The organism is Tunturiibacter empetritectus, from assembly GCF_014201375.1.
Classification (GTDB): Bacteria; Acidobacteriota; Terriglobia; order Terriglobales; family Acidobacteriaceae; genus Edaphobacter; species Edaphobacter lichenicola_D.
The window spans coordinates 283,305-398,647 of sequence record NZ_JACHDZ010000001.1; the positions used below are offsets into that span (position 1 = coordinate 283,305).

The following is a 115,343-nucleotide window of genomic DNA, read 5'->3' on the forward strand; positions in this document are numbered from 1 at the left end:
CAACCGCCCAGAAGAGTCCTTTCCCGCGAACGTCCCCAATACTCGGATGTTTCGCCTTCAACTCCTTGAGCTTGTCTCCCACATAAGGAGCAAGCTCACGCGCCCGTTCAACAAGCCCAAGACGCTGCATCTCACGAATGGTCGCGACCGCAGGAGCAAGCGTCAGCGGATGCGCCTCATAGGTATGACCATGAGCGAAGTAATGATCCTGAAAAAAGTCAGCGATCTTCTCCGTCGTTGCGCAAAGTCCCAGCGGCACATAAGCCGAAGTAATCCCCTTCGCCGTAACCAGAATGTCCGGAACGACTCCCCAGTGATTCATAGCGAACCACTCGCCCGTACGCCCCCACCCCGTCATCACCTCATCCGCAATCAGCAAAACACCATACTCATCGCAGATCCGGCGAAGCTTCGGCATGTACTCCTCTGGAGGAACGATCACGCCATTCGTCCCAACGATAGGCTCCACCAGTACTGCAGCCACATCCGACTCATTGCGGATCATATGTTCGATATAGTCCGCGCAGGCAATTCCGCATCCCGGATACGTGTGCTTGATCGGGCATTTGTAACAGTGAACCTCAGGCGCGAAGAGAATGCCCGGCCCCTTGCCGCCCGGCTCCATCGCCCACCGCCGAGGATCGCCGGTAGCCGCGATAGAGCCGGCCGTAGAGCCATGATAAGAGCGATAGCGCGCAATGATCTTCGTCTTTCCTGTGTACATGCGCGCAATCTTGAACGCCGCCTCGTTGGCCTCCGTCCCGGAGGTAGTAAAGAAAAATTTGCTGATGCCCTTGGGCAAAACTTCGAGCAGAAGCTGAGACAGCTCCGCACGAGTCGTGGTCGCATAGCCAGGCATCGCATAGCTCAACTCCTGGGCCTGCCGCGCAATCGCATCAACCACAGCCTGATTCTTGTGCCCGAGATTTGAGCACATCAACTGCGACGAAAAATCCAGATACCGCTTACCCGCACCGTCGACGATGGTGCAGCCCTCGGCGTCGACGATGTGCATCGGGTTCCAGCCCTTTTGAAATCGCCACGTGCCGTAGTTGTGCTGCCGCGTTATATCCACCACCTGCTGGCTCGTAAGTGGCGCTGACTTATTGGAGCTCTTAGGCTCAACCACATCGATCGGACTCATGAGTGCCATCCTATTCCTGAGACGTTATCTGTGTCACGGCGCCGTGGAAGCCACCGTTCGACATCCCAGCATAAGCAGATAGTAGCTTGCCGCCGCGACAAAAAACCCTACGAACCACGCGTAGTCATACAGAAACCGCAAAGAGGGAACAGCAAGCCCAATCAACGCGACGGTCACCCCGGCGCCCAGTGCAACAATTGCTCTCGGATTGATCCCGCGCGTGTACTCATACGGGCCTCCGCGGCGATACAGCGACACCGTATCCAGCCGCGTCCCGCGAATCAGAAAATAATCCGCGACCATAATGCCGGCAACCGGTCCCAGCAATCCCGAATACCCAATGAGCCAGCCAAATATATAGTTGCCAAAGCTGCTCATCAGCTTCCACGGCATCATCGCGAGACCCAGAAAACCAGTGATCAACCCGCCGGTGCGAAAGCTGATCAACCTCGGAGCCAGGTTTGAAAAGTCGTTCGACGGCGAAACAACATTCGCGCCGATGTTCACATTCAACGTCGCAATCAAAAGAGCAACCAGCGCCAGCAAAGCCGCAAACGGTTGATGAAATCGCCCCAGCAAAGTGATGGGCGACCACACCGGCTCTCCAAAGATAGTGACCGAGGCCGATGTGCACGCGATCCCGATAAACGAGTAAAGCACCATCGCAACTGGCAGACCGAACGCCTGTCCCACAATCTGCGAATCCTGCGACTTCGCATAACGTGTAAAGTCCGGGATATTCAGCGACAGCGTCGCCCAGTATCCAACCATTGCCGTCAGCGACGGAAAAAAGAAACGAAGAAAACTTCCCGTGGTATGAAAACGGCTAGGTGCCGAAAGCATCGGGCCGAAGCCGCCAGCCTTATGCAGCATCCAGAAGAGAAGTGTCAGCGACATCACCAGCATGAAAGGCGCAGAGAAGCACTGCAGAAATCGAATTGACTCGACGCCCCGCCACACGACATACATATTCAGCAGCCAGAACCCAAGAAAACTCACCCACAGCACCAAAGGCATCTGTGCAGTCTGTGGCCAAAGGACTCCGATCATCGCTGCGATTGCCTGCCCTCCAAGCCACGACTGAATCCCAAACCATCCGCAGGCCACAATCGCTCGCAGCATCGCCGGGAGATTAGCTCCGCGTGTCCCAAAGCTCGCCCGAACAAACACAGGGAAGGGAATCCCATACTTCGCGCCCGCGTGGGCATTCAGAAGCATCGGCACCAGCACGATCAGGTTTCCCAGAAGGATCGTCAGAATCGCCTGCTTCCAGTTCATGCCGCCCGCGATCAGCGACGACGCAAGCATATACGTCGTCACCTCCATCGACATCGAGAACCACAGCGCAATGTAGTTATAAGTTCCCCACGTACGTTGCGCCGTAGTAGTCGGTGCAAGATCGGCGTTATAGAGACGCGAGTCATGCTCTGCCGCGAGATCGGCGGCAGACTGATCAACAACTCCCGTCGAAATCGACCTTACTGCCACGCTCCTCCTCTAGCCTCACGCCGCAGGTACTGGCCACGGCCAACCGCCGCCACATAGCGTCCCCCATCCGCAACCAGCTCCCCACGCGAATAAACCTGCCGCGCGTTTCCCTTCACCTTCCATCCTTCAAACATCGAAAAATCGCAGCGCATATTGTGAGTTGCCGCGGAGATAACGTGTTCAGCCTCAGGATCCCACAGCACAATATCCGCATCCGATCCAGCAGCAATTGTTCCCTTCTTCGGATACATCCCGAAGATGCGCGCCGGCGCGGTTGAAGTAATCTCGACGAAACGCTGCAGCGAAATCTTCCCCGCATTCACGCCGAAGTGATAAAGCAGTTGCATGCGATTCTCCACGCCCGGCCCACCATTGGGAATCTTGCTGAAGTCGTCTTTGCCCAGCTGCTTCTGATCCGCAAAGCAGAACGGGCAGTGATCAGTCGAAACCACCTGCAGATTATCCGTCGCCAGGCCATCCCAAAGCTTCGGTTGATTCTTCCTCTCCCGCAGCGGAGGAGTAAAAACATACTTCGCCTCTTCAAAACTCTTCCCCGGCATCTGGTCTTCGATCGACAACAGCAGATACTGCGGACAAGTCTCCGCAAACGCCGGAACTCCGCGATCACGCGCCTCGCGAACCTGGTTCAGCGCATCCTCGCTCGAGAGATGAACGATATACACCGGCACTCCCGCCATCTCGGCCAGCGCAATCGAGCGGTTCACCGCCTCCGCCTCCGCCTTCGTAGGCCGCGTCAGTGCGTGATACACTGGAGCAGTCTTCCCCTCCGCCAGCGCCTGCTGCACGATCACATCGATCGCGCTTCCATTCTCGGCATGCATACACACCAGCGCACCATTCTTCGCCGTCTGCTGCAGCGCCTTGAAGATCGTCCCGTCGTCCACCATCAGCACATTCGGGTAAGCCATAAAGAGCTTGAAGCTGGCAACACCCTCCCGCACCATGTCATCCATATCGTGCAGCCCCTGCTTGCCATTATCGGAGCCAAGATCGGTCACAATCATATGCAGCCCGTAGTCGATACAGGCCTTGCCGTCGGCCTTCCCCATCCAGATATCCAGCGCGTCCCGCATCCGCGTCCCCTTCGCCTGAATCGCAAAGTCGACGATAGTTGTCGTCCCGCCAATCGCCGCCGCACGCGTGCCAGTCAGAAAATCATCCGCAGAGACCGTTCCCCCAAACGGCATATCCATATGCGTATGCGCGTCGATGCCGCCCGGCAAAACAAAGAGTCCAGCAGCGTCTACCACCGTATGCCGCGCAGGCTCGATGCCAGCCCGCACCTTCAACACCGTGCTGCCATCAATTAACACATCTGCTTTTTCGGAGCGGTCGGCCGTGACAACAATGCCGTTCTGAATCAGAGTTCCCATACATTGCTCCAGACTTTTTCAACGCTGTAGTTCACGACACGAGAGGAAGCTCCACTCCAAAAAAGCACATCGCATCAGGTATTAGTACTCATCACTTCACCGGTCCCCGACGTGATCAGGCCCTTGGCAACCCGCTCCTCCCAGCTCTCGAATGGAAGATCCTTGTCGATGCGCTCCATTGTTATGCAGTTCTCAACCGGGCAAACCAGCGAGCAAAGATTGCAGCCCACGCAATGGTGTTCGTCGACCCGCGGAATGCGCTCAAGCGGCGTAATCGCATTCGTCCTGCCCGAAGTTCCCGCGTCAAGCTTCGGAATAGGCGTAGTCGAAATTCGCCGCGCCGATTCAGCCTCAACCATCCCCGGTGTCAGCGTCGTATCCGGCGCAGGCGAGGTGCGATCAAGATGGATGCACTGATGCGCACCATCCCAGCACGCCGTATAGCAAAGCTGGCATCCAATACATAGATCCGCGTGAATACGAGCAACGATCTGGTAGTTGAGATTCAGCTGCTTCCACTCGCGAACATTCGGAAGCGACAACCCGCGAAAGTCTTCGATCGTAGCGAAGCCCTTCTCGGCCATCCAGTTCAACAGCCCGTCCTGCATATCTTCGACGATCCTGTAGCCATAGTGCATCGCAGCCGTACACACCTGCACCGTGCTGCAGCCCAGCAAAATAAACTCAGCCGCATCGCGCCAGTTTCCAATCCCGCCAATCCCTGACAGCGGAAGCATACTCGTGGCATCTGCCTGTATCTGTTGAACCATATTGAGCGCAATCGGCTTCACCGCCGGCCCACAGTAACCGCCATGCGAACTCTTACCATCTACATTCGGACTAGGCTGAAACGTATCCAGATCAATCCCCGTAATCGAGTTGATCGTATTGATAGCCGAGAGCGCATCCGCGCCTCCGCGCTTTGCAGCTCGCGCAGGCACACGGATATCCGAGATGTTCGGTGTCAGCTTAACAATCACAGGCGTGCGAGCCTTCTCCTTCACCCATCCCGTAATCTTTTCGCAGTACTCCGGCACCTGCCCCACTGCAGACCCCATCCCGCGCTCGCTCATTCCATGCGGACAACCAAAGTTCAGCTCCAGCCCATCAGCCCCCGCATCCTCCGCGCGCTGCACAATGTCATGCCAGCTCTCGCGCTTGCTCTCAACCATCAGCGAAGCGATCACCACATGCTTCGGATACCGCCGCTTCACCTCCGCGATCTCCTGCAGGTTCACCTCGATCGGGCGATCCGAAATGAGCTCAATATTGTTGAAGCCCATCATCCGCCGCCCCTCCCAATCGATCGACGAGTAGCGCGAGCTGACATTCGTAATCGGCTCGCCGATCGTCTTCCACACCGCTCCTCCCCAGCCCGCATCGAAGGCCCGCATAATCTGTTCGCCGCAGTTGGTCGGCGGCGCAGACGCCAGCCAGAACGGATTCATGCACTCGATGCCGCAAAAGGTACTCGTAAGCGTCGGTCTATCCTTTGCCATGTTGCACCCCCAGCCATCCAGCGATTCCGATCCCAGCGCGCTTCCCATCCGCCACCGCGTCCACGACCTCGCGCCCGCCGTTCGTACAATCTCCCCCCGCAAAAAACTTAGGCTGAGACGTCTGTCCGGTCGCCCGATCAATCACAATCCGGCCACGCTCCAGTTGAATCTTCCCGAACGTACTCGAAGGCCCGGAACTCGGAGATCCAGAAAGAAAATCCGCATGCGTAGACTGTCCAATCGATAAAACAATCAGGTCAGCCTCGAGAACAAACGCCGAATCCTTCTCTGGCACAATCGAACCATCCTCGGTCGCCGCAACTCTCGTCAGTTCGAGCCCCTTCACAATTCCATCCCCGCGAATCCCCGTCGGCTGAACGTGCCAGAGGAACTTCACCCCCTCGTGCTTCGCGTGCTCATATTCGAACGCAAACGCCGACATCTGCTCCTGCCCTCGCCGATAAAGAATATGAACCTCACTCGCACCAAGCCGCACCGAAGCGATAGCCGCATCGATAGCAGTATTTCCCGCACCCACCACCACCACGCGCTTCGGCACCGTCGTCAGCGCGCCGGACTTATACCCGGCGATGAGATCCAGAGCATTCGTCACTCCCGCAAGTTCCTCTCCGGCAACTCCAAGCTGATGAATCGCACCCAGCCCAATCCCGAGAAAAACCGCATCGTGCGTCCCTTCCAGCTCCGCAAGCCCCGCAGCGTCGACCTTCGTCTCGAAGTGAAACTCCACGCCCAGCTGCGAAAGCATCTCAATCTCCCGCAGGCTCTCCACCAGCGGAAGTTTATACTCGGCGATCCCATACGTATTCAAACCACCAGGCAACGGACGCGCATCATAAAGATCAGCACGAATGCCACGCCGTCGCAACTCAGCCGCACAGGCAAGCGAAGCAGGCCCCGCACCGATCAGCGCAACCGACAATCCCGTCTCCGGCCCAGGCGCAAACGGCAGCGGAGCCCCGCTCTCATAGAGAGCATCCATCGCGAAGCGCTGAAGCCGCGCAATCTGAATCGGCTGTTTGTTGTACCGGTGCATCACGCAGGCGCCTTCGCAGAGCACCTCTACCGGACACGCACGAGAGCAGCTAGCCCCCAGAATATTCGCATCCAGAATCGTTCGCGCCGACCCAGAGAGATTCCCACTGGCGATCTTCTTAATAAAGCTCGGCACATCAATGTGTGTCGGGCAAGCGATCGTACACGGCGCATCAAAACAATAGAGACAGCGATTAGCCTCAGGCACAGCAGCCTGTCTGTCGAAGGGCGGATGCAGATCGCCAAAACGCTTTACCACCTCTGGAGTGGCTACAACCTGCTCAGGAAAGGGAACGCGCTCGCTCATCAGAGTCCGATCCCCTTATCGAAACGCTCATCCAATGGAAGCAGTTGCATCATGCAAGACAACTCTCCTTGCGTCGCATATCTTTTCTCAGGAGTGACTATTATGCACCATCACAACTAACTCCTTTCCAGTCAGGACCGAAGTCCACCCTGAAATCACAACTCACGGCCGCTACCCTCCCCGCTCGCTCAGCCACTCCATCGTCTTCCTCGCAAGCCGGTCAAAGGCCTGCACCGCCAGCGTCAAATCTTCGACCCTCGTATCTTCCGCCTTGTTGTGGCTCAACCCGGCAAGAGACTGCGTAAACATCATCACTGTCGGAATCCCCGCGCGCGAAACCTCCGCAGCATCATGCAACGGACCCGAGGGTAGCCGATGGGACACATCCGCCGTCTTGCGGACCGCCTCCTCGCAAAACGAAATAAGCTGCGCATCAAACGGTATCGGCTCAATACTCCAGATCCTCGACCAATCCACCGTGCATCCCTCTTCCTTCGCAAAGCGTTCACTCGCAGCGCGAGCCTCGGCGAACATCGAGCCAAGTACCCCCGCGTCGAGATCGCGCATATCCAGCGTCGCCTCGCAGCGTCCCACCACCGCCGTCACAATCCCCGGAAAAGTCTTCACGCTTCCCATCGTCGCAACCGCGTCCGGATGTCTTCGCGCGATCGGGCGAATCTCAAGCGCCAGCTTCGCCGCAGCCGCCAGCGCATCGCGCCTCGCACCCATCGGAGTAGACCCCGAATGAGCCTCCTGTCCATGGAACGTAATCGCATGCCGCTCCACGCCTTTGGTCCCAAGCACAACTCCTAGCGGCAGCCCCATCCCTTCGAGCACCGGCCCCTGCTCGATATGCAACTCCAGATAAGCAGCCGCACCGTCTCGTTCTTTCGCCGCGTCGCCAATCTGTTCCACGTTGACCCCGCAACTCCGAAGCGCTTCCTCCAGCCGAACTCCATCGCGATCCGTACGCCCCCGATCAGCCTCAATCGTATGGGTCCCGGCAAACGCCGACGAGCCGAAGAGACTCCGTCCAAAACGCGCGCCCTCTTCATCCGCCCAGTCAACCAGCCGAATCGTGATCGGTGGTTCGCCGCCGAAATCCTCCGCCAGGCCCCGCAACACCTCAAATCCAGCCAGGACTCCCAGACACCCATCCAGCCAACCGCCGTTCGGAACCGAGTCGAGATGACTCCCGAGAATAAGAGCGCGATCTGAATCTCCACGCAGAGTCGTCCACGAATTTCCCGCAGCATCATAATGATGCTCGAACGGCAGCCCCTTCAGCTTGTTCTGAAACCACGCCCGCGCCTCCAGCCAGACTGGAGTCCACGCCACCCGCTGGGCACCATCGGCATCCGCCGTCAGGGCACGAAGTTCTTTCAGATCGGAGATCACTCGCAACGGATCAACGGGCACGCATCGTCTCCTGAAAAAAGAAGTCCCGAAAAAAGAAGTCCTAAAAAAATAAGGTTATACCCAAAACCGCAGCTGCAACTTTCTCCAAAAAAACACGGACGTCAGTCTGGCAGGGAACTACTAACATAACTCCAGACCCTGTATCAGCCCGCTCGTCCATCACCAAGCTCAGCAAAGTTTTTTCCTGTGCTAATTTGTAAGAGAAACATCCTGGGTGCCCGCGAGGGCATAAAAGGGAAGCCGGTGTAAGTCCGGCATGATCCCGCCACTGTAATCAGGAAAAGACTCTTCACTCGCCACTCAGTCCATCGGGGAAGGCGAAGCGTCAGGAGCCGCGCAACAGCAGCTTCGCCTGTAAATCAGGAGACCTACCCAAGAGAAGTCGTGATTCAACCCCGCGTGGAAACGGGGGCGATCGCTCACTCATACTGAGCTTAGCCTGATTGACACGCCATCTTTTGAGGCGTAAATGCTGCTATCGCAGTCAAACTCTCCTCCTATCAAAAAGCTTCTGTCTCTCCTGGCATTCGCATCCCTCGTTTTCATTACATCGTTCCTGCAAGCCGCAACCGGCGGCAGCATCTCCGGCGCGATCACCGACCAGAGCGGTGCCATCGTCATCGGTGCAACGCTCAAGCTGGTCAACACCGCCCAGCAGACAACCTACAACGCAGTCTCCGACAAGCAGGGCTTCTACACCTTCCCAAATCTTCCCGTTGGCCACTACACCCTCGACATCGCCGCCACAGGCTTCAACACGCAACGAAAAGCCGTCCTCACCGTAGACGCCGACTCCCCCCTCCGCGTTAACGCCTCTCTCGAGATCGGCACACGCTCCGACGTCGTCACCGTCACCAGCGAGGCCGCCGTTCAAGTCGACACCGCCACAACCAACCTCGGCGAAGTCGTCTCCAGCGAACAGATGACCGCCATCCCCCTCAACGGCCGCAGCTACACCGACCTGCTCGCCATCCAGCCCGGCGTCGCCCCCGTCTCCACCCTCCTGCCCAGCTCCGTCATCATGGCCGGAGTCACCGGCGGCATCTATCCCTCAGGTGACCAAAACCCCGGCAATCTCTCCATCAATGGCAAGCGCGAGTCCTCCAACGGCTTCATGGTCAATGGAATCGACGTCCAGGAGCACATGAACGGAGGCACCTCCGTCATTCCCAACCTCGACTCCATCGAAGAGTTCCGCGTCCTCACCGCCAACTTCGACCCCGAGTACGGCAACTACAACGGAGGCATCATCGCCGTAGTCAGCAAATCCGGAGCCAACCACCTTCACGGCAAAGCCTTCGAGTTCTTCCGCAACACCAACCTCGACGCCAGGGGCTACTTCGATCAAACCCGTGCCGCCTACAACCAGAACCAATTCGGCGGCGCCCTCGGCGGCCCCATCCAGCGCGACAAGCTCTTCTTCTTCGCCGACTATCAGGGAACCCGCACCACCCAAGGCGTCTCCACCGGCAACATCTCCGTCCCCGCACTCGCCCAACGCTCAGGCACCTTCGACGACCTCACCGGCTCCGTCAGCGGCCCCTATCTCGCCTCACTTCTCAGCCAACAGCTTGGCCGCACCGTCACCGCCGGCGAACCCTACACTAGCGTCTTCCCCAATGGAAACATCCCCCAAAGCGCCTGGTCCGCTCCCGCGAAAAATCGCCTCCCCTACATCCCCTCCCCAAACGTAGGCCAGACCCAGTTCTCCACCTCCGCCTTCTCGCAAACCGTCCGCGACGACAAAGGCTCCGCACGCATCGACGGCAACAGCCGCATCGGCCAGCTCTCCGCCTACTACTTCCTCGACGACTATAACCTCGACAACCCCTACCCCGGCTCCGTCGCCGGCGCAACCATCCCCGGCTTCGACGCCCTCTTCATCGGTAGAGCGCAACTCTTCTCCGTAGGAGACACAAAAGTTATCAGCGCAAACACAGTGAACGAACTCCACATCGGCTACCTCCGCAACGCCAACATCATCGGCCGGCCAAAAGGTGGCCTCGGCGTCAGTCTCGCCTCTCAAGGCTTCTCCGGCCCTGCCAGCGGAGGCATCTTCGTCCAGGCCCCACAGTTCGAAGGTGTCGAAAACATTACCTTCCCCACCTTCGTCCTGGGCGTCCCCATCACCAACGAAACCCAGATCAACAACACCTTCTACCTAAGCGATGGTGTCTCGCGATCAATAGGCGCACACACCCTAAAGCTCGGCGCCCAGTTCCACATCGACCAGGTCAACGAGCATCCCAACGCCACCTTCAACGGTACCTTCAACATCAACGGCACCGAGACCGGAGACCCCTACGCCGACTTCCTCCTCGGCACGCCCAGCAACTTCACCCAATCCTCCGGCCAGCCCTTCTATCTGCGCAACCACTACCTCGGCCTCTACGCCCAAGACAGTTGGCGCGCCAGCCGAGACCTCACCATCAACGCCGGCCTCCGTTGGGACGTCATCGCACCCTGGTCTGAAAAATACAATCAACTCCAGACCTACATCCCCGGAGCACAATCAGCCCTCTATCCCGGTGCCCCTGATGGTTTCGTCGTAGCCGGCGACCCAGGCGTTCCCAACACCATCGCTCCTACCAGCTACAAAAAGTTCGCCCCGCGCATCGGCTTCGCCTACTCTCCAAAATTCACCGATGGCTTTTGGAGCAAGATCTTCGGAGCCAGCGGCCAGTCCAGCATCCGCGCCAGCTACGGTCTCTTCTACACCGCCTTCCCCGGTCTCTCCGCAGGAATCATGTACGCCGTCCCGCCCTTCGGCTTCAACTACCTCAGCCCCGCGCCACCCTTACTCGCAACGCCCTTCATCACCGCTGCCACAGGAGTCAACAACGGCCAGCGTTTTCCCTTCCCGTTTCCGTCGCACTCAGTCTCCCGCACCAACCCCGACACGTCGGTCAACTGGGCCAACTTCACACCCATCGCCGCCGATCCATTCTTCTACTACCGCAACCGCGCCCCCTACACCAGCAACTACATGCTCTCCCTTCAACGTCAGATCACCGGCCACACGCTACTCACCGTCAGCTACGTAGGCAATCAAGGCCACCGCATCCTCACCCTCGTCTCCGCCAACCCCGGCGATCCCGCCCTCTGTCTCAGCCTCCCCGGTTGCGGACCCTTCGGCGAAGACTCCACCTACACCAACAGCGCCGGTCAAACAGTGCAGGGAACTCGCGTAGGCCAGGGCCCCAACTACGGCGAAAACACAGCCGACAAGTCCGCCGCCAGCTCCAACTACAACGCCCTCGAAACTACCCTCCGCTACCAGCATCACGGCTCGCAGTTCCTCCTCAGCTACACCTACGCCAAATCCATCGACCAGGGCTCAAGCCTCGGCGAGCAACTCAACCCCATCGACCCCCGCCAAAGCCGCACCATCTCCGCCTGGGACTTGAAGCACAACTTCGTCGCCAGCTACACCTGGGCCCTTCCCATCGCAGCTCTCCTCCAAAAGAGCAATCGCCTCACAGAAGAGTGGAGCCTCTCCGGCACCACCCGCTTCGCCACCGGCTTCCCCGTCACCCTGTTCGACAACTCCGACAACTCTCTCCTCGGCACACTAGGCAACGGAGCCAACAACTATCTCCTCGACACTCCGCAGTACCTCCCCGGCGCGCTCAAGATCAACAACAACGGCCGCAACGGCCGCCCAGCCTTCAACACCGCTCTCTTCCCGGAAGAAAACCTTGGCCAGCTCGGAAACGCCAAGCGTCGCGTCTTCTACGGTCCGGGCATCAACAACTTCGACATGGCCCTCCAGAAAAACCTTCGCTTCGCAGAGGCAAGTCCCTCGAGTTTCGCCTGGAGTCCTTCAACACCTTCAACCACGCCCAGTTCTACGGCCCCGCCTCCGTCGATGGACAAGTAGAAGACACGCAGAACTTCGGCAAGATCGTCAGCGCCGCAGCCCCGCGTCTCGTCCAGCTAGCCGCCAAGTTCTCGTTCTAGCACAAAGATCTTTCAAGCCACTCCAGCGAGCGCCAGCGTCCAGTCGTGTAGAATCCTCCAGACCACATGATGATTAAGCTCGCTAAAATTCCAAATCTCACCGAGCTTACCTACCGCAGCATCAAGCAAAGCGTGCTGAACGGGACCCTCGGCGAACTATCCCGGCTCACCGAAGAGTCCCTCGCCACGCAGCTCGGTATCAGCAAGTCCCCCGTCCGCGAAGCGCTCAATCGACTGGAAGCCGAAGGCCTCGTCCGCATTGAAGCCCGCCGCGGCGCCTACGTCCGCCAGTTCTCCGCCAAAGAGATCCGCGATCTCTACGAACTCCGCGAACTCCTCGAGGTTCACGCCATCGAGGCAGCCACCATCACCCCGAAGCTGCTCACCGATCTCGCAGCCAGCATCAACCGCACCAAAAAGTTCCTCAAGAGCGGCAACAAGCTCGAGCACATCGAAGAGGACATGCGCTTTCACTCGCTCATCGCCGCCGCCACCGGCAACCAGGAGCTCTGCCGCGTCCTCGAAAACGTCCAGCAGAAAACTCTCCTCTGCCGCTCCAAGTCCTACGAGCTCTCCGCAACCACCGCCCCCGTAGCTCACACCAGGATCTACCAGGCCCTCAAGAAAGACTCCAAGCGCGAAGCCCGCCTCGCCATGCGCGATCATATCGTCTTCGTGCGCGAGCGCCTTCTAGCCACCTTCAAGACCCCAAACTGAGCCTCCCCGCACATCCCTGGAGACCACGTTTCAGCACGCTAGGCCGCAGGCTTCACCTCTCCAAAAGCCTTCCGCGCCCCCTCGATATAAAGGAGTAATCAGTTAAAGGAGTAACCAGCCAGAGTCCCGCAGCCCTCATAAAATCGTCCGACCACTCTCGAAGTGAACTTCACCGCGCCTATCGAAATGCAGCCCGAAAGCGACATTAACTCAAGCATTGGTAAAGAATTCCTCCGTCGCTGGGAGAGCGATCTTCAACTCCTGGAAAAACTGGTATGACCAGCAGGCGGCAAGCGTCTTCCCCGGCTCTTCCGAGTCACTTCCACGCCAAAAACTTTCTTGACAAGCAATAGGCCGATCCCGCAGAATCCTCAGCCGGGGAAGATTGTCGACATTTCCTCTACTTAAACGTTTGAAGTAAATGCAATACGAGCAACATTTGCCCGGATACGGCGACTTCCATCCAACCACAGCGATAAGCAAAGCATTTTCATTGTGTTGAAGCAGTCCACAAGAACTCTGCCAACACAAGCAGCAGAACGTTAGATCGACTTAAACGTTTTACAAACCAAGCAACGAAGGGCAGGACAATATGATCTACGATTCAATGACCCAGATAAGCCGCCTAGGCCAGTGCGGACGCAGAATATCTCGGGGATGGAGCAAGCCGGCATATCTGCTGGCACTTCTGGTCCTCTTCACCTCAGCCGCCTTCGCGCAGCTGACCACAGCCGACATCCTCGGAACCGTCACCGACGCCACCGGCGCTGTAGTCCCCAACGCCACCATCGTCCTCACCAACAACGGAACCAACGAGAAGCGCACCACCACCTCCAACAGCTCGGGCGACTATAACTTCACGCTCCTGCCAGTCGGACACTACTCCGTTTCGGTCAAAGCATCGGGATTCCAGACCTTTATCACCAAAGACCTGTCCGTAGAAGCAGGCGACCGCGCCCGCAACGACGTCCACCTGCTCACCGGTTCGGAGAACACCGTCGTCGAAGTAACGGCCAGCACCCCGCTCCTCCAGGCCGACAGCGCAACCGTCAGCTCCACTGTGACGGCAAAAGCCGTGCAGGATCTTCCCCTCAACGGCCGTAACTTCGTTCAGCTCGTGGGCCTCGTCCCCGGCGCCAACGAGGGAGCAGGCAACGGCCTCTCGAGCGGTGGCCGTCCCGATGATCGTCGTACCAACGCAGCCGGCCTCTCCGTCAACGGACAGGACGACTCCCTAAACAACTGGGTCGTTGACGGTATCGACGACAACGAACGCATCATCGGCACCATCGGTATCAAGCCGAACGTCGAAGGTATTCAGGAGATCACCGTCCAGACCAACAGCTACTCACCAGAGGCTGGTCGTACCGCCGGCGGCGTCATCAACCTCATCACCCGCTCTGGAACAAACGCATTCCACGGTTCGGTCTACGAGTACTTCCGCAACGACATCACCGACGCCCGTAACGTCTTCGCAACCTCCGGCAAGAAACCCGAGCTGCGTCAAAATCAGTACGGCGTCAGCATCGGCGGACCGATCTTCAGAGACAGAACCTTCTTCTACTTTGACTGGGAAGGCCTCCGGAACGTCCAGGGCGTTACCGACACCGGCACCGTACCGACAATCGACGAATACAACAACATCAACAGCATCAATGGTGGATCGCCTCAGGCTCTTTTCACCACGAACAACGGAACACTGCAGGCACATCAGGGATTGGTTACCGGCACGCCAGTGCCCATCAATCCGATTGCACTCGCCTACCTGAAGCTTTACCCGGCACCGACCAACAGCAATCTCTCGAACAACTACATCATCAGCCCGAGCAAAACGCAGAGCTACAACCTTTATGACGCTCGCGTTGACCACAGGTTCAACGACAAAAATCTGTTGTTCGGCCGTTGGTCCTACAACAAGGTCACCAGCTTCACTCCTCCCAACTTCGGAACCGTAAATGGTGTTCAGGTCTCGGGCGGAAGATACAACTTCGACGGCCCTGCATCCGACTTCGCAACACAGTTTGCATTCGGCTTCACGCACATCTTCAACCCCAGCCTGCTGGTCGACCTGCGGTTGGGCTACACCCGCATCAACAACCTCTCTCTTCCGCTCAACTATGGCATCGGCATCGATCAGAAACTCGGCTTCCCTGCCAGCATGACCAACTTCAGCCCCTTTGCTGACTCACTCACGCCCTTCGCGACCGGCCCCTTCGGCGACATCGGCGATGGTGCTTATGTTCCCCTGCAGGACATCGACAACACCTTCCAGTACTCAGGTACGCTTAGCTGGACCAAGGGCAATCACAACATCAAGGCGGGCCTCAGCCTCATTCGCCGCCAGGCTCGTAACGTCCAAAGCGCCTCTGCAGTTGGTGCATATCAGTTCAACCTTCAGAGCGACACCTTAAACGCCAATAAAGACCAGAAAACAATTCAGGACAACCAGCTGGCCTCGACTCTCCTCGGCGGCTTCAACAACCAGCAGCGTAACTTCAACATCAACGCGCCGGACTACCGCAGCTGGGAGCCAGGCGGGTTCGTTCAGGACAGCTGGAAGGTCAACCCCAAGCTGACCCTGGTCTATGGCCTTCGCTACGATGTATTCACCCCATTCACCGAAGCTCATAACCATATCTCGAACTACGACTTCCTTGACGCGCTCAGCAACCCAGCTGCTGCTACGAGCAGTGCCTTGAAGATTGCTAATGTCAACGGCGTCAACTCGCAGGTCAACCTCCCAACCGACTACGGCGATGTTGCTCCGCGCGTTGGTTTCTCCGCGCAACTCACACCCCAAACCGTCCTCCGCGGTGGCTACGGAATCAGCTACTTCCCCGGCAACTACACTTCCAACGCCGACCTGAAGAACGCACCGTTTACCTCCGTATATAACCCCTCCTGCCAATCCACCATCGCAGTCCAGCTCATTCAGTATGAGAATGGGGGCACGCTGCCCAAGGGCCAAAACGGGGACTGCGCCACTCAGGGACAACCTGGGGACTTGAGCCTGGGAATTCCACAACCCGCTGCACCCACAACAGCACAACTCGCCAATCTGGCTACGATCCCCGGTATCGGGTTCGTCGCGGAAGCGCCGAAGTTCAAGAACGCCATGATCCAGCAGTACAACCTGCAGGTTCAGCAGCAGTTCGGATCCAACGTCTTCACCATCGGCTATGTCGGCAACATTGGACAGCACCTGCCGGAATCGATTAATAACATCAACCAGGCGCTGCCATATGACCCCTTTGCTACATTGGGGAGCGCCGCCAACCCGGTAGGCGGAGCCCGTCCGCTCGATGCAGTCTTCCATGCTGCCGGAAAATACGCACCTGGCGGTATCAGCTATATCAACAGCGGCGGCATATCCAACTACAACGCTCTTCAGACCTCCTACCAGCGTCGCTTTACCAAGGGGCTGGCCTTTGATGCGAACTACACTTGGGGCAAAGCTCTGAGCGACATCACTGGCTTCTCCCAACAGGGAGGCAATCAGGGATGGAGCAACGCAAATCCGTTCAACATTCGGAAAACCGAGTATGGAATTGCAGAGCTTGATATTCAAAACCGCTTCGCTCTCGGTCTCAACTACGAACTGCAGTACGGCAAGAGCTTCACTGGTGCTAAGAAAGCCGCTCTTGGCGGATGGTCGTTCAATACCATCACCGTTTGGCAGAGTGGTAAACCGTTCACCATCACAAACACAGGCTCCGGCATCGACAATCCTGATGGAAATGGCTTCAATAACCGTGCTGTTCCACAGAACAGTGGTGGCCAGGACCGTCCAAACCAGATTGGCGATGCGCGTGGCTCGAAGTCGATCCACCACTTCTTCAACACTGCAGCCTTTCAACCTCAGGCCCTTGGAACCGTTGGAACCGCGCAGCGCAATTCGCTGTTCGGACCCAACTTCCGTCACGTAGACCTCTCGGTCTTCAAAACCTTCACCATTACCGAACGCTTCGGACTGCAGTTCCGCGCAGAGAGCTACAACATCTCGAACACGCCGAACTTCTATCTGAACAACGGACAACCGGGCGATCAGCTAGGCAACGCTAGTTTCGGATCCATCTCGCAGACCGATCCGAACTACACCGCCCGGCAGTACCAGTTTGCCCTCAAGGTACTGTTCTAACCCAACCCAACACAACCAGCCCGTCGGCGAAGAGGAACCCTCTTTGCCGACGGGCAACTTTTGCCCCTACCCGAAAATAAATCTCAAAAACCTGTCACATTTTGAGCACCACAAAAACACCATCCAAAACACCACATCCACCACGCAAAACACCACAACCACACCAGCAAAACACCACGTCTCCGACCACGATTTCCCCAAAAAACCCTTCAAAATCCGAGCTTTCACCTCTCCAAATTTTTTCTCGCGAACTTCGTTCAAAAATAATCCGCACGGAGACCACCTGACATGAATCGCCGAAGTTTTCTCGCCCAAACCTCCGCATGGGCCGCAGCCACCGCGCTCCCCAGGCTCTCCGCAGCCTCCATCCTTCCCTCCCTCGACGCCTCCGCTGAGCAAACCCCAGCCGCTGGCGAAGTCAAATTCCCAAAGGACTTCCTCTGGGGTACCGCCACCGCCGCCTATCAGGTCGAAGGTGCCTGGAATATTGACGGTAGAGGCGAAACCGTCTGGGACCGCTTCAGCCACTCTCCAGGCAACGTCAAGGGTGCCTACACCGGCGACGTCTCCTGCGACGATTACCACCGCTACCCCGGCGACATCGCCCTCATGAAGCAGATGAACATGCGCAGCTACCGCTACTCCATCGCATGGTCGCGCATCCAGCCCACCGGCGAAGGAGCCATAAATCAGAAGGGAATCGACTACTACAAGCGCCTCACCGACGCCGTCCTGGGCGCCGGAATGCGCCCTCTCGTCACCCTCTACCACTGGGATCTCCCTCAGCCTCTCGAAGACAAAGGCGGCTGGCCCAACCGCGACACCGCCGCCCGCTTCGCCGACTACACTGAGATCGCCCTCAAAGCGTTGGGCGACCGCATCCAGACCTGGGCCATCTTCAACGAGCCCTGGGTCTTCACCTACCTCGGCTACGGAACCGGAGTCCACGCCCCAGGCAAACAAGACTTCGACCTCTTCCTCAAGGCCTCCCACACCGTAAACCTCGCACAGGGAGACGCCTTCCGCGCCATCAAGGCCATCGCCCCGAAATCGAAGGTCGGCAGCGCCTTCAGCATGTCGTCCACAACTCCCGCAACCTCCTCGCCGGAAGACGCAGCCGCCGCCAAACGCTTCGACGCCTTCAACAACGTCTGGTTCCTCGAAACTGCCTTACGCGGTCGCTATCCCGAAGCCTTCGTCCACGGTGTTCCTCTCGAGGCCATGGGAGTTCAAAGTGGCGACGACAAGCGTATGACCGCACCCCTCGACTACATCGGCGTCAACTATTACTTCCGCCAAATAGTCGCCAATCTCAAAACACCCGCCCCCACCAAGCCCACTTACGACGCGATGGGCTTCGATCACTACAACGGAAAAGAAGGCACCCTCACCGACTTTGGCTGGGAGGTCTATCCACGCGGCATGTACGAGATCGTGCAGCGTGTCTCGCAGGACTACAAACTCCCCATCGAGATCACCGAAAACGGCTGCTCCTACGGCGACTATCCCGATGCCAACGGCCGCGTCAACGACGTTCGACGAATTCACTACTACCGCGAGCACCTCCGCGAACTCGCCCGCGCCATTCACGACGGAGCAGACGTCCGTGGCTATCACTCCTGGTCCATCCTCGACAACTTCGAGTGGGGCGAGGGGTACACCCAACGCTTCGGCATGGTCTTCGTGGACTTCCCCACCCAGCGCCGCTTCATGAAGGACTCGGCAAAGTGGTACGCCCGAGTCGCCGCCACCAACACCATCGAAGCCACAGCCGCGACGACCTAACCAGCAACGAACGGAGCGCAGAGCAACGAACGGGGCGCAGAGGGTAAGCGATAATACCTCTGTGCCTCCGTCCGATCTTTCTCCCTCCGAAGAGTACAAGCAGCGCCAGCAAGCCCGCGAGCAGCAGGTTGCGCACTTCGAGAGACTGCATCGACGCTTTGGAAATATCCGCCTCCTCGTAGTCATCGCAATCCTCATCGCCGCCTGGCTCTCTCTCCATAACGACGTCTTTTCCCCGTGGTGGCTGCTGGCAGGTCCCGTAGTATTCCTCGCGCTAGCTATCCTTCACGCCAGAGTGCTACGCCGTCGAGCCTGCGCCGAACGCGCCGTAGACTTCTATCGCAAGGGCCTCGCCCGCATCGAAGACCGCTGGAACGGCACTGGCCAAACCGGCGAGCGCATCGACACCCACGCCAGCCTCTACGCCACCGATCTCGACCTCTTCGGCCCCGGCAGTCTCTTCGAATTTCTCTCGCTCGCCCGCACCCGCATGGGCGAAGACACCCTCGCCTCGTGGCTCCTCTCTCCATCCCCCGTCGCCGACATCAAGCAACGCCACGCCGCACTCACTGAACTTCGCACCCGCCTCGATCTCCGCGAAGACATAGCCATCCTTGGAGAAGATCTCAAGGTGGGCATCCACGCAGACGCCCTCACGCACTGGGCTGAGGCGCCCAATCAGCTCAAACATCAGGCTCTCCGCTGGCTCTCTCTCCTCATCTCTCTCGCATCGATAGCCTCCGTCGTCTTCTGGGCGCAACGCGGAGAAAAAACTCCTTTCTTTCTCATCCTCATCGTGGCAAGCGTCGTCACCGCATCGCTTCGCAAGCAAACCGCGGCAGTCCTTCAATCCACCGAGCACGCCCTCAAAGATCTGCAACTCCTCTCATCCCTCCTTGCCCGCCTCGAACGCGAAAACTTCGAATCCCCACGTCTGCAGACTCTCAAGCAGCAGCTCTCCTCGCATCACCTCGCCGACTCTCAAGCCATCGCCCGCCTGCGCACCATCGTGGAGTACATCAACGCCCTCGAAAACCCCATCCTGCGCTTCCTCAACGTGCCACTCCTCTACGGCGTCCAGGTCGCCTACGCAGCCGAGGCCTGGCGCAGCGCCCACGGAACCGCAGTGCGCTCCTGGCTTGCGGCAATCGGCGAAGCCGAAGCGCTTCTCTCCCTCTCCGCCTACACCTACGAGCATCCCGCCGACCCCTTCCCCGAGTTCGTCGCAAGTCTCGAACACATCCCAGTTCCCCCCTGCTTCATCGCCGAACAACTCGGCCACCCGCTCATCCCCGCCGCAAAGTGCGTTCGCAACAACGTCAGCGTCTGCGGCGAAACCCGTGTCCTGCTCATCAGCGGCTCCAACATGTCCGGCAAAAGCACCCTCATGCGCGCCGTCGGCATCAACACAGTCCTCGCCATGGCTGGCGCTCCCGTCCGCGCCGCAAGATTGCAACTCACGCCGCTACAAATAGGCGCAAGCATCCTTATCAACGACTCGCTCCAGGAGGGCAGCTCCCGCTTCTACGCCGAGATCACGCGTCTCCGCCAGATCTGCGACCTCGCCGAAAAAAATCCCCCCGTCCTCTTCCTCCTCGACGAGCTCCTCCAGGGCACAAACTCCAAAGACCGCCTCATCGGAGCCGAAGGCGTAGTCCGCGCCCTCCTCGACAGCGGCGCCATCGGCCTCATCAGCACCCACGATCTAGCCCTCACCAACATCGGCGAACAGCGCGACCCCCGCCTTCACAATGTGCATCTTCAGGACGAAATCGAAGACGGAAAGATGAGCTTCGACTTCAAGTTGCACGAGGGCGTCGTCACCAAGAGCAACGGCATCGAGCTCATGCGCCTCATAGGCCTCAAAGTATGAGGCCATCATCCCCCGACCAACGGGAGGACCAAGCGAAGCGGTATACATGTCACGAAGTGACCGCTTCCCGCGCAGGGAGCCCGTCCGGCAGGACAGCGTCTTTGGGAGCGTTGACGAACTGAACGCCCATTCAGTATCCTTCTCGCGTCGGAGCAACGCTCTTTTCCCGAAGCGATCCTTCAAAGAGTCAAACCGAAAAGTCAAACCACACGAGACACAGGATAAGGTAGAGATGACATGCGCATACTGACCTACATTCGGCAGGTCCTCGACGCCGAAGAGAGCGTGCACATCGCGAACAACGCCGTCGCGCTCGAAAACAGCAAGCTCGTCATGGACACCATGGACGAGTACGGCGTCGAAGAGGCACTGCGCCTCCGCGAAAGCGGCATCGAAGCCGAGGTTATCGCCATAGCCGTAGGCCCTGCCCGCGTGCAGGACGCCCTCCGCACCGCCCTCGCCATGGGTGCCGACCGCGCCATCCACGTCGAAACCGATGTCCGACTAGACGCCATCGCACTCAGCAAAGTCCTCGCCCAGCTGGCCAGGCAGGAAGAAGCAACTCTCATCCTCTCCGGCGGTCAGCAGGCCGACTGGGACTCGCACGCCCTCGCCGCCGCCACCGCCGAGCGCCTCAACTGGCCGCAGGTCACCTGGACCAGCGCCCTCGCGCTCGCAGGCACCACCCTCACCGGCAAGCACGACGCTGACGAAGGCAGCGAGTCCTTCACACTCGAGCTCCCCGCGGTCGTCACCACCCAGCAGGGGCTCAACGAGCCGCGCTATCCCACGCTCCCCAACATCATGAAGTCGAAGAAAAAAGAGCTGCGCAAAGAGTCTCTCGACCAATTCGACGCAGCGCCAAAGCTGAAGTTCGTTAGCGCCGAGATACAGGTCAAAAATCGCCTCAACAAAATCCTCGATGGCAAAGACGCTCCCGCTGCCGCCGCGCAACTGGTGGATCTTCTCCGCAACGAAGCAAGGGTGATCGCATGATTCTCGTCGTCGTGGAGTACGTCAACGGCAAAGTAAGCAAGAGTACCTGGGAGATGATCACCGCCGCTCGCGAGTCAGGCCGCGAAGCTCCAGTCACCGCTCTAGTCCTCGGTAGCAACATCGCAGCAATAGCCGCTGAAATAGCCAAAGCCGTCGATCAGGTTCTCGTCGCCGATCTCCCAGCGCTCGCCCAATACGACCCCGAACTCTGGTCCGCCGCCGTCGCGCAGATCGCCACCGAAGGCGAAGCCTCTCTCGTTCTCATCGGCGGCAGCCGCAGCGGTCGCGAGTACAGCCCACGCGTAGCCATCAAACTCGACGCGCCCCTACTCGAAGACGTCATCACCCTTAAAGCCACCGGCGACACCATCACCGCGCAACACTACACCTTCCTCGCCCGCGTCACAGAAACCATCGAAACCACCACACCCATCGCCGTAGTCACAGTCAAACCCGGCGTCTTCAACCCCGCAACACCAAAGGCCGAAGCAGCCGAACAGTTTGACGTAGACCTCAACCTTCCCACGCCGCGCCTCAAGGTCACCGGCAAGACCGCCGAGCGCAGCTCCCGCATCTCGCTCGCCGAAGCCGAGATCGTCGTCTCCGGCGGCCGCGGCGTAGGCAGCGCGGAAGGCTTCACCCAGTACGTCGAAGCCCTCGCCGACCAGCTCGGCGCCGCAGTCGGAGCCACCCGCGCCATCGTCGATGCAGGCTGGCGCCCCTACTCCGAGCAAGTCGGCCAGACAGGCAAAACCGTCCAACCCAAGACCTACATTGCCATCGGAATCTCCGGCGCGGTCCAACATCTCTCTGGCATGAACAAGAGCAAAACCATCGTAGCTATCAACCGCGACGCCGAAGCCCCCATCTTCAAAATCGCCGACTACGGCATCATCGGCGACGTAACCCAGCTAGTCCCCGCCATCCTCAACGAACTCAAAAAATAACCACTGAGTTCAAGCAAGCACTATTCTCGTCTCAAGAATCTTGCATCTAGGTACCCCAAGGCTTTAGCCTTGGGTCTCTCAATCCGCCATTAACGTGGGGCTTTGGCCCCTAAGGTATGTCTTCCTCATCGCGTAATTCGCATCAACGCATGGAAAGATCCAACGCTCGTAGAAACGACGCACAGATCGTCATCACAAGCACTAGACGACCGACTCAAGCCCAATGCTTCCATTCCCCCAGAAGATCGCCTTCCTCCTCTTCGCCGCCGTCACCCTCGTACTGGGCTTCCACGGCTTCTATCGCCTCTACCTCCGCATTCGTCGAGGCACCACAGACCCCGAACCCCGCTTCAATCATCTTCCGCGCCGCCTCATCTACGCCCTCACCACCACCCTCACCCAGCAGCGCACCTTCAAGAAGCGCCCCACCATCGGCCTCTTCCACTCCTTCATCTTTTACGGCTTCGTCTTCTACGGCCTTGTCAACCTCGTCGACGCCGCCGAAGGCTACCTTCCCGCATCTTCCGGCTCTACAAGTTTCTCCTCCAATGTTCCCGGCCTCACTCATGCGTTCCTCTACACCGTCCTCGCAACCTACAGCTTCCTCGCCGACCTCCTAAGCTTCCTCGTCCTCCTCGGCGTCGTCGCGCTGGTCATCCGCCGCTTCGCCCTCCCCAGCCGTACCGACTTCCGCTTCAACCCCCGCACCCTCCTCCACAAAGACGTCAAGCATCAAAAGATCACCCGCGACTCCCTCATCGTCTCCGCCTTCATCCTCTTCCACGTCGGCAGCCGAGCCATCGGAGCCGGAGCCAAGATCGCAGCCGTTGGTCCCAGTCCGCTCGAGCCCTTTGCCACCCTGCTCTCCCATCTCTTCACCCCCGCCAACGCCGAATCCTTCCGCATCTTCGGCTACTGGGGAGCGCTCGGCTCCGTCCTTGCCTTCCTCGTCTACTTCCCCTACACCAAACACATTCACATCTTCATGGCCCCGGCGAAGTACCTCGTCGCCCGCGAACCCTCCTCCGGCGTCCTTCCCCTCGCAGCCCTCAACCTCGAAACCGAAGACGAAACCAAAACCCAAACCCAAACCATCGGAGCCGCCAAACTAGAAGACCTCGCCTGGCCCCGCCTCCTCGACGCCTACGCCTGCATCCAGTGCAACCGCTGCCAGGACGTCTGCCCCGCCACCGCCACCGGCAAATCTCTCTCTCCCGCCGCGCTCGAGATCAACAAGCGCATGGAGCTCAACGACCTCGCCGCCGAACGAAGCCCCTTCGCCTTCACCTCCGCGCCCTTCGAAAAAAACTCTCCCAGCCCCCACCCGCTCCTCAAATTCGCACTTACCCCCGAAGCCGCGTGGGCTTGCACCACCTGTGGAGCCTGCATGGAGGTCTGCCCCACGCAAAACGAGCAGATGCTCGACATCATCGACATCCGCCGCAACCAGGTCATGATCGAAGGCGAGTTCCCCTCGCAGCTCCAGTCTGCCTTCCGCGGCATGGAGCGCGCCCAAAATCCCTGGGGCATCAACCACGAGCAGCGCCTCGCCTGGGCCGACGGCCTCAACGTCAAGACCACCGACGAGAACCCCACACCCGACGTCCTCTACTGGGTTGGCTGCGCCGCCAGCTACGATCCCCAGGCCCAAAAGACCGCCCGAGCCTTCGTCGAACTCCTCACCCACGCCGAGGTCAACTTCGCCGTCCTCGGAAAAAAAGAGTGCTGCACCGGCGACAGCGCCCGCCGCGCCGGCAACGAGTACCTCTACCGCCAGCTAGCCGACAAGAACGTCTCCACCCTCAACACCGTCCAGCCCAAACTCATCGTAGCCAGCTGTCCCCACTGCATGAACTCCATCGGCAAAGAGTACAAACAGATCGGCGGCGACTACAAGGTGATGCACCATACCGAGTACCTCGAAACCCTCGTAGCCACCAAAAAACTCACCGCCACGCCCAGCGACGCGACCATCACCTACCACGACCCCTGCTACCTCGGCCGCCACAACGGCGTCTACGAAGCCCCCCGCAACCTCCTCAACATCCTCTCCAACTCCACCCCCGAGCTTCCCCGCAACCGCGAAAACTCCTTCTGCTGCGGAGCCGGCGGAGCCCAGTTCTGGAAGGAAGAGGAAGAAGGCAACGAGCGCATCTCCGACAACCGCTTCCGCGAAGCCCAGCAGACCCTCGCCCCCGCCACAGGAGAAAAGGTCCTCGCCGTAGGCTGTCCCTTCTGCAAGAGCATGCTCGGCAGCACCCCCACCAAAGCCGACTCCGAAGACATCGCCATCAAAGACGTAGCCGAACTCCTCCTCGAAGGCGTCCGCCGCAGCAAAGGCCTCCCCACCGCCGTCACTCCGCCGCGAAGCGAAGCCACCCCCGCCACCTCTTTACCTTTACCCACACTCGAACCCGCGATCATCACCCCCATCGCGGCGCAACCTCCCGTAGTCGATACCCATCCTCCAGAGACTCCTCCAGCCGCCACTCCTTCCGTCGAACGCAAAAAATGGCAACCGAAATCGGCACCAACTCAGCCCGCCGAGAATTCCCCCATCGTGGCTCCGCTCACCCAACAGGTTCCATCGACCGCCCCAGTTCAAACGCAACCCAGTCTCGAGCGCAAGTGGCAGCCTAAAACGATAACAACGTCTCTACCGGAACCAGCAAGCGATCAAACTCCAACCCCTGCGATCGCGCCAATCCAACAATCAACCGCTGCCGCGCCTGCACCCGAATCCGCTTCCATTCAGGAAGTTCAACCCCCACCGCCCGAACGCAAAAAATGGCAGCCAAAGTCCGCTCCTCCCGTCGCCGTCCCTGAATCGGCACCCACCACAACAGCGGAATCAGAGACTCCCGCAACTCCTGCCGCCGCCCCGGCCCGCAAAAAGTGGATCCCAAAGAAGTCCAGCTAAACTACCGCCCAGCCTTCACCCAATCCGCCACCCTCCGCAGCATATCCTTCGCCTGCGGCAAAAACGGAAACTCATTCGCCGAAGCCGCAAACCCATGGTTCATCCCCTGCGCAAACACATGGGTAACCTCCACCCCCTCAGCCTCCATCCGCCGAGCGTAAGCCTGCCCCTCATCCCGCAGCACGTCATACTCCGCCGTCACCACAAAAGCCCTCGGCAACCCCGCCAGCGAACCCGCCAGCAGCGGCGCTACCCGAAAGTCCGCCGCCTCGCTCTTGCCCTTCAAATAGTGATCCCAAAACCAGATCATCCCCTTCCGCGTCAGCCCATACCCCTCGGCATTCTCCAGGTACGAGGCCGTCGGCGGATCATAGTAAGCCGCAGCCGGGTAGAGCAGAATCTGCCCCGCCAGCCTGCCCACTCCCCTATCCCGCAGCAGCAAAGCCACCACCGTAGCCAGCGTTCCCCCAGCGCTATCGCCTCCCACCATTACCCGCGAACCATCCCCACCCAGCTCCCCGGCATGCGCCAGCACCCACTCCGTCGCGGCCACGCAATCCTCCAGCCCCGCCGGGAACTTATGCTCCGGAGCCAGCCTGAAGTCCACCGAGACCACCACCACTCCAGCCTCTTTCGCCAGCGCCCGGCAGTACGGATCATGCGTCTCAAGCGTCCCCGCCACCCACCCTCCTCCATGAAAGAACACCACCACCGGCAACACGCCATCCCCTTCCGGCGTAAAAACCCGCACACCAATCTCTCGCCCCGCCGCAGCGACCGTCCCAGCAGCGATCGCCCCAGCAGCGATCCTTCGAGCAGAGATCATCCGATCCGCCACCCTCACATCGGCGTACTCCGGCATCGGCACAAACCGAGCCATCATCTCCGCTCTCTCCGCCCGAGTCTCCTCCGGTGTCTGCTGCTCAACCGGCGGCCGGCCCAGCGCCTTCCCCGCGTCCAAAATCGTCCGTAGCTTTCCATCCAGTGGCATAGACCCATCTTATCGCCGCCCCCACGTGATAATCCTTACCTATGCACCTTGCCTGGAAGCTCTGTCCTGCCGGACGGGCCCACTGCGCGTGGAGCGATCACTTCGTGATGTGTATACCGGCTTCGCCCGGGCCTTCCAATGGTCGGCACGAGATCTCTTCGCGACCAACGGGAGCGCCAACCGAAGGGGTACACAAGTCACGAAGTGACCGCCGCCCGCGCAGGGCGCCCCGTCCGGCGGGACAGAAATCTTTCATGAAATATCTTAAAGAAAGCGAGAATCCAGCCGATAGAGTCAGCAAGGCCTAGTTCTGGTAGGTCAAAAGCTCCAGTTTCACCGGATCCAACCCGGAGTTGACCATCCGCAGCTGCCTCGCGGCACCAAGAGACAGATCGATCACCCTGCCCGGGAACAGCGCCCCCCGGTCGGTGATCGTCACCACAACCGACCGATGGTTTCGCAGATCTGTCACCTTCACCTTGCTGCCAAACGGAAGCGTCTTGTGCGCCGCCGTCATCTCGTTCATGTCGAAGATCCGTCCACTGGCCGTCCGGCGTCCCTGCCACATCTCGCCGTACCAGCTCGCCAACCCGCTCTTGATCCGAGTCAAAACCGTCCGCCGGGGGACCGTTACCGTGTTCACAATCTCTGAGGTGGTGACCTCATGCATCACCGGTACAGGGTCCGTAGCTCGAGCCGATGCCGGAGTAGCGTTATCCGTCGCAAAGGCTGACAGAACGACCATCGCCGCCAAAGTACAGGCGGTCCGAGCCCTTCCTGTCATGATTGCGGTACGTTCGTTTCCGGGTCTCTGTTCCATCCCTTAAGTATAAGAAAAACAACACTTAAAGGGTATTTTTAATACACAAAAATGTGGCCCGGTTCACCATACCCAGACCCCTTTGTCAACCTTTTTCGGGGTTGCCTGAGGCTCCAAAAAGGTGCAGAAAAATTCCCATTTTGGCAACTCAACGTTACAAAGGGGTTAACCCCAGCCCTCCAGAGGGGGATCGTTCCTCCCAGTACACCCGTCCTTTGCATTTTTTTTGTCCCTTCGCCCCAAGCAGCCTCACGAAACGGATCTGCCCGAAGGCCACCTCCGCCATGAGAGCATAGCTGGCAATCCGCCCTGGGTTCACTTTGCCACTGACAGCCACGATCTTGAGTATCGCCTGCATTGCTTGCGATGAAGGCGACCTACGCGGGTCATGGTGGAAATCGAAGGATGGAAGAACATACCTCGTCGTAGCAGATGACGATGGAGGGCAATGCGGAGGGATACGCGTTGATGGTAAGCCTTGGATTCATCCTATCGGAGAAATCCGCACTGATAGAACCCGGCCATCACCGTATCTCTTGCGGTGGAGAACTCGAATTCGATGTTCCGAGCGGGTTCGTATACAAGTTTCGCTACTGGGGGCCGTAGCAGATCGTTTCGTACTCCACATAAGCCCGAATCGTTCCCCGTTCCTGAAGGGTCTCCCTATTTGCTCTTCTGCTGTTGCCGGTAGTACCGGCGCGCCTTCTCCCGGTTGCCGCAGTCCTTCATGTCACACCAGCGTCTGCGTCTCCCTCGGCTCTCGTCGAGAAAGAGCCATCCGCAAAGGCCGCCTCCACAGATACCGATCCGACCCGACCTCCGGGAACAGAACAAAGACAACGCCTCGCCCGCCAGGATCGCCCGCAGCTCCATCGAAGCGAACTGCGGATCAGGCCGCCAATGGAGTCCTCCACCCTCACTCACAACCATCGGTTTCGGCGCGTTCGCCTCTTCGCGAATAGCCACCAGATCGTCTTCCGCAACCGGATCCCCCAGGGCAAGCGTCAGCCCCACATGGTAGATCTCCTCGCGAAGCTCCCAAACCTCATCGATAGGCGACGGAGAGTCCACCAGTTCGCCGTACAACTCAGGCTCGATCAACCCCACCTGAACCGTCCACCGGACAAACGCCTCCCAGTCCGGAAGCAGCTCCTCAGACTGTTCGGCCAGGTGCTGGGCCGCGGTATTGCAAAAGTCGAGCGCAAAATGGCCCCCCACCTGGGAAGCGACAGGCTCCCGAAGTGCAGCCCTCACAGCAACATCGCTATGACGATCCCACATAGGCAAACCCCCGCTCTCTATCGACCGTCTACATCGATGCGAGATCTTTATACCACCTAACCGGTTAGACAGCCAAGTCGCATGACAACAGAAACTTACGCTCTCAGAGGTCGCGAGCCATCTTTCTTCGCGACCAACGGGAGAGACAACCGAAGGGGTATACAAGTCACGAAGTGACCGCCGCCCGCGCAGGGCGCACTTTAAGAAGGCCCGATCAAAAACGACCTCTTTCAAAACAGTTCCGCTAGTCGCGAAGACCACGACCGCTCCCGTGGGCGGAGCTGTTGCCTCTCGCTTCTCTTGTTGTCATCCCGTCAGGGATCTGCTGTTGTCTTGTCTTCGCCTTACTCTTACCGCGCCCCGCCCTTGCCGTCATCCTGGGCGCAGCGAAGGATCCCGAAGGTCTCCACCATCTACAGCCTTCCGAACCTTTCCACCTAAAAAAAGTTCAACCTAAACGACTCATTCTATTTGGCTTATTATCGATAAAACTTATCGATGCGTTTTCTACCCAAAAATCGCATGTCAAGCCAAAAATCGCATAACCCAATTCATTTCAATACATTACGCTTGGCGTATAAGTTACGTGCCAATCACTATAATGGGTATATAGACAAAGAAGTCCCGGCTCTTGAGCCCGGGGCACCCTCTCTTTCAAGAGGCTGATTCAACTAAAGAACTGCGATTTGACGCCGATAACCGAATCTCGCTGCAACCATTGTCCCGCAAGAGAGGTCAAATGCAAAGGGCAACGGTTTAGTGCGAAAAATGGCCTATACGACAAAAGTTCCTTTGTATTTTTCCATATATAGGTTACAAATATCCCACTCGTTGAAACGACGATGGAACAGAATCAGGAAGGACCTCCAATGACAGTTGCGATCCAAGCTCAGAGGGGCCAGGCTCGATCAATCGCCATTAGTCCGTGTTCGACACCTGCCAAAGAAACCGCAAGTGACAAATTAGCGCGATACAGGAACGCGTCCAAATCCATGTCACGTGATCAACGCGGTACGGATGCAGAGGTCAACAAGGACGCCGCCAAGCATTACAAGGGATGGCAGGACCTCCGGAAGCAGGCGACCCGTAAAGCGTGATCAATGCTTTCTTGTCTGCTGGATTTGGTCTTAGTCCCGGAGATGTAGTGACCGTAAGCGATTCCCACATTAAGTTCCCACTGAATCTTGTGAGGAAGGCGCACGAGCGACGGTTCTGCTTGGTGCTGTCAAACGATCTGATCTGTCAGAAGTCAGACATTATTCTCATGGCTCCAATGACGAGTGATACGACCTTCAAATCGATGTCTCAGCTCGAATTCGCACCATCTGTCAGCAACGGATTACTGCGAAATAGTCGTGTGCTTTTAGATCAAATCCAGCCGATGAAGAAGTCGGAGATTCTAGAGAAGATGGGTAGGCTCTCGTTGACTGAATGGGAATTGGTCATGACTCAGATCGTCTGGAATTTTGACAGGGCATAGAATTTCCTGGCTAACTAATTGATAACAAGTATTTTAGGAACAAGCCATCTACTATCTATACTTTGCAGACACTACCCCTCTGCAAAGTACTGAATAGAATGACTTTACCGCCAAGATACCCCCGCGGGGGAGGGGGTACCCAAGAGGCATAGAACCCGGAAGTTCAGCAGGAAAGGAGCTATACAAACACCAGGCACTGCGGCCGCGACAGAGGGAAACTCTTCCCCGAATCCGTCAGCTTACCCGTCTTCCCATCGCGTGCCAGCACCGAGAGTGTGTCAGATTCCTGATTGGCGACCAGCAGCCACTTGCCACTTGGATCAAGTGCAAGATGACGTGGAACCTTGCCCCCGCAAGCGATCCGGTCCACCACAGTCAGCTTGCCATCGGAGGGCGAGATGGCAAAGGTGACCACAATATCGTCGAAGCGGTCGGTCGCATAGGCATACCGGCCCTCCCGGTCGATCGCAATATCGTCTCCGCTGGTCTCGCCCTGGAAGTCAGTAGGCCGCATCACGATCTCCTGCACGGTCTCGAGCGCTCCACGCTCCGAGTCCCAACGCAGCACCACCACCGAGGACGTCATCTCGGTAACGCAGTACGCAACCCTGCCGTTCGGATGAAACCGCAGCGCCCGCGGTCCCGCTCCCGCAGCCGACCGCCACGCCACCGGCTCATTTGGAACAAGCTTCGCCGTAGACGCATCCAGCCGATAGAGGTGAATCGTATCCAGCCCCAGGTCGTTGACCAGCAGGAACCGGTTATCAGGCGACACCGTCACCCGATGGGTGTGCGGAGCCTCCTGCCGCTCCTTATTCGGTCCCTGTCCGCTGTACTGAAAGAACGAAACCGCTGGGCTCAACGCGCCGCCCGCTCCAACCGCGAACGAAGCCGCACTGCCCCCGCCGTAGTTCGCCGCAAACGCAGCCTTGCCCGTCCGATCGAAGGCGACATGGCAGGTTCCTCCTCCGCCGGAGGCCACCTGGCTGACTTTGGATAACCGCGTCCTGGTGCGGTCCAGCGTAAAAGTCGACACCGCGCCGCCGTTCTTGCCCTCGAACTTATCCAGTTCATTCGCCACCAGGACGGTCCTCCCATCAGGAGCCAGCGCCAGAAACGTAGGATTCTCCGCCTCAGCCGCCAGGCCAAGCGCCGTCAAATCTCCCGTCGACGGTGCAAAGGAGTACGAATAGATACCCTTGCTCGAGCCAGAGGTCTGAGTCCCGACCAGCAGCCGGCCCCCATCCTTTCCCGCCGCAAACCCAGCCCTCCCCACCACCGACAAAGCTGCCGAACCGAAGATAAATCTACGTCGATTAAGCCGATTAATCTGTCTCAAATGTCAGCTCCTTTTTCCTCTCATCCACAATAGCGCGATTTGCAGATAGTCTGTTTCCAACGGCGTCGTGTCGTTTCACCCTCAACAGCCAGACAGCCGCCTCCAGGGAAGCCAGTAAAAGTGCCTCAAGGCTCGAACTCCTCCTCCAACTCGCCTTTCCCTCTCCTCCGCGGCCGCATCATCGTCTCCTGTCAGGCCGCAGAAGGCGATCCGCTGGACGATCTAGACACCCTCACCCGAATCGCAATCTCGGTTCTGCGCGGCGGAGCAGGCGGTCTCCGCGCCGAAGGCACAACGCGCATCGCCGCCTTCCGCGCCCTCACCGAACTCCCCATCATTGGGATCATCAAGACCTGCGACGCCAACGGAGATCTCTACATCACCCCCGACTTCCGCTCCGCCAAGGCCGTCACTGACGCTGGAGCCGACATCGTCGCCCTTGACTGCACCGCCCGTCGCCTCACCGCGCCCGAACCCTGGCCAGAACTCATTCACCGCATCCACACCGAGCTTGGTCGTCCAGTCCTCGCCGACATCGCCTCCCTGGAAGATGCCCTCGCCGCCGAACGAGCCGGAGCCGACGCCATCGCCACCACCCTCTACGGCTACACAACCGAGACTGCCGGCATCCGCTCTCCGTCCTGGCCCTTGCTCCAATCCCTGGTGGCGCACTTGACAGTCCCCGTGCTCTTGGAAGGCCACGTCACCCACCCCACGGAGGCCCTCCAGGCACTGGACATGGGGGCCACCGCCGTTGTCATCGGCTCCGCCATCACCCGCCCCGAAACAATCACGAGTCGGTTTGTCCAAGCGGCCAGGCGAACGGACATTCAATCTTCAAGCAAGTAATCCATTGAAGCAGTATAGTCATCTAGACATACAAAGCAGTTCGCGCAAGAACAGGGGATTGAAATGGCGCTTGGAGTCGCGGGAGAAGGCTCGATCACCACGGTCGAGGCAAGCAGCAGAAACTACACCGTTCCGCTTATGCTGATGGTCTCTTTGTACTTTGGCATCGGCTTCATCACCGCGCTGAACGACATCCTGGTCCCTCACTTCAAAGATCTCTTCCACCTCACCAACGTCACGGCGCTGCTGGTCCAGTTCTGCTTCTTCGGAGCGTACTTCGTTATGTCTCTGCCGTCAGGATGGATCGTTGGCAGGATCGGCTACAAGTCAGGTATTGTCGTCGCACTGTCCGTGATGGGGCTTGGCCTGCTTCTCTTTCTTCCTGCCTCCGTCATCATCTTCTATCCACTCTTCCTCTTCGCTCTGTTCGTCGTTGGTAGCGGACTCGCGCTTCTCCAGGTAGCCATTAATCCCTACGTTGGCGCATTGGGACCTCCAGAGACTGCGGCTTCCCGGCTAAATCTGGCTGGCTTCTTCAACTCGATTGCTACAACTTCCGCTCCCCGAGTTGGCGCCGCCTTTATCTTCATAGCCGCCGGTGCCTCGACGGCGCAACTCGCCCACTCTGTGCGGAAGCCCTACCTCATTCTCGCAATCTGCGCCTTTGCCATGGCAGTCATCACAGCCTTCGTGCAGTTGCCCGACGTCATTGAAAGAGGCGGTTCCAAATCCGGTACTGATGGCAGCGCATGGAGCTTCAGCCATCTAAGGCTGGGTGCGCTCGCGATCTTCTTCTATGTAGGAGCCGAGGTTGCCATTGGAAGCATCATGATCACCTATCTTGGCCAGCCATCGATGGGGGGCTTGAGCCACGAGGTCGCCGCGCGATACGTCTCCTACTATTGGGGGCTATCTCTGATAGGCCGCTTTGTCGGGTACTTCGCGATGCAACGGATTCGAGCTCAAAGGGCACTTGCCGTTGTCTCACTTATTGCTGCTGTCCTCATCACCCTCACGGTTGCAGCACACGGACACATTGCAATGTGGGCCGTAGTTTTTTGTGGCCTGTGTAACTCGGTCATGTGGCCTTGCATCTTCCCGCTGGCGGTAAAGGGAATGGGAAGATTCACAAGCCAAGGCTCAGGAATTCTAATCACCATGGTCGTTGGGGGAGCAGTCATCCCTGAGATTCAGGGTTTTCTCGCCGATACGCTCGGCTATCAGCACAGCTTCGCGATTGTTCTGCTCTGCTACGCTTACATCTTCTTCTTCGCGATCAGAGGGCATCGCAATCTGAACTCAGCCGATGCGTTGTCTTCTCAAAGCGCCGCTCTTATTCAATAGTCGTGGTCGGGACACGAATGGAAGCTCGATAGCGGTCACCGCGGTATCGAGAGCACGCAACCTCGATTGGCGTCTCTTCGGTCGTCATGATTGTCCGCGAGATGGAAAGGATGCTCGCCTTTTTGGGGATTGTAAGTAAGTCGGATTCTTCGCGAGTTGCGGGCAGTGCCTCGATCACCTCATCGGCCCACGCGACACGCACACCGAACGTCTCGCGAAGCACAAAGTAGAGAGACTGCCTGGCGAAGTTGATCTTCTCGAGACCTGGAAATTGTTTTAACGGAATGTGTGATATTTCAAGCGCCATCGGAATCCCATCGGCCAAACGTAGTCGTCGCAGCCGCATCACAACTTCACCTGTCTCGACCTTCAATTGCTCCGCGAGTTCTGCTGTAGCCTTTACGACCGTCTGCTCGATTAGTTTTGAGCTTGGGACCATACCGAGATGCTTCATATCTTCGGTAAAGCCACGCAGATGCATGATGTTCTTCTCAAGTTTAGGTCGGGTGACAAACGTGCCGCGGCCTTTCTGGCTGATGGCGAATCCACTGGTCTTCAACCCATGCAGCGCTTGCCGTGCCGTCATTCGGCTCACCTGGTAGATTCGTGCCAGTTCCTCTTCCGAAGCCAGGGGGTCCCCCGTTGAAAGTTCTCCCGAGTGAATCTTTTCCATGAGTGCCCGCTGAATCTGGTAATACAGCGGTATGAAACCGCTTTTATCCAGAGGACGTATTGTTGAAACAGGCTGACTTTGAGGCTTCGGCACTCTATCTCCTGAGACGTTCCGACATCAGCGTCGAATGCTCACAAACATGCGAGATGGCGGTTTCAGCCAGCATCTTGCAGACACACAATGTCGAATTAATTCGCGTCCCTTGTCTTTTTAGTCCTATCCCGGTTCTGTTGTCTATACACATCTTGTCAAAAACGGGTAGCAGTAAGTGGTCAATCCATCGAGCGGTTTTGCCTGCGCAAGAATGAGTAACTCAGCTCAAGCAATCATCGATCTTCCTGACAAGAAGGTTTGTATGACCCCGGCCGACGGTGATAGTACGGTGATATTGGCCGCGCGACCCTCTTCCAGGCTGCCCCAACTGTCATCGATGCCCATTAGTCGAGAAGGGTTTCGCGAGGCGGCGGCGACAGCGGTCTCCAGGTTTGCGCCGGTAAAGTTCATGAGGTTCTGTACTCCGCGGTCAAGAGTCAATACGCTGCCCGCAAGAACGCCATCGGAGGTGCAACGCCCGTCATGTACCTCCACCTTCATATCGCCCAGCATGTAAGTCCCATCTGGCATTCCGGTGGCACTCATGCCATCGGTCACCAGAATGATGCGGTCCCTCTCTTTGGCTTTGAAGAAGAGCCGGACCATCAAGGGGTCTACATGAATGCCATCACAGATGATCTCGGCAAACAGGGAGCGCTTATCCAGCACATAGGCCGCCAGTCCAGGCTCTCGATGATCGATAGCCCGCATTGCATTGAACGTATGGGTTGCGGAACGCGCTCCAGCTACAAAGGCCGCCTCCGCCTCGCATACCCTGGCGTCGCTGTGTCCCATGCTGCAACGAACTCCCAGGGCAGTTGCGTGCGCGATCAATTCAGCCGCTCCGGGCAACTCAGGAGCAATCGTCATAAGGCGAATCTGGCCCTCTGCTGCCTGCCAGAAACGGTCGAACAGTGAGACAGAGGGCACTTCCAGCAGAGCCTCCGTATGTACGCCACGTTTTAGATGAGAGAGAAACGGCCCTTCGAGATGTATCCCCAAGGGGGTAGCACCATGGTCGGCAGCCTCCGCCCACCGTCTGATCTCAGCCGCAAGTCCCGTCAATGAGCGTAGAGTCTCATCCGTCGGAGACGTCACTGTAGTTGGAAAGTATGCCCCTACGCCGCGGCTCGAAAGGTAGAATCCAATCGCTTTCAGCGCCTTAGAGTCGGCTTCCATGACGTCGTGTCCAGCGCAACCATGAATATGTATGTCGACATACGTTGGCACCAGAGTGGCCTCACAAAAGCTATATGTTGCCTGCACCCGTTCGTAAGCGGCGGCGTTCAGACTCTCTATCTGGCTGATGCGACCATCTTCTATTGTTACCAGCGGGTACTCAACCACCAAGTCCGAATTTATGAGTCTCCGCGCCGCTATCGTACTAGTCATTGCTGCCCTTTCGTCGGCTTCACGTTGAACGCAAGCTCTAGTTAATCATGTTCTGAACCTTCGCGCGGACCTGGTGAAGGCGATAAGCCTTGGATACCAACATTCGTAAACAAGCACTATCCTCCACACTGCAAATCCAGTATAGTCGTACATACAAGTCTAACGTTGGAAAGATTTCCTTCAGGGCGAAGTAATCTCTCTATGGTGCGCGGTCGGCATAAGCTTGATTTAAGATGCGCCTCGCGAGTCATCGAGTGCACATTTACCGTCTTCAACGGGTCAGTTGCTCCGGAGAACTGCCCCACAATCGTCAACGCAGCCAAAAAGCCATTGGGTGCCAAAAGCAGATGACAGAACCGACGCTCATTCCGCAGAAGCTTGTGACATTTCCTCACGCCATGCTGCGCGAGATCTACGAGCAACCCCAGGCTCTCGCCGCGACTATCGAGCAATATGTTCCAGGCGGCGTCTCAACAGCAGAGACGTTTCAACCGGTTGTCGATGCCATCGGAGGGCGAGAGCGGCTGGTTATTGCCGCCAGTGGATCTAGCCGGCACGCGGGTCTTGCCGGTGAAATCATGCTTGAAGATCTGGCTGGAATCTCAGTCGACGTCGAATACGCCAGTGAATATACCTATCGCTCAACGCATACGCTGCATAACCCCGGCGTCGTCGTTATCTCTCAGTCCGGGGAGACGGCCGATACATTAGCCGCTCTGCGAGAAGCCCACGCCCGGGGACTTGCCACTGTCGCAATCACCAATAATGCTCATTCCAGCATGGCAACCGAGGCGAGCGCCTCAATGCCAACTCTTGCTGGTGTTGAGAAGGCCATTCCGGCAACGAAGAGCTTTACCACGCAGCTTGCGGTACTCTACTCTCTCGCTCTTCACCTGGCTCGCGTTCGTGGTCGCATGACGCTCCAGGCTGCCGAGGCGCACGGCCGCCAGCTTCAGGAGATTCCCGGTCTCCTTCAAGCCGCATTGCCGGAATGGCAGAGACAGATTGAAGCGTTGACGCCTCAGTTGGCAAGCTCTCGAACGCTGCTTTACCTTGGTCGTGGTGCACACTATGCGATCGCCCGAGAAGGTGCGCTCAAGCTTAAGGAGTCCGCATATTTGAATGCAGAAGGATATCCCTCTGGCGAACTGAAACATGGCCCCAATGCTCTCGTGAGCAAGGACTCTCCGCTCATCATGATTGCTACCGCCGACTCTGGCGATCCTGACTCTCTGCTGCGCTACTCCAAGGTCCTACAGCTGATGAAGGATATGCGGACACAAGGTGCAAGAATTATTGCCTTGGCGACCGAAGGCGATCAGGAGGTCCCTCAGTACAGCGACTCCTGCCTCTTTATTCCCGCCAGCAACGATCTACTCTCGACCATCTTAGAGGTCGTTCCATTTCAACTGCTTGCCTACTCCTTGGCGATCAGCCGTGGCATCGATGTCGATCGGCCTAGAAACCTGGTCAAGGCCGTCATAGCGGAGTAATTCTCGGACAAACCGTTCCGCTTCAATCCACTGGTAGTCCTACGTGCATTTGAAATAATTTCTAGCTTTATACTCCCGACCTTCGCCCTATGTGGCGACGCTGAACCGTGTCTCTTTATATAAATCCATCCTAACCACTACATATGGGTCGTTTAACTGGTCTTCAAGCAAGCCCTCTGCCATTCCCTCTCTATTGAATCTTCTGACTACACCCAGCGAGACTAGGGCCAAACGAGCCGCCGCCGTGGTGCAACTTTCGTGTAATAGGTAGTGCTCACTCAGGAGGTTACGGTGGGTACTAAAGTTTGGTCGAAGTAACGAGCCAAGGGGACCCTATGAAGCGCTTGTCTCACCGTTCGCCTTGTTTTTCTGTCTCGGTGTTTATGGGCATTTGCCGGACGCGAGTTTTCTCTCCCCTCGTGTTGATGTCAATTCTTTCCTCTGCGGCCTTTGGAATAACGCCTAAACCAACGCCAACTATCACGACATTGGCAATCTCAGCGACTTCGGTCCCCTATAAGACACCAATTACTTTGACTGCAACCGTCACAGCCGGAAACTCGCCAATCAGCGCAGGTCTGGTGCTTTTTTGTGAGGCGACAGCAAAGTTTTGCGAAAATAACTCCGCTTTGGGTATTGCGCAACTGACCTTCCCGGCGGCAACCGCGTCCGTAAAGATTGGCAGCGGACCGATTGGAAACCACAGTTATAAAGCAGTGTTCAGGGCAAATAATACTTATGCTACTAGTGAGTCGAATACAGTCACCTATGCCGTCACGGGGACTTATGCTTCGAGCCTGACGTTGACCTCTGCAGGTTCCATCGGAAACTACAGTCTCACAGGAACGGTTGCAGGTTTTGGGTCGCTAAATACGGGCCCCAGCGGTAGTATTTCGTTTCTAGACACCAGCACAAGTAACAGCCTGCTTGGTACTGAGAACCTGACTGTATCTACGCTTTCAACAACCTTTCTTCAAAATCAGCCATTCGCGATAGGTGGAAATGGAACAACTTTGAGGTCAGTGGCAATTGCGTCGGCCTATCTCGATACCGACAATAACCTGGATGTCGTAACCGGAGATGCTGCGCAGACGATCTCTGTACTTCTTGGAAACGGGGACGGAACCTTCCAGCCAAAGGTAAATTATGCCGGCTGTGTCGTAGGGAAAGCTCTCCAGATTCTCCTTGCCGATTTCAATCGAGACGGCGTCACTGACATTGCCCTAGGTTGTTCCGATGGCACGAATGGTGGTCTCGTGATCATTCTTGGCAGCGGGGACGGCAAATTTCAGGCGCCGGTTTATTATCCAACCGGCGATGTCGCGAGTATTGCCGTAGGAGATTTCAACGGTGATGGTCTTCTGGATATCGCGCTCTCCAATAGGTCACAGCAGAACGTCACAATTTTTATTGGCGATGGAAGTGGTAAGTTTGTCCCTGAAGCGGTGACTCTTCTCACTCCTGCTCTCGCCCATGGCGTGGTTGTTGCAGACTTCAACCTGGACGGCCACGACGATGTGGCCTATGCGGTCGATACTTCGTCGCCCAACAGTTCGTTGTCGGACCTCTATCTTGCCCTTGGGAATGGCGACGGCACATTTCAGGTGCCAACATCTCCAGTGGCGACCAAGATAGGAGAATTCCTCACCGCGGGTGATACAAACGCCGACGACTTCCCCGATATCGTCTCCAGTTCAATTACTCGTCCAGGTAGCGGGAACAGCAATATTGGCAACAGTCTTTTCGTCCTTCTTGGAGATGGAAAGGGAGATTTTACGACCACGCCCTATGTCTCTGACATCCCATCAGACCCCCACCTTGCTGATGTGAATGGAGATGGAATCCCTGACATCATCGCAGGAGGTAGTACCGGCGCTCTCGTTTATCAGGGCAATGGCGATGGAACTTTTCAGAATTATCAGGAGCCTGGCATAGGTGGCTTCGCACTCACATATGCCGTAAATGCAGGAGACTATAACAACGACGGCAATGCGGATCTCATTGGAACCGATGCGGACACACCACGTGCAGCTGTTTCGCTGAGTCAGGTTCAACAGTCATCTGTAGCCTCCGCCCTCACTCAGGTCGCTGTCTTTCCACTTGGTAGTGGCGTTCATCAAGTGGATGCGAGTTACTCTGGCGACTCTATATACGTAGGTAGCGTCTCAGCCACTGTCCCACTTACTGCCGCACCCGTAAATACGACACTTGCTCTGACGGCGTCTGCAACTTCAGCTATTTTGCCTGGGCAGGCTATCGTGTTGACGGCTGTCCTGTCCCCCTACACAGTCGGGCCGCCAACCACGACGACTAACAATGAGCCAATAAAATTCTTCACCGGTACCACTCTGCTTGGCTCTGGAAGCCTGGTGAACGGAGTTGCTACGCTAACGACAACTACGTTGCCGGTGGGAGCCGATGCCCTCACTGCCGTATTCGCTGGAGACTCAAACTACAACCCCAGCAATTCGAATACGGTAACGGCCACAGTTTCTAATGTCTTGCTAAGCTCGTCGCTCAATCCGTCGATTTATTTGCAATCTGTTACCTTCACTGGAACTGTAGCTACTGGAAAAACTGGAACAATAACCTTTTTCGACGGCACGACGAGCATCGGAAGCGGCATCATATCCGGCACAACCGCGACGTTCACAACTTCTAGTCTCTCAGTAGGCGCCCATAATATAACCGCGCAGTATGGCTCTAACAAATCCCCTGTACTTGTTCAGGTAGTCAATAAGGCGACACCAACCGTAAGTGTTGTAACTTCTGGACCCAGCACTTACGGTGACACCGTTACGATCACAGCTTCGGTTCCAACTGATGCGACTGGCACGATTGTCTTTACGAGCGGGACCCTCTCGCTTGGCTCGGGAGCCATCACCGGTGGCACAGTAGCAGTAACTACGACGCTGTTGTCGCCACCAAGTGATCTCATCACTGCCACTTACAGCGGGGATGGCAACTACAACTCGGCCGTGGGAACTACTACCCAGACTGTAACTAAAGACAGCATCACATCGACCTTGACATCTTCAGTCAATCCCTCATTGCCAGGAGGGGCAGTCACCTTTACAGACACGCTGTCGGCAAACTTGGCTGGTACGGTCTCGTTTGCGAGCGGCTCGACCCTTCTGGGGAGTTCAACACTGGCGAATGGTGTTGCCACGTTCACGACCTCAACGCTTCCTCTTGGCAATAACGTCATTATCGCGACATATGGTGGCGATGGAAATGACAATTCTTCCAGTTCTACCTTGACTCAAGTCGTTGCGAAGCTAAGTCCATCGGTGACAGTTGCCACCTCCGGTCCGAGTATTTATGGCCATTCCATCACAATTACTGCATCTGTGCCGACCGGTCCGACTGGCACGATTACGCTCACAAGCGGTGGTGTGACCTTGGGATCAGGCACTGTAACATCAACTTCCGGAACAGTCACGATTTCGACCGCGATATTGCCAGTAGGTAGCGATCTGATTACGGGAAACTACAGTGGAGACAATATTAACAACTCGGCGACGGGTTCCACGACTCAGACGGTAACGAAAGCGTCCCCCACTGAGGCGCTCTCGTCGTCGATCAATCCGTCTGTGGCGAATCAGTCGGTGGTCTTTACAGCGTCTGTTTCGTCCACTGCAACCGGCACCGTGACCTTCATGATCGGTTCGACCACTCTGGGAACATCACCCCTGACCAACGGGGTGGCAACGATAAGCAGCACAACGCTGCCAATCGGTTCCGACACGATTACTGCCACTTACAATGGCGATACGAATAACAACACAGCGACGGCGACTCTGACCCAGACTGTGAATAAGGCGACACCGACGGTGATTGTTACTACCTCAGGCTCCAGCACGGTTGGAAGTCCTGTCACGATCACGGCGACGGTCCCCCCTGGTACAACCGGCACAATAACGGTCACCAGTGGCGGCACGACCTTGGGATCTGGGACAGTAAATCCGACGACCGGAACTGTAACCGTCACTACGACGACGCTTCCGGTAGGCAGTGATCCGATCACCGCCTCTTACGGTGGCGATACGAATGACAACCCAGCCACCGGCACTACCACCCAAACCGTGACCAAGGCCACTCCGATCGTTACTCTAACTTCCTCGGCGAACCCATCTGCGGTGAATCAGTCTGTGACCTTTACTGCTTCGCTTCCATCTGGCGTGACCGGCACGGTGACCTTTACCAGTGGTTCAACTGTTCTCGGCACTTCAACAATAACGGGTGGAGATGCAACTATCTCCACATCTACCCTGCCGACAGGTAGCGACACGATTACCGCCACCTACAACGGAGATACCAATAACAATTCCGCAACCGCTAGCCTCGCACAATCCGTCGGGAAAAATACGCCGCCCGTGACGGTGACCACCTCTGGATCCAGCACCTACGGTGGTTCGGTCACGATTACAACGACTGTTCCCCCTGGTACAACCGGAACAATCACGGTCACTAGCGGCGGCACTACGTTGGGATCTGGCACAGTAAATCCGACGACCGGAACTGTAATCGTTACCACGACGACGCTTCCGGTAGGCAGTGATCCGATCACAGCTTCCTACGGTGGCGATACGAACAACAATCCCGCAACCGGCTCAACTACCCAAATTGTGGCAAAAGCAACTCCTTCTGTTAATCTGACATCTTCCACTAATCCGTCTGCTTTCAATCAAGCTGTAACGTTCACAGCCACGCTTCCGACCAGTGTAACTGGCACAGTGACCTTCACCAGTGGTTCAACTCTTCTCGGCACCTCAACAATAACGAGTGGATTTGCAACCATCTCCGCTTCTATTTTGCCGATAGGAAGCGACGCGATCACCGCCACCTACAACGGAGATGCCAATAACAACTCCGCAACCGGTAGCCTCACACAATCCGTCGGGAAAAATACGCCGATCCTGCCTCCGCCTGTTGTGTCGTCATCTAACCTACCCATCGATACGCCCGAGACTATTACCGAGACAGTCCCAACAGGCGTTACTGGTACAGTTACTTTCTCGAACGGTACGACTCCATTAGGATCAGCGACCATTGTGAATGGTGTTGCAACTATTACAGTTCCATCGCTTCCATTCGGAGTTAATTCCATTACTGCGGCCACCTCAGGAGACGCGAATAATAATCCTGCTACGTCACCACCTACTCTTGTAACGGTAGGAAAAACAGCCACCGTTGTAACCCTAACGTCGTCCACTAATCCATCGGCAATTAGTCAATCTATAACCTTCTCCGCTGCCGTACATCTTGGGGCAACTGGTTTGGTGACCTTTCTCGACGGTTCGACCACTCTAGGCACTGGAGTAGTCAATACTTCAGGAGTAGCGACTTTTTCTACATCCGCATTGACGATTGGGTCTCACCCCATCACTGCATCTTATGGGGGCGACTCGAGCTATAGCCCATCTATCTCCTCTGTGTTAGTACAGGTCATCAGTAAGATCCCAACCGTTATTACTATCGCTGAGAGTACGCCTGCCCAACTCATCGAGACTGGGATTACCTTTACCGCCACCGTTACTGCTTCGAGCCCAAATGCTACTGGAACGGTAACGTTTATGGATGGCACAACGATACTGGGAACAGCTATTCTTACCTCGAATGGGGGTGTCGCAGTGTCGCTTAGCACCAATGCTAATGCGGCTCTCCTTACTTCCAAGCTGGCTACGGGCTCACATCAGATCATAGCGGTCTATTCGGGAGACAGTTCCTTCGCACCCAGTACATCAGCTCCCGCGAACGACGTCGTGGAAGATTTCACGAACACAAACAGTGGCCCCGCTAGCCAGAACATCTTCCCAGGAGCGACTACAAGCTATAACTTCAGCATCGCTCCCGTTAGTGTCACAACCTTTCTCAACGATGTGGCACTAACAGTCACAGGCTTACCGCCAGGCTCAACCTATACCCTTACTCCATCCACGGTAGCTGCGGGCAGCGGAGTCACGGGAGTTGTTCTCAACGTTCAAACCAGCAACTCTCTCCGTGCACAGGACCATCCGTTCCAAGGTATGCCTCACAAAAGAAACGAACTGCCGATCGCTGTTGGGATGCTTGGACTTCTAGGACTCGGAACAATCCGAAAGTTTCGAAAGAAGATGCCTCGTACTTTGATGCTCGCCCTACTAGCACTCGGCTCTCTTCTACCAATCGCTGCACTTAGTGGCTGCGCAGGTGGGTATTTCACTCTTACTCCCACAACTTACACTGTCACGGTAACCGGTGTCGAAGGTACCGTCCAACATGCCGCAACCGCTACTTTGATCGTTCAGTAGGAGAGGAATGATGCATCTTCGAAGCGTCCTGCTTCTAATACTTCTATCCGTCTTGTCCGGGGTTCTGCATGCCCAGGCCATATCAATGGGTGGAATCAACGACGACATACCGCGATTCGAGGTGGGTGCCAACTATAACTACTTCCACGCGAACGCTCCCCCGGGCCAGTGTGGTTGCTTCTCGCTCAACGGAGGCAGTGGAACGATACTTATAAACGTGACCCCCGTATGGGCCGCAGTAGCCGATATCGCGGTCGCACACGCTAACAACGTTGATAACACTTCTCAAAACATTACGATAGTTAACTATCTCTTTGGTGCGCGGTACACTCGTCGAAATTCAAGCCGTTTCGTCCCTTATGGCGAAGTACTGTTTGGGGGAGCGAAAGAGGATGTCAATTTTCAATTCACGATCAATCGCAACTCGTTTGGGTTAGCTGCAGGAGGAGGCGTAAGCACTCGACTCAAGCGAAGACTGGGCTTGACCATTGCTGAATTTGATTATGTCTACACGCAGATCCCCAACGCCGCGAACGACCGTCAAAACAATATCAGAATTAGTACAGGTGTCACCTATAACTTCGGCCGATAGCTTGAATCGACGAGCAGACCCTAATGTCGATTCTAAAATGGAACCGCTTTTTCTCAACCCCAAGGCTCGACGGTGAATCTAATAGGGTTGGCTCCAGCACTAGCTCTTTTCTATCCAGCTTCGGACATTTATAAAACGCAACGCATACACAACGAAGCCCGCTACCAGGATCAGCCCGGCTGTTCGCATCTCTCGCAGGAAGTTCGGTCGCGAAAAGAGAATGAAGACAAATCCACCCAGCGCCAGCATCACGGGCAGGGGGTACAGCGGCATCCGAAATCCTCGCGTCTTGCGCTCGCGGCGGTGCTTTGGTAGTAACGTGGCCGTTCCCTGCAACAGAAATTGAAACAAGATACGAATCACTACAAGAGTCGTGATGACTTCCTGCAGTCTGAAGATGCAACACATCAGCGTTATGCCGCCGAGGGTCAAAAGGGAGTGCATTGGAACTCGATGTTTCGGATGTACAGCTCCAAACCATGAGGGGAAGTTACCGTCCCGTGCAGCAGCAAAAGGAATTCGCGAATATCCGAGCAATAACGCAAACACGGATGCAAGCGCTGCGAGGGCGATTAGCAGAACGATCACTCCGGCGGCGGTATGCCCGTAAAGTTTCTCCATGAAGACTGCCATCGTGAACATGCGAGCATGGCTGTCGGTGTTCTGTGCCATCTCTCGCCATGGGAGTACGCCAAGAACGCTTATGTTCATCAGCAGATAGAGCGTCGCGACAACGCCGATTGAGCCCAGCACGGCACGTGGAATAGTCCTTTCGGGATCGCGGACTTCTGCGCCGAGGAAGCATACCCCGTAGTAGCCCCAATAATCGTAGGCAGAGATCAGCATTCCATTCCCGAGTCCGAGGAAGAACGCAGGGCTGAGGTGAAAGGCCCCAGCAGGGAAGTCGAAGGCCAGATGCGGGCTGAAGTGGGTAAATCCAACCACAATCAGCAAGACAAGCGTAAGACCTACGGTAACTCCAAGCCAGCGTGCGATTCGACCGATGGCGAAGATGCTGCGGTGCAGTACGATCACGGCGGCTGCGCATGCGCTCATTGCAATCAGTGTCTGTCCGCTCAGTACCACCGGAACACCGAGAAGCGACGTGGAGGCGAATGGGCGGCTCGCGTTCGGGAGGAAAAAAGTGAGGTATTGTGCGAATCCGATACACCCGGAGGCGATCGAGAGGGGGGCACTGATCAGGACCTGCCAGGCGTAGAGAAAGGAAAATGCCCGCCCCCAGCTCTTCTCTCCGTAGAGGTGCTTCAGGTAGGCGTAGGAGCCGCCGGCCTCAGGGTACGCAGTGCCTAGTTCGCTCCAGATCAGGCCGTCGCAGAGGGAGAGGAGGGCGCCCATCAGCCAGCCGAGGATCGCCTGCGGGCCGCCCATGACCCCGACGATGATGGGCAGTGTGACGAATGGGCCGACTCCGACCATGTCGATGACGTTGAGGCCCAGCGCTGCTCCGGTGGAGAGGCCGCGATGGAGCTCCCTTGCTTTGGGCTCGGAGTTCATCCGGCGCTGGCCACGATCCGTTTGCCGAAGAGGGCTGTCCCGACGCGGACGCAGGTGCTGCCCTCTTCGATGGCTACCTGGAAGTCGTTCGACATTCCCATGGATAGCTGCGTGAGCTTCGGGAAGCTGGCGAGCGACTGGTCTCTCAGCTTGCGGAGGTCGCGGAAGTAGGGTCGCGCGAGTTCTGCGTCCTCGGACCACGGTGGAACTGTCATCAGGCCTACCGCTTCGACCGACTCTAGCGGCTCGATTGCGGCGAGCAGGGCGGATAGTTCGGCTGGGTTGAGTCCGTGTTTGGACTCCTCGTGGCTCAGCTTCACCTCGATCAGGATCGGTAGCTTCTTTCCCAGTGCTTTGGCGGCTGCGTCGAGCCGTTGTGCGATCTTCAGCGAGTCAACTGCGTCGATGGCGTGGAATAGCTCGGCTGCGCGGGCGGTTTTGTTGGATTGGAGCGGGCCGATGAGATGGAACTCGGCGTCGTTCAGGGCTGCGAGGCGCTGGGATTTTTCCTGAAACTCCTGCACCCGGTTCTCGCCGAAGAGGCGCTGACCGGCGGCGTAGGCTTCGTGGATGACCTCGACCGGGTGGATCTTGCTGACTGCCATCAGGGCTACTTCGCTGTCGGAGCGGTTGGCTCGGCGGCAGGCTCCGTGGATCTGTTGGTGAAGGTGTTCGAGGTTTCCGGCGATGGACATGCTCTTTGCATCTTATCGTTTAGCTTCCCATTGGATTGACAGGAGACCGAAACGAACTATGTGGACCATCTTTTTGCTGATTGGTTCGAATATCTTTATGACCTTCGCCTGGTATGGGCACCTGAAGTTCAAGGAGGTGCCGTTGTGGAAGGTGATTGTGGTGAGCTGGGGCATCGCCTTCTTTGAGTACTGCCTGCAGGTGCCGGCCAACCGGATCGGGTCGAAGAGCTTCAGTCCGGATCAGCTCAAGGTGATTCAGGAGGTGATTACGCTGACGGTGTTCGGCGTGTTTTCGACCTTTTACTTCGGTGACAAGCTGCATTGGAACCACTTTGCGGCCTTTGGCTGCCTGATCGCTGGTGCGTTTTTCATGTTCCATAAGTTCTGAAGGAACTGCGCCCTGCGCGGGCGGCGGTCACTTCGTGACTTGTATACCCCTTCGGTTGGTCCTCCCGTTGGTCGGAGACTAATCTCGCCGCCGACCAACGGGATGCCGAGGCGAAGCCGGTATACACCCCACGAAGTGGGCGCGGCCCGCGCAGGGCGCCCGTCCGGCAGGACACAGCCTCGATCCCCACCCCACCCCCCTCCTATTACAAAGCGTAACTTCTTTAGATGGAGTGGTTTACAGAGGGGGTATTACCTGTAAAACATTCCATCTAAAGGACTTGCTTGCAGAATACTGTTTCTAAACGGGTTATGCCGGAAAAGACAAATACAGGGACCCTTCCCCCTTCGGCCCAGGGGTCAGGATGACAACCTTATTTTGCCTCTGTAACTAGTATAGAGAATTGGATATAACTTATACGCCACGGCTATCTCTAAGAATAGGAAAGAGTTAGATGGTTTGTGGGCTTGACAGCTGGTTTGGGCGAAATTTGGGGCAGTCGCACCATGGCTCACTCGGGCAGTTTAACCCGAGTAGCCTTTTCGTGGGATGGGTCATCAGCTTTGGTGTTGGCGTGAGGGCTGGCGAGTACAGTGCGTGATAGGAATTTGATTCGTAATCGCAACAGGTTACTTCAATGGAATATTGAAATGATTGAATTTGTGACGTTCGATTTCCGGGCAAGGTCCAAAGAAGTCTGCCGTTCGCCACGCTACCCCGTTCTATGGTAATTTCGGCAGTCTTCACGTTTAGCAGGTCGTTGTTGTCTATTAGCAGCACCTCATCACCCACCGTAACGCTATAAGGTTCGCGTAAGTAGAAGATGTCATCTTCTCTTGAGCGGTGCCGAGTCGATATGTGGCGCTCCAATCTGTCGTTACGGAAGCGTGCCCCTTGTTGAGTATCCTTGCCAGCATGAAGAAAATGGTCAGGTCGTAGCTAGCGTCATACAACGGAATCGTTGTTCCGACTAGGAAATCGAACTTGGGGGATTCAATACGAGCAAGGGCCCCTTCCTTTTCATCTCTTTCTTTCGACCACGCCTGATAGAACCCGAATGCAAAGAAGAACACCCCGCTTGCTACTAGCCACGAAGCGGGAACGTTCTTTTCTTTGTAGTGCTCCCAGACGGCAATTGCGAACAAGGCGACAGCGAAAATCACGCTACCACCTCCAAGCAGTCCTGCAGTTCTAAGAAAATCAAGCCATCTCGGTATCCGCATGAAAGGAAGTGTCTCACTAGCTACTACCTTGCGTCACGGTGATAATCTCCGAATAGTAATGAGAGACGGTGGTGATTGCTTTTGTTTTGTGGACTTGAGAGGGTGTTTTGCAGGTTTTTTGATGGTGTTGCGTGGTGGGTTTCTTGCTTTGAGAGGAGAGATGAGAAACTGCGACCGTGCATCGGGATTCTCATCTACTGAGTGAACCATGTCTCAACGTTACCTTCGATTGGGCCAGATCAACGAGGGGTTGGTCATATCGTCGAACGGAGCCTAGCTTTCTTGGTTGAACCCTCGTCCTTCTTCAATCGCATCTTCCGAGCGTTTCGATACCGTGATTTCCGGATCATGTGGCTGGGTGCGTGTGTCTCTACCATCGGCACGTTTGTGCAGCAGTTCGCGCAAAGCTGGCTGGTCTACGACCTCACAAGAGATCCCTTTTATCTCGGACTGGATCTGTTCCTGGGACAGCTGCCGATCATGCTGTTTTCTCTGTTCGGTGGTGTCTTTGCTGACCGGCTGGACAGGAGGAAGATGCTGCTGTCGTCGCAGTACATCCAGATGATCTGCGCCTTTACCTTGACGTTGCTCTTCGCTACCCATACGGTCAGGGTCTGGCACATCCTGACCTTGTCTTTCGTCGTTGGGGTTGGGCAGTCCTTTGGCGGACCAGCCTACTCCGCGCTGTTGCCAACGCTGGTGGAACCTCAAGACCTTGCCAATGCAATTTCGATGAACTCCATTCAGTTCAATCTTGCGCGCATCATCGGCCCGACACTCGGAGGCCTCGCGTATACCGCCTTTGGAGCGACCTGGTGCTTCGCATTGAACGGCGTCTCCTTCGTTGCGGTGATCCTTTCTCTGTTCGCTATCAAGACGCAGTTCGTTGCACCTAAGACACAGATGTCCGTCTTGAAGAGCATGAAGGAGGGAATCGGATTTATTAGAGATCGGGAGGGTTTGACTCCGCTCGTCGTGCTGGCGTTTTGCACGACTCTGTTCGGTTTTTCTTTGACTGGATTTCTCCCGGTGATTGTGCGGACGATCTTCCACAGAGGCCCCGGGACCTATGAGCTTTTGCTGGTTTTCTCAGGTGCCGGATCGATTTGTGGAGCTCTGCTGGTCGCGGCGATGGAGAAGCTGAAAGGTCAGGCGCGTCTGGCGGTGCTTGCCCTTTTCGCGCTTGGGCTTGCGACGGCCGGATTTTCAGTATCCAAGTGGCTTCCAATCTCTTGCGTTTTGATTTTTCTTGCCGGCGCGGCTGTGATGGCATCTGCCTCGCTCATGTTGTCAGTCGTTCAACTCATTGTTGTTGACTCGATGCGAGGGAGGGTGATGAGCGTCTATAGTCTGGCGTTTCGCTCTGGGATACCACTAGGCGCGCTAATTCTGGGGAAGCTGATTCCACTCCTGGGCATCTCGATCGCTGTGGGGGGATTCGGATTGTGCCTGGTGGGTGTGGCTGGCTACTTTCTCATCGTCATGACCAAGCTGCCGACCTTTCAACGAAAGGCATAGGAGTTACTGCCTGCCGAAAGGAAAGACAAATACGGGGATCCTTCGACTGCGTGGCTCACAAAGTGCCGTGAGCCACTTCGCTCAGGATGACGACTTCAGGGGGTGCTCAGGACGACGACATTGTTAGGGATTTGATGACGACGTCGTGGGGCGCTAAGGATGACGGCGTTTGGGTTAGGGAAGAGGCTTAGTCGGCGACCATTAGTTCGCCGGGGACGATGGGGCGGGTGCGGGGGAGAGTGCCGCGTTAGGCGGCAAATCCCATGAGGAGGAGGGAAGCGGCGAAGATGGCTAGTTTTGTGAGGCTGGCGGCGCGGGTTGCGGGGAGGGTCTTCCAGAAGAGCAGCAGAAGTGCCTGCGAGATGGTGACGGCCCAGACAGAGCCGTAGAAGTAGCGGCGCTCCGTGCCTTCGCCTTTGGTGGAGGGCCTGACGCGCGGCAGGACGCCTATCGCGCCGAGCATGAGGATGGTTGCGCAGAGAGGGAAGTAGGCGTAGCGGTAGATCTGCTGCATGTACCAGTGGCCGGTGGCTGCGGCGATGAGGAGTCCGCTCAGGTTGAGGAGGGCGAAGGTGAGGACTGCGCTCCAGGCGAAGGTGTAGCAGACGCGGCGGTAGAGGGGGTTGGGCTTGTCCTCGTCGAAGCGGAGGATGTAGGGGCGCGGTTCGGAGCCGGGGAGGCTGCCGCGCAGCGCGGCGATGCCGGTGCCGGTCAGGACGGCGATGAGCCATGCGAGGTTGCCGCGTCCGAAGCCGTGGGCGAAGAGCGAGAAAATCAGCGGGCCGGGGGCGAGGAAGAAGACCCAGATCCAGATGGGCCAGTGGGCGAGGCGGTAGAGTGCGGTGTTGCGTTCGCGGATTTTGCGCTGCTGAGCATATTCGAGCTTGCCGCTGTATTGCATATGGGTGAGTCTCGCAGGGTGTCGGGGGCGGGTCAATCGACCCGGTTGATGGTTTAGGGGCCGTGTCCTCCTTTACTCATTTGGGAGAAATAGAGTCATGAGTGATCAACGGGCGCGGAGCTTCGCGATGCACTGTACAAGATAGCCAAGGCGGCTGAATAGAAAGCCATCCAATGTCCGGAGAATCCTCTCCATACTGCAGCGGGAGGATTTGCTCCATTTCCTCCATTGGGAGCATTGACCATGAACAAAAGGAAGTTGACCACCGCATACCCTCCAAATGCGTAGACCATGTAACGCATCCAATCAGGGGAATTTTTTAAGACGACCTTCCAAAAATCCTTGCGGTTCATAGTCCCAACGAGTCTTTGGGCAACAAGCACTGCAGGGAGCCACACGACGAAGATTCCAATGTGAAGAATCCAGAAAAAGGATTCGGGGGCCACGCGCTGCCCCATCAGAGCGCCGAGGTGGACCCACAAACTCAATACGAGACCGACGACGGAGAGAACAATAAAGATTGGAAGAAGAGAGCTGATCAACGACGGTATTGACCTTGGTGGTGGCAACGAGGCGGGAGGTACAGGTGTGCGGCTCTGGAGCAACAATTCGACATCGCGTTCGAGCAAAACAGAACGTGAAGGCTTTTCCGGGTTGTAGTGAACTGCTACTGCCTTACCTTGAAGATTGCGGATGAATTCTTCGGCCTCGCCTGCGGTAGGGATGTCGCGAGTGTAACGGCCAGAGTAGCTGACGCCAGCGAAAGAATAGGAGTACAGGAGCTCGGCTAGGTAATGGCCACTTTTGACGGATAAGGAGAAGTTAGGTTTCGAGATTTGTGCAGAGTCGATCCGGCCATCGGCAAGTGGCCAACTCTCTCCTCTGCCACGTTGTATCCAGCGCCAAGCTGGTTTAGCTGCGCCGATCAAGGCGAATGCCGCCCACACATAAACCACCCAAGGCCATGTCGAAGGACTACTCCAGACTATCGGACCTGCAACCGTCATCGTGTGTCGGTTCTCCCGCGAAGATTGTCCCGGATAGCTTAGTCGATCAACGGCCGTGTTCTTCGAGGTACTTTTCGACCTCGAGGGCGGCCATGCAGCCGGAGCCGGCGGCGGTGATGGCCTGGCGGTAGCGACGATCCTGGATGTCTCCGCAGGCGAAGACGCCGGGGATTATCTCGCCGCTGAGGGTGGTGAAGACGTTGTTGCGCGTCTGGATGTAGCCGTCGGGGTCGAGGTCGATCATGCCGCGGAAGGCTTCGGCGTTGGGAATGTGGCCGATGGCGAGGAACATGAAGGCGACGGGCAGAACGTACTGCTCGCCGGAGAGCTGGTTTTTGACGCGGAGGCCTTTGACGTCTTTGTCTTCGACGCCGAGCACCTCTTCGACGATGGTGCTGGAGAGGAAGCGGATGTTGGGATGAGCCATGGCGCGGTCGAGCATGATCTTGGAGGCGCGGAACTTCTCGCTGCGGTTGAGGATGGTGACCTTGGAGGCGAAGCGGGTGAGGAAGAGAGCTTCTTCCATGGCGGTGTCGCCGCCGCCGATGACGGCGATCTCTTTTCCTGAGGCGAAGAAGCCGTCGCAGGTGGCGCAGGAGGTGACGCCGTGGCCGATGAGGGCCTGTTCGGAGGGAAGGTTCAACCAGCGGGCGCTGGCACCGGAGGCGATGATGAGAGTGCGGGTGTGGATGGTCTCCTTGCCGAGGTTGAGGGCGAAGGGACGTTTGGTGAGGTCGATGGAGCTGAGGTGGGCGAGGCGGAGTTCGGCTCCGAAGCGGATGGATTGCTTCTTCATGTTCTCGATGAGGTCGGGGCCTTGCACGCCCTCGGGCCAGCCGGGAAAGTTTTCAACCAGTGTGGTGATGGAGAGCTGGCCGCCGGGCTCATGGCCTTCAAGGACAAGCGGCTTGAGGTTGGCGCGCGCGGTGTAGATGGCAGCGGTGAGTCCGGCGCAGCCTGAACCGAGGATGACAGTGTCGTGCGTTATGTTTTCGGGCATATTAGCTCCACTAGTGTAAATGCGCCACGGACGGAAAAGATGCAAAGCGGGGTTTTTGGCGGGATTAGTGAAACAATTGAGGCTATGGCAAACCTGACCTTGGTGTATGGAATGAGGCTGTTACCTGCGGATGAGATCGCATCGGTGGGCGAGGCGCCCGTAACCCTGAAGAACGGCAACGAGGCGCATGTGACGCTGCATGTGCTGGAGGGCAGCCGGGAGGAGATCGAGGCGCAGCTGCGGATGAGCATCGACGCGTTCTTCGACTTCTATCCGGAGATCTAGCAGCGGGGTGCGCAGTGTCCGAAAACAGGACACCCGTTCGTAACGTGACTCTCCTGACGAAGAACAGGGAGAGGGCGGAGGGACGGGATGGCCTGCACGGCTGGAATGCTGCGAGTTTTTTTTCGGCTGCGCGCCGTTACGGTGGCTGCGCTGCTGGCGGCTTCGATGGCCTGGGGTCAGACGGCGTCCTCTGCAGGATCGCAGACGGTTACAGATGTGCTGCACGAGATGTCGGACCGGGCAGGCGTCATCTTCATGGGGCAGGTGCTGGCGGTGCGTCTTCCCGGCAGTGCTGGGCCGGCGTCGGGGATCGTCGAGGTTGACTTTCGCGTCGATCAGGCGATTCTTGGGTGCAGAACCGGCGAACCGTATGTTTTGCGGGAGTGGGGTGGGCTTTGGGCCGGCGGCGGTCAGCGATATCGTGTGGGGCAGCGTTTGTTGATGCTGCTGCATGCACCGAGCGCGGGTGGGATGAGTTCGCCGATTGGGGGACTTGATGGAGCGATCCCGATTCGCCAGAGCGCGGTGGCGGGTCCAGTGATGGCGGGTGCCATGGCGGAGCGTGCCATGGCGGAGCGTGCCGTGGCGGAGCGTGCCGTGGCGGAGCGTGCGGGGGGGCCGCCTTCGTCGCCGTTTGTCGACCTTCGCTGGCTGGGTGCGAAGGTGCGGCGGACGGTCTCTTATCGCAGTGAGGCGGTTGGGCACGCGAATACGTTCTCTCAGCCGGGTGCGGCCGAGCGTCAGGCCGGGCAGGTGGTCGCGGCGGGATCGAGCGTGAGTGATGTGTCGATGGTTCTACCGCTGGGGTACACCAGTGCGGCGGATGCGTCGGTCCCCGCGCCGCAGGCTTCGGTGGATACGGTGCTGGGGCTGTTGAACTCGTGGCAGAAGGCGCAGCATGTCACGCCCTGACGCCAGCTCACGAACTCGATCCGGGATTCGACTGCAAGCGCTTTGCACACTGGCGATCTTCTGGTTCGCGAGCGCGGCGACGGTTTGGGCCGGAGGGCCGCGCTGGGTGACTGGGCCGCCGTACTTTACGACGTCTGGGGTTCCTGTGGTCTGGTATACGAAGCAGCCGCTTTATTTCACGGATCCCGGCGATCTGAGCTCGAGCGTGAACCATGCGGCTGCGGATGCTCTTGTGGCTGCTGCGGCGTCGGTGTGGAATGTTCCGACCGCGAGTCTGGTGCTGGCGCAGGGCGGTGCTCTGGAGGAGCATGTGAGCGGAGCCAATGCTTTTCTTGGGGCGAATGGGCCGATCTTTCCGGCGGATGTCGAGAGCAGCAACTACCTGGCCAAGCAGATTGCCGTGATCTACGACAGTGATGGTTCGATCACGGATCTGTTGCTGGGCAGTGGAGCGAGCGACCCTTCGGGATGTCGGCAGAATGGAGTGACCGAGAGCGTCGATTCGATTGTGCCGGCTGGATTCATTCAGCACGCGGTTCTCATCCTCAATGGTCGGTGCACCGGGCCTGCTCCTCAGATGCAGATGCAGATGCAGTATCAGTTGATGCGGGCGTTTGGCCGCGTGCTTGGACTGGGTTGGTCACAAACCAACGACAACGTCTTTACCGACAGCCCGCAACCTACTGCCAACCAGGCGCTGTACTGGCCGGTGATGCATCCGATCGATATCATCTGCGGCCCATACACCTACCAGTGCATGCCGCAGCCGTTTACCTTGCGGCCGGATGATCTGTCGGCGCTGGCGGAACTTTACTTTATTCCTCAAGGGACGGCGGGTCCGGGGAAGATGGACAGCTTGCTGAATGCGAATGAGCTTAACGGTCATCAGAACTTTCCCGGCGTGGAGGGGATGCAGGGGGTGAACGTAGTCGTACGTCGATGGGCGCAGTTCACGCTGCCGGCGCAGATTGAAGACTGGTATGTTGCTTCCGGTGTCTCGGGTTCGCTGTACCGTCAATCGAATGGCAATCCAGTGACGGGCACGGATTCGTCCATGGCAGGGAGTCAGGGGACCCAGGATGCCTGGTACCAGGGGTATACCTTGATTCAACGAGTACCGATGCTTCCCGGCACCTGGCAGTTTCTGATTCTCGAGACCGAACCTGTAAATCCGCTGTATACGGGGCAATACGCGGTGGGACCTTATATCGCCAATACCGTGGCACCCTCTGGCTCGGACCCGGTGCTGACCGAAGGAATCTACGGCAGCTACGCCCAAGCGTATTTGGATTGGGCGACCGACAATCCGATGACCGCCTGCAACTCTGGCGCGGACGGAACGGAAGCTGCTCCTACGGCAGTGCCGGCGCAGGGATGGTGGCAGGATCAGCTTTGCGGGTATGGGCACTCTGCCTGGTCTTCGCTCTCGGTCAAAGCCCATCGCTCGTTGACCATTGAGGTTACGGCGGAGGATGAGCAAGGGTTCGCGAGCAGCGTAAAGGCGATGCCGGTGATTGGCGTGTGGAACGCGACCGATGCGCTGGGCTCTTTACCTGGGATTGCCGGTACGGGCGAGGCCTTCAACGGCGAGAGTAACGGCATGACCACGCTGACCACCTCCTTTACGCAACCGGATCAGTTACGAATAGCGATCGCCGATCAGCGCGGAGACGGACGACCTGACTTTAACTATAGAGCTCGCGTGCTCTATGCAGATTCGTTGAGCCCCGCTATGGTGAGCGCGGCGGGAGGGACGGTCACGATCAATGGGATGGGCTTTCGCACTGGGAATACAGTCACGGTGAATGGGGTTGCTGCCACGGTTTCGAGCTGGACTGCGAACACGATTGTGGCTCTGGTGCCTTCGATTCATGCGCTGGGTTCGACGACCGCGCTGGTGGCCGATGTTGTGGTGACGGATCTGTCTACGGGGGGGACGACGGTGATGACGCAGGCGCTGAGCTATGCTGCGCCGGTGCCCGTGCTCAGCCTGGTGAGTGCGCCGTCGGGGCTGTTGCAGCTTGGGGTGAATGCTGCGACGCCGTTTGCAGTGAAGGTGTTGAACGGAGATGGGGCGACTCCGGTGGTGGGCGAGGCTGTCACCTTCAGTGCGACGGCGGGCACGGTGCAGTTCGCCGCTTGTGGAGCGGCCAGTTGCACCGTCAACACGGACGCGAATGGCATGGCCTCGACGCTGGTGACTCCGTTGAGCACGGGTCCGGTTACACTGCAGGCGGCTGGAGTCGATGGCACGGCGGTTGCTTCGTTTACGGCGGCGGCGCGCGTCCGAACGGTGACCGCGGTGCAGGCGATGGAGTACATCGCAGCGGGCGCAACCTTTGCATGGACGCCACAGGTCAGCGTAAGCGATAACTTTGTCTCGACTGCGGGGGTGGCGGTTGGCTGGCAGACAACTTCGGGAGCGGTCTCGGTGGCGCCGTCCAGCTCTGCGGTGAACTCGCAGGGGATCGCGCAGACGGTTGCGACGGCTGGCCCTTTGGCGGAGGGTGCCGAGGCAACGCTGTCTGGCTGCGCGTGGACGAACGTCTGTGCTTTGTTTACTACGGAGGGCGTGGACCTTGCGGACTTGCGTGTGATCGCGGTGAGCGGAGTCAATCAGATTGTGTCGGCGAATGGAACGATCGCACAGGTTGTTCTGCAGGTTACGGACACGGCGTCTCATCCTGTTGGGGGCGCGGTGGTTCAGATCTTTGAGACTGTGAACGCGTGGCAACCGGCGTGCCCGAGCCGGGGACGGTGTCCGGTCGCGCCTGTGCTTGCCTCTTCGCAATCTTCTGCTGTCTCGGACGCGAACGGTTTGTTGACGATTGTTCCGCAGCAGATCCCGGGCATCGCCGAGACGACGAACCTCGCTGCGGCGACTGGCACACAGGGCTTTCTTTCGCTTGCTTTGCAGAAGCAGCCTTGATCTTCCTTCGCCCGCTTTTCTGTAACTCCTTTGGGAGAAGACCGTCGAATAAAGCAGGAAAACTCCGGCAAAGCCGAACGGCTCAATTCGGCATCAGATAAGGTACATATCACACCGAGGAGCTTGAACGATGGCGGTATCAGCGGCAACAGGAAGCGGACCTGCACGAAAGCGAGTCGTGATTGTGGGTGGAGGCTTTGGCGGGGTCAATGCGGTGACGGCTCTGGGCAAACTTCCGGTCGACGTCACTCTGGTGGACCGCAGAAACTATCATCTGTTTCAGCCTCTGCTTTACCAGGTGGCGCTGGCGGTGCTCTCTCCGGCCGACATTGCGCAGCCAATCCGTTCGCTGGTGCGGGATCATCCGAATGTCGATGTGCTGATGGATGAGGCTGTCAGCTTTGATCTGACGCAACAGCGTGTTCGTCTGAAGACCGGCGTGCAGCTTGAGTATGACTATCTGATTCTTGCAACGGGCTCGACACACTCTTATTTCGGCAGAGACGACTGGTCCAAGCTTGCGCCTGGACTGAAGACGGTCGAGGACGCGACCGAGATTCGGCGGCGGGTGCTGCTGGCCTTTGAGCTGGCGGAGCGGCAGATGATGGAGAAGGGAACGCATCCAGCTCTGAACTTCGTGATCATTGGCGGCGGCCCGACTGGGGTGGAGCTTGCCGGCGCTATCAGCGACATTGCGCAGCTTTACATGACGCGGGATTTTCGTCATATCGATCCTTCGATGGCGCAGGTTCTTATTCTTGAGGGCGGACCGCATATTCTTACGGCCTATCCGGAAGATCTACAGCAGAAGGCTCTCGAGCAGCTCGCCGAGCTGAAGGTGAAGGTGCGCACAGGCGCTCATGTCAGCGATGTGCAGCCCGGCTATGTGATGGTTGGCGAAGAACGCATCGACGCGGTGGTGACGCTGTGGGCGGCGGGCGTGCAGGCCTCGCCGCTGGGCAAGATGCTGGGCGTTGAGACCGACAAGCGCGGTGCGGTGTTTGTGGATGGGCATCTGAATCCGCCGGAGCATCCGGAGATCTTTATCTGCGGCGATCTGGCTCACTTCGAGCAGGACGGCAAGCAGGTGCCCGGTGTGGCGCAGCCCGCGATGCAGATGGGCCGTTATGCCGCCAAGCGTATCGGCAGGCTGGTGGCCGCAGACCTTGGCAGCGATGGAAGCGGCAGGGACGAGCAGTTTCGCTACTTCGATAAAGGGGACATGGCTACGATCGGGCGCAAGGCGGCGGTGGCCGATATCAAATGGCCGTTCAAGGGCCATTGGAGCGGTTTTCCGGCGTGGATGACTTGGCTGGTGGTTCACATCTTTTTTCTCATCGGCTTTCGCAATCGGCTTAGCGTCTTCAGGCAGTGGGCGTGGACGTATCTGACCTTCAGCGATGGTGCGCGGCTGATCACCGGTTCGCAGGAACTGCCGGGGTGGAACTCGCAGGAGGACCTGGTTGGGGCTATGACGAAGCCGCTGGATATGAACTCGCCTAAGACCTGAGCGGGCAGCGGAAATGGAAAGAGCCGCGCGGTGGCGGCTCTTTTTCGGTAAGGGTGGAGTTCGTTGTTATTTTGCGGAGTCTTCGATCTCTTTCCACTCGGCCGCAGACAGCTTTACCTCGGCCCCGGCTACGTTCTCTTCTAGATGCTGGACCGAAGTCGTGCCTGGGATGGGTAGCATAACCGGGGAGCGGTGGAGCAGCCATGCGAGGGAGAGCTGAGAGACGGTTGCGTTGTGTCGCTTTGCGGCGGCGTCGAGCTTGCCGCCGGGCTGAGCGAGTTTGCCCGCCGCCACGGGGAACCAGGGGATGAAGGCGAGCTTGTGTTTGATGCAGTATTCAACGACGTCTTCGTGCTGACGATCGCCAATGTTGTACTGATTCTGCACGCTGACGATCTCGACGACCTTGCGGGCCTGGTCGATCTCGTGAGGCTTTACCTCGCTCAGTCCGATGTGGCGGATCTTGCCCTGCTCCTGGAGTTTTTTGATTGCGCCGAGGGACTCTTCGACAGGCACCTTTGGGTCGATGCGGTGCAGTTGCCAAAGGTCGATGCGGTCGACTTTCAACCTGCGCAGGCTCATTTCAACCTGCTGAGTCAGATACTCGGGACGTCCTACCGGCAGCCATTTGTTAGGTCCTTGCCTAGTCAAGCCGCCTTTGGTTGCGATGACGACGCCCTTCGCGTAGGGAGACAGGACTTCTCCGATAAGCTGCTCGCTCACGTCAGGGCCATAGGCATCTGCGGTGTCGATGAAGTTGATGCCGAGCTCGACGACGTGTCGCAGGACTTTTTTTGCGCCTTCGATATCTTTTGGCGCGCCCCAGATTCCGTCGCCGGTGATCCGCATCGCGCCGTATCCCATGCGGTTGACCAGGAGGTCTCCGCCGATCGAAAATGTTCCGCTTGCTTTCGCGTTTACCGTTGAAGTAGCCATACCCTATCGGATGCTGGCTGCAGGGCAAAGGTGCATGGTCTCGCCCTCTACGAGAATTTTTATTTTTCCTTTAATGCCCAGTCGTTCGGCTTCTGCTTCGAGCCTTTGTAGAGGCTCTTCCATTGGCTCTCGGCCCAGACGGAAGGTGCCGTAGTGCATCGGCACCATTTGCTGTGCACCCAGTTCAACGAAGCCGCGTACGGCCTCCTCTGGGCTCGTGTGAACCGAGCGGTATGTGTCGGGAAAGTAGGCGCCGATGGGAAGGAGGGCGACTTCGGGTTTAAGTTTTGCGCCGATCTCGCTGAATCCATCGAAGTAGGCGGTGTCGCCGGAGTGATAGACGGACTGGTCGCCGCCTTCGACGACGTATCCGCCGTAGCCGCGGTGGGTGTCGCGAAACATCCTCGCTCCCCAGTGTTTGCAGGGAGTCATCGTTACTTTGAGGCCTTGCACCTCGATCTGCTCCCACCATGCCAGACCGTGGATTCTGGAGAAGCCTAGTCGTTCGACGAGATCCTCCACGCCGCGGGGCACTACGACCTCTGGGGTCTGGCCAGTCAGCCTGCGCGTTGCGCGAATGACGCGGCGGAGGGATGCCATATCGAGATGGTCCATGTGCGCGTGCGTGAGAAGGACGATGTCGATGGGGGGCAGCTCCTCGACCATGACGCCGGGATGCCGCTGCCGGCGGAGTACGATCAGGCGCTTTGAAAATACGGGATCAACGAGCAGCTTTCGTCCGTGAACCTGCAGGAGAAAGGAGGAGTGCCCGATAAAGGTGACTCCGAGCTCGTCTGGGTTTACCAACTGAACTGGCCGGGGTGTCCCGGTCATCGGCTGTTCGTGGCTCTCGCGCACTAGTCGCCAAAGCTGCTCCATCTTTCTTACCGCAAACGGGCGGCCTCGCCATGTTCTATGCATTCATCTCACCAATAATTGGATGCTCGATCGTGATGTTATGCACTATAAGCCGGTGGAAAACAAGGTTTCTGCGGCTACCTCTTCGGGGAGGCAAGGCATCTACCTTGCCAGAACGCCCGCTGTAAATGACTCGTTATGTTTACCCAACGAGCCAACCAGGGCGAGGGAGCACCGCTATTCCTTCCGAGGGACCCACATTCGATCCGGCTCACGGCACTCGCGTAGAGCGGCGCATCTGGGACCTTGTGTCGCGTTCTCCGCTCCACTCCCTGTGGAATCTTGAGGGGATTCCGATCAAGGTAGTCGCGAAGCATACCTGGAGCGCTTTCTTTGACGATAATCTCGTCGGACGGGCTGCGGAGCTAGGTTTCTACTTTATCTTCGCGCTCTTTCCCAGTCTAGTTACCGCGACGGCGCTGCTCGGGCTCGCTGCGCGGTCGGCTTCGCATATCTACTACTCTCTGCTGGGGTATCTTTCGATCGTTCTGCCACACGATGCGATGGGAATGGTGCTCGATACCTTCAACCAGACGACGGCCGCTACGACCAGCGGGAAGCTCACCTTTGGCCTGGTTGCGGCGATATGGAGCGCATCTGTTGGGTTCTCCGCAATTCAGGATTCGCTGAATGTTGTTTATCGGGTCAAAGAGACTCGATCGTATTTTGCCGCAAGATTCTCTGCGATTGGCGTGACCATTCTGCTGATGGGGCTGGTTACGCTGATGCTGGCCTCGCTGCTGGGTGCGGACTTCTTCGCCCGGCTCGCCCATTTGCATATCTACGATCATTTTGTGGCATCGCTCACGGCGGTTACGGTGCGCGGGCTTGGCTGGCTGCTGGCCTCGGTTCTGTTGTCGCTCTTCTTTGCGGTCATCTACTACTTCGCGCCGGATGTGAAACGGAGCCAGTGGCATTGGCTTACTCCTGGTGCGGCCATCGGTATCGTAGGGTGGGTACTGGCTTCGATTGGTCTACGACTGTATGTTCATCTTTTCAATAACTATTCGGTGACCTACGGCTCGCTCGGCGCGGTGATTATTCTGCTTACGTGGTTTTACCTCACGGGCCTGATGTTGCTGCTGGGGGCTGAGATCAACAGCGAAATAGAAGCCGCCGCCGCCGCGAAGCGCTTGCTCGTGCTGGAGCAAAACGATCTCGCGGCGGCGACGGCTTCTGCGATGCATGTGCCGGATTCAAGTGCTCCGAAGCCTGCAGCTTGATGCAAGCGAACCTTACTTCGTCGCAGGTTTCAGGATATCGTTCAGTCGATCGGGGACCGACGGGACGCGCTCCAGCGTTGGATAGCGCTCGCCTTCGTGATAGTCGAGTTTGACTACCTTGTAGTAGCCAGTGTTCAAGACGATCAGCTCGGCTGACGGACCGGAGTCCTTCGCATCGTGTATCGCGGCCTTGAGCACATCGGGAGTGTAGGCGCGACCATTGACAGCGACGATCTTCATCCCGGGGCCAACGCCGCTCTGGTCGGCGACTCCGCCCTTGAGAACGTCGGATACATTGCCGGCTTTGTTTGCGTGCAGGCCGATGGAGTACCAGAAGTTGAAGGATTCGGACTGCTGATCTTCGAGCGTGCTCCACGCGTTCGGCTTGTCGGTGTAGGTGAGCTTGTAGCCTCCGTTTTCGAGACCACCCAGCGGCGCGTGGTAGGAGTTTGAGTCGAGGCGAGTTCGCAGGAAGGTGGCCCAGTCGTTCGCGACCACGCTGTTGAGGCCTGCGACCACATCGTCGAAGGTGTAGGGAACGACCTTGGGTGCTGTGTCTCCGCCGAGGCCGTGGAACTTCGCGACAAAATCGTCGATGGTTTTTTTGCCGTTGGTCATCTTGCGGATGGTGGTGTCGACGTCGAGCCAGACGAGTTCGCCTTCGTCGTAGTAGTCCACGCTGAGACGCCAGTTGTCCCATCCGCCACCTGTGGAGTAGAGGATCTGAGCGGCGGTTGCGGTGTCCTGAATGTCGCGCCAGGTGCGGCCGGGACGGTTGTCATATTCGGCGGCGATGGTGGAGAGCCGCTGCTTATATTGGTCGGGAGTCCAGATGCCGCAACGCGCGGCGAGGACATCGCCGAGGTACTCGGTCAATCCTTCATACACCCAGAGGAGGTCGCCCTCCATCGGCTTCTGGTAGTTGCTGGTGGCGAGGCCTGCGGGGCGGCGGTACTTTCCGTTCCAGCTATGGGTGAACTCGTGCGGCAGCAGCAGGCCGTCGAGCACGAACTCGCGATCGTCGGTGAAGGTGGTTGCCATGACGCGGTCGTCGCTGGACTGATGATGCTCGAGGCCGAAGTGCGCGACCTCATCGCTGAGCGTGACGAGGAAGTGATAGGAGCCGTAGTGGCGGGACTTGTAGAGAGCGCCGGTCTCGCGCACCAGCTTGTCGAAGTCGGCGATGTGCTCCTTCGACAGATTGAGCTGCTCGGGGCCGTCGGCGGCCATGTCGAGGTAGTGCTTCGGGGAGATCTCCGGGGCGAGGGGGATCTCGCGGAAGTAGCGGCCGGCGAGGACGGGGGAGTCGATCAGTTGCTCGAGGCTGACGGTCTTGAAGGTTGAGGTCTGACCTGAGCCTCCATCTTTGTCCAGCGCGGTTCCGAGATTCCAACCGCTTGGCAGTTTTACGGATGGAGTGAACATGACCTGGCTTGCGTCAGTGTCGGCGGGGTAGACGAGCAGCGTGTTCCAGCTGAGGAGAGCGAGGTTTTCGCTGGTCGATCCGCCTGCGGAGAATCCCGAGAGAGCGGAGGAGGCGAGGAAGTCGATCTTCATCTCAAGCTGCGTGACGCCCTGCGGTACGGTGAGGTGATAGGCGAACATATCCACCTTGTCGCGCTCCCACTTTACGGGCTGGCCGTTGGCGGTGATGAAGAATCCGGCCATGTTCTCGATGGGGCCGGTGGGTCCGTGCTCGCCCGGAATCCACTTGGGATAGACGACGGTCAGCGGTCCGGCGGTCACCGGCATGACCTCGGTTGCGTGAAGGATCTTTCGGGGAGCGTCTGTGAGATCGACACTCAAGGTGATTGGCGCGGTCTGCGCCCCTGCTACTAAAGTGCAACCCGTCGCGGCCAGAGCTGCTCCGGCACACTTCTTCCACCAGCTCATCATTTGTTTCGCCTCTCCGTACTGCTGTTGTTGTAACGGGAACAAGTCTAACGCGTCGAAATCTGAACTGCTTTTCTTTGGGGAAGTAACTTGGCGTAACAGCGGATTTTGAGGTTAGGATTGTGCACACAGGAGAACTCATGCTCTCGAAGATTTCGGTCGCTCTGGCGGCCACAGCACTTTTGCTCGCCGCGGTCCGGCTTCCCGCACAACAGGCGGTTCAACCGCTTCAATCGATGCCTTACTCGCCATCGCTCGATCTCTCGAGCCTGGACCGCAGCGCGGACCCCTGCGCCGACTTTTATAAGTTCTCCTGCGGCGGGTGGGAGAAGAAGAATCCTATCCCCGCGGACCAGTCCGGCTGGAGCGTCTACGCCAAGCTCGGCAACGAGAATGAGCAGTTTCTCTGGGGGATTCTCGAGGCGGATGCGAAGGCTGCGAATCGCGACGCGGTGCAACAGAAGGTCGGCGACTACTTTGCCGCGTGCATGAATACCGCGTCGATCGATGCGCTCGGTGTGAAACCTGCGCTGCCGGGCCTGGCGCGCATCGATGCCCTGAAGACGCGGCCCGAGCTGGTGGCAGCGATCAGCTCGCTGCATCATGAGTATGCAGGTAGTTTTTTCTTCGACTCCGGCACGGATCAGGACGCGGTTGACTCTTCGGTTGAGATAGTGGCGCTTGGAGCGGGTGGACTCGGTCTGCCTGACCGTGATTACTACTTCAAGACGGATGACAAGAGCGTGAAGCTGCGCGAGCAATATCTCGCCTATATCCAGAAGCTGCTCACGCTGGGTGGGGAGTCTGCAGAGCAGGCAAAGTTCGATGCGGATGCGACTCTTCGCGTTGAGACGGCGCTGGCCAAAGCTTCGCTTACAAGGGTGGACCGGCGTGATCCGCATAAGACGTATCACATGATGACGATTAACGAGTTGAGCAAGATTGCGCCTGCTTTCGATTGGCCTCGCTACTTTGATACGCAAGGAGCGCCTGGGGTGGCGAAGCTGAACGTCGCCCAGCCGGAGTTCATGAAAGCAGTGCAGACGGAGGTCTCGACCGAATCCGTCGATGCACTTCGCGGGTATCTGCGATTTCACTTTTTGACTGCAGCCGCGCCGTATCTTGCTCACCCGTTGGAGCAGGCCGACTTTGATTTTTATTCGACAACGCTGCGTGGGATTCCTGCGATGCCGCCGCGGTGGAAGACCTGCACTCGCCGAGTGGACCGAGACCTAGGTGAAGCGCTGGGGCAGGAGTTCGTCAAGCGCACGTTCTCTGCCGACACGAAAGCCAAGACGCAGCTGATGACCGAACAGATCGAAGCTGCCATGAAGCAGGAGATCGAGGGCCTGGACTGGATGAGCCCCGCGACCAAGCAGGAGGCTCTGCGCAAGCTGCACGTGATTCGCAATAAGATCGGATACCCGGACCAGTGGCGGGACTACACCACGCTGGAGATAAAGGTTGGCGACTACTTTGGGAACGTCGAGCGATCAACTCGCTTCGAAGACGCACGCCAGTGGCACAAGTTGGGCAAGCCTGTAGACCTGAACGAGTGGGGCATGACGCCGCCGACGGTCAATGCCTACTTCAACCCGCAGATGAACGACATTAATTTTCCTGCGGGTGTTCTGCAGCCGCCACTCTACGACACGAAGCTGGATGATGCGCCGAATTACGGGAACACGGGAGCGACCATTGGCCACGAACTCACGCACGCCTTCGACGACGAGGGGCGGCAGTTCGATGACAAGGGGAATCTTCGCGACTGGTGGACTCCTGCCGATGCCAAGGGTTTCGAAGACCGCATCAACTGCATTCGCGATCAGTACGCACAGTATGTTGTTGTGGACGATATTCACATCAACTCGAAGCTGACCAGTGGAGAAGACGTGGCGGACCTGGGTGGGACACTGCTCGCTTATATTGCGTGGAAGAAACAGACGGCCGGGCAGCAACTAGCGAGCACAGACGGATTCAGCCCGGATCAGCGCTTCTTTGTTGGCATGGCGCAATGGGCTTGCGAAAACGAGCGCCCGGAGGTGCTGCGGGTTCGCGCCATCACGGACCCCCACTCGCCTGGGTATGCGCGCATCAACGGCGTGGTTTCGAATATGCCTGAGTTTCAGAAGGCCTTCAGCTGTAAGGCTGGCCAACCTATGGTGCACGCGCCTACCTGCAGGGTCTGGTAGGAGCCTCCTGTCGCCGGCGGCTCCGCGATGGTTTATGCCAGGCCAACGGTGCGGGAATTGGCTGCCAGACAGTACACTGACCTAACCTAATGAATCTCTACGCGATCGTTCTATCAGTTATTGTCGTGACCCTGCTCACGGTTTCGCTCACACGTCTTGGCAAGGTGAAGACCAAGGCTGACTATCTTGTGGCGGGCCGCTCGCTGCCCGCCTTCGTGTTGGTCTTCACGCTGTTGTCGAGCTGGATCGGTTCGGGGTCGCTGCTCGGCGGGGCGGAGAATGCCTATAAACACGGCTTCGCAGCGCTTTGGCAAGGCGGCGGCGGCTGGGCAGGCCTGCTGCTGATCTACTTCATCGCGCCCCGTGCAAGGAAGTTCGCACAGTTCACTATTCCCGATCTGCTGGAGGCTCGGTACAACCAGGCGGCGCGGGTGCTCGGCGTGATTGCGATTCTCTTCTGCTACACCGCTGTGACCAGCTACCAGTTTGTCGGCGGCGGCGATATTCTGCACCTGATCTTTCCCGATGTGATCACCCCGGACTTCGGGAAGTACATTATTGCTGCGTTCGTCATCGTCTTTACCGCGATTGCCGGTATGGCTTCGGTCGCGTATATGGATGTTGCGATCGGCCTTCTCGCTACCTTTACGATGCTGATCGCGCTCCCTATCCTCGTCCATCACGCTGGGGGCTGGCCGGCGATCCATGCGAGCCTTCCCGCGACACACTTTCAGGTACTGGGAGACCTCACGTTTATTCAGGGGCTTGAGCTGTTCCTTCCCACCTGCCTCCTGCTGCTGGGGAATCAGTCGATGTATCAGAAGTTTTTCTCTGCCAAGTCGGAGAAGGATGCCACGCGTGCGGTGGTGGGATGGATCATCGGCACCGTCGTCCTGGAGACTGTGATCGTCGCGCTCGCGGTCACCGGCTCGAGTCTTTTTGCCAGCGGGGAGGTCCATGCACGCCCTCGCGAGATTCTCGCTTACCTTGGGCTCCACGGTTTCTCCGGTTCGGGGCCGCTTCGCCTACTGGGGGCACTGCTGATGGGAGCTATCTTCGCGAAGATTATTTCGACGGCGAACAACTGGCTCTTCTCGCCGTCGACCAACCTGGTCAACGACATCTACCTTCGCTACATCAATCCGCAGGCTTCGAACACGAAGACTCTCGCAGTCTCTCGTCTGATGGTAGTTCTGCTTGGTCTGTGTGCGCTCTACCAGTCACTCCATATCGAGTCGGTGCTGAAGAAGTCGCTCTACGCCTATACGATCTACGGCGCGGCTCTGACGCCGGTTATCCTGGCCACCTTCTACTGGAGACGCGCGACTGCAGCAGGCGCGGTGGCCAGTATTGCGGTGGGCACCTTCGTTACGGTCTTCTGGGATACCGGCTTCGTTCACGCTCATCTTCCGGCGGTGGTCAGCGAACGCGACGCGATTCTTCCGGCGCTGGTCGCCTCGCTGCTGTGTCTGATCGCTGTCAGCCTGTTGACGAGCCCACCGACGGAGAAGCAGCTCCAACCCTTCTCCGAGGCCTGACGGTGGTTCGTTTGCGGTCTAATAATGACAGTGATCGATACTTATTCCTTCACTTCCAGCTAAAACGGAGTTTCTGAAGAGCCAGATCCACGAAACTTCAAATTCATCGAAAAGTGAATTTTCACACTCACTTTTTTCAGTCTGCTGCATCCTATCCCAGTACACATTTTCAACAGGAGATTTTTATGGCACTTGAGACCCTAACCTTCGACTTCAACGCAAACTTCTTCCCCCTGGGTCTGGATTTCATTGCCACCTTTGAAGACAGTCCCTTCGCCCCCCTTGATACAGCAGGACAGCACTCCTCGACCGAGTCCTTAAGCGTCGCAAAGAAAGCACTCGACCAGGATGACGAGGACGACGATGACGACGACGAAGAGGATGAAGACGACGACGAGGATGATGACGAGTACGAGGATGATGACGACGAAGTAGATGAGGATGAAGACGAGGATGACGAGTACGAAGACGATGATGAGGACGACGACGAAGAAGAAGACGAAGATGATGACGATGACGATGTAGACGAGCTTCAGGTTGGACGAAGACGTTAGCCTTGCCAGTAATGAGTTCTACGCGGACTTCCTAGCTTTGCTTCCAACTCCATCCTGCTGGCCTGCTTACCCTGTTCAAGGGGTGTGGCAGTCCAGCGCTTTCCCTGATCGTTAAAATTGCGGCTGGCGTTCGGGAGGGGAGGCTAGTAGCCATCCCCGGTTACGATGTTTTCCAACTCCTCGCCGGCCAGGAAACGCCTTACCTGCTGGGCTCCGAAGTGGAAGGCCCGATGGATGAACTCGGGGGTAGAGCCGCCCACGTGTGGCGTAATCATGCAGTTTGGCGCCGACCAGAGAGGGTGGCCTGGCGGGAGCGGCTCAGGGTCCGTCACGTCGAGAACCGCCCGCACCCGATGCTGTTCGAGCGCCTCGACTAAAGCCTCCGTTACCACGACGGGGCCTCGCGCGGCGTTGACGAGAAGAGCGCCGTGCTTCATCAGACCAATCTCTGCTGCTCCAATCAACCCATGCGTCTCCGGAGTGAGAGGCACGATGAGAACGACCACGTCGGCCTGCGGCAGGAGGCGGCGCAACTCCGTAACGGCGAAGATCTCCGGCTCTTTGCGGGGGGTGCGCGCCAGTCGCATGATCTTCACGCCAAACGGTATCAGGCGAGCCTCAATTGCCGCGCCGATCGAGCCGTAACCGACGATCAGCAAGGTCTTTCCGGCAAGGTCGTCACCCAGGACCTGGTACTGTCCGACCTCGGCGCCGCGTTCATTCATAAATCCGTCCGTTACCGAAGACTGCCCCTTCCACTCCTGACGTAACTGCGCGTCGCGATAGAGCGGAAATCGCTTCAGGGACGAGAGGATCGCGGTCAGGACCCACTCCGAGGCCGAGACGTCGTGAACTCCGCGGCCATCGCAGAGCACGATCTCCTTTGGCAGCCACGGCGCAATCCAGTCTACGCCCGCCATCATCGACTGCACCACCTTTACGCCGCGCAGATGGGAGAAGGTCTGATGAGCATCTGCGCGGGCGAAGACCAGAATCCAGAAGTCGACTTCCAGAGTTGCCGATGGTTTGCGGGGAATGCGCACGATCTCTACTTCGTGCGGAAGATCTAGAAGCAGCTGTGGAGCAAGGTTCTCATCGACGCCGACACGCACCATTCCATCAGTGTGCCTGAAGGGCAGGCCGGAGAGAAAGCACGCTTAGGCAGAATTTACCTGCAAACTGAGTCTGCCTGAATTCCATCTCCTGCCTTATTCGGTGGTGCGGTGTGAGTTCGACTTTGACGATGCGTGCCCTGTTATCCTAGAGGCACCTTCAAAAGGCATATGCCCTGCTGCAGGATCTCCACTTTCGATAGATATTTGAGGAAATTATGGCTGCACTAATCGACGCCATCGACGTGAAACGCAAGATGTTCTTCGAGTTTGAAAACGTTCCGTTCTGCTGCCTGGAAGCGGAGATTTCTACTCCCACGGCTCGAGGCGGGCAGACGCTGGTTCGTCTGAGGATGCGCAACATGCTTACACGTGCAGTCTTCGACAAAACGTTCAAGGCCAGCGACAAGTTCAAGGAGCCGGACCTGCAGACGGTTGGAGCATCGTATCTCTACAGCGATGGAGATGGCTCGTACTTTCTGGACCAGGAGAGCTTTGAGACTCTCTCCCTGAGCGATGAGATGGTAGGGGACGCACTGGACATGCTGGTGGAGGGGGTTCTGATTCAGATCGACAAATACAACGGAAATCCAATCGGGCTGCAGTTGCCGGTTCAGGTGGAGCTGTCAGTCACGTATACCGAACCGGGCGTTCGCGGCGACACTTCGAGTGGCAGCGTGACCAAGCCAGCCAAACTGGAGACAGGTGTGGAGATTCGCGTTCCGCTGTTCATCAAAGAAGGCGAAAAGATCAAGGTGAACACAGAGACGCGAGAGTTCGCTGGGCGGGCCTGATTCGACGGAGTGTTGTTGCGCCAGCCCTGGTCTCTCAAAGAGATTGATTGGCGCCTGACTTGCCTAAGTTCTCTTTCGAGCACAAGATGTTAGGGAACATCTTGCCGGACGCAATCCCAAGGGGGATTCGTGGAACTCTGGGATCAGCATTCGCCGCCAATTAAAGAGGTCGATGTGCTTTGGATTGCCGCGGGATTAGGTTGCGACGGAGACACGATCGCGATGACCGCCGCAACCCAGCCCAGCATTGAGGATGTGATTATGGGCGGCATCCCCTGGATTCCCAAGGTGAACTTCCACAACCCTTTTCTGGCCACTGAGGTTGGTGACGATTTCCTGCGCCGTTTCCACCTGGCCGCGGAGGGCAAGCTGGAGCCTTTCATCCTCGTGATTGAGGGCTCGATTCCGAATGAGAAGAATAAGCCGGAGGGGTACTGGGCGTCGCTGGGTACAGATGCAGAGACCGGGCAGCCAATTACAACGTGCGAGTGGATCGACCGGTTGGCTCCCCATGCCTGGGCCGTGATTGCCGTAGGAACCTGCGCGACCTATGGGGGAATTCACGCGATAGCGGGCAATCCAACCGGGTGCATGGGGCTTCCTGACTATCTTGGATGGCAGTGGAGATCTAAGGCTGCAGTCCCGATCGTTTGTGTTCCGGGCTGTCCTGTCCAGCCCGACAACTTTATGGAGACTCTGCTGTATCTGCTTTACATGGCTACTGGCCATGCCCCTATAATTCCCCTCGATGAGCAGTTGCGTCCCACTTGGCTGTTTGGCAGCACGGTACATGAGGGCTGCGACCGTGGCGGGTACTATGAGCAGGCACAATTTGCGGAGGAGTACGGATCGCCGTTGTGCATCGTAAAGCTGGGTTGCTGGGGACCGGTGGTTCAGTGCAACGTCGGCAAGCGTGGATGGATGAGCGGGATTGGCGGCTGCCCCAATGTGGGAGGCATCTGCATCGGGTGCACGATGCCAGGATTTCCGGATAAATTTATGCCATTTATGGACCAGCCTCCCGGATCGCTTCTCTCTTCAGCAGCGGTGCAGACCTATGGACGCGCGATTCATGCGCTGCGCAAGTTCACCCAGGCATCGCTGAACAAGGTGCCAAGCTGGCGGCAGCAAGGTACTTCGCCGAGCCAACAGCACTGACACAACGCGTCCTGCCGAACGGAGCGAAGAATGGCTTCACTTGCAAAAGCGGACTGGGAAGACCGAAGGGCTGGCGATGAAGACATCACGCAGCTGCCAGAACTGAGCGAGGCGGAGGCGGTTCTGTTCGAGTTGGCTAGTCTGTTTGGCGGCAGCATACAGTCAGCCGCCGCGGGGGAGCAGCCAACGGGAGGCACATCAGCACAGAATCCCGAGGCTCACACCTCGAGCCTCGAAGCGAAATACCGCGCGCTGCTGGAACAGATTCCTGCCGTGGTCTTCATGGTCTATCTCGATCGCGGCATCAGCGAGGCCTACGTCAGCCCGCAGATTGAGCAGTCGCTCGGGTACTCACGAGAGGAGTGGCTGGAAGATCCTATCCGCTGGTACGAACACATTCATCCGGACGACAAACAGCGCTGGAGCCTGGAGGCCGCGGGCATGTTTCTCTCCGGCAAGCCGCTGCGATCGTCCTATCGCGTGGTCGCGCGCGACGGGCACGTGATCTGGTTCCACTGCGACGCGAAGATGATGCGCCGGCCCGACGGACAGCCATGGTTCATCCACGGCGTCGCCTTTGATATCTCCGATCTGAAGCATACGGAGGAGGCGCTGCACCAGGAGCGCAACGTAGTCTCTGCCATTCTCGACACCGTCGGAGCGCTGGTTGTCGTTCTCGATCCCGAGGGGCGCATTACGCGATTCAATCGAGCCTGTGAACTGACGACCGGATATTCGCTCGAGGAGGTTCGCGGCAAGCGCATCTGGGATTTTTTTCTCGTGCCTGAAGAAGTGGAACGCTTCAAGTCGATCTTTTCGCAGCTGAGCGCGGATCTGCTGCCCGAAGACTACCAAAGCTATTGGGTCACACGGCATGGCACGAAGAGACTCATCGCCTGGTCAAGCACCATGTTGCCGGGTAACAACGGAACTCCCAACTACATCATCGCCACTGGAATCGATATCACCGAGCGCGAGCAGTTGGAGAAAGCTCTGCTGAATATCAGCTCAAGAGAGCAACGACGCATCGGGCAGGATCTGCATGATGGGCTGGGGCAGCATCTGACGGGCATCGCCTTTATGGCCAAGGTGCATGAGGCGAAGTTGACCGAAAAATGCGTAGCCGAGGCCAGCGATGCAGCCAAGATCGTGCGACTGGTAAACGAAGCGATTCACAAGACGCGAGAGTTGGCGCGAGGGCTGCTGCCGGTTGTCTCCGATGCACATGGGCTGATGTCGGCGTTGCAGATGTGGGCTGCAGAGGTAGAGGATATCTTCGGAATATCCTGTCGTTTCGAGTGCGAGCCTGCTGTCCTGATCTACGACGACGCGATGGCCACCCATCTCTACCATATTGCTCAGGAGGCTGTGAACAATGCTCTCAAGCATGGGCATGCCTGTAAGATTCTGATTCGCCTGACTGCTGAGAACGAGCGCGGAATGTTGGTGGTCAACGACGACGGCGGCGGCATCGGCGAGATCCGTGGCAATAGTCATGGCATGGGACTTCACATCATGAACTACCGAGCGGGCATGATCGGCGGAACGCTTGAGGTTGCACCTGAGCCGCCGCGTGGAACGACAGTGACCTGTATCTTTCCTCTCAAAGCCGGCAGGTAGACTATGGCCGCGACAAACATTCCGGAACAACCTCATGCGGGCAAGAGGACTGTCTTCGTAGTCGACGATCATCCCCTTCTGCGTCAGGGACTGGCTCTGTTGATCAACCAGCAGCGAGATCTTGAAGTCTGCGGCGAGGCCGAAGAGGCGCAGGCTGCGATGCAGGCCATCTCTCAGAAGAGACCCGACATCATGATCGTGGACATCTCGCTCAATGGTCCGGATGGGTTGGACCTGCTCAAAAATATCCGAGCATCTTATCCAGATCTACCGATATTGATTCTCTCCATGCATGATGAGGCCATCTACGCGGAGCGTGCCCTGCGTGCTCGTGCGAACGGTTACATCATGAAGCAGGAGGCAACGGAGAAAGTGTTGATTGCTGTGCGCCGCATTCTTGGCGGCGAGGTGTATCTGAGCGATCGCATGGCCAACAAGATGCTTCAACAGTACATTGGCGGCTCTCCGGCAGCGCTTCACTCTCGCATCTCCACGCTCTCCGATCGCGAGTTGGAGGTGTTCTGCCTGATCGGCGAGGGCCGCGGCACGCGTGAGATTGCCGAGGAGTTGCACCTTAGCGTCAAGACGGTGGAGACCTATCAGGCTCACCTCAAAGAAAAGCTTCGCCTGCACAGTGGGCGAGAGCTTATCCAGCATGCGATTCAGTGGAAGATCGACGAGAAGACAGATTAAGAGTTGAGTGCCGTGAACTGCCGAACTAGTTCTGTCGGGCTAGACTGTGCGACGGTTCGTTCCTATCATCTCTTCTCAATATCTAAATCCAAAAATGTCATTCGCATGGCAAAACGTTCTTGCGGATTATGCATCAGGCAATCCCCTAGCCCTCGCTAAGTAAGAAGTATGAGAAAGAAATAGGGTCAGTCCCGCTTGCGGGTTCTGCATGACAACCTCTCTACTGGCTACGCTTCGCCGATCGTCGGAGAGTTCCCTTTCAGACGAATCGCACCTCAGGTTTGCGTCTCACAGCGCGCCTGCAATCTTCCGGCAAGACCAGCCCGTATCCGAAGAGGAGAACCCAGGTTATGGCTCAAGAAACAGTTCCTTACGGCCGAGTCACTCAAAAGAAACCCGCTGTGGCTGAGCTGCATATTCTGTGGATCACCGCTGGCCTTGGGTGTGACGGAGACACAGTGTCCATCACCGCAGCTACGCAGCCTAGTGTCGAGGACGTTGTTCTGGGCGCGATTCCCGGTCTGCCCAAGGTCCACCTGCATAATCCAGTTCTCGCTTTCGAAAATGGCGATGACTTTATGAAGTACTTCTACATGGCGGAGCAGGGAAAGCTCGAGCCGTTCGTATTGGTCGTCGAAGGATCGATCCCCAACGAGAAGATCAAGAAGGAAGGCTACTGGGCTGCTCTGGGAACCAATCCGCACACCGGCCAGCCGATCACCACCAATGAGTGGATCGATCGCCTGACACCCAAGGCACTCGCTGTCGTGGCTTGCGGCACCTGCGCGACCTACGGCGGCATCCATGCGATGGAGGGCAATCCCACCGGCTGTATGGGACTGGCGGATTATCTGGGCTGGGATTGGAAGTCCAAAGCCGGCCTGCCGATCGTGAATGTTCCCGGTTGCCCGGTGCAGCCTGACAACTTCATGGAGACACTTCTCTATCTTCTCTACCAGGTAGCCGGTCTGGCGCCGATGATTCCTCTCGACGATCAACTGCGACCGACCTGGCTCTTCGGCACGACAGTGCATGAGGGATGCGACCGAGCCGGGTACTACGAGCAGGGGGATTTCGCTATGGCCTATGGCTCTCCGAAGTGCATCGTCAAGCTGGGATGCTGGGGGCCTGTGGTGAACTGCAATGTGCCGAAACGCGGCTGGATGGCCGGCATCGGCGGTTGCCCCAACGTCGGCGGCATCTGCATTGGCTGCACTATGCCTGGCTTCCCCGATAAGTTCATGCCATTTATGGACGAGCCTCCAGGTGGCAAGCTGTCGAGCACAGCGGTCGGCGTCTATGGCAAGGCGATTCGGGCTTTGCGCAAGCTGACCAATGACACCGTGAATAAAGAGCCGAAGTGGCGTCATCCGCGCGCCGAACTGACCACAGGCTATCACCCCAATTCCTACTAACGAAGCCAAGGAGAGATCACGATGGGCACGATTACCGCTGTACGCACAGAGGCAGAGGCCGACAAGAGCCAGTTAGTAGAGATGAACTGGGATCCGATCACGCGGATCGTCGGCAGTCTCGGCATCTTCACCAAGATCGACTTTGGCAAACGCAAGGTTGCGGAGTGTCACAGCACCTCCTCCATCTTTCGCGGCTACAGCATCTTCATGAAGGGCAAAGATCCGCGCGATGCACACTTCATCACCAGCCGTATCTGCGGCATCTGCGGCGACAACCATGCTACGTGCGCGACGTATGCGCAGAACATGGCCTTTGGCGTGCGCCCGCCGGCCATCGCAGAGTGGATTGTGAACCTGGGTGAGGCCGCGGAGTATATGTTCGACCACAACATCTTTCAGGACAATCTCGTCGGCGTGGACTTCTGCGAGAAGATGGTGAAAGAGACCAATCCGGGTGTCTGGGAAAAAGCAACGAAGACCGCTGCCCCGCATGCAGAGCTGCACGGCTTCCGCACTATCGGCGACATCATGACGGCCCTCAATCCGTTTACGGGATCGTTCTATCGCGAGACGCTGCAGGTGAGTCGGTACACGCGCGAGATGTTCTGCCTGATGGAAGGCCGCCACGTTCATCCTTCCACTCTGTATCCGGGCGGCGTAGGTACGGTGCCTACGGTGCAACTGTTCACGGACTATATCGTCCGGCTGATGAAGTATGTGGAGTTTATGAAGAAGGTCGTGCCGCTCCATGACGATCTCTTCGACTTCTTCTACGAAGCTCTCCCTGGCTACGAAGAGGTTGGTCGTCGGCGGATTCTTCTTGGATGCTGGGGCTCGTTCAATAATCCCGATGTCTGCGACTACACCTATCAGAAGATGACGGACTGGGGCCGCGGTATGTTTGTCACGCCGGGCGTAGTGGTCGATGGCAAGCTGGTGACGACCGACCTGGTGGACATCAACCTGAACATCCGCATTCTGCTGGGAAGTTCGTACTACGACGATTGGCAGAATGCCGAGACCTTCGTTAGGAAGGATCCTTTGGGCAATCCAGTCGATCAGCGTCACCCCTGGAACCAGAGCACGCTGCCCAGGCCGCAGAAGCGCGACTTCAAGGACAAGTACACATGGGTGATGTCGCCGCGTTGGTATGACGCGCGGACAAAAGACTACCTTGCACTCGATACGGGCGGCGGTCCGATTGCGCGCTTCTGGGCAACCGCGCTGGCCGGCATCGTGGATATTGGCTACGTGAAGGCAACAGGGCATAGCGTCAAGATCTATCTGCCCAAGACCGTCTCGCTTCCAGAGGTGGAGCTTGAGTGGAAGATTCCCAAGTGGAGCAATGCGATTGAGCGTGATCGCGCTCGCACTTACTTCCAGGCCTATGCTGCCGCTGCTGCGCTTCACTTTGCGGAGCAGGCGCTGGCGGAGTTGCATGCCGGCCGTACGAAGACCTGGAACGACTTCAAGGTGCCCGAGGAGGCGATCGGTTGCGGCTTCCACGAAGCGGTGCGCGGAGTCTTGTCGCACCACGTTGTGATCCGCAATCACAAGATCGCCAACTATCATCCGTATCCGCCTACCCCGTGGAACGCCAACCCGCGCGATATGTATGGAACTCCTGGGCCCTACGAGGATGCGGTGCAGAATACGCCGATCTTCGAGGAGAATGGCCCGGACAAGTTCAAGGGAATCGATATCATGCGTGCCGTACGCAGCTTCGATCCTTGCCTGCCCTGCGGCGTTCACATGTACCTCGGGAATGGAAAGGTACTTGAGACCTCCCACTCGCCGATGTTCGGCTACCAGCCGTAGTTCGTACTCGTGACCGATTGAGAGTTGGAGGAGGCGTGTGGCTAACGACGGGGAGTTTCAGGAGCAAGTCCGGCAGTTGGGCAAGTTGGTCGCACAGTTTGACGAGTTGCCGGATAGCGACGCAAAGGTAGCGGGCAGGGAGCTGGTGCAGCTTCTTATGGAGGTGCATGCGAGAGGCCTGGAGCGGGCGATGGAGATCGTCTTCGATGCCGGCAATTTTGCTCCGGGGATCGTCGACAAGATGGGGCGGGACCCAATCGTTGGCAACCTGTTGCTGCTCTACTCCCTTCATCCGGACGAGTTCGAAACTCGCGTACAAAAAGCCATAGAGGGTATGCGTCCTCGTCTACGCAAACTCTCCTGCACGGTTGAGCTTGAGTGCGTGCACGAAGGTGCTGTTCGTGTCCGTCTGTCGACGTCAAGTCATAGCTGTGGATCTTCTACGAACGATCTGCGGTCGATTGTGGAGGACGGGATGTATGAGTTTGCGCCGGACGTGACATCGCTGGAAGTTCTGGGACTGGAGGAGCCAACGCCTACAGGCTTTGTCACACTGGAAAGCTTAATGGGCCAGCGGCTCGCAGGGGTAGGTGCTGGCAGTTCCCCGGAAAGAGATGGTGTCGATTGAGAGCGCCCTCGACGATCGCGAAAAGAGTTCGCTATGAATGAAGAGACCCTGCCACCATTCGAACAGGCCTTCGGAGCGCTTCGTCAATTCACGCGTGCACGACGTTCCGCGTCGCGTCCGCTGGAGCAGTGCGAGTTGTGCAGCGCGGGGCTGGCGCAGGACCACCCGCACCTGGTGGAGCTCTCTTCGCGACAGATCCTCTGTGCCTGCGATGCATGCGCCCTGCTCTTCGATGGAAGGGAGAAGTCAAAGTTCAAGCGCGTCTCGCGCCGGGCTCAGCATCTGATCGACTTCGAGATGACGGACGGGCAGTGGGAGAGCCTGCTCATCCCAATCAACATGGCGTTCTTTTTTAGTTCGAGCCTTGAAGGCAGAGTTATTGCTCTCTATCCCAGCCCGGCGGGCGCGGTCGAATCGCTGCTGCCGCTCGAAGCGTGGAATGAGATTGCAGAGGGTAATCGGGCGCTGAACCGCCTCCTGCCCGATGTCGAGGCCCTGCTGGTCAACCGGGTGGGCCATGCTCATGGGCTCGCGCAGGCCGAGTACTACATCGCTCCGATCGATGAATGTTACAAATTGGTGGGGCTGATTCGCGCCAACTGGAGAGGTCTCTCCGGAGGAGCCGACGTCTGGGCAGAGATAGGGCGATTCTTCTCGGAACTGCGATCGAAGGCAGACCCAGTGGGCGGAGAAGCCAATGCCTGACCTGAGCTTTCAGATCGAAGAAGCGAGCGTTGTCCCATTCGCAGCGGCGCCTACACTTGCCTTCAAACTCCAGGTCAAGAATTCCACGGCCAATGAGACGATTCACACCATTGCGCTGCGTTGTCAGATTCAAATCGAAGTCACCCGTCGACGCTACGCACCAGAGGAGCAGGAGCGAATGCTCGACCTCTTCGGAACGCCAGACAGGTGGAGTCAGACGTTGCGCAGCCTGCACTGGACCAACCTCAATATGGTCATTCCTGCTTTCGCGGGCGCAACCACGGTAGCCGATCTTCACGTCCCCTGCTCCTTCGACTTCAATGTTGCTGCCACCAAATACTTCGAAGGGCTAACGGATGGCGATATTCCTCTCAACATCTTTTTCAGTGGCACCGTCTTCTACGCGCCACCGGATAGTGGGCTGCAGGTAGCGCCGATCTCCTGGGAGCAGGAGGCGAGATTCAAACTTCCCGTGAAGATCTGGCGCGAGATGATGGACTCCTACTATCCCAATCAGGTCTGGCTGAGTTTGCGGCGAGATGTCTTCGATCGTCTCTATCGCTACAAGATGCAGCACGGGATTCCGAGTTGGGAGCAGACACTCGAAGAAGTTCTCCCCATGGAAGCGGCGGTGAAATCGTGAATCTGGAACGGGTGGAAAAGATCGCAGAGGCGGTGCTGTACGAGGGATACATGCTGTATCCGTACCGGCCATCTTCGGTCAAAAACCAGCGCCGCTGGAACTTCGGAGTGCTTTGTCCCCAGGCTTACAGCGAATTGCAGCAGGGATCAGAGGCGTGGATGATGCAGACCGAGTGCCTGATCAAGACAACTTCCTCCACGAGGCTCAACGTGAAGTTGCGTTTCCTGCAGATAGTGCGGCGCTCGATCGGCAAGCTTCGCACTCCGGGACAAGAGGTGCCTGAGGGAGTGGAACCGGAGTTCGATGCAGTCGATCGTTTTGAAGTAGCTGGCCGCGTCTTTCAACCCTGGCAGGAGGCTGTTGAACGGGAACACATCGCCGCGGCGCTGGACCCTGCGTCGCTCTCGTCGCTTGCTCCGCTCGATCTAACGTTTCCGGCGGGGAAAAACTTCGAATACCTGCGTGATGAGGAGGGGAGGGCAGTCGGAGTGATTGTGCGAAAGTGGGAAAATCTAACTGCATCGATACAGTTTGGTTCGACACAGAGCTGTGATGGAGTGTTCAAGGTAACGGTTCGCGTTCGCAATCTCTCCTTCTTCGAACCTCCGGCTACTGCTGACCGCGAAGACGCACTCGCGTTCTCACTGGTGTCCGCACACACCATTCTGGGGGTAGAGCACGGGGAGTTCCTCTCCCTGCTTGATCCTCCGGCGGAGTTCAAAGATATTGCTGCCCAGTGCAACAACATTGGTACATGGCCAGTGCTTGTTGGGGATCAGGCGGAGACGGTGCTCTCGTCGCCCATTATTCTTTATGACTATCCGCAGATCGCTCCAGAGAGTGCGGGCAATCTCTTTGACTCAACTGAGATCGACGAAATTCTATCTCTGCGAATCCTTACGCTGACCGACGACGAAAAACGCGAGATGCGGCAATCCGACGATCGCGCACGAGAGATTCTGGAGCGCACCGAGACAATGCCGGAAGAACAGTTCATGAAGCTTCATGGTGTGCTGCGCGGATTGACTCCGGTCAAAGAGGAGGCGCTATGAATCAATGGGAGTGGAGTCTCCTTGAAGAGAAGGAGCAGGTCGATCACGTGGTGATCGATGGCGTCGAGGTACGGACAGGCTATCGCGTCCGTCTCAATCCCCGTGAGGGCGGGGACATTCTCGACCTTGCGCTGCGCGGACAGGTAGCGACGGTCGAAAGCATTGAACAGGACTACGAAGGACAGCAGCACATCTGCGTGGTTCTCGAAGACGATCCCGGACGCGACCTGGGGATGATGCGTCAGCCGGGTCACCGCTTCTTCTTCAAAGTGACCGAGATCGAACCTCTCCCGGAAGAAGAACAGGGCGAGAGAAAGACTGCATCGCAAGCTAGAATTCTGATCGCCGGTATCGGTAATATCTTTCTTGGTGATGATGGGTTTGGAGTAGAGGTGGTGCGACGTCTCGCGGGCTGCACTCTGCCTGAAGAAGTGCGCGTCGTTGATTTCGGCATCCGTGGCATGGATCTTGTCTATGCCTTGCAGGACCGCTACGAGACCACGATTCTTATCGACGCCTATCCCCACCGGCAAACGCCGGGTACGGTCTCGGTTGTCGAACTGGATCCGAACGAAGCTGCAGAGCCGTCGGGCAACTTTCTCGAACCGCATAGCATGCATCCGATGAATGTGTTGCGTATGGCGAGCGCCATGAATGGGCCGCTCAAGCGGGTGGTGTTGATCGGCTGCGAGCCGGCAACGCTGGGGGGAGAGGAAGGCCATATGGGACTGAGTCAACCTGTTGAGGTTGCTGTGGAGCAAGCGGTGAAGACGACTGAGGCCTTGATAAGAAAAATCCTGGAAGGTGAATCCGTTTGAGGACAGCCTGAAAAGAAAGCTTTGGCAAAAGGAGAGTCGATATGTCAATGGAACTGGAAGGATCAACAACCAACGGAGTAGGCGCCGACAAGGAAACTCTTTACATGTTGGGAGGTGTGGCCATGATTGTGTTTGGAGCGGGATTGATACTCTCCAACCCATTCATTCGCCGCTATATGTCGCAAATAGGAATCGGCAATCTCGCCCAGGTGGCGATGCCGGATGTTCAACGGTATCTAAAGATGCGGGCGATGTAAGAAATCCGCGCAGAAACGGGATGGGCGTGCCAGCAGGTGACAAATTCTATGGAAACGACAAACACCGTGCTAGTTCGTTATGTCATCGATGCCAGGGCGAGTCGATTCACGGTGCAGGCCTTCGCCACGGGGCTGTTGTCTGCGGTGGGGCACAATCCGACCATCGGCGTCCGCAACTTCAGCGGCAGTGTGAGCTTCAGTCCGGAGGCGCTCCGGGGAAGCGAACTTCGATTGAATATCAAAGCCAATTCGCTGAGCGTCCAGTACGACATCTCCGATAAAGATAGCCGCGAGATCGAGAGAATTATGAATGAGCAGGTACTGGAGACAGCGAAGTATCCCGAGATCGTCTACGAAGCACCGATACTCTCCATCGCAAGAATGGGAGAATCTTTGTACACTGCCGCTCTTGACGGGAGCCTGACGCTTCACGGTGTCACGCGTCGGCAGCCGGTTACTGCTCGAGTCGCTGTCTTCGGGACGATGCTGCGAGCCTCGGGAGATTTCACACTGAAGCAAACCGACTACGAGATCAAACCGATCTCCGTAGTGGGAGGAGCGATCAAGCTTAAGGACGAATTGAAGTTCTCCTTCGAGATGGTAGCGCGGGAACAGGAGTGACAACTATGGCCTTCATGGTAGAGAATCATGCGTCCGGGAAGGGAGCCTCCCAATGTGCCTAGCCATACCGGGCAAGATTGTTGAGCTGATTGCCGGTCCGAATCTTGTAGGCGTCGTGGAAGTGACTGGAGTTCGCCGCAAGGTTCAGTTGGGTCTGCTCGAAGACGACATGCCAAAGATCGGCGATTGGGTTTTGATCCACGTCGGGTTTGCGATGTCCAAAATCAGCGAGCGTGATGCTGCGGAACAGATGCGCCTGCTGACAGCGTTGGGCGAAGTAGAACAAGTGATGGAGGAGGTGCGGGGGTATGGTCTCGAAGACAGTACAGACCGCGCTGGCCCGGTTTCGCTCAACGGAAAGCATCACGCCTAGAGGAGATTGATCATGCAATATGTGGACGAATTTCGCGATCCTGAATTGATCACTAAAGCCTCCGAAGAGATTCGCCGTCTCGCCGATCCCAAGCGGCACTACCGCATCATGGAGGTATGTGGTGGTCACACGCATGCCATCTATCGCTTCGGGCTCAAGGATATTCTGCCTTCAAATATCGAACTCATCCATGGGCCCGGTTGCCCTGTGTGCGTCTTGCCGATGGGAAGGATCGACGATGGATTGGCTATCGCCAAAGCTCCCAACACCATCTTCGCGGCCTTCGGCGACATGATGCGCGTGCCGGGAGCACATGGGAGTCCGCTCGAGCACAAGGCCCGCGGCACCGATGTGCGGATCGTGTACTCTCCTGCGGACGCGTTAGAACTGGCCAGAAAATATCCGGAGAAGGAAATCATCTTCTTTGCCATAGGATTTGAGACGACGGCTCCGTCAACTGCTCTTACGCTGATGAGTGCCAAGGCTGAGGGTATCCACAACTTTTCCGTCTTCTGCAATCACGTCACGATCGTCCCTGCAATCCGCGCCATCCTCGATTCTCCGGATATGCGTCTTGATGGATTCATCGGCCCGGGGCATGTCTCAACGGTGATCGGTTGCAGACCCTATGAGTGGATCGCCAGGAATGAAGGCAAACCCGTGGTGACCTCGGGCTTCGAGCCCTTGGATTTACTGCAATCCATCGTCATGCTTTTGCGGCAGATGCAGGTGGGCGAGGCCAAAGTCGAGAATCAGTACAAGCGCGTGGTGCCATGGGAGGGCAATCGCGCAGCGCTGAAAGCGATGGCCGAAGTCTTTGAGCTGCGGCCGTACTTTGAGTGGCGAGGACTTGGATTTATCTCTCAGTCGGCATTGCGCCTTCGCGAGAAGTACGCCGCGTGGGACGCTGAGCTACGCTACTCCGTGCCGGAGACGCGAGTGACCGACCCGAAGGCGGCACAGTGCGGCGAAGTACTAAAAGGTGTTTTGAAACCGGCGCAGTGTAAGTTGTTTGGGAAAGAGTGCACCCCCGAACATCCGATCGGCGCGCTTATGGTTTCGTCAGAGGGCTCATGCGCAGCATATTACAACTACGAGTACCGCAAATCGCTGGTGACGAGGATCAGCTCCGTGGCCTGAAGATTGAACCTCCGGCTGCAACATCGCCATCGGTGGTTCGATTTCGCGATCCGCAGATTGAGATGGCGCACGGAGCCGGTGGGAAGGCCAGCCGAAGACTGGTCGAGGGTCTGTTTGCGCCGCTTCTCTATCCAGGTTCGCAAGAGCCGCTGAACGATGCTGCGCACCTTGAAGTAGGGGGCGCGCGAATCGCCTTCACCGCCGATAGTTTTGTCGTCAAGCCCCTGCGTTTTCCAGGTGGCTCAATCGGCGAACTTGCCGTCAACGGCACCATGAACGACCTCGCAGTCTCCGGGGCCAAAGGCGTTGCCATGACCGTGACCTTCGTTCTCGAAGAAGGCCTTACCGCCTCTGTCCTTGAAGCCGAAGTCCGCGCGATGTCAAAAGCGTTGAAGAAGGCAGGAGTCGTGATGGCCGGTGGAGACACCAAGGTTGTCGAACGCGGCAAAGCCGACGGCATGTACATCACGACCGCGGGGATCGGCACCCCGTTGCCTGATGTAAAAGTCGATGCGCGTTCGGTGCGTCCAGGCGACAAGATCCTCTTGTCCGGCCCGATTGGCGATCACGGAATCACCATTCTTCTGGCTCGCGGTGAGCTCGACTTCGAAGCAGATTTATGCTCTGACACGCGGTCGGTGCTACCGCTGGTCGAAGCGCTCGCAGCAGAGTGTGGCCCTGGCATTCGATGGATGCGTGACCCAACGCGTGGCGGCGTAGCTACCGCACTCAACGAGCTCGCGCGCGATAGCGGCTTGGGGATCGAGTTGCTCGAAGAAGAGATTCCCATGCACGATGCGGTTCGTGGCGCCTGCGAACTGCTCGGATTGGATCCTCTCCACATCGCGAACGAAGGCCAGTTTCTCGCAGTCGTCTCTCCGGAGTATGCTGACATCGCCTTGAATGCGCTGCAGCAGACCGCAGGCGGTGAGGAAGCACGGATGATCGGACAGATTCAGGTCGAGCCCGCCAACGCCGTTCTGGTCACCACTCGCTACGGAGGCAGTCGGATCGTGGACATGTTGGTCGGCGATCCACTGCCGCGGATCTGCTAGGACCTCGTATGCAAACAGCCGTCAATCTCGCTGCACATATTGAAGAGCGGTTGCTCCTGCGCAACGAGATCCTGGAAGACTTCTTCTCCCAGCAGGCCCGAACGCTGGCTATCGCCTGCCGCGAGATGTCGGAACGCTTCCTAAAGGGAGGCCGGTTGCTGGCGTTTGGACGCGGGTCCTACTCTACCGACGCCCAACACGTCTCGGTTGAGTTCGTTCATCCTGTAATTGTTGGCAAACGAGCTTTGCCTGCGCTTGATCTCTCCTCGCTCCTGCGCCCATGGCTCGATGCCATTCTTCGTCCGGAAGATATTGTGATGGGCTTCGGCCCTCCTGAAGGAGATCCTGAGGTGTGGGCGGCTCTAGAATCGGCAGAGGCACGAGGAGCAATGACCTTCGCCTTGCCCGGCCACAATGGATCCTACGCACTCAAAACTGTCACCCAGGACCCGTTCATTCATCAGGAACTGGTGGAGATTTTTTATCACACGCTCTGGGAGACGGTTCACGTTTTTTTGGAACATCGCGAGCTCGGTCAGGATGTAGGACAAGCAGAGTTTCTCTATCCTTTCCTCGGTCAGAAGAAGCAGGAGACTGCCGGCATCGTCGAGGATGTCGCGGCTTCCATCCAGATGAAAGTGCGTGACGATACACGGTTGCGTACCCGTCTCGCCACAGAACAATCCGAACAGATTGGTGCGGCGGCCCTTGCCATACGAGAGCGCCTGCTGCGTGGCGGAAAGCTGATTCTCTTCGGCAACGGTGGCTCTGCAACCGACGCCAACGATTGGGCGATGGACTGTGTTCTTCCTCCTGCAGGATACGAGACCATTCCGGCGATCTCGCTTTCCATGGAGCCAGCCAACATCACCGCACTGGCCAACGACGTGGGCGTTGAAGTTATCTTCCTGCGCCAACTCATGGCGCATGCGAAGCCGCAGGATGTGGCGATTGGAATCTCCACCAGCGGCGGCTCGCGTAATATCGTCATGGCCCTGGAAGAGGCACGCAAGCGCAATCTGCTGACGGTTGCTCTGCTGGGCAACGACGGGGGAGAGATCTATCGTCGAGGTCTGGTAGACCATCCAATCATTGTTCGCAGTGACTATATTCCGCGCATTCAAGAGGTGCAGGCCTCCACCTATCACGTGCTGCGCGAGACGATGGAGGTGCTGCGCCATGGCCACGCTTGAGCTGTATGGAAGTGCTCGATGCCCCTACACCCAGGAGTTGCGTGAGTGGCTCGAGTGGACCAGACGCGACTTCACGGAGTACGACGTGGAGGCAGACTCCGAAGCGCGTGCCCGCATGAATGCACTCGACAGCAGCGTACGCACGGTGCCTGTGCTGGTGGAGGATGGCAAAGTCATCCAGGTGGGCTGGCAAGGCAGGGGTTGCATTGTGGGGTCGGATTAGCGATGGCGAGTGCCTGCTCAATTCGCGTGCGCGGCGTGGTACAGGGAGTTGGCTTTCGCCCTTTCGTGTACCGTCTGGCGCAAGCTAATACGCTAGCCGGGTGGGTGCTCAACGGCGATCAGGGCGTGGAGATTCATCTGGAAGGTGCCGAGCAGGACATGGAAGTCTTCGTTGAAGAGATGCAGAGCAAGCATCCTGCCGCCTCCATCATCTCCGAGATTGATGTCGAACCTGCACCCTTCGAAGACCTGAACGAATTCACCATTCGAGAGAGTCATAGCACCGGCCGCCCTACGGTCCACGTTTCGCCCGATCTTCCTGTCTGCGAAGACTGTCTGAACGAGTGTTTCGACCCATTGGATCGGCGTTACAGACATCCCTACGTCAACTGCACCAACTGCGGCCCCCGCTACAGCGTCATCCTCGCGTTGCCCTATGATCGAGCCAACACCACAATGAACGAGTGGCCGATGGATCCATACTGCGACTCGGAGTATCACAACCCGGCGAATCGCAGGTTTCATGCACAACCTGTAGCGTGTCCCTACTGTGGGCCGAACTTCGTACTCCGCCAGAACGGACTCGACTCGGCTCGTGGTTGGGATGCGATCCGAGAGACAGCCGAGCTCCTACGGGAGGGCAGCATCGTCGCGATCAAAGGGCTGGGCGGATATCATCTGGCCTGCGATGCGCGCAACCCGATAGCGACCGCTGCTCTGCGTGTGAGGAAGTATCGCAAGGAGAAGCCTTTTGCCTTAATGACCAAAGACGTGGAGGCAGCGCGCCGGCTGGTCTTTCTCACCTCCGAGACTGAGACGCTGCTTACATCATCGGCCCGTCCGATTGTGTTGGCACTGGCTCGACTGGAACTCGAAGGCGTCTCGCCTGACAATCATGACCTCGGTGTGATGTTGCCCTACACACCGCTTCAGCACCTTCTCTTCGCTGCTGGTGCGCCGGAAGCGCTCGTGATGACCAGTGCCAATCGCTCGAATGAGCCAATCGCTTATGAGGATGCAGACGCGCAAAGGCGACTCTCTGGAATCGCAGATGCGTTTCTAATCGGCGAACGTCCGATTGCACGGCGAGTGGAGGATTCAATAGCCCGAGAAGGAACCTTCGGCCCGGTGATTCTTCGCCGGTCTCGCGGATATGCGCCGAGCGCAGTGGCAAAGCTGCCGATCAAGCGCCCGGTGTTGGCCCTGGGCTCGGACCTGAAGAACACGATTACGCTGGTAGTTGACGGCCACGCTTTTGTCAGTCAACACATCGGCGACCTCTCCCACTATCAGGCATTCCACGCCTCTACAAAAACCGTTGAAGATCTCCTATCGATGTATGACGTCGACACTCACGATCTGCTTGTGGTGCACGACTGTCATCCTCAATACGCTTCGACGAGTCATGCCGCTATGCTCCCGGCTCGGGAGACGCGGGCTGTACAGCATCATCGCGCTCACTTGGCTTCGGTTCTGGCAGAACGCGGCGAGTGGAAGAAGAAAGTGATAGGCGTAAGCTTCGACGGAACTGGCTTCGGCGATGACGGCAGCATCTGGGGCGGCGAGATTTTTGCAGGAAGTCTCGAAGGAGGCTTCGAACGCCTTGCCCACCTGCGCGAAGCGGCTCTTCCCGGAGGCGATGGCGCCGCGCAATATCCGGTACAGGCCGCATCCGGTTTCCTGGCCCAGATCGATGGTTTGGCGGACTTAACCCAGCCGCCCTTCCACTTTACTCCGCGCTACCAGAGCGCCATGCAACTGATCCGCCGTGGGGTGCGTACTTTTTCGACGACCTCGGTGGGCAGGCTCTTCGATGCCGCAGCAGCGCTGTTAGGTTTTGTGAGGGAGAGTACGTTTGAAGGTCAGGCTGCCATCTGGCTGGAGCAGCTGGCACGCGATTCCTCGAGTGCGGAAGCCTATCCTTTCCCCATCACGAACGAGGAACTCGACTTCCGCCCGTTGCTCGATGCAGTCATTCGTGACCGGCTGCGCGGTCGCGGAGTGTCTGATATCGCGCGCTCTTTTCAACGTGGAGTCGCTGTGGGAACAACAGGGCTTATTCTGCAACTCTGCGGTAGCCACGCGATTGACACTGTCGTGCTCTCAGGAGGCGTCTTCCAGAACGAGCTGTTGCTCGAAGATTTGAAGTCGCTCCTCCTGCCCCACCGTCTCGAGATCTGGACGAACCACGCAATGCCTCCCAACGATGGTGGAATCAGCCTCGGGCAGGCCGCGCTTGCCGCATTCGGCAACTTCAACGATGCGAAGCTCTCCGTCCATGAAGGAGCCGACCATGCATGAGCTTTCGATTGCGATGAGCATCGTAGATATGGCGCAGGAGGAGGCGGAGCGCCGCAATGTGCGCGTAGAAGCGGTCCATCTGGAGCTTGGAGCCCTCTCGGGCGTGGTGAAGGAGGCGCTTCTTTTTTCCTTCGAAATAGCTTGCGATGGTACCCCGCTCCAAGGTTCACGTCTGGTAGTGAAAGATGTGCCCATCGAGGTTTACTGCCCGGTGTGCAATATGCCAAAGATTCTGGCGTCCATGCAGTGGTTCTGTTGCCCTGACTGCGGAGCGCAGACCTCTGAAGTGATTCATGGAAAAGAACTCGTCATCACTGCCCTGGAGCTAAAACAATGAGCCACGAACCACGCCTGCTGGAAGTCCGGAAGAATGTTCTCAAGCAAAATGACGTTATCGCACGCGGTTTGCGAGACCGGTTCCGCTTGCAGGGAACCTATGTCATCAGCTTGGTCTCGAGCCCTGGCTCCGGGAAGACTACCTTTCTCGAAAAGACTCTAACCCTGCTCAGGCCGCACTATCGCGTAGCTGCACTGGTAGGCGATCTGGCGACGGAGAACGACGCGCTGCGGCTCGCACGCAGTGGCGTGCCCGTGCGGCAGATCACCACCGGAACGCTCTGCCACCTTGAAGCGGCCATGGTGGAGCACTCGTTGAACGATTGGAATTTAGGCGAACTCGATCTCCTCTTCATTGAAAACGTGGGCAATCTGGTCTGCCCCGCGTCCTATGACCTGGGAGAAGATCTCAGGTTAGTGCTGCTATCCGTCACGGAGGGTGAGGATAAGCCGCTCAAGTACCCGACGATCTTCAACAGCGCCGACGTAGCGGTCATCACCAAGACGGATCTGGCAGCAGCGGTAGAGTTCGATGATCTGACCGCCAACGCGAACATTCAGGCAGTGCGGCCAGGAATGTGTGTGTTCAAAGTTTCGGCGAAGACCGGTGAGGGGATGGACGCCTTTTTGCAGTTCCTTGCGCAGAAACATGCACGAAGCTCACAAAAGACATCAGTGTAGACGCCGGCATGGCGAATTGCATCGAAACAAGAGTATAAAGCGAGCAACGAATCTCCGAGGTGACTTACATGTTGAAACTTTTAGCTGCTGCCGCAGGAATCGGCGCAATTGTACTAGCGATAATGATCGCTCCCGACGTATCCCGTTATCTCAGAATCCGATCCATGTGAGATGCTGCGGACTGAGCCGTCGCTCGCCCGCAACTATTACCGAACTGTTACCTGCACCCTATAGCCACGCCTCCTGGCCGGCGTTAGCCTCCACACTAGAGGCAAGCGCCAATGGCGACACTTGTAACACCACCGCAAAAAGCTGGCAGACCCCGCACAGTCGAAGTGGTACAGGCGAAGTCGGCGGAGTTCAACTGGGTCTTCTTCGTCGTCATCGCGGCCTTTCACGTGGGAGCCGTAGCGGCGCTGTTTACCTTCTATTGGTCTTCTGTCGTCGTGTTTCTCGTGATGTGGCTCTTCGGTCAGAACGTAGGAATCGCCATCAGCTATCACCGCCAACTCACGCATCGCAGCTTTACGACGCCTAAATGGTTGGAGTATGCCATGGCGGTCTGTGGCACCATGGCGCTCCAGGGTAGTCCCACGTACTGGGTTTCCGTACATCGTATGCACCACCAGTACACCGACAAGCCTGGCGATCCGCACTCTCCCCGCGATGGCAAATGGTGGTCGCACATGGGCTGGATTCTGCGCGGCTCTCTTCACAGCGAGACCACCACGCTCGCTCGCTATGTCCCCGATCTGGAACGCGATCGCTTCTACCGCTGGCTGGCCGTATGGCATTGGATCCCGATCACCTTTACAGGCATTGCTTTACTCATAGGGGGCACTGCACTCGGCGGATGGAAGCTGGGCCTCTCCTGGCTGCTGTGGGGAACATTTCTTCGCATCACCATTGGCTTTCACACCACCTGGCTGGTCAACTCGGCGACGCATCTGTGGGGCTCTCGCCGCTTCCAAACCCGCGACGACTCAACCAACAACTGGTGGGTCGCCCTGTTGACCGGCGGAGAAGGCTGGCACAACAACCACCATGCGCACCCTGTGTCTGCCAGCCACGGCATGGCCTGGTGGGAGCTGGACTTCAACTACTGGGGCATCAAACTATTGGAAGTGCTCGGCCTTGCGAAGAACGTAAAAGTGACGCATCTCGCGCATCCAGATCGAGTCAACGAACTTTAAACCTCAAACGGCATCATCTCAACCGGCGGGAACGGGTGCTCTAGTAGGTTCGTGAGCACCGTTCCCGTATTGCATCGTCGACTGACTATTTACTGCTCACGCCGGGTTTCCCAACGTCCCGGTATCCACGTATATTGTCCCCGGAGCTGATGTCAGACGAGGCTGTTCTACTCCGGCAGGCGTCCAGCTGAAGGTGTAGGTTTTACCGGCAGCATATGGGTTAGGCTCGGTTCCATCCGGATAATTCGTCGTGTTCGGCCATGTTTCATTCTGTTTCAGAGACTTGTTATGAGGAAGATGAGGGCAGAAATACTTCGCATAGGTGCTGGCGAAGACACCCGCGACCTCAGCGACAAACTGAAGGGTGTCTGTAGCTCCCACGTTGACTTCAATTGGGTCGGTTGAATCTGTAAGGGGGACAACAACGATCGACAAGGTGATTCTCCTTTTGTTTCGTTGGCATTTACCGGGTTAGAGTTAAGGGTTGCTGCGATGAAATTCGGGGTCACTCATGACTCCCCGCATATCTGGATCATCTTCGAGTTGACTCAAAGGATAGCCTTTATGCAGAGCCATCTCAAGATAGCGCAGCGCCTGCTTGCGATCACCGCACATCTCATATACCCCTGCGACGTTGACGAGGAGGCTTGAGTCATCCGGCGAGAGTGCTATTGCAGTCTGGGCATGCTCCAGCGCCTTCTCACGCATCCCGCTCTTGGCCTGCATCACCGCCAACAGTGAGTGCGCTTGTGCATCTTGAGGCTTCAGTCTGATATTTTGCTCGAGCAACGGTATGATCCGCTCCCGCACTGTCTTTGCTTTTGAGCTGTCACCAAGCCGTTCATCAGCGATGAGCAAGTTATTCCAAACCATATAGTCGTTTTCGTTTATTTGCAGAGCTTTCTCATTCACCTCTGCTGACTCCTTATATCTTTTCTGCGAAAGATAAAGGCTCGCCAGATTTGCATATGCCTGGTAACTTGGCTCCAGTTCGATCGATCTCTTCAGCGCCTGCTCTGCAGCGGGAAGTGCCGTAGCGTCGCCCGAATCGATATAGACTGCGCCCAGATTGAGATAGACCTCCGCATTGTCTGGTGTCATCTCAAGCGCTCTCTGCAACGCCTTGATCGCCTCTGGATACTTACCTAGGCGATCATAGAAATGGCCGATCAGGTTATAACTCTCCCAATCGTCCGGCTTCAGCGCGACTGCCTTTTTGTAAGCAGCCTCTGCGTCGGGGATGCGGCCGGATCGCTCATAGGCGCGTGCCAGCCCCCGCACCGCCAGCGCGTTTCGCGGATCGAGTGTGAGAGCGTGTTGAAACTCCTGCAGCGCAAGCTCGCGCTTCCCACTCACGTCGTGGATTCGTCCCAGGGTGACGTAGGCCGCAGGCAAACTGCCGTCGAGCTGGATCGCCCTCTCCAGGTTTCCCTGGGCTTCGTCCAGCCAATATTGATTTTTGTCCAGTTGATATTTGATTCGATACGCCTCCCCAAGCTGACCGTAGCCAAGCGCAAACTTCGGATCGGTCTTGATCGACTCATTCAGCAGGTTAATCGCCTTATCCATGTTTCCCGCTTTGTCGTAACGCTGCATGTAGCCCAGCGCAGTCAGGTAGTTCTCATACGCCGCAGGTACAACGGATCCGCCGGTGTTGTGCAGCATCTCCGCGGACACGGGCAGGTCCATCAGATGCGCCAGTCGAGATACTGCTTCATCCTGCAGCGCAGAGAGGTCCCCAGCCTGATCCACCACATCGACCGAGCCAATTAGGCGAAGATTCTCCGTACTGATCAGATTAAGGTTCAGGTTGATCGCTGTTCCATCGCGCCGAATGCTTCCGTTGATTACCAGATTTGCGCCAAGTGTCTTGAGCGCAGTGGCGGGGTCCGTCACCTTGAGACGCCGGATCTCGCTCGCCGGAATCACCCACAGCGCCTTGTTGCCAACATCGAGATTGGAGAGCTTCCCCGACAGCGTATCCACGAGGCCCTCGCTCAGAGCCTCGTTCTCCGGATTATTTCCAATGTTGGTAAAAGGAAGAACTGCGATATGCTCTTCGCCCACTCTTATGCGGGAGCCAAACAGTTGTTCGCGAACCCGAGGAAAGAGAAACAGTGCGGCCAGGAGAACAAGCCCAGCGAGGCCGAGGCCCAGTGGCAGCCACTTGTTTCGAGGCTTCTGTGGTCTGGACCAGGTAGAGACGGAAGCCTGCTCGACATACTTGCGAATATCGTGGGAGCGATGCGTGGTCTTTCTGTCAGTCGCTTCTCTTCGGTTGGTGGAATCGTTCGCAAGCTCTGCTCGTGCGGCCCGTAGATCCGCCAGCATATCGGAGCAATGCTGGTATCGCTTCTCGGCGTCCTTCGAGAGGGCGCGATAGATGATCCCCTGCAGCGCGATGGGCAAACCATCCAGCGACTGCGGCGGCTCATTGAGGATCGCAACCAGAATCGCCGGAATCGCTCCGCGCTCAAAGGGATTTCGCCCCGTCAGCATTTCCGCCAGAACCACTCCAAGGGACCATATATCTGTTCGCTGATCGGTTCGATGACCCAGCGCCTGCTCCGGCGAGACGTACTTGATCGATCCCACGATGCCGCTCGCGGTCGCCGTCTCGGCGCTGATCAGACGAGCCAATCCAAAGTCGACAATCTTGACAGACCCCGCGTTGGTCAGCATCACGTTCGACGGCTTGATGTCGCGATGCACAATCTGATGCGCGTGGGCTTCGCACAGCCCGAGCGCGATCTGAATCGCAACATCGACGGTCTCTACTGTGCTCAGCGGACCTTTGGCAATCCTTTGAGCGAGAGACAGACCGTCATAGAAGCCCATGACAATAAACGCGCGGCCATCTGCCGTCTCTTCGATCCCGTGGATGACGCCGATGTTCGGATGGTCCAGCGACGAAGCCATTCGAGCTTCGAGGACAAAGTACTCTCTCTCCCGAACGTCAGCGTTCAATAGGCTGGGGAGAAACTTGAGCGCAACCTGCCTCTCGAGCCTGGTGTCCCAGGCACGATAGACCACACCCATTCCACCGGCACCGGCGATGCCCAGAATCTCGTAGTTATTCCCAACCAGTTCTCCCACCGGGAGAGCGTTAGTAACCTCTGCCATTTAAATTCGCTCATGCTCAGAAATAGGAGGCAGTTATTCAGGCTCGAAACCCTCATAGGGTATCACTCAGGATCACGTGAGCTGCAATGGGGCCTGCCCTTGACTGTCTCTTTACAGACAGCCGCATTCCAAAATGGGCAGCGGCCGATCATCAAAAGTAAATCTTTGCGGCAAGCTCGATCTGACGTGAAGGTCGCTCTGCTACACCCACAGCAAGGGCTGGCGAACCGGATAGTTGCGAATGATCTCCCGATCGGTCGGATCCGGATCTTCGGTCTTCCAAAGCGAGACATACTCCGGCTTTTCGCAAGCGAGTCCTGAAAACAACAGACCCGGAGAGCGCACAGGCAGTGAGTCAAAGTGCTCCACGTCCTTCGGGTACGGCCACGTGCTCTTATCCTTCAAGTAGGGATAGAGAAACTCCGCTGCCCTGCAGAGCCCGCGCCCATCGGCGAGCTTGAAGGTCGGCAGATCCTGTCCGGCGCCCTTGAGCGACTGGCAGAGACAGGCCATCACGTCGAAGTTGAAGATGGAGTAGTTGTAAGGTTTGGTTCGCGCCAACTCCTTAGGAAAGGAGCCATCCGCGCCCAGCTGATTCGGAAGAAGAATATCCGTGTACTGCCGGTGCACCTGGCTGCGCGTCTCTCCATCTCCGATCAGCCGCGCGAACTCCGCCGCCAGCAGTGCCCAGCACATCGCGTGATTGTTCAGGGCATCGCGCTCCTTCTGCCCCTTGTCGCTGGTCTTCATCCATTGGAGATAGTCGCGGAACCAACCCATGAGAGCCGTCATCTCTTCCTTGTGAAGAAACCTGGCCGCAACCAGACCAGCTGCCCGTGCCACCTCGACCAGATGAAGCGTATCGATGATTCCGTACGAGCGGCCGGTCGAGACCCCATGGACCCCCTGCGAGAACTCCAGGTTTGGATTCATCCGCGTCTCAGGCGAGATAAACCACGCCCGCAGATGGTTGCAGGCGCTCTCGCCATAGCGGCGCTGTCCCGTCAACAGCCATGCCGAGGTCAGCGCCGGCATCTGGATCGAAAGTGCAATCATCGCCTTCCTGTGCTCGTTGAAGTTGTAGGGATTGCTCTGGCCGTCCCGGTTGATGTACGGGCCATTCGGATCTTTGGGGTTCGGCCAGAAGTAGTCCGCCTGGGAGAAAAAGTCATGAACACCCCCTGGGCTGCGATCGGAGCGGAACGAGGTGATCGTAACCGGCTTCTGCGTCAGATAAAGTGCTCCTGCCTTCAGGATCCGCGCGCGGTCGGTCTCGGCAACGAGTCGATAGGCATCACTCTTCGTCGGCCCCGCAGCAAGCCCGCGTAAGAACCCTCCCGACGAAAGAGGGCTGAGTGCGATAGCTTTGCAAAACCGGCGCCGGTCGATCCCTGAGGGGGAAATCGAGGAAGGGGAAATCGAGGGGGGATTCGTCTTTCTCACTTCATCTCCTGGTGGTAGATCAGGCAGGGCCTCACTCCTCGTTTGAAAGCATTCTTGGCAAGTAACTAACCGTTTGCTACATCGTGGAGTCGCTCTGAGTCGCAAAAAGATTATAGTTCGCACTTGGGACAAACCTTACAGATACCGTTCTCCCCCTCCTCCTCCATCAGCGATACACTAATAGTTGCATCCATTTGAGGACGCTGGAGACTCAGTCTTGCCCGAAACCATCACCACCGAAGCCACCACCCCCGACGTCGCACAGCAGGAGCAGGCCGAAACTCCGCTTGAGTCCCTCGCCTCCATCTGCACCGTCCTCGCCATCGGTCTCTTCGTGATGACCTTCATCTTCCAGAACTTCGAGATCCCCTCCGCCTCCATGGTGCAGACCCTGCTCATAGGCGACCACGTCCTGGTAGACCGCATCTCCCTCGCCCCACCCGCAAAGTGGGCGCCCTTCACCTTCTATCGCGACGTCCGCCGCGGCGACATCATCGTCTTCTTCAAGCCCGGCGAGCCTGACCTCTTCCTCGTCAAGCGCACCATCGGCATCCCCGGCGACCGCATCCACCTCCGCAACGGAGTCGTTTACCTCAACGGCGTCGCGCAGAACGAGCCCTACGCCGGCATGCCCACCTCCGACGGCGACCTCCAGCACGCCTTCGATCCCTACCGCGACGACTTTCCAGCCGTCCCGCCGGACAACTACGGCAACGTCACCGCCAGCTGGGCCTACGAGCTTCCCAGCCACATTCAGGATGGCGACCTCGTCGTTCCTCCCGGCAAGGTCTTCGCCATGGGCGACAACCGCACCGAAAGCCTCGACGGCCGCTACTGGGGCTTCGTCCCGCGCGAAAACATCGTAGGCCGCCCCCTCTTCGTCTATTGGTCGTTCCAAACTCCCGCCGACCAGATCAACAAGCAGAGCATCGGCGAGCGCCTCGGATTCATGGGCCACATCCTCGTCCACATCTTCGACGAGACACGCTGGAAGCGCACGCTTCATCTCATTAAATAGAGGTCACTCCCGCGCGTCCTAACCACCGCGCCGGACCATCGTTCATGCACGAAGCCGACCCCACCTACGAGCCCTCCGTGTATCCCAGCGAAGCCGCCCCCAGCGACGCCGCGGACGCAGACACCGCTCCGTCCCTCAGCACGCACACGCTGCGTCGCCTCCTCTACCTGGCCTTCGCGGTTCTTGCCGTCATGCTGCTCGTTCTGCTGCCTCCTTACATCAGCGTCAACCGCTATCAGCGCCGCATCGCCACCAGCATCGGCGACAGCCTCGGCCGCCCTGTCCACCTCGACAAGGTCTCCCTCAACCTCCTCCCCCTCCCCGGCTTTACGCTCGAAAACTTCGTCGTCGAAGAAGACCCAGCCTTCGGCTCCGAGCCGGTCATCCGCGCCAACTCCGTCCGCGCCACCCTCCGCCTCAGCTCCCTATGGAGCCGCCGCGTCGAGTTCTCCACCATCAGCTTCACCGAACCCAGCGTCAACCTCGTCCACACCTCGGACGGCAAGTGGAACCTCGAGAGCATCCTCCTCCACGCCGCCCACATCTCCGCCGCGCCCACCGCGCAGAGGCAAGCCGGCCCCGCCCCCCGCTTCCCCTACATCGAAGCCACCGGCGCCCGCCTCAACCTCAAACTCGACCGCGAAAAGTCCCCCATCTCCCTCACCGACGCCGACTTCGCCCTCTGGCTCCCCGACCCCCAGCAGTGGCATCTCCGCCTCTCCGCCCATCCCGCCCGCACCGACACCGACGTCTCCGACACCGGCGTCTTCGAGCTCGAAGGAACCCTCAGCCGCGCCCCCTCCCTCGGCCAGGTCCCCATCAACCTGCGCGGCACCTGGCGCAACGCTCCACTCGGCGCAGCCAGCCGCTTCCTCCTCGGCCGCGACGCCGGTCTGCGTGGCGAGATGACCCTCACCGCCAACGCCCAGGGCACCATCGACAACAGCAAAGTGCAAGCCCGCCTCCTCCTCACCGACACCCGCCGCGCAGACTTCGTGCCCGCCCAGCCCATGGACATCGATCTCCAATGCCTCGGCTCCGCCACCGGCGACTTCCACTCCTTCGAGGACTTGCGCTGTAGCTGGCCGCCCGCCGGTTCCTCCGACGCTCCCATCCTTGCCCTCACCGGCACCGTTCCGGATCTCCGCAACCCCAAGTCGGCAGAACTGCAACTCGGCACCCCCGGTCTCCCCGCCGCGACCCTCCTCGAGTGGCTCCGCGTAGCCAGCAATCGTATCCCCACCGACATCTCCGCCGCCGGCGCCCTCACCGGCAATCTCTCCTACGCGCCCAGCCCCACCGGCACCCTCCCCTGGCACGGAGATCTGGTCGTAGCCAACGCCAGCCTCATCGACCCACACGCGGGCACCACCTCCCTGGTCACCGGCGACGTCGCCCTTCACTCCACCACGGCGCCCTCACCCAAAGCAGCACAAAGCAAACATCGCAAACCCGCTCCGCCCACAGCCGACGGCTTTCAACTGGATCCTGTCTCCTTGGCCCTCGGCGGCAAGGATCCCGCAACCCTCGAAGGCCACCTCGACGCCGCAGGCTGCACCTTTCATCTCACCGGCATGGCCTCCACCGCACGCCTGCTCACTCTGGCAACCGCGCTCCCGCAGCTAGGCGACGGCCTTGTCGAGGTACTGCCCACCAACCGCGCCACCGGACCCTACCGCATCGACCTCACCGCCACCCGCCCCTGGGGCCAACCCCAAACCTGGACCGACACCTCACCCCACACTCCAGCTCCCCGGCCTCATCGCTAGCTTTTTCCCATTGCACGCGCACTTGCTCTTACATCTCCCACCCGACACAACCCAAAACGTGGCTGAAAAAGTCTGTTGAGCGAAGCCCGCGTTAAATGAAAAGTCGAGCTCGCGAAGTGGAAGTTGTTTTGAGATGCCTGCATTGAATCCCAGGATCGAAGTTGCCGATATCCGTTTTGCGGGAACGGGATGAGCATCGTCATTTTGCATAATTGGAGTACTCAACAGCGCCGCTTGGAAATCTTAGCTCCCAGATCTCATATCCCGTGACATTTAGGATTTGTAGCTTCGTGCTGCCTGTGAACGTGAAAACCAGATCGCCCGTTTCCTGATCATGTAAGGCATCCATCACGGTCTTACCAGACAACCTGTTTCGAAGTTCTTCCACGGCATCAATTGTTGCCGGTAGGCCATATTTCTGCTGATGATCGAAACTGCTGTAGCTGGCCGCACCATTCTCGATTAGTCGCCAGTATTCCGTTTGCAGCCTCGTTCCATTGATAAACAAGAGAGATACTGACGCTTGTCCGGGTTGCGGGAAGCCGTTTCCGGGTGATACCACCACGGATGACTTCACTAGCTCGGAAAGAGCGGCTTGAAGACTTGCAGGCATGGGCTAACTTTACCTCACCCGATACAGAAGGACAGACTTCCTCCCGCAAAGTCCGGTCAACTTACATCTGTTTTGCTTAAGGGCACGACTGGTAGCCCAAGGCTTTAGCCTTGGGTCTCCGTGCCGCAAGAGCCAACCCACGCAAGCGGTACCTCTCTGCCGAAGGCTGGAGCAAAGCCCGCAGGGCGAAGTGACAAAATATTTGCCGTTGCCCTTGTTGTTGCCTGTTCTCCTCAACCTGTCAAGCCCCAAAACCCCATAACCCAACCCCACGCAACAAGATAGGCGTGGCGTATCAGTTACCCGCCACCAGCTATACTGGAAGCAGCAAAGAAAAAACCCCGGCAAAGCGTCGGGGTTTTCGTCTTTAAACCCATAAACCATTTGTTTTGAAGAATCTGCAGGTAACCTTTTTAGAATGACGTATTTGAAGACACAGACACCGCGTAAACCATTTAAAACAAATGACTTACACGCCGGTAATAAGGGGGGGGGCCCTCCTCAGAAAGGAGAATCAGTGCGCCACAATCTGCTTGGTATGGATCGAAGCCGTCACCTCAGGCACCGTGCCGTCATTGACGATCACCTCATCCGGCGTCCCCTCGAAGACCACGCGGGTCGACGCACTGGACCGCCCTGGAATCCGCAGCCTCTGGGTCGAGGTCAACGTCCCGGACCGCACTGTCACCGGCACCTCGGCCGCCGCGTCCCCGTCGTTCTTCACCTCCACCGACACCAGAAACCCCTTGCCCTTGTCGCCGATCTTGTCGAGAGCACGAGGCGTCACGTTGGCGATGCTCAGGTCCGGCAGCCCTCGGTCACGATACACCCAGTCGTCGAAAAACCACGCCAGATCCCGTTTCGCGCTTCGTTCCAAAACCCGCTGGAACTCCTTCCGGTCGCTGTCCATCTTGTCGGTCCGATAGGCCTCAAGCGCCCGCTTCAACGCGTCATCGCCCACCACCGACCGCAGCATCCAAAGCACCGCAGCAGCCTTGGTCCCGTAGTAGACCTCATCGCTGGCCAGGATCAGGCTCTGCCCCGCATCGGAGTCGGAGGAGCTAGCCGACGAACTGGACGAAGTGCCGGCAGAAGGGTTGGCGGAAGAGGCGACAGGCGAGCCGGAGGAAGGACCGGGCTCCACCAGGGCCAGCGTATTGGCCTCCTGCTGCAGTTGCTTCACCGCAGCCTCCCGCCCCTGCGCCTGCTCAATCCAAAGCAGCGAAGCGAACTGCGCCACGCCCTCGTCCAGCCACACATGCGACGAACCGAACCAGGCATGGCTCAGCGAGTGCACCAGCGAAGGAGCCAGCACCTCGGGCGTCGCGGCACGCATCGGCACCACCAGCAGAGCATCGTCCTCAAACGGCTGCCCCTCGTGGTCGAGAATGTTGAGCAGACGCAACGGACCGGCTCCCAGCCACTCGGCCAGCAGCGGCTGCACCTTCGTCGACGCTGCTCCGTAGCTCGGCAGCGCATCGTAGTGGTCGGTCACAGCCGAGATCAGGCTGTTGTCCGTCACAGTGCCCGCCCGGTCGGTGATAAACAGACTCAGCGTGCGAAATCCCAGCGGCCGCTCGGAGAACTCAGCCGTAGCCACCCCCGGCGACTCAGCCACCGGCAGATTCTGGTTCTCGCTCACCTTCACCAGCTGCTCGCGCCGGCCACAGAAGAACGCAGCATCCGGCGCATCGCCGACGTACTCCACCGTGAGCCGCATATGCACCGTCGCCTCGGCCTGCCGCAGTTTGTTTAGCCCGACACTCTGGAACAGCTTCGCTCCATCGCCCAGAAACACCGGAGCCGCGGCTGTCGGATACCAAAGGACATTGCCAAACCCGCGCAGCGCCGTTCGCTCCGCACCGATCTGATCCCAGTCCGCATTGGCAGCCTGGTCGAGCGGCGCGCCAATCCGCTCCAGCCGCTCCGCCGACTGCACCACTTCGCCGGAGTAGAAGCCCGTCAGCGCAAGCGTCGCACCCGGCTCGAGCGGCTGAGGCAGAGCAACCACGGCCTCTGTCGCCTTGCCTGTATGGTCGGCGTCGGTGTCGATCGCATGTTGCGTAAACGAGAGCGGCACCACGCGCCCCGCGGTCTGCCCCGTGAAGCTCTCCCAGCTCAGCGCCGAAGAGATCTGAAACACCAGCCGGGTTAGAGGCGCCTTCCCGGTGTTCTTTACGCCGAACCTCGCATGAACCGCAAGCTTCGACTCCGCCGGCGTCAGATGCACATCGAGATCGTACGAGGTGAATGTAAGTGAGGTACGTTCCGCATCCGAGACCTCCACCACCGTCTCGGCCACCGGAGCCTTCGCCTTCTTCTCAACCTCCGGCGAATCCTGGTCTCGACTGAACAGGACCTTGCCATGCGGTGCGGCCGGTTCGTTGGCAGGAGGAGTCTCCTGAGCCTGCGCAAAATTCATTCCGGCGTGAGCAAAACTCATTCCAAAGGCAGCCGCCAGAACCAGCCAGCGACCTCCAGCTGATACAACAGAAAAACTCTTCAAGATCCCAATCCCTTACGTTCCTTCACAGGCTTTCGTGCGGGCGGAGCTGCAGGTCGACGCCGTTGCCGCATCGCCTCGTACATCACGATCGCGCCCGCAACCGACACATTGAGCGACGACACTTGTCCCGCCATCGGAATCCTCAGCAGGTGATCGCAGGTCTTCTTCACCAGGTCATGCAATCCCGCGCCCTCGCGCCCGAGCACCAGAACGCAGTCGCCCTTGAAGTCATACTCGGTGTAATCCGGCGTTCCGCGCTCATCCAGCCCAAGAACCCAGACGTGCTTCTGCTTCATCTGCTCGAGCGCACGAACCAGGTTTGTCACCCGAGCGATCCGCACATGCTCGGACGCTCCAGCCGAGGTCTTGGCGACCGTCGCGGTCACCGGAGCTGAACGCCGCTCCGGCAGAATCACGCCATCGACCCCTGCTCCATCCGCGGTCCGCAGCAGAGCTCCAAGGTTGTGCGGGTCCTCGACGCCATCGAGAGCCAGGAAGAACCTGTGTTGACCGTCCGCCTTCGGAGCCAGCAGGTCCTCGATCCCCAGGAACTTGCGCTCCCGAACCACCGCCAGCACGCCCTGATGAGCATCCGTCCGCGCCAGCCTGGTCAGCTGGTCCCGAGACTCCAACGACACCCGAACCCCAGCCGTCCCGCACAGCTCGATCAGCCTCTCCAGCCGCTCATCCCGGCGCTCCCGCGCCACACTCACATGGTCAAGCTGCCGCCCCCCCGCCCGGATAGCCTCCTCAACAGGGTGCAGCCCATAAAGAACTTCCATCCCTCAAGTCTACCGCCTCCACCCGGGAGAAAAGCAGCGAGGCCTTAGAATGTCTACAGTAGGGCGGCCCTGCGGATAGGACTCAGGGTCTCTCAATGGAAATCTCTCTTTTTATGAACCGTGTGGGCAAAAAGCGAGTCTTATTATACCGGAAGAACGTCTCTAGCAGTGTGCAAAATGGTTCCATCTCGCTCGCGTCAACGCTCGGTGCTCAAGTCTCAAGCGAGAATGCGGCGATTGCTCAAGGGCTAAAGCGGCAGAGTCCAGAACTTCTCGATACTCTCATTGAGCTCTATCAACACCGTCTTCTCCGGTATCTGCTCTTCCTCACTGGGAAGCGCGAAGTTGCCGAGGATCTCTTTCAAGAGACCTGGATGCGGGTTCTCCTGCGAGGGGCGCAGTACAACGGCAAAGCGCGCTTCGACACCTGGCTCTTTACTATTGCCAGAAATCTGGTGATCGACCTGTCGAGAAAACGGGTGATGGCGAGTCTCGACGAGATGAGTGAAGGGAAAGAGGACGATCGTCCGTTTGAAGTCGCGATGTCCGGGCCGTCCCCGCTCGAGCAGTTTCAATCCCGCGAAAACTGTGCCGAGGTCGGCGAGGTTTTGCTCAAACTGGAACCAAGCTATAGAGAGGTTCTGGTGCTTCGATTTTATGAAGAGCTGTCGTTGGAAGAGATCGCTACCGTAACCCGGGCCCCCTTATCGACGGTGAAGTCCAGGCTTTATCGCGGCTTGGCAGCTTTGAAGCCGGAGATGGAGCAGCTTCGATCCTCTCGTTCCATCGCAGAGGTTGGGATATGAGCGACGCCTTCGAGAGGTCCTCGTCGCAAGACGCTCCTGGGATGTTTCCCCGGGAAGAGTTGACGGATTTGCGGATGGGAGCTCGTGCGTCGGTGGTCAATCGAACTCATCGCGTGGTCCGGGAGCGCGCGAAGACGCTTGCCGCGCGGCGTAATCGCATTCGAAGCCTCTGGATTCCGCTGGCGGTTTGTTCCTCTCTTTTTGTCATTATCTGCACCGCCGTGTGGAGCGCGCTGGATGCGTACGACGTGACTCCGAACGGTGTTCCCGATGCAAGTAATCAGTTTTTAGTCCTCTGTTTGTGGTTTTTTCCTGTGTCGATGGCTTTGCTCGCTTTGGTGTTGTTTCGCCGTGCCCGTAAGCGCGAGGTGGCTGGATGATGAGGTTTTGGGGTCAGGAGTCGGATCGATCGCAGGGTACCCTGGCAGGGGGTGAGGATGAGCTGAGCATGATACCGACCTGGTCGGTGGTGCTGGCCATCCTGGTGTTTGGTGCCGTGCAGTATCTGTTCCATGGCGTGTTGCCGCACCATAAGCATGAACTGCTGCCGATGCGGCTGCTGATGGGGTACTCGTGGGGGACGGCGTTTGCCAGCTATGTGCTGCTGGTGGGGTATGTGAGCCGCGATGTGCGGCGGCGGCGAATGCCGGCAGCTTTGTGGATGCTGATCGTGGTGGTGCTGCCGGGCGGGATCGGAGCTGTGGTGTACTTCCTGCTGCGGCAGCCGATGCTGATGCCTTGTCCGCACTGCAGTACCGAGATTACCTCGAGCGTGCACTTCTGTCCGCAGTGCCAGTTCCAGCTGGCTCCTGTGTGCGGTCGCTGCTTCCGCGGGGTGCAGATTACGGATGTGTACTGCACACAGTGCGGGCATGATCTGGCTGAGGACCATGCGCCGGCGCGGCTGCGCGTATATAGTGACTAGTTGCGAGCATGTCACTGACTGCACTCATCATCGATGACGAACCTCTGGCCCGGCAGGAGCTGCAGTATCTGCTGGAGCGCGCGGGCGGGGTTGAGGTTCTGGCACAGGGAACCAACGGGATCGAAGCGGTCGAGCTGATTCGTACACATAAGCCGGATCTGGTGTTCCTGGATGTGCAGATGCCTGGTCTTGACGGCTTTGGCGTGCTGAAGAAGCTGCTGGACCGAAAGGTTCCGATGCCTCAGGTGGTGTTTGCGACTGCGTTCAACCAGTATGCGGTGCGTGCGTTCGAGGTGAATGCCATCGACTATCTGCTGAAGCCCTTTGATCGAAAGCGGGTGATGCAGACGATCGAGAAAGCACAGGCCCGACGGATCGCTCCGCCGGAGTCGGCTGGCCTGGCGCTCGAGACCGGGGCCAAGCTGGATGCGCTGCTGCGGCTGGTCGAGGAGCAGACGCAGGCGCCGAAGGCCAGCTCCGGCAAGGTGATTGTCCGGGCGCAGAGCCGGTTGTTGCTGGTGGATCAGCGCGAGATCTGTTTTGCCTCGATCGAGGAGGGCACGATCAGCGTGGTGACGAAAGCGGTGGAAGGGCACTCAAACTGCAGGACGCTCGAGGAGCTGATGGACCAGCTCGATCCGGAGACGTTCTGGAGGGCGCACCGGTCGTATGTGGTGAATATTCAGCACATACGGGAGGTTGTGCCGTGGTTCAAGTCCAGCTATCAGCTGCGGATGGACGACGCCCAGAAGACGGAGATTCCGGTGAGCCGGGCACAAACGAAGCGGCTGCGGGAGCTGTTCAATTTGTAGGGGTACTAACCCCCCCCCTATTACCGGCTTATAAGTCTTTTGTTTTAAGTGGTTTACGTGACATATGAGCCTCTAAAAAACTCATTCTAAAGGAGTTCCTTGCAGAATCCTGCAAACAAAGGGGTTAGCATTCTTTTTGGTTAAGCAAAAGCCACGCATCAGGCGGGCCTCGTTGCCTCTCTTTTCATTATAGAGCTTTGGCGATAACTAATACGCCATGTGCATCTTGTTGTATTTGCTTGGTTTAGGTGGTTGTGGGGCTTGACAGAATCTTGACAGGTTGAGGAGAACAGGCAACAACAAAGGCAACGGCAATATTTTGTCGCTTCGCCCCGTTGGCGTTGCTCCAGCCTTCGACAGAGAGGTTGCCTCTTGCGCGGCTCGGGTTGGACGCGGGGCTGAAGCCCGGCTCTATCACAAAGGCGAATAGCAAAGGCAAAAGGCAAAAACAGATCCCTACGGGATGACAACAAAAGGACAAGCAAGGACAACTACAAAGACGGGAGATCTTCGACTGCGTTGCTCAAAAAGCGTGAGCAACCGTTGTTGCGGGAGTTGGTTTGAGGACCAACTCCCGCATCGGGAAGAGAGCGGTTTTTATTTTTCTTTTGATTTGGAGGCTGAGCCCTGGACGATGAGGTCGTTGTCGACGCTGAAGGCGCCGGGGGCTGAGTTGGCCTGCATTCCGGCGATGGAGGAGTCCATCTGGTTGAGGACGACGCCGTAGAGGGTGACGTTGCCGTTCTTCACGATGATGTGAATGGCGTGGTAGCCGATGGGCGGGGTGTTCGTAATGCCGCCGGCGGCGAGTGCGATTCCTGCTCCGGGTCCGATGGCGCGGCCGATGTTGCCCTGATTGGCGTTATATTTGCGCAGCGAAGGCTGGGTGTAGATGCGGTTGTAGACGGCGGCGCGGATGCGGTCGTCCATGGGCGAGTAGGGAAGGACTTCGATCTGATTGTCGACGGAGTCTATGCCCGGGATGTTCTTGACGGCGTTTTCGGCGTCGCTTTTGAGAACGGGGCGGGAGGCGTAGCCCTTGAGGACGAGGACTTTGCCGTGAATGCCAAAGGTGAGCCAGTCGAAGACTCCGAGGTTGGAGAGGCCGCCAAGCTTTTTCTGTACCTCCTGGACGATGCGGAGGGTATCTTCCTGCGACCAGGTGGGGCCGGGTGTGGGTTCCTGGGCGATAACTGTAGGGGCAGAAAGAGTGAAGACAAGAGATGCGGCAAGGGCCGGGAACACGCGACGGGTTAGGCGGGTCATCTGTTTTCTCTCCGGTTGTTATGAATTTAGGCTTCCGGCAAAAAGATACGCTATGGGGGGAGTGGAGTCCAGAGGCTGGCGTCGATTTGAGGTGCCGATTTGAGGCTTAGGGTATCAGTTCTGAGGCCATCGGCGGCGAGGAGTGAGGTTTACGGGTTGTGGTGATGGTGCGGGTTGAAGTCGAAGACGTAGACGGCGCCGAGGGTGGTGGCCTTGGGACGGATGCTGCCTGAGGGAACGGCAGGAGTGTTCCAGTGCTGGTACTGGAAGTCGACTTTGACGGCGAGGTGATGGGTGAGGCTGTAGTCGAGGCCGACTCCGGGGGAGAGGACGAGGGTGTTGGAGTTGAGGTAGCGGAAGTTGCCGAAGATATAGCCGCCCCTGAGGTAGTCGATTGCGCCGCGGCCGATGAGGAAGTCCGCGTAGGGGTGGAAGCGTCCGAGGGGATACTCGACCTTGGGGCCGAGGAGGAAGTTTTTCTGGCTGCTGATGGTGCCTTCGTCGATGGGATAAGAGCCGCGGATCTCGGCGGCGGGCCGAAAGCGGCGGAAGGCGAGGATCGTAATGTCGACGCCGGCGGTGATGTCGAGATTTTTTCCTCCCGCGAGGTTGGTGAAGGTGCCGGTGGCTCCGGCGAAGGTGTAGAGCTGAAGCTGTTGGGTCGCGGTGGGGGTGCTTTGTGCGAGTGCGTTGGGGGCCGGGTAGGTGAGGGGGAGCGCGGCAGACAGGATCAACCGGGTCAATGACTTTTTGAACTTCATTCGATCCTCTGATCTCTCTTCCTCTAACGCAATGCTTCTCTCTTCTCTAACGCAACGCCCAGTGCTGAATGCTGGGTGGCTTACTGAGGTAAGCGGGGAGTTCGAGATCTCCCCTGTAGGGAGTTATCGGCCTGTTTGCCGCAATGCTTACTTCTCTTCTGTGCCATACTTTGGCTGATGGGACGATGGGGTGGGCGGGTGGTTCGATTGCTGGTGGCGCTGGCGGTTGCGGCGGGAGCGCTGTGGGTAGGGGATTGGGCGGTGCTGCGGGTGCGCGTCTCGCATGGGACGGCTTACCGGGTGGTGCAGGTGAACCAGTTTCTGGCTACTCCGCTGAAGGGCAGTAAGGTGGAGTACGACTATATGGGCGCGGTGCCGGTGACGTGCAGCCGGTCTATCTTTCCGCAGCAGGGGAATCCGGCGTGCTGGTGGCTGGAGCGGCATAGCTCGCAGTGGGAGTGATGGCCCGCTGCGGCGCGTGCGGCTAGAGTGGGACGAAAGGCAGTCTGGCGGTTGGTGCGATGATTTTGGTTGCGGGTGGTAAGGAGGCGAGAGTATGGTGTCGCCATGCTGGGTGGACGAAGTTGGGAGAGCTGGATTGCAGAGTACTCGGAGAGCCATCAGCATCCGCTGAACAGGCTGACGCATACGTTTGGGATACCGATTATTATGTTGTCGCTGCCAGTGCTGGTGGCGACGATTGTGTGGCACCGATTGCTGTGGGTGGGAGTCGGGCTGTTCTGCTTTGGGTGGCTGCTGCAGTTTGTAGGGCATGCGATTGAAGGGAAGCCGCCGGAGTTTCTGAAGGACTGGCGATTTCTACTGGTGGGGTCGCGATGGTGGGCAGCGAAGATGCGTGGGAAGCCCTAGGCCAAAAGGCAACTGGTGGTGTGACAAATTATTTATAGACAAGATGAAGCGCTACCTGGCAAAGACATCTGCCGGCCTGACGGGCGGCTAGGTCAGCGGATTCGTCTGCTCTTTCGATTTGGAAGATGAACACGTGATGGCAATCGGCGAGCATTTGTCGTAGATTTCGTGCAACTTACGGGTAATTTCCTGTTGCTCCAAACTTGCCTAAAGTCATGATTACCAAAGGGTCATGTGTGCCATCTTGCGATCTCTGGCGTTTTCCTCCCCGACTTTGGAGCCACGTCGCAACCTTATCTCCGCTGAGTTCCTGAGGTAAACATGCTCGCTCCTGTTCGATTTGATAGAAACTTTTTCTGCCGTTTCGGTGATCTGATCTTCCCAACTTGTGCACGTCGCGAGGGACGGCCGCGGCTTACCGCGATGCTATGCTTCTGCTTCGCGCTTCTATTCTCTGGTGTAGCTGCGAGTTGCGCTTACGCGTCACCTGTGACACTGCCGGGGGTGACGGCGGTTGGAAGTACGTCCGCGGTTCAGACGGTCTCCGTTGTGGTGACGGCGATTGGTCAGTTAGGCAAGGTGAGCGCGCTAACCGGGGGAGTTGCCAATCTTGATTTTGCTATTTCGGGAGCTGGCACCTGTTTGACAGGGAGCACGCTGGTTGTGGGTCAGACGTGCAGCTTCCCGGTTACGTTCAGTCCGAAATATCCTGGACAACATATAGGTGCGGTTGCTCTATTTGATACGTCGGGATTGCCGCTGGGAGATACGTGGCTGGTGGCAACGGGTGGCGGGCCGCTCGCGTTGTTCGTTCCGGGCATCATCAGTACGGTCGCCGGCGATGTGTCGTGGATCTACCGTGGAGACGGGCAGCCGGCTACCGCTTCTCCGATCTTTCTTCCATTCGGAGTGGCGGTGGATCCGGCTGGAAATATGTTCATTGCCGATTCGAGCAACAATCGCATTCGGCGGGTGGATGCGGCCTCACAGCTGATGTCGACGTATGCCGGGAACGGGAGTGCCGGTAACAGCGGTGACGGAGGGCTGGCGACGCTGGCTTCTGTGAGCCTGCCGACTTCGGTTGCACTTGACGGTGCGGGCAATCTTTACTTTGCCGATAGCAATAATCATGCGATTCGTAGGGTGACAGCGGCTACGGGAGTGATCACGACGGTAGCGGGCGTGCTGGGGACACAGGGGTACTCGGGAGACGGCGGGCTCGCGATTCTTGCTCGTCTGGATACGCCTGATTCAGTTGCGATCGATCCGGTGAAAGGCTATCTCTATATTGCGGACAGTGGAAACAATGTGATCCGGCGCGTGGATCTCTCGACCGGGATTATCTCTGTGTTTGCGGGGAACCATACCGCAGCTTATGCAGGGGATGGAGGACCGGCGGTAGGCGCGAGCCTGAACGGACCGTGGGGTGTGACGGTTGGTCCTGATGGGCAGGTTTACATTGCCGATCAGAACAATCACAGCGTGCGCACGGTCGCGCTCAATGGGACGATTTCGACCATTGCGGGGAATGGAACTTCGGGGTTTGCCGGCGATGGCGGGCCAGCGAGCGCTGCTGTGCTGGATAGTCCGGCGGCGACGGCGATCGACGCGGCAGGAAATATTTATATTGCCGATGCAGGCAACAACAGGGTTCGTAAGGTGAATGCTGTTACAAGTGAGATCGATACTGTAGTCGGTAGCAATCAGGAATCTTTTAGTGGCGACGGTGGGCCTGCGAATGCGGCGGGCATGTATGGTCCCTATGGAATGGCGCTCGATGGATCGGGGAATCTTTATGTCAGCGACGTGTTCCACAATCGGATACGCCTGGTTAAGAGCATCAACGCGGTCTTAAATTTTCCGACGATCCGGGTACAGCGCGTTTCGGCCACACAGGATGAAGAGCTGGAAAATGATGGGAACGCGCCGCTGAATATCTCCAGTCTGAATCCGGGTGTAAATACGCAGCTGGATCCTGTTGCTACTACCTGCTCGACCAGCGTGGCGATGGCTTCGGCTTTGAATTGCATTATCGGCGCTCAGTTTGCGCCGACGGTGATTGGCAACACGGTAACTGGAACGATTATTGTTACGTCGGATTCGCCGACCAGTCCGCAGACGATCACTCTCAGCGGTAAGGTTTTGACGCTTGATCCATCGACTATCACGTTGAACACAAGCGGCTCTCCCTCGGCCACGGGGGCGCTTGTTACGTTCACTGTCGCGGTGACGAGCACTGGAGTGACACCGACCGGCATTGTTACTTTTCTTGATGGGGCGGCGACGATTGGGACCGCTACGCTCAATAGCGCCGGCGTGGCGCTGTTTCCAACACAAAGCCTCGCGAGTGGGACTCACATCATTACGGCGAGCTATGCGGGCGATTCGAATACCGCGCCGGGAACGTCTACCTCAGTAACTCAGATTGTCAAGGATGGGACGTCGGTTGCGCTGTCGTCGAGTCTCAATCCTTCGTCTCCGCAGGTCAGCGTGACTTTTTCGGCGCTTGTTGCGGGGACATCGGGGATTCCTACTGGGAGCGTCAGGTTTCTCGACGGGGGAGTTCTCCTGGGAACGGTCAATCTGAATGCAACCGGAGCGGCTAGCTTTAGTACGTCCTCGCTGAGCGTTGCGACACACCACATAACGGCGAGCTACAGTGGCGATGCCAATTCGATCGCGAGTACTTCGCCCACGCTCAATCAGATCGTGGTTGCTTCTTCGACTGCGACCACTCTTATCACCAGTAATCCGGATGTCTCTTATGGAACCGCTGTTACTTTTTCGGCGAGTGTGACGGGAAGCGGATCTGTAACGCCGACGGGCACAGTCTCGTTTCAGGAGGGCACTACGGTTCTGGGTACGTTGACCCTGGACATTCATGGAGCGGCTGCCCTTACTCTTTCGACCTTGTCTGTTGGGTCGCACTCGATTCGCGCCGTGTACGGGGGCGATGCGAACAATGCCGCAAGCAACTCCACGTCAGTGCAGGAGACCATCGAGCAAATTACCACCACGACGGCGGTCACTTCCAACGCAAGTACTGCGCCTGCGGGATCGAGTATTCAACTGACTGCGACGATCACGCCGGCGTCGTCAGTACCATCGAGCCCGATCACTGGAACCGTGACGTTTATGGATGGAACGACGACTCTCGGCGCAGCGACGGTTACCGGAGGTACGGTGACGATCACTCTGAACTCGCTGTCGGTCGGGCAGCACTCGATTTTTGCGATCTACGGCGGGTCTTCCATCTATGCCGGAAGTATCTCCTCTACGATCGTGCAGAAGGTACAGCAGGCGGTTACGTCGGGCACGCTGATTGCGTCTGCCAACCCTTCGATCGCGGGAAAGAGTGACACGCTCACGGTTTCGATCACGAGCAATGGAGGCGTTCCTACGGGCGTCGTGACCTTTATGGATGGTGCGACGGTGCTTGGTACGGCGGCGCTGAATGCGCAGGGTATCGCGAGCTTTACGGTGCCTTCTTTTTCCACTGGGACTCACTCGCTCACTGCCGTCTACGGAGGAGATAACAACAACCTGGGCACGACGCCTGCATTGACTCTGAACGTTCAACAGGCGACGACGGGAGTTGTGCTTTCGACTTCGGGAAGTCCGTCAACGGCGGGGTTGCCGGTTACTTTGAGCGCGACTGTCACGGGCAATGGATCCGCTCCGACGGGGTCGGTTACTTTTTATGACGGCACGGCCGCTCTTGGTACGAGTCCGATCAACGCTGCGGGACTTGGCACGATTTCGCTGTCCTCTCTCACGGTCGGTTCTCATTCCCTGACCGCTGCGTACTCCGGAGATACCTATAACGGAACAAGTACGTCGCCTGCGATTACGCAGGTTGTCGTGAAGGCAACGACGACCACGACTCTGACGGCGAGCGCTTCGACGACACCGGTTGGCGCTCCGGTGACGTTCACTGCCACGGTGGCGGGTAGTTCGGGCGCGTTAGGTGGAACCGTGCAGTTCATGGATGGTTCGACGGTGATCGGCAGTCCTTCGCTGACGGCTAACGGAACTGCGGTGCTGAGTATCTCGACGCTGATTGTCGGACAGCACATTATTACTGCGGTTTATCTTGGCGATACGAATGATTCCGGTAGTACTTCGGCGAGCTTGACCCATATTGTTTCTCCGGTCACCGGGGTGGCGCTTGCCTCGAGTCAGAATCCGGTAAGCGCCGGCGCCAATGTGACGTTCACTGCGGCGGTTGGGGGCTCGGAGCCTGCGCCGACCGGGGTTGTTACCTTCCATGACGGATCTGCGACTTTAGCTGCGATCACGCTGAATGCGGCGGGCGTTGCGATTTTCAACACTACGAGCCTGGCTTTGGGGACGCACTTGATTACTGCGTCGTATGGTGGAGACGCCAATAATAATGCGGCTCTATCCTCGACGTTAAGCGAGTTGGTGCAGCGCGCGACCACACAAACTTCGATGGCGGTCAGCGCGGTCACCTCGACGGTGAACTCGACAGAGACTTTGACTGTCACGGTTACAGGCTCGGGCGGTATCCCCGGTGGACAGGTTACGTTCCTTGACGGCACCAACGTTATCGGGACGGCGAACCTTAGCGCAAACGGTTCTGCAAGCCTATCTGTCTCGAATCTTTCTCTTGGCCAACACACGCTGTCGGCTAGTTACAGCGGAGACACGAACGATGCGCCTTCGTCGTCTCCGCCGCAGACAATCATGGTGAACAAAGGTGTGCCAGGTCTTACTCTGGTTTCAAGCAGCAACCCTTCGGTAGCCGGGCTTCAGGTTGTCTTTACAGCCAACCTTAGCGGGACTACTGTTGCTCCGACCGGCAGCGTTACGTTTACCGATGGCACTGCGGGGCTTGGTTCTTCGCCAATCGCAGCGAATGGCAGCGCAAACTTCTCGACCACCAGTCTCTCGGTGGGACAGCATACGATCGTGGCGACTTACACAGGCGATGCCAATAACAGTGCTGCCAGTTCGCCCGGTCTTCTGGAGACGATTCAACCGTCGACGAGCGCGGTCACGCTGAGTAGCAACAACAATCCAGCGCTGATTGGAGCTGCGGTTACGTTTGCGATGACGGTGAGTGGGACGGGATCTCAACCAACCGGCACAGTGATCCTCCGCGACGGAGCGAACAGCATCGGTACGAGTGGGGTCGACGCGAACGGGCTGACTACTCTCAGTGTCTCGAATTTATCGATTGGGGCGCATACGCTGATTGCGACCTATAACGGCGATTCGAGTCATCCTGGTAGCGTGTCGGGTCCTCTTCTTCAGACGATCCTGCAGCCGACTGCCAGCACTCTGGTTTCGAGCAGCAATCCCTCTTTGTCGGGCACCTCGGTGACGTTTACGACCGTGGTCTCGGGCAGCGGAGGCTCGCCGGTTACTGGTACTGTCGCGTTCCGTGATGGGACTGCGGTTCTCGGGACGAGCATCGTGGGGGCGTCGGGTACTTCGACGTTTACGACGAATGCTCTGAGCCCAGGGCAACACTCGATTGTTGCGACTTACAGTGGCGACAGCGTGAGCCGGACGAGCAGCAGTCCGGTGCTGGTCCAGACGGTGCAGAACAGTGGCACGACAACTGTGCTGACTACCTCGGGCACGCCGTCGATTGCGGGCGCTCCTCTCACTCTTACCGCACAGGTGACTGGAAAGGGCGCGGCTCCCGCGGGTCCGGTGAGCTTCGAAGATGGGACTACGGTTATCGGGACTGCTTCGGTGGGAGTCAATGGCATTGCGACTCTTACGACATCTTCGCTTGCTGCCGGTCAGCATATTCTGCTCGCAATCTACGAAGGCGACAGCAATACTTTGACCAGCACCTCTAATCCTGTGTTGCAAAACATCGAACAGCGCACCGTCGTCACGCTCACTGCGGTTAGTAGTCTGGGTACAATCAGCGGGACGAGTACGGGAGCTGCTCTGATTGGCAATCCGATTACGTTTACTGCTTCGGTGACTGGCAGCAGCGCGAACCCACCCACGGGGCTGGTCACCTTGTCTGATGGTTCCACTATTCTGGGGACGGCGAGTGTTAACAGCTCCGGGGTTGCGACATTCAGTGTTTCAACGCTTGCTCTTGGGCCACACACTTTGACTGCGACTTATGCCGGGGATACGCAAAACTTTCCGGGCACCTCGCCGGCGCTGACGGAAGTGGTGCAGCTGCACACTTCCATGAACACGTTGACGATCTCTTCGAGCCCCGTCATAGAGAATCAACCGTTTACTCTTGTTGCGACCTTGCAGGGAGATGCTGCTGTGCCGCCTTCTGGTACGGTGGTCTTCAGCTCGGGAGGCAAAACGCTTGGTAGTGCGACTCTGAACGCGTCGGGCATCGCTACTCTGACTACCAGCCTGGGGTTGGGGACCTACACTCCGATCGCTACTTATCAGGGAGACTCGCAGTATCTGGGGTCGGTGTCGAGTGCTGTGTCTTTGACGGTGATTCAGGCGACTAATTTCACGATTACTTTGAATCCTCCGACGATGCAGTTGAAGACCACGCAGCACAACACGATCCAGTTGACGCTGACCTCGATTCAGAACTTCACGGATGTCTTGTCGCTTGGGTGTGTGGGCCTGCCGCGAGCGGCGACCTGCACGTTTACTTCTGACCAGGTGTCACTCGATGCGAACGGGCACCAGACGATCAGCCTGACGATTGATACAGGCTCGCCGCTGACTGCGGGGAGTGTTGCAAAAGTAGACGAACCGTCTGGTAGCCGGATTGCGCTGTGCTTCCTGCCGGGCGGGCTCATCCTCGGGTTGTCGCTGCTGCGTTCGCGACGTGCCGGTAAGCTTCTGAGCGGAGTTTTGCTCGCGCTGCTCTTTACTGGGGCGATGGCAATCACGGGCTGCGGCGGACTCGATGTGCATGGAACTCCTGCAGGGACCTACGTCTTCAATGTGACTGCTATCGGCGCCAAGACGGCGGTGACACAGTCTGCTCCGATGACTTTGACGGTGACCCAGTGATCGATCGGTCTGGTTCACGGCATCTCCAGAGATCGTTGCGGAAGCTTGTTGTACTGCTATTGCTTGCCGCTGCAACGTCGACTCTTTATGCCCAGGCGCTGCCGACGGCTACGGGGCCTGGGCCGCGGTGGATGGCTGGCGGGACGTACTCCTTCTTTGCGGCAGACTATGGCAAGCGTAACCTTGGCGGCGGGTCTGGCTTTGTCGATTACGCTCGTTCGGAGAGGATCAGCTACGAGGCTGAGGTTCGTTTTCTTACGATCAATGAGGAGGTTGGTACGCATCAGTCGACTTATCTGATCGGAGGAAAGTTTCCGTACCGCAGGCGGTGGATGACCGCATACGGAAAGGTTCTGATCGGGGATGGGCGCTTTCATTTTCCCTACGGCTACGCGGACGGCAGTTATTTTGTGCTTGCTCCGGGCGGCGGTGTCGATCTGGCGCTTGGAAGCAGCCGGTACAGCATTCGGCTTGTCGACTTCGAATATCAGTGGTGGCTCAATTTCCCATTCGGCACGTTGCGGCCATATGGAGCTAGCACTGGGATCGCTGTTCACTTTCATTAGCTCTACGTCATCGGTGTGTGTTCTGCGCAAGATAATGCGACGAGCTTCATCTTGCGGGGCGCTCTTTCAGGATGTAGGGAATTGCGAAGCGGCCGATTTGAAGGATTGAGTTGTTTGAGGGCGGCCAGATGCGAAAGGACTCTACACGTGATCGCGTTGCCAGACGATGAGCTGTGACGGTGCCTTGTTCTTTCCCCGTTACTGCTTCGTAGAACTTGACGACGAGGTCGTCTTCACCACGTTGCCATCCGATGACGTAGTTGCCGGCGGCGAGTGAGATGTCTCCGAAGATGATGGGGGACTGGACTAAAAGGTAGTGAGAGTATTTTCCGTCGGCGGAGTACCCGGCTGTGATGAGAACAACCCCTGCGATGATCTTCCCGTGCGCGTCGATGATGCCGGAAGCGGTGCGCATCTCTGTTTCGATACGCTCCTTCTCGACTGGTGCGCGGGCGGGCAAGACAGCCTGTAGTTCTGAGGGAGTCGCGGCGCGCCAGGAAGACTTTGTTTGAGAGAAGACAAAAGAGGAAAAGCTGAGACATAGTAGGAGCGCTAAGAGAGAGGACTTCATCGGATGTTGTCTCATTTGAGATGTACGATACCTCGCTGGAGAGCTACGGTCGCGGCGTGAGTGCGATCGCTGACGCCGAGTTTGCCGAGCAGGCTGTTGATGTGTGACTTGACCGTGGCTTCGCTGATCTTCAAGTCGGAGGCGATCTCTTTGTTGGCGCGGCCGGCTACGATGCGCTCGAGGACCTTCAGCTCGCGATTGGTAAGAGCTTGCGTACTCATCCGTTCGGCGAGTTTCTCTGCGATGGCTGGGGAGATCAGCGTTCTTCCGCTGTGAACTGCCTGGATGGTTGAGAGGAGTTCGTCAACGGTCATTCCTTTGAGGAGGTAGGCCTTTGCGCCGGCCTGGAGGGAGCGGAAGATATCTTCGTCTCCGTCAAAAGTAGTGAGGACGATGAATCTTGCGGCGGAGTCTTCGGCACGAATCTTCAGAATGGCATCGACTCCGCCGAGATTGGGAAGCTGCAGATCCATCAGCGTGATGTCGGGTTTTAGGGTGCGATGGAGCTCGACTGCCTGGACTCCGTCGCTGGCTTCGCCAACGACTTCGATGTTGGGCATGATGCTGAGCAGAGCAACGAGGCCCTGCCGTACGACGTGATGGTCATCTACTACAAGGATTCGAATGCGTTCAGCCATGGGTTGCTGTCTCTTTTCCTTCTGCGATGGGCGCCTCGAGGATGACGGTTGTGCCATTTTGCGGAGAGCTGTTTATCGTCAGTTGAGCATGAATTTGAGCTGCGCGTTCGTGCATGCCTTTTATGCCAAAGTGTCCGTTTGAGGGGAGATCCCCATTGAGGAGCGAAAATCCGCTGCCGTTGTCGGCGATGCTTAATGTTAATCGAGTTGAATTGTAGTTGAGCTCCGCGGATACCTGAGTCGCGTTTGCGTGGCGTGCGGCATTTGCCAGAGACTCCTGGGCGATGCGAAAGACCTCGTCTTCAAAAGACTGGGCGAGAGGCCGGTAGGTGCCGGAGATGTTGAGGCGGGTGTTGAGTTTCTTGTGGTTCCACTGTTCTGCAAGCTGTGTGAGCCGGGTGGGCAGGCTGTTCTGCGCCGTAATCGCGCGAAGATTCCAGATGCTGCGACGAGCGTCGGCAAGCCCCTCCCTGACGTAAGTTCTGGTGCGGTCAATCTGCTGGCTGGCCGCGGAGACTTGCGAGTGGGCCAGCAGTTGAGAGGTGAGTTCGAGTTGCACGGAGACACCGACGAAGCTTTGGGCCAGGGTGTCGTGAATCTCGCGGGCCATGCGGTTTCTCTCAGCAAGAACTGCATGGAACTGCA

General features: G+C 57.8%; 90 protein-coding genes, 1 pseudogene and 1 riboswitch (2 of these 92 cut by a window edge). Of the genes and pseudogenes, 57 read left to right on the forward strand and 34 right to left on the reverse strand.

What is annotated here, in order from left to right; all coding sequences use genetic code 11:
* The 6 genes from HDF10_RS01360 to HDF10_RS01385 all read right to left on the reverse strand — a co-directional run.
* On the reverse strand, positions 1-1,144 hold the 5' portion of the coding sequence (locus HDF10_RS01360) for an aminotransferase family protein (RefSeq protein WP_260177533.1). It extends 242 nt beyond the left edge of the window; 1,144 of the gene's 1,386 nt are visible here — the first part of the coding sequence; the start codon lies at positions 1,142-1,144; the stop codon falls past the left edge of the window.
* Between the two features lie 33 nt (positions 1,145-1,177).
* Positions 1,178-2,632, reverse strand: a complete 1,455-nt coding sequence (locus HDF10_RS01365) for an NCS1 family nucleobase:cation symporter-1 (RefSeq protein WP_311732626.1) — start codon at positions 2,630-2,632, stop codon at positions 1,178-1,180.
* Positions 2,623-4,026, reverse strand: coding sequence for a dihydropyrimidinase (hydA, locus tag HDF10_RS01370; RefSeq protein ID WP_183809742.1), 1,404 nt, complete (start codon positions 4,024-4,026; stop codon positions 2,623-2,625). Before hydA ends, HDF10_RS01365 begins: the two co-directional genes overlap by 10 nt.
* A gap of 74 nt (positions 4,027-4,100) precedes the next feature.
* Positions 4,101-5,525 (reverse strand): NAD-dependent dihydropyrimidine dehydrogenase subunit PreA, encoded by a 1,425-nt coding sequence (preA, locus tag HDF10_RS01375; RefSeq protein ID WP_183809744.1) that lies wholly within the window; start codon positions 5,523-5,525, stop codon positions 4,101-4,103.
* Entirely contained in the window at positions 5,512-6,885 is a 1,374-nt protein-coding gene (locus tag HDF10_RS01380; RefSeq protein ID WP_183809746.1) for an NAD(P)-dependent oxidoreductase, read from the reverse strand. The genes preA and HDF10_RS01380 overlap by 14 nt, the downstream gene beginning before the upstream one ends.
* 171 nt (positions 6,886-7,056) lie before the next feature.
* A complete protein-coding gene (locus tag HDF10_RS01385) occupies positions 7,057-8,304 on the reverse strand; it encodes a Zn-dependent hydrolase (protein ID WP_183809748.1) in 1,248 nt (415 codons plus the stop codon).
* 195 nt (positions 8,305-8,499) lie between these two features.
* A riboswitch (cobalamin riboswitch) is annotated at positions 8,500-8,694 on the forward strand.
* A 79-nt stretch (positions 8,695-8,773) separates the two neighbouring features.
* Between HDF10_RS01385 and HDF10_RS01390 the strand changes: the two are divergent.
* The 3 genes and pseudogenes from HDF10_RS01390 to HDF10_RS01400 all read left to right on the forward strand — a co-directional run bounded on the left by HDF10_RS01390 (position 8,774) and on the right by HDF10_RS01400 (position 17,119).
* Positions 8,774-12,264, forward strand: a pseudogene (locus HDF10_RS01390) (carboxypeptidase-like regulatory domain-containing protein).
* 66 nt (positions 12,265-12,330) lie between these two features.
* On the forward strand, positions 12,331-12,981 hold the full coding sequence (locus HDF10_RS01395) for a GntR family transcriptional regulator (protein ID WP_260177535.1): 651 nt from the start codon (positions 12,331-12,333) through the stop codon (positions 12,979-12,981).
* 607 nt (positions 12,982-13,588) lie between these two features.
* Positions 13,589-17,119: a TonB-dependent receptor gene (locus HDF10_RS01400; protein ID WP_183811438.1), complete on the forward strand. Its 3,531-nt coding sequence runs from the start codon at positions 13,589-13,591 to the stop codon at positions 17,117-17,119.
* Positions 17,120-17,213: 94 nt separating this feature from the next.
* On the opposite strand, the gene HDF10_RS01405 is transcribed toward HDF10_RS01400, so the two are convergent.
* On the reverse strand, positions 17,214-17,393 hold the full coding sequence (locus HDF10_RS01405) for a hypothetical protein (protein ID WP_183809750.1): 180 nt from the start codon (positions 17,391-17,393) through the stop codon (positions 17,214-17,216).
* Positions 17,394-17,407: 14 nt separating this feature from the next.
* Between HDF10_RS01405 and HDF10_RS01410 the strand changes: the two genes are divergently transcribed.
* The 5 genes from HDF10_RS01410 (at position 17,408) to HDF10_RS01430 (ending at position 25,640) form a co-directional block, all read left to right on the forward strand.
* A complete protein-coding gene (locus HDF10_RS01410) occupies positions 17,408-18,904 on the forward strand; it encodes a GH1 family beta-glucosidase (protein WP_183809752.1) in 1,497 nt (498 codons plus the stop codon).
* Between the two features lie 61 nt (positions 18,905-18,965).
* Positions 18,966-20,777 carry a MutS-related protein gene (locus HDF10_RS01415; protein ID WP_183809754.1) on the forward strand — a complete coding sequence of 604 codons (1,812 nt, stop codon included), beginning with the start codon at positions 18,966-18,968 and terminating at the stop codon, positions 20,775-20,777.
* Between the two features lie 237 nt (positions 20,778-21,014).
* Positions 21,015-21,773, forward strand: a complete 759-nt coding sequence (locus tag HDF10_RS01420; protein ID WP_183809756.1) for an electron transfer flavoprotein subunit beta/FixA family protein — start codon at positions 21,015-21,017, stop codon at positions 21,771-21,773.
* Complete coding sequence (locus HDF10_RS01425) at positions 21,770-22,720, forward strand: electron transfer flavoprotein subunit alpha/FixB family protein (RefSeq protein WP_183809758.1); 951 nt, start codon at positions 21,770-21,772, stop codon at positions 22,718-22,720. Before HDF10_RS01420 ends, HDF10_RS01425 begins: the two co-directional genes overlap by 4 nt.
* 223 nt (positions 22,721-22,943) lie before the next feature.
* Entirely contained in the window at positions 22,944-25,640 is a 2,697-nt protein-coding gene (locus HDF10_RS01430; protein ID WP_183809760.1) for a (Fe-S)-binding protein, read from the forward strand.
* A 1-nt stretch (position 25,641) separates the two neighbouring features.
* Here HDF10_RS01430 and HDF10_RS01435 read toward each other — a convergent pair whose 3' ends face one another.
* The 3 genes from HDF10_RS01435 to HDF10_RS01445 form a co-directional block, all read right to left on the reverse strand.
* Positions 25,642-26,631: an alpha/beta hydrolase gene (locus HDF10_RS01435; protein ID WP_183809762.1), complete on the reverse strand. Its 990-nt coding sequence runs from the start codon at positions 26,629-26,631 to the stop codon at positions 25,642-25,644.
* A gap of 304 nt (positions 26,632-26,935) precedes the next feature.
* Positions 26,936-27,415, reverse strand: a complete 480-nt coding sequence (locus HDF10_RS01440; protein ID WP_221271351.1) for a septal ring lytic transglycosylase RlpA family protein — start codon at positions 27,413-27,415, stop codon at positions 26,936-26,938.
* 699 nt (positions 27,416-28,114) lie between these two features.
* Positions 28,115-28,732 (reverse strand): CGNR zinc finger domain-containing protein, encoded by a 618-nt coding sequence (locus HDF10_RS01445; protein WP_183809774.1) that lies wholly within the window; start codon positions 28,730-28,732, stop codon positions 28,115-28,117.
* Between the two features lie 1,186 nt (positions 28,733-29,918).
* On the opposite strand from HDF10_RS01445, the gene HDF10_RS21305 reads away from it, so the two are divergent.
* Complete coding sequence (locus HDF10_RS21305) at positions 29,919-30,212, forward strand: type II toxin-antitoxin system PemK/MazF family toxin (protein ID WP_406705784.1); 294 nt, start codon at positions 29,919-29,921, stop codon at positions 30,210-30,212.
* A gap of 178 nt (positions 30,213-30,390) precedes the next feature.
* Here the strand turns inward: HDF10_RS21305 and HDF10_RS01455 are convergent, their stop codons facing one another.
* Positions 30,391-31,551 carry a lactonase family protein gene (locus HDF10_RS01455; RefSeq protein ID WP_221271353.1) on the reverse strand — a complete coding sequence of 387 codons (1,161 nt, stop codon included), beginning with the start codon at positions 31,549-31,551 and terminating at the stop codon, positions 30,391-30,393.
* Positions 31,552-31,671: 120 nt separating this feature from the next.
* Between HDF10_RS01455 and HDF10_RS01460 the strand changes: the two genes are divergently transcribed.
* Together HDF10_RS01460 and HDF10_RS01465 are read left to right on the forward strand one after the other, a co-directional pair.
* Positions 31,672-32,400, forward strand: a complete 729-nt coding sequence (locus HDF10_RS01460) for an N-acetylmannosamine-6-phosphate 2-epimerase (protein WP_183809778.1) — start codon at positions 31,672-31,674, stop codon at positions 32,398-32,400.
* 63 nt (positions 32,401-32,463) lie between these two features.
* Positions 32,464-33,744, forward strand: a complete 1,281-nt coding sequence (locus tag HDF10_RS01465; RefSeq protein WP_183809780.1) for a sugar MFS transporter — start codon at positions 32,464-32,466, stop codon at positions 33,742-33,744.
* Here the strand turns inward: HDF10_RS01465 and HDF10_RS01470 are convergent.
* Together HDF10_RS01470 and nagA are read right to left on the reverse strand one after the other, a co-directional pair.
* On the reverse strand, positions 33,734-34,510 hold the full coding sequence (locus tag HDF10_RS01470) for a GntR family transcriptional regulator (RefSeq protein WP_183764547.1): 777 nt from the start codon (positions 34,508-34,510) through the stop codon (positions 33,734-33,736). The two genes, HDF10_RS01465 and HDF10_RS01470, sit on opposite strands and share 11 nt — an antisense overlap.
* A gap of 225 nt (positions 34,511-34,735) precedes the next feature.
* Positions 34,736-35,902: an N-acetylglucosamine-6-phosphate deacetylase gene (gene nagA / locus HDF10_RS01475; RefSeq protein ID WP_183809782.1), complete on the reverse strand. Its 1,167-nt coding sequence runs from the start codon at positions 35,900-35,902 to the stop codon at positions 34,736-34,738.
* 347 nt (positions 35,903-36,249) lie between these two features.
* Here nagA and HDF10_RS01480 point away from each other — a divergent pair, with 347 nt between their 5' ends.
* From HDF10_RS01480 to HDF10_RS01490, 3 genes are all read left to right on the forward strand, one after another.
* Complete coding sequence (locus HDF10_RS01480; RefSeq protein WP_183809784.1) at positions 36,250-37,395, forward strand: SIS domain-containing protein; 1,146 nt, start codon at positions 36,250-36,252, stop codon at positions 37,393-37,395.
* Positions 37,396-37,730: 335 nt separating this feature from the next.
* Positions 37,731-43,688, forward strand: a complete 5,958-nt coding sequence (locus HDF10_RS01485; RefSeq protein WP_183809786.1) for a beta strand repeat-containing protein — start codon at positions 37,731-37,733, stop codon at positions 43,686-43,688.
* A gap of 7 nt (positions 43,689-43,695) precedes the next feature.
* The gene (locus HDF10_RS01490; protein WP_183809789.1) at positions 43,696-44,280 is read left to right on the forward strand and encodes an outer membrane beta-barrel protein; all 585 of its coding nucleotides are present in this window, start codon (positions 43,696-43,698) and stop codon (positions 44,278-44,280) included.
* 99 nt (positions 44,281-44,379) lie between these two features.
* Here the strand turns inward: HDF10_RS01490 and HDF10_RS01495 are convergent, their stop codons facing one another.
* Together HDF10_RS01495 and HDF10_RS01500 are read right to left on the reverse strand one after the other, a co-directional pair.
* Positions 44,380-45,795: an APC family permease gene (locus HDF10_RS01495; RefSeq protein WP_183809791.1), complete on the reverse strand. Its 1,416-nt coding sequence runs from the start codon at positions 45,793-45,795 to the stop codon at positions 44,380-44,382.
* Positions 45,792-46,490 (reverse strand): YggS family pyridoxal phosphate-dependent enzyme, encoded by a 699-nt coding sequence (locus HDF10_RS01500; protein WP_183809793.1) that lies wholly within the window; start codon positions 46,488-46,490, stop codon positions 45,792-45,794. Before HDF10_RS01500 ends, HDF10_RS01495 begins: the two co-directional genes overlap by 4 nt.
* Before the next feature lie 58 nt (positions 46,491-46,548).
* Here HDF10_RS01500 and HDF10_RS01505 point away from each other — a divergent pair, with 58 nt between their 5' ends.
* Entirely contained in the window at positions 46,549-46,878 is a 330-nt protein-coding gene (locus HDF10_RS01505) for a DMT family protein (RefSeq protein WP_183764529.1), read from the forward strand.
* 770 nt (positions 46,879-47,648) lie between these two features.
* Here the strand turns inward: HDF10_RS01505 and HDF10_RS01510 are convergent.
* Positions 47,649-48,041, reverse strand: coding sequence for a hypothetical protein (locus tag HDF10_RS01510; RefSeq protein WP_183809795.1), 393 nt, complete (start codon positions 48,039-48,041; stop codon positions 47,649-47,651).
* A 342-nt stretch (positions 48,042-48,383) separates the two neighbouring features.
* On the opposite strand from HDF10_RS01510, the gene HDF10_RS01515 reads away from it, so the two are divergent.
* Positions 48,384-49,619, forward strand: coding sequence for an MFS transporter (locus HDF10_RS01515; protein ID WP_183809797.1), 1,236 nt, complete (start codon positions 48,384-48,386; stop codon positions 49,617-49,619).
* Positions 49,620-49,866: 247 nt separating this feature from the next.
* Here the strand turns inward: HDF10_RS01515 and HDF10_RS01520 are convergent, their stop codons facing one another.
* From HDF10_RS01520 to trxB, 3 genes are all read right to left on the reverse strand, one after another.
* Positions 49,867-50,520 carry a hypothetical protein gene (locus HDF10_RS01520; protein ID WP_183809799.1) on the reverse strand — a complete coding sequence of 218 codons (654 nt, stop codon included), beginning with the start codon at positions 50,518-50,520 and terminating at the stop codon, positions 49,867-49,869.
* A 95-nt stretch (positions 50,521-50,615) separates the two neighbouring features.
* Entirely contained in the window at positions 50,616-51,527 is a 912-nt protein-coding gene (locus HDF10_RS01525; RefSeq protein WP_183809801.1) for a DUF3592 domain-containing protein, read from the reverse strand.
* 46 nt (positions 51,528-51,573) lie between these two features.
* Positions 51,574-52,527: a thioredoxin-disulfide reductase gene (trxB, locus tag HDF10_RS01530; protein WP_183809803.1), complete on the reverse strand. Its 954-nt coding sequence runs from the start codon at positions 52,525-52,527 to the stop codon at positions 51,574-51,576.
* A gap of 84 nt (positions 52,528-52,611) precedes the next feature.
* Between trxB and HDF10_RS01535 the strand changes: the two genes are divergently transcribed.
* From HDF10_RS01535 to HDF10_RS01550, 4 genes are all read left to right on the forward strand, one after another.
* Entirely contained in the window at positions 52,612-52,812 is a 201-nt protein-coding gene (locus tag HDF10_RS01535) for an allantoinase (RefSeq protein WP_179586134.1), read from the forward strand.
* 87 nt (positions 52,813-52,899) lie between these two features.
* Complete coding sequence (locus HDF10_RS01540; RefSeq protein ID WP_183809805.1) at positions 52,900-53,724, forward strand: hypothetical protein; 825 nt, start codon at positions 52,900-52,902, stop codon at positions 53,722-53,724.
* Positions 53,711-56,653 carry an IPT/TIG domain-containing protein gene (locus tag HDF10_RS01545; protein WP_183809807.1) on the forward strand — a complete coding sequence of 981 codons (2,943 nt, stop codon included), beginning with the start codon at positions 53,711-53,713 and terminating at the stop codon, positions 56,651-56,653. Before HDF10_RS01540 ends, HDF10_RS01545 begins: the two co-directional genes overlap by 14 nt.
* Positions 56,654-56,783: 130 nt before the next feature.
* Entirely contained in the window at positions 56,784-58,163 is a 1,380-nt protein-coding gene (locus tag HDF10_RS01550; RefSeq protein WP_183809809.1) for an NAD(P)/FAD-dependent oxidoreductase, read from the forward strand.
* 66 nt (positions 58,164-58,229) lie between these two features.
* Here HDF10_RS01550 and HDF10_RS01555 read toward each other — a convergent pair whose 3' ends face one another.
* Both HDF10_RS01555 and HDF10_RS01560 read right to left on the reverse strand, forming a co-directional pair.
* Positions 58,230-59,099: an aldo/keto reductase gene (locus tag HDF10_RS01555; RefSeq protein ID WP_183809811.1), complete on the reverse strand. Its 870-nt coding sequence runs from the start codon at positions 59,097-59,099 to the stop codon at positions 58,230-58,232.
* A gap of 3 nt (positions 59,100-59,102) precedes the next feature.
* On the reverse strand, positions 59,103-60,020 hold the full coding sequence (locus tag HDF10_RS01560) for an MBL fold metallo-hydrolase (protein ID WP_260177536.1): 918 nt from the start codon (positions 60,018-60,020) through the stop codon (positions 59,103-59,105).
* A 245-nt stretch (positions 60,021-60,265) separates the two neighbouring features.
* Between HDF10_RS01560 and HDF10_RS01565 the strand changes: the two genes are divergently transcribed.
* Entirely contained in the window at positions 60,266-61,240 is a 975-nt protein-coding gene (locus tag HDF10_RS01565; RefSeq protein WP_311732627.1) for a YihY/virulence factor BrkB family protein, read from the forward strand.
* Positions 61,241-61,252: 12 nt separating this feature from the next.
* Here the strand turns inward: HDF10_RS01565 and HDF10_RS01570 are convergent, their stop codons facing one another.
* Positions 61,253-63,136 (reverse strand): M61 family metallopeptidase, encoded by a 1,884-nt coding sequence (locus HDF10_RS01570; protein ID WP_260177537.1) that lies wholly within the window; start codon positions 63,134-63,136, stop codon positions 61,253-61,255.
* A gap of 137 nt (positions 63,137-63,273) precedes the next feature.
* Here HDF10_RS01570 and HDF10_RS01575 point away from each other — a divergent pair, with 137 nt between their 5' ends.
* The 3 genes from HDF10_RS01575 to HDF10_RS01585 all read left to right on the forward strand — a co-directional run bounded on the left by HDF10_RS01575 (position 63,274) and on the right by HDF10_RS01585 (position 67,417).
* The gene (locus HDF10_RS01575) at positions 63,274-65,325 is read left to right on the forward strand and encodes a M13 family metallopeptidase (RefSeq protein WP_183809817.1); all 2,052 of its coding nucleotides are present in this window, start codon (positions 63,274-63,276) and stop codon (positions 65,323-65,325) included.
* Between the two features lie 89 nt (positions 65,326-65,414).
* A complete protein-coding gene (locus tag HDF10_RS01580; protein WP_183809819.1) occupies positions 65,415-66,863 on the forward strand; it encodes a sodium:solute symporter family protein in 1,449 nt (482 codons plus the stop codon).
* A 185-nt stretch (positions 66,864-67,048) separates the two neighbouring features.
* On the forward strand, positions 67,049-67,417 hold the full coding sequence (locus tag HDF10_RS01585; protein WP_183809821.1) for a hypothetical protein: 369 nt from the start codon (positions 67,049-67,051) through the stop codon (positions 67,415-67,417).
* A gap of 143 nt (positions 67,418-67,560) precedes the next feature.
* Here the strand turns inward: HDF10_RS01585 and HDF10_RS01590 are convergent, their stop codons facing one another.
* Positions 67,561-68,460, reverse strand: a complete 900-nt coding sequence (locus tag HDF10_RS01590; RefSeq protein WP_311732628.1) for a 2-hydroxyacid dehydrogenase — start codon at positions 68,458-68,460, stop codon at positions 67,561-67,563.
* Positions 68,461-68,747: 287 nt separating this feature from the next.
* On the opposite strand from HDF10_RS01590, the gene efp reads away from it, so the two are divergent.
* The 23 genes from efp (at position 68,748) to HDF10_RS01700 (ending at position 89,245) form a co-directional block, all read left to right on the forward strand.
* Positions 68,748-69,323, forward strand: a complete 576-nt coding sequence (gene efp / locus HDF10_RS01595; RefSeq protein ID WP_183809825.1) for an elongation factor P — start codon at positions 68,748-68,750, stop codon at positions 69,321-69,323.
* Positions 69,324-69,452: 129 nt separating this feature from the next.
* Complete coding sequence (locus tag HDF10_RS21145; RefSeq protein WP_183809827.1) at positions 69,453-70,481, forward strand: NADH-quinone oxidoreductase subunit B family protein; 1,029 nt, start codon at positions 69,453-69,455, stop codon at positions 70,479-70,481.
* Between the two features lie 30 nt (positions 70,482-70,511).
* Entirely contained in the window at positions 70,512-72,101 is a 1,590-nt protein-coding gene (locus HDF10_RS01605) for a PAS domain-containing sensor histidine kinase (RefSeq protein WP_183809829.1), read from the forward strand.
* Between the two features lie 3 nt (positions 72,102-72,104).
* The gene (locus tag HDF10_RS01610; RefSeq protein WP_183809831.1) at positions 72,105-72,794 is read left to right on the forward strand and encodes a response regulator; all 690 of its coding nucleotides are present in this window, start codon (positions 72,105-72,107) and stop codon (positions 72,792-72,794) included.
* A gap of 350 nt (positions 72,795-73,144) precedes the next feature.
* A complete protein-coding gene (locus HDF10_RS01615) occupies positions 73,145-74,209 on the forward strand; it encodes an NADH-quinone oxidoreductase subunit B family protein (RefSeq protein ID WP_183809833.1) in 1,065 nt (354 codons plus the stop codon).
* Positions 74,210-74,230: 21 nt separating this feature from the next.
* On the forward strand, positions 74,231-76,027 hold the full coding sequence (locus HDF10_RS01620; protein WP_183809835.1) for a nickel-dependent hydrogenase large subunit: 1,797 nt from the start codon (positions 74,231-74,233) through the stop codon (positions 76,025-76,027).
* 37 nt (positions 76,028-76,064) lie between these two features.
* On the forward strand, positions 76,065-76,655 hold the full coding sequence (locus HDF10_RS01625) for a NifU family protein (protein WP_183809837.1): 591 nt from the start codon (positions 76,065-76,067) through the stop codon (positions 76,653-76,655).
* A gap of 33 nt (positions 76,656-76,688) precedes the next feature.
* The gene (locus HDF10_RS01630) at positions 76,689-77,360 is read left to right on the forward strand and encodes a DUF5947 family protein (RefSeq protein WP_183809839.1); all 672 of its coding nucleotides are present in this window, start codon (positions 76,689-76,691) and stop codon (positions 77,358-77,360) included.
* Positions 77,353-78,003, forward strand: coding sequence for a DUF6084 family protein (locus HDF10_RS01635; protein WP_183809841.1), 651 nt, complete (start codon positions 77,353-77,355; stop codon positions 78,001-78,003). The genes HDF10_RS01630 and HDF10_RS01635 overlap by 8 nt, the downstream gene beginning before the upstream one ends.
* Positions 78,000-79,055, forward strand: coding sequence for a hypothetical protein (locus tag HDF10_RS01640; protein ID WP_183809843.1), 1,056 nt, complete (start codon positions 78,000-78,002; stop codon positions 79,053-79,055). Before HDF10_RS01635 ends, HDF10_RS01640 begins: the two co-directional genes overlap by 4 nt.
* The gene (locus HDF10_RS01645; RefSeq protein WP_221271358.1) at positions 79,052-79,873 is read left to right on the forward strand and encodes a hydrogenase maturation protease; all 822 of its coding nucleotides are present in this window, start codon (positions 79,052-79,054) and stop codon (positions 79,871-79,873) included. Before HDF10_RS01640 ends, HDF10_RS01645 begins: the two co-directional genes overlap by 4 nt.
* A gap of 41 nt (positions 79,874-79,914) precedes the next feature.
* Positions 79,915-80,130: a DUF6893 family small protein gene (locus HDF10_RS01650; protein ID WP_183809845.1), complete on the forward strand. Its 216-nt coding sequence runs from the start codon at positions 79,915-79,917 to the stop codon at positions 80,128-80,130.
* A gap of 48 nt (positions 80,131-80,178) precedes the next feature.
* Complete coding sequence (locus HDF10_RS01655; protein WP_183809847.1) at positions 80,179-80,751, forward strand: YceI family protein; 573 nt, start codon at positions 80,179-80,181, stop codon at positions 80,749-80,751.
* Positions 80,752-80,803: 52 nt separating this feature from the next.
* Entirely contained in the window at positions 80,804-81,124 is a 321-nt protein-coding gene (locus HDF10_RS01660; protein WP_183809849.1) for a HypC/HybG/HupF family hydrogenase formation chaperone, read from the forward strand.
* A 12-nt stretch (positions 81,125-81,136) separates the two neighbouring features.
* Entirely contained in the window at positions 81,137-82,264 is a 1,128-nt protein-coding gene (gene hypD / locus HDF10_RS01665) for a hydrogenase formation protein HypD (protein ID WP_183809851.1), read from the forward strand.
* 62 nt (positions 82,265-82,326) lie between these two features.
* Positions 82,327-83,319 carry a hydrogenase expression/formation protein HypE gene (gene hypE / locus HDF10_RS01670; protein ID WP_260177538.1) on the forward strand — a complete coding sequence of 331 codons (993 nt, stop codon included), beginning with the start codon at positions 82,327-82,329 and terminating at the stop codon, positions 83,317-83,319.
* Between the two features lie 8 nt (positions 83,320-83,327).
* Positions 83,328-84,512: an SIS domain-containing protein gene (locus HDF10_RS01675; RefSeq protein WP_183809855.1), complete on the forward strand. Its 1,185-nt coding sequence runs from the start codon at positions 83,328-83,330 to the stop codon at positions 84,510-84,512.
* A complete protein-coding gene (locus tag HDF10_RS01680) occupies positions 84,499-84,735 on the forward strand; it encodes a Uxx-star family glutaredoxin-like (seleno)protein (protein ID WP_183809859.1) in 237 nt (78 codons plus the stop codon). Before HDF10_RS01675 ends, HDF10_RS01680 begins: the two co-directional genes overlap by 14 nt.
* Positions 84,736-84,737: 2 nt before the next feature.
* A complete protein-coding gene (hypF, locus tag HDF10_RS01685) occupies positions 84,738-87,035 on the forward strand; it encodes a carbamoyltransferase HypF (RefSeq protein ID WP_183809861.1) in 2,298 nt (765 codons plus the stop codon).
* Positions 87,028-87,372: a hydrogenase maturation nickel metallochaperone HypA/HybF gene (locus HDF10_RS01690; protein ID WP_183809863.1), complete on the forward strand. Its 345-nt coding sequence runs from the start codon at positions 87,028-87,030 to the stop codon at positions 87,370-87,372. Before hypF ends, HDF10_RS01690 begins: the two co-directional genes overlap by 8 nt.
* Entirely contained in the window at positions 87,369-88,052 is a 684-nt protein-coding gene (gene hypB / locus HDF10_RS01695; RefSeq protein WP_183809865.1) for a hydrogenase nickel incorporation protein HypB, read from the forward strand. The genes HDF10_RS01690 and hypB overlap by 4 nt, the downstream gene beginning before the upstream one ends.
* 68 nt (positions 88,053-88,120) lie before the next feature.
* Entirely contained in the window at positions 88,121-88,222 is a 102-nt protein-coding gene (locus HDF10_RS21310; RefSeq protein ID WP_406705506.1) for a DUF6893 family small protein, read from the forward strand.
* A gap of 111 nt (positions 88,223-88,333) precedes the next feature.
* Positions 88,334-89,245, forward strand: coding sequence for an acyl-CoA desaturase (locus HDF10_RS01700; RefSeq protein WP_183809867.1), 912 nt, complete (start codon positions 88,334-88,336; stop codon positions 89,243-89,245).
* Positions 89,246-89,341: 96 nt separating this feature from the next.
* On the opposite strand, the gene HDF10_RS01705 is transcribed toward HDF10_RS01700, so the two are convergent.
* The 3 genes from HDF10_RS01705 to HDF10_RS01715 all read right to left on the reverse strand — a co-directional run bounded on the left by HDF10_RS01705 (position 89,342) and on the right by HDF10_RS01715 (position 93,811).
* Positions 89,342-89,680, reverse strand: a complete 339-nt coding sequence (locus HDF10_RS01705; protein ID WP_183809869.1) for a hypothetical protein — start codon at positions 89,678-89,680, stop codon at positions 89,342-89,344.
* Positions 89,681-89,722: 42 nt separating this feature from the next.
* Positions 89,723-92,368 carry a serine/threonine-protein kinase gene (locus tag HDF10_RS01710; protein ID WP_183809871.1) on the reverse strand — a complete coding sequence of 882 codons (2,646 nt, stop codon included), beginning with the start codon at positions 92,366-92,368 and terminating at the stop codon, positions 89,723-89,725.
* Between the two features lie 201 nt (positions 92,369-92,569).
* The gene (locus tag HDF10_RS01715) at positions 92,570-93,811 is read right to left on the reverse strand and encodes an alginate lyase family protein (RefSeq protein ID WP_311732629.1); all 1,242 of its coding nucleotides are present in this window, start codon (positions 93,809-93,811) and stop codon (positions 92,570-92,572) included.
* A gap of 217 nt (positions 93,812-94,028) precedes the next feature.
* Here HDF10_RS01715 and lepB point away from each other — a divergent pair, with 217 nt between their 5' ends.
* Positions 94,029-94,829, forward strand: a complete 801-nt coding sequence (gene lepB, locus HDF10_RS01720) for a signal peptidase I (protein ID WP_183809873.1) — start codon at positions 94,029-94,031, stop codon at positions 94,827-94,829.
* A 44-nt stretch (positions 94,830-94,873) separates the two neighbouring features.
* Complete coding sequence (locus tag HDF10_RS01725; protein ID WP_183809875.1) at positions 94,874-96,598, forward strand: AsmA family protein; 1,725 nt, start codon at positions 94,874-94,876, stop codon at positions 96,596-96,598.
* Between the two features lie 199 nt (positions 96,599-96,797).
* Here the strand turns inward: HDF10_RS01725 and HDF10_RS01730 are convergent, their stop codons facing one another.
* From HDF10_RS01730 to rlmB, 3 genes are all read right to left on the reverse strand, one after another.
* Positions 96,798-97,211, reverse strand: coding sequence for a hypothetical protein (locus HDF10_RS01730; protein WP_183809877.1), 414 nt, complete (start codon positions 97,209-97,211; stop codon positions 96,798-96,800).
* A 514-nt stretch (positions 97,212-97,725) separates the two neighbouring features.
* Complete coding sequence (locus HDF10_RS01735) at positions 97,726-99,654, reverse strand: M1 family aminopeptidase (protein WP_183809879.1); 1,929 nt, start codon at positions 99,652-99,654, stop codon at positions 97,726-97,728.
* Between the two features lie 59 nt (positions 99,655-99,713).
* The gene (rlmB, locus tag HDF10_RS01740) at positions 99,714-100,499 is read right to left on the reverse strand and encodes a 23S rRNA (guanosine(2251)-2'-O)-methyltransferase RlmB (RefSeq protein WP_183809881.1); all 786 of its coding nucleotides are present in this window, start codon (positions 100,497-100,499) and stop codon (positions 99,714-99,716) included.
* A 170-nt stretch (positions 100,500-100,669) separates the two neighbouring features.
* On the opposite strand from rlmB, the gene HDF10_RS01745 reads away from it, so the two are divergent.
* From HDF10_RS01745 to HDF10_RS01760, 4 genes are read left to right on the forward strand one after another with little or no spacing between them, the layout of a single operon-like run.
* On the forward strand, positions 100,670-101,305 hold the full coding sequence (locus HDF10_RS01745) for an RNA polymerase sigma factor (RefSeq protein WP_311732676.1): 636 nt from the start codon (positions 100,670-100,672) through the stop codon (positions 101,303-101,305).
* Positions 101,302-101,685, forward strand: coding sequence for a hypothetical protein (locus HDF10_RS01750; RefSeq protein ID WP_183809883.1), 384 nt, complete (start codon positions 101,302-101,304; stop codon positions 101,683-101,685). The genes HDF10_RS01745 and HDF10_RS01750 overlap by 4 nt, the downstream gene beginning before the upstream one ends.
* Positions 101,682-102,230 carry a zinc ribbon domain-containing protein gene (locus tag HDF10_RS01755; RefSeq protein ID WP_183809885.1) on the forward strand — a complete coding sequence of 183 codons (549 nt, stop codon included), beginning with the start codon at positions 101,682-101,684 and terminating at the stop codon, positions 102,228-102,230. Before HDF10_RS01750 ends, HDF10_RS01755 begins: the two co-directional genes overlap by 4 nt.
* An 8-nt stretch (positions 102,231-102,238) precedes the next feature.
* Positions 102,239-103,042 (forward strand): LytR/AlgR family response regulator transcription factor, encoded by an 804-nt coding sequence (locus HDF10_RS01760; RefSeq protein ID WP_183809887.1) that lies wholly within the window; start codon positions 102,239-102,241, stop codon positions 103,040-103,042.
* A 597-nt stretch (positions 103,043-103,639) separates the two neighbouring features.
* On the opposite strand, the gene HDF10_RS01765 is transcribed toward HDF10_RS01760, so the two are convergent.
* Both HDF10_RS01765 and HDF10_RS01770 read right to left on the reverse strand, forming a co-directional pair.
* Positions 103,640-104,308 (reverse strand): BON domain-containing protein, encoded by a 669-nt coding sequence (locus HDF10_RS01765; protein WP_183809889.1) that lies wholly within the window; start codon positions 104,306-104,308, stop codon positions 103,640-103,642.
* A 149-nt stretch (positions 104,309-104,457) separates the two neighbouring features.
* Positions 104,458-105,069, reverse strand: coding sequence for an outer membrane beta-barrel protein (locus tag HDF10_RS01770; protein ID WP_260177541.1), 612 nt, complete (start codon positions 105,067-105,069; stop codon positions 104,458-104,460).
* A gap of 135 nt (positions 105,070-105,204) precedes the next feature.
* On the opposite strand from HDF10_RS01770, the gene HDF10_RS01775 reads away from it, so the two are divergent.
* The 4 genes from HDF10_RS01775 to HDF10_RS01790 all read left to right on the forward strand — a co-directional run bounded on the left by HDF10_RS01775 (position 105,205) and on the right by HDF10_RS01790 (position 113,489).
* A complete protein-coding gene (locus HDF10_RS01775) occupies positions 105,205-105,531 on the forward strand; it encodes a hypothetical protein (protein ID WP_260177542.1) in 327 nt (108 codons plus the stop codon).
* A gap of 75 nt (positions 105,532-105,606) precedes the next feature.
* The gene (locus tag HDF10_RS01780; RefSeq protein ID WP_221271359.1) at positions 105,607-105,939 is read left to right on the forward strand and encodes an Mpo1-like protein; all 333 of its coding nucleotides are present in this window, start codon (positions 105,607-105,609) and stop codon (positions 105,937-105,939) included.
* Positions 105,940-106,428: 489 nt separating this feature from the next.
* Positions 106,429-112,923, forward strand: a complete 6,495-nt coding sequence (locus HDF10_RS01785; protein WP_183809891.1) for an Ig-like domain repeat protein — start codon at positions 106,429-106,431, stop codon at positions 112,921-112,923.
* Between the two features lie 35 nt (positions 112,924-112,958).
* Positions 112,959-113,489, forward strand: coding sequence for a hypothetical protein (locus HDF10_RS01790; RefSeq protein WP_183809893.1), 531 nt, complete (start codon positions 112,959-112,961; stop codon positions 113,487-113,489).
* Positions 113,490-113,535: 46 nt separating this feature from the next.
* Here HDF10_RS01790 and HDF10_RS01795 read toward each other — a convergent pair whose 3' ends face one another.
* The 3 genes from HDF10_RS01795 to HDF10_RS01805 form a co-directional block, all read right to left on the reverse strand.
* A complete protein-coding gene (locus HDF10_RS01795; RefSeq protein WP_260177543.1) occupies positions 113,536-113,904 on the reverse strand; it encodes a hypothetical protein in 369 nt (122 codons plus the stop codon).
* 167 nt (positions 113,905-114,071) lie between these two features.
* Positions 114,072-114,698 (reverse strand): response regulator, encoded by a 627-nt coding sequence (locus HDF10_RS01800; protein WP_183809897.1) that lies wholly within the window; start codon positions 114,696-114,698, stop codon positions 114,072-114,074.
* Positions 114,691-115,343, reverse strand: partial view of a sensor histidine kinase gene (locus HDF10_RS01805; protein ID WP_183809899.1) — the final stretch only. The gene runs 2,317 nt beyond the window's last position; only the last 653 of its 2,970 coding nucleotides appear in the window; its start codon lies beyond the right edge, outside the window; the stop codon is at positions 114,691-114,693. Before HDF10_RS01805 ends, HDF10_RS01800 begins: the two co-directional genes overlap by 8 nt.

Coding starts and splice junctions, on each gene's coding strand:
- hydA (WP_183809742.1), bottom strand. CDS start 4,026: ATGGGAACTCTGATTCAGAACGGCATTGTTGTCACGGCCGACCGCTCC.
- preA (WP_183809744.1), bottom strand. CDS start 5,525: ATGGCAAAGGATAGACCGACGCTTACGAGTACCTTTTGCGGCATCGAG.
- HDF10_RS01380 (WP_183809746.1), bottom strand. CDS start 6,885: ATGAGCGAGCGCGTTCCCTTTCCTGAGCAGGTTGTAGCCACTCCAGAG.
- HDF10_RS01395 (WP_260177535.1), top strand. CDS start 12,331: ATGATGATTAAGCTCGCTAAAATTCCAAATCTCACCGAGCTTACCTAC.
- HDF10_RS01400 (WP_183811438.1), top strand. CDS start 13,589: ATGACCCAGATAAGCCGCCTAGGCCAGTGCGGACGCAGAATATCTCGG.
- HDF10_RS01410 (WP_183809752.1), top strand. CDS start 17,408: ATGAATCGCCGAAGTTTTCTCGCCCAAACCTCCGCATGGGCCGCAGCC.
- HDF10_RS01420 (WP_183809756.1), top strand. CDS start 21,015: ATGCGCATACTGACCTACATTCGGCAGGTCCTCGACGCCGAAGAGAGC.
- HDF10_RS01425 (WP_183809758.1), top strand. CDS start 21,770: ATGATTCTCGTCGTCGTGGAGTACGTCAACGGCAAAGTAAGCAAGAGT.
- HDF10_RS01430 (WP_183809760.1), top strand. CDS start 22,944: ATGCTTCCATTCCCCCAGAAGATCGCCTTCCTCCTCTTCGCCGCCGTC.
- HDF10_RS01435 (WP_183809762.1), bottom strand. CDS start 26,631: ATGCCACTGGATGGAAAGCTACGGACGATTTTGGACGCGGGGAAGGCG.
- HDF10_RS01440 (WP_221271351.1), bottom strand. CDS start 27,415: ATGACAGGAAGGGCTCGGACCGCCTGTACTTTGGCGGCGATGGTCGTT.
- HDF10_RS01445 (WP_183809774.1), bottom strand. CDS start 28,732: ATGTGGGATCGTCATAGCGATGTTGCTGTGAGGGCTGCACTTCGGGAG.
- HDF10_RS01465 (WP_183809780.1), top strand. CDS start 32,464: ATGGCGCTTGGAGTCGCGGGAGAAGGCTCGATCACCACGGTCGAGGCA.
- nagA (WP_183809782.1), bottom strand. CDS start 35,902: ATGACTAGTACGATAGCGGCGCGGAGACTCATAAATTCGGACTTGGTG.
- HDF10_RS01480 (WP_183809784.1), top strand. CDS start 36,250: ATGACAGAACCGACGCTCATTCCGCAGAAGCTTGTGACATTTCCTCAC.
- HDF10_RS01485 (WP_183809786.1), top strand. CDS start 37,731: ATGAAGCGCTTGTCTCACCGTTCGCCTTGTTTTTCTGTCTCGGTGTTT.
- HDF10_RS01490 (WP_183809789.1), top strand. CDS start 43,696: ATGATGCATCTTCGAAGCGTCCTGCTTCTAATACTTCTATCCGTCTTG.
- HDF10_RS01495 (WP_183809791.1), bottom strand. CDS start 45,795: ATGAACTCCGAGCCCAAAGCAAGGGAGCTCCATCGCGGCCTCTCCACC.
- HDF10_RS01500 (WP_183809793.1), bottom strand. CDS start 46,490: ATGTCCATCGCCGGAAACCTCGAACACCTTCACCAACAGATCCACGGA.
- HDF10_RS01505 (WP_183764529.1), top strand. CDS start 46,549: ATGTGGACCATCTTTTTGCTGATTGGTTCGAATATCTTTATGACCTTC.
- HDF10_RS01520 (WP_183809799.1), bottom strand. CDS start 50,520: ATGCAATACAGCGGCAAGCTCGAATATGCTCAGCAGCGCAAAATCCGC.
- HDF10_RS01525 (WP_183809801.1), bottom strand. CDS start 51,527: ATGACGGTTGCAGGTCCGATAGTCTGGAGTAGTCCTTCGACATGGCCT.
- trxB (WP_183809803.1), bottom strand. CDS start 52,527: ATGCCCGAAAACATAACGCACGACACTGTCATCCTCGGTTCAGGCTGC.
- HDF10_RS01535 (WP_179586134.1), top strand. CDS start 52,612: ATGGCAAACCTGACCTTGGTGTATGGAATGAGGCTGTTACCTGCGGAT.
- HDF10_RS01540 (WP_183809805.1), top strand. CDS start 52,900: ATGGCCTGCACGGCTGGAATGCTGCGAGTTTTTTTTCGGCTGCGCGCC.
- HDF10_RS01545 (WP_183809807.1), top strand. CDS start 53,711: ATGTCACGCCCTGACGCCAGCTCACGAACTCGATCCGGGATTCGACTG.
- HDF10_RS01550 (WP_183809809.1), top strand. CDS start 56,784: ATGGCGGTATCAGCGGCAACAGGAAGCGGACCTGCACGAAAGCGAGTC.
- HDF10_RS01555 (WP_183809811.1), bottom strand. CDS start 59,099: ATGGCTACTTCAACGGTAAACGCGAAAGCAAGCGGAACATTTTCGATC.
- HDF10_RS01560 (WP_260177536.1), bottom strand. CDS start 60,020: ATGCATAGAACATGGCGAGGCCGCCCGTTTGCGGTAAGAAAGATGGAG.
- HDF10_RS01570 (WP_260177537.1), bottom strand. CDS start 63,136: ATGATGAGCTGGTGGAAGAAGTGTGCCGGAGCAGCTCTGGCCGCGACG.
- HDF10_RS01575 (WP_183809817.1), top strand. CDS start 63,274: ATGCTCTCGAAGATTTCGGTCGCTCTGGCGGCCACAGCACTTTTGCTC.
- HDF10_RS01580 (WP_183809819.1), top strand. CDS start 65,415: ATGAATCTCTACGCGATCGTTCTATCAGTTATTGTCGTGACCCTGCTC.
- HDF10_RS01585 (WP_183809821.1), top strand. CDS start 67,049: ATGGCACTTGAGACCCTAACCTTCGACTTCAACGCAAACTTCTTCCCC.
- efp (WP_183809825.1), top strand. CDS start 68,748: ATGGCTGCACTAATCGACGCCATCGACGTGAAACGCAAGATGTTCTTC.
- HDF10_RS01605 (WP_183809829.1), top strand. CDS start 70,512: ATGGCTTCACTTGCAAAAGCGGACTGGGAAGACCGAAGGGCTGGCGAT.
- HDF10_RS01610 (WP_183809831.1), top strand. CDS start 72,105: ATGGCCGCGACAAACATTCCGGAACAACCTCATGCGGGCAAGAGGACT.
- HDF10_RS01615 (WP_183809833.1), top strand. CDS start 73,145: ATGGCTCAAGAAACAGTTCCTTACGGCCGAGTCACTCAAAAGAAACCC.
- HDF10_RS01620 (WP_183809835.1), top strand. CDS start 74,231: ATGGGCACGATTACCGCTGTACGCACAGAGGCAGAGGCCGACAAGAGC.
- HDF10_RS01630 (WP_183809839.1), top strand. CDS start 76,689: ATGAATGAAGAGACCCTGCCACCATTCGAACAGGCCTTCGGAGCGCTT.
- HDF10_RS01635 (WP_183809841.1), top strand. CDS start 77,353: ATGCCTGACCTGAGCTTTCAGATCGAAGAAGCGAGCGTTGTCCCATTC.
- HDF10_RS01645 (WP_221271358.1), top strand. CDS start 79,052: ATGAATCAATGGGAGTGGAGTCTCCTTGAAGAGAAGGAGCAGGTCGAT.
- HDF10_RS01650 (WP_183809845.1), top strand. CDS start 79,915: ATGTCAATGGAACTGGAAGGATCAACAACCAACGGAGTAGGCGCCGAC.
- HDF10_RS01655 (WP_183809847.1), top strand. CDS start 80,179: ATGGAAACGACAAACACCGTGCTAGTTCGTTATGTCATCGATGCCAGG.
- HDF10_RS01660 (WP_183809849.1), top strand. CDS start 80,804: ATGTGCCTAGCCATACCGGGCAAGATTGTTGAGCTGATTGCCGGTCCG.
- hypD (WP_183809851.1), top strand. CDS start 81,137: ATGCAATATGTGGACGAATTTCGCGATCCTGAATTGATCACTAAAGCC.
- hypE (WP_260177538.1), top strand. CDS start 82,327: ATGGCGCACGGAGCCGGTGGGAAGGCCAGCCGAAGACTGGTCGAGGGT.
- HDF10_RS01675 (WP_183809855.1), top strand. CDS start 83,328: ATGCAAACAGCCGTCAATCTCGCTGCACATATTGAAGAGCGGTTGCTC.
- HDF10_RS01680 (WP_183809859.1), top strand. CDS start 84,499: ATGGCCACGCTTGAGCTGTATGGAAGTGCTCGATGCCCCTACACCCAG.
- hypF (WP_183809861.1), top strand. CDS start 84,738: ATGGCGAGTGCCTGCTCAATTCGCGTGCGCGGCGTGGTACAGGGAGTT.
- HDF10_RS01690 (WP_183809863.1), top strand. CDS start 87,028: ATGCATGAGCTTTCGATTGCGATGAGCATCGTAGATATGGCGCAGGAG.
- hypB (WP_183809865.1), top strand. CDS start 87,369: ATGAGCCACGAACCACGCCTGCTGGAAGTCCGGAAGAATGTTCTCAAG.
- HDF10_RS21310 (WP_406705506.1), top strand. CDS start 88,121: ATGTTGAAACTTTTAGCTGCTGCCGCAGGAATCGGCGCAATTGTACTA.
- HDF10_RS01700 (WP_183809867.1), top strand. CDS start 88,334: ATGGCGACACTTGTAACACCACCGCAAAAAGCTGGCAGACCCCGCACA.
- HDF10_RS01710 (WP_183809871.1), bottom strand. CDS start 92,368: ATGGCAGAGGTTACTAACGCTCTCCCGGTGGGAGAACTGGTTGGGAAT.
- HDF10_RS01725 (WP_183809875.1), top strand. CDS start 94,874: ATGCACGAAGCCGACCCCACCTACGAGCCCTCCGTGTATCCCAGCGAA.
- HDF10_RS01730 (WP_183809877.1), bottom strand. CDS start 97,211: ATGCCTGCAAGTCTTCAAGCCGCTCTTTCCGAGCTAGTGAAGTCATCC.
- HDF10_RS01735 (WP_183809879.1), bottom strand. CDS start 99,654: ATGAGTTTTGCTCACGCCGGAATGAATTTTGCGCAGGCTCAGGAGACT.
- rlmB (WP_183809881.1), bottom strand. CDS start 100,499: ATGGAAGTTCTTTATGGGCTGCACCCTGTTGAGGAGGCTATCCGGGCG.
- HDF10_RS01750 (WP_183809883.1), top strand. CDS start 101,302: ATGAGCGACGCCTTCGAGAGGTCCTCGTCGCAAGACGCTCCTGGGATG.
- HDF10_RS01755 (WP_183809885.1), top strand. CDS start 101,682: ATGATGAGGTTTTGGGGTCAGGAGTCGGATCGATCGCAGGGTACCCTG.
- HDF10_RS01760 (WP_183809887.1), top strand. CDS start 102,239: ATGTCACTGACTGCACTCATCATCGATGACGAACCTCTGGCCCGGCAG.
- HDF10_RS01765 (WP_183809889.1), bottom strand. CDS start 104,308: ATGACCCGCCTAACCCGTCGCGTGTTCCCGGCCCTTGCCGCATCTCTT.
- HDF10_RS01770 (WP_260177541.1), bottom strand. CDS start 105,069: ATGAAGTTCAAAAAGTCATTGACCCGGTTGATCCTGTCTGCCGCGCTC.
- HDF10_RS01795 (WP_260177543.1), bottom strand. CDS start 113,904: ATGCGCACCGCTTCCGGCATCATCGACGCGCACGGGAAGATCATCGCA.
- HDF10_RS01800 (WP_183809897.1), bottom strand. CDS start 114,698: ATGGCTGAACGCATTCGAATCCTTGTAGTAGATGACCATCACGTCGTA.